We start from the raw sequence: 114,628 nt of genomic DNA, 5'->3' as shown, positions 1-114,628 counted from the left end.
CCTCAGCGAGGACGAGCGCCGCGCGCTCAAGCGCCGCGCCGCCCGCGCCCGCCGCGCCTCCTAGACGCACCGGCCGCACCGCGGCCCGCAGCTCACGACCCCCGCTCGCCTCCCGGCGACGGGGGTCGTCCTGTTCCGGGAGTCAGTCGCGCGGGCGGGCGAGCCAGCGCAGCGGCATCTCGATGGTCACCTCGGTGCCGCGCCCGACGAGCGTGTGCCAGTCGATGGTGCCGCCGAGCTCGCCCTGGATGAGCGTGCGCACGATCTGGGTGCCGAGCCCCGAGCCGACCTTGCCCTCGGGCAGGCCGACGCCGGTGTCGCGCACCTTGACCGTCAGCACGTCCTCGCTGCGCGTGGCGACGATCTCGACATCGCCCTCGCGGCCGGCCAGACCGTGCTCGACCGCGTTCGTGACGAGCTCGGTCAGCGCCAGGGCGAGCGGAGTCGCGTACTCGCTGGGCAGGTTCCCGAAGCTTCCGCTGAGCTTGGGGTGCACCGTGGTGTTGTGCGTCGACGCCACCTCGGCGATCAGCATCAGCACGCGGTCGAAGACGGCGTCGAAGTCGACGTCCTGGTTGAGGCCCTCCGAGAGGGTGTCGTGCACGACCGCGATCGCCGCCACTCGGCGCATCGCCTGGGTGAGCGCCTCGCGGGCGAGATCCGAGTGCGTGCGGCGGGCCTGGATCCGCAGCAGGGACGCGACGGTCTGCAGGTTGTTCTTCACCCGGTGGTGGATCTCGCGGATGGTCGCGTCCTTGGTGATGAGCTCGCGCTCCTGGTGGCGCAGCTCCGTGACGTCGCGGCAGAGGACGACCGCGCCGACCCGCTCGCCCCGATCGCGGATCGGGATCGCGCGCAGCGACACCGTCACTCCGCGCGCCTCGATGTCGGTGCGCCAGGGAGCCCGCCCGGTGACGACGAGCGGCAGGGACTCGTCGATGACGAGCTTGCCCTGGATGAGGCTCGTCGTGACCTCCGCCAGCGACTCCCCCTCGAGCTCGTCGGCGAAGCCGATGCGGTTGAACGCCGAGAGCGCGTTGGGGCTCGCGAAGGTCGTCACGCCGTCGACGTCGAGCCGGATGAGGCCGTCGGAGGCGCGCGGGGCGCCGCGCCTCGGTCCGGTGGGGGCGCCCAGGTCGGGGAAGTCGCCCGACGCGATCATCGAGAACAGGTCGTTCGCGCAGTCGTTGAACGTCAGCTCCTGGCGACTGGGCGTGCGCGTCTCGCTGAGGTTCGTGTGCCGGGTGAGCACCGCGATCGGGCGTTCGGTGGTCTCGGGGTTCGAGGCGCCCAGGCGGCGGATGACCGGCACGGCGCGCACGCGCGTCGGGGTCTCCTCGAACCAGTCCGGGGCGGACGTGTCGACGATGCGGGCGGTCTCGAACGCCTCGACGACCTGAGCCCGCCACTCCGACTTGATGCGCTGACCGACGAAGTCGCGGTAGAAGAGGGTCGCCGCGCTGGAGGGCCGCGCGTGGGCGACCGCGACGAAGCTGTCGTCGGCGGTCGGCACCCACAGGACGATGTCGGCGAACGCCAGATCCGCGAGCAGCTGCAGGTCGCCGACCAGCAGGTGCAGCCATTCGACGTCCGCGTCCGTGGAGCGGCCGTGGGCGAGGACGAGATCACTGAGGGTCGACACGACGACCAGCCTATGCGGTCGTTCGGGGCCACCCCGAACGGGTGAGCAGGGGCCTCGGGATCACCTCACAAGCCGCGTTGCGCGCCTGCTTATCCACAGTGGCGCGACCGGGACGATGGTGAGCATGTCTCGACTGCTTCGATGGGTCGTCCCCCGCGTCTGACCCTGAGCGCGACCCGCACCCGCCCGAGCAGAAAGGTGACCCGACCCATGGATCGCTCGTTCAGCCACTGGAGCACTCCGCATGAGCCGCCCCTCGCACTCCTTCGACTACCGCTCCCTTCCTCTCGAGGCCGGCGCCGCGGGACGGCCGGCTGTCGCGTTCTTCGCCGCTCAGCCCGCGACGCGAGCGGAGCTGCCGGACCCGGAGCCGATCCTCGCGCGGCTCACGCTCCTGGTCGTCGAGATCCTCGCGGGCTCCCGTGAGATCGACCAGATCGCCCGCTGGCTGACCGACGACGTCTACCGGCATCTGCAGAAGCGCGTCGTTCTGGCGTCCCGCGCGAGGAGCCTGCAGAAGCGGCCGGCGCACCGGATCCCGTTCACCGTCGGCCGGGTCGTGATGTCGGAGCCGCGCGACGGAGTCGTCGAAGCGGTCGTCCTCGTGCACAACCGCGTGCGCACCCGTGCTGTGGCGATCCGCCTCGAGGGCATGGACGCACGGTGGCGCGCCACCGCCGTGAACGTGCTGTAGCGGGCGCCTCGGCGCGGGCGGGACACACGCACCGCGGGGTCGCGGCCGAGAACGCCGCAGGCCCCGCCCCCGCCGGAGCGGGAGACGGGGCCTGCGGAACGGGCGTCAGCGGCGCTTGGACTGCGCGCGGCGCTCCTGGCGGTTGGCGGGGGTGTCGTCCTCGCTCGGCGTCTGCCGGCCGAAGGCACCGGTGGTGGAGGCGTCCTCCTCCTCGCCCTCGGGCAGCGCCGCGCGGGCCTCGGCGGCGCGGGCCTTGGCGGTGGCCGCCTGCTGCACCTGGCCGCGCTGGTCCCGGACCTCGACTCCGCCCGAGTCGCTCGGAGCCGAGTAGCTGAGCTTCTCGACCGGGGCGACGGGCTGCGCGAGACCCTTGGCGGCGACTCCGGCGACCTCGCCCTGCTTCTGGGTGACCTCGACCTCGAGGTTGAACAGGAAGCCGACGGTCTCCTCGCGGATCTGCCCCATCATCTGCTGGAACAGGGCGAAGCCCTCGCGCTGGTACTCGACCAGAGGATCGCGCTGCGCCATCGCGCGCAGGCCGATGCCGTCCTTCAGGTAGTCCATCTCGTAGAGGTGGTCGCGCCAGCGGCGGTCGATGACGGACAGCACGACGCGGCGCTCGAGCTCGCGCATCGCAGGCGAGCCCAGCTGGTCCTCGCGGCGCTGGTAGGCGAGCTTCGCGTCCGAGAGGATCTCGCGGCGCATGAACTCCTTGTTGATGCGGCCGCGGCTGCCCGCCTCCTGCACGACCTCGTCGATCGTGAGGCTGATCGGGTAGAGCGTCTTGAGCTCGGTCCAGAGGGCGTCGAAGTCCCAGTCGTCGCCGTTGCCCTGGCCGGTGTGCACGTCGAGGATCTCGTCGATCACGTCGACGAGGAACTTCTGGGTGCGCTCGTGGAGGTCGTCGCCCTCGAGGATGTGGCGGCGGTCGGAGTAGATCGCCTCGCGCTGGCGGTTGAGGACGTCGTCGTACTTGAGGACGTTCTTGCGGATCTCGGCGTTGCGCGCCTCGACCTGCGACTGCGCGCTGCGGATCGCCCGCGAGACCACCTTCGACTCGATCGCGATGTCGTCCGGCACGTTGCCGCGGCCCATGAGGGCCTCAGCGGCGCCCGAGTTGAACAGGCGCATCAGGTCGTCGGTGAGCGACAGGTAGAAGCGGCTCTCGCCGGGGTCGCCCTGACGTCCCGAGCGGCCGCGGAGCTGGTTGTCGATTCGGCGGGACTCGTGGCGCTCGGTGCCGAGCACGTAGAGACCGCCGGCGGCCTGGACCTTCTCGGCCTCCTCGGCGACCTTCGCCTTGACGCCCTTGAAGACGTCGTCCCACGCGGCCTCGTACTCGTCCGGGGTGTCGACGGGGCTGAGGCCCTTGGCGGTCATCTCGGCGACGGCGAGGAACTCGGCGTTGCCGCCGAGCATCACGTCGGTGCCTCGACCGGCCATGTTCGTCGCGACGGTGACGGCGCCGAGGCGGCCGGCCTGGGCGACGATGGCCGCCTCCCGCGCGTGGTTCTTCGCGTTCAGCACCTCGTGCCGCACGCCCTTCTTGGCGAGCAGGCGCGAGAGGTACTCGCTCTTCTCGACGCTCGTCGTGCCGACGAGGACGGGCTGGCCCTTCTCGTGGCGCTCGGCGATGTCCTCGACGACCTGCGCGAACTTCACCTGCTCGTTCTTGTAGACGAGGTCGGGGTTGTCGATGCGCTGCATCTTGCGGTTGGTGGGGATCGGGACGACGCCGAGCTTGTAGGTCGCCATGAACTCCGACGCCTCGGTCTCGGCGGTTCCGGTCATGCCGGAGAGCTTGGAGTAGAGGCGGAAGTAGTTCTGCAGCGTGACGGTCGCGAGGGTCTGGTTCTCGGCCTTGACCTGCACGCCCTCCTTCGCCTCGATCGCCTGGTGGATGCCCTCGTTGTAGCGGCGCCCGGCGAGGATGCGGCCGGTGTGCTCGTCGACGATCATGACCTCGCCGTTCAGCACGACGTAGTCCTTGTCCTTCTTGAAGAGGGCGCGGGCCTTGATCGAGTTGTTCAGGAACGAGATCAGCGGGGTGTTGGCCGACTCGTACAGGTTGTCGATGCCGAGGTAGTCCTCGACCTTCTCGATGCCGGGCTCGAGGACGCCGACGGTGCGCTTCTTCTCGTCGACCTCGTAGTCCTCGCCCTCGATGAGGCGCTTGGCCAGCCCGGCGAACTCCGAGAACCAGCGGTTCGCCTCGCCCGATGCCGGGCCGGAGATGATCAGCGGCGTGCGCGCCTCGTCGATGAGGATCGAGTCGACCTCGTCGACGATCGCGAAGAAGTGGCCGCGCTGCACCATGTCCTGGGCCTGCCACGCCATGTTGTCGCGCAGGTAGTCGAAGCCGAACTCGTTGTTGGTGCCGTAGGTGATGTCGGCCGCGTACTGCTCGCGGCGCTGCTCCGGGGTCTGGCCCGAGAGGATCACGCCGGTCGTCATGCCGAGCGCGCGGAACACGCGGCCCATGAGCTCCGACTGGTAGGACGCGAGGAAGTCGTTGACCGTGACGATGTGGACGCCGCGGCTGGCGATGGCGTTGAGGTAGGCCGGGAGCGTGGCCACGAGGGTCTTGCCCTCACCGGTCTTCATCTCGGCGATGTTGCCGAGGTGCAGGCCCGCCCCGCCCATCAGCTGCACGTCGAAGTGGCGGAGGCCGAGGGTGCGGCGGGACGCCTCGCGGACGGCGGCGAACGCCTCCGGGAGCAGGTCGTCGAGCGATTCGCCGTTCGAGTAGCGCTCGCGCAGCTCGACGGTCTCGTTCTTCAGCTCCTCGTCGCTGAGGTGCGTGAAGTCCTCTTCGAGGGCGTTGACGGCTTTCGCGTAGTTCTCGAGGCGGCGGAGGATCCGCCCCTCCCCGACGCGAAGGACCTTTTCGAGAACTGAGGCCACGGGGTACTCCAAAACGTAGAAGGCAGGCGCCCGGCGCCAGAGCGCGGACCGCGACCAGCCTAGTCGCGGACCGCCGGGCGCGGACCGTCGGACGCGTCCGCCCTCGGCGGACGCACGGGTCCGCGCACGAGGACGGGCCCCGGCGCTGCACGCACCGGGACCCGTCCGAGGACCGCGAGGACCTAGACCGCGGTCTGCTCCGCGAGCTCGTCGGCCTCGTCGCCGAGGGAGATCACTCCGTAGTCCCAGCCCTTCCGGCGGTAGACCACGCTCGGGCGTCCGGAGTCGGCGTCGATGAACAGGTAGAAGTCGTGTCCGACGAGCTCCATGTAGTCGACGGCGTCGTCGACGCTCATCGAGACGGAGGCGAAGACCTTCTTGCGGATGACGACGGGGCAGTACGGCTCCTCCTCGACGTCGTCCACCGCCTCTGCCGGGGCGGTCTGCACCGGGATCACCCCGGTGCTGACGGCCTGGAGGACGGCGGCGTCGGCCGGCTGGATGCCGACTCCGCTGAAGTCCGCGGCCGCCGCGTCGCGCAGCGACGTGGGCCGGTGCTGGCCCCGATGGACCTTCTTGCGATCCTTGGCTCGTCTCACGCGTTCGAGGAGCCGCCCGAGGGCCACGTCGAACGCCGCGTACTTGTCCGCTCCGTCGGCCTCGGCCCGCACTACGGGCCCCTTGCCGATCAAGGTGAGCTCGACGCGGTCGCCACCGCTCGCCCCCTTGGACTCGCTGTGTCGGCTCGCCCTGATCTCGAGCGCGAGCGCCCGGTCGGCGAGGTGGGCCACCTTCTCCGACTTCTCCGTCGCGTACGCGCGGAAGCGGTCGGTGATGCCCAAGTTGCGTCCTGTGATGTCGATGTCCATGACAACCTCCCAGTCGAGTACGGCGTGCCGCCTTTCTCCGGGCGGACCGTTCACGCCGTGGAGCCCACCGTAGTCCCCGGTCACCGAAGTGTCACCGGACGTTCATCGGAAGACGCGTGCGGAGTTCCCGGGAGTCCCCCGACGATCCGGCGACCGACCGCAGACCGGTGGCCGCCAGGGCGACGGCGCCGCGTACTCTTCCGCCCGCCGCCTCGACGGCGCGCCGGAGCTCGAGGAGCGTCGCGCCCGACGTGACCACGTCGTCGACGAGGACCGCCTCGAGCCCGTCGAGGCGGCGGCGGGCCGCGAACGCGCCGTCGAGGTTGCCGCTGCGCTCGCGCCGGTCGAGGCCCACCTGGTCCACGGAGCGACGCGTGCGCGTGATCGGACGCGCGACCCTCCCGCCGCAGCCGCGGACGAGGAGGTCGACGGGATCGTACCCGCGCCTCATCCGGCGGCCGTGCGAGCCCGGAGGGGCGAGGAGCGTCGCGGTGCGGCCGTCGAGCGCGTGCGCGAGGGCCGGGCGCAGCCGGGCGGCGAGCGCTCCGGCGGCGTCGCTCCGGCCCTCCTCCTTCAGGGCGACCACCAGGCGGCGCACGACCCCGGTGTACGGAGCGCCGGAGGTCACGACGAGCGGGCGCCCCGGCGGCCCGAGAAGGCGCACCGGGGGCGTCGGGAGGGCGGCGAGGGCTTCGGCGCAGTCGTCGCACGGCACGCGCACGACCGGGCGGCCGCAGGCGGGGCAGTCGACCGGGAGCAGGACCGCCAGGGCGTCGAGGAGGGAGTCGCGGAGCATGCGCCGAGCTTGGCCGGCAGCGGACCGGCAGGACACGCCGAGTGCCGGAGTCGGTCGCGGATCGTCCTGGGGAGGAGCCTCAGGACCCCATGCCGGTCTGGGTCGCGAGGAGCCGGACGTCCGTCGCGATCGTCTGCCACGCGGAGCCGCGCTGCTGGCGCAGCTCCCCGCCCTCGGCGAGGATCCGGATCTGCGTGGTCGCGTTGCCGGCCGCGATCTGCGTCGCTCCGCTCGTCGTCCCGAGGGGTGTCGCTCCTCCGCCGAGCTGGTGGAGGGTGACGACGTCCTCTCCTGTGGAGCCGCGGACGACCGAGACCACGTCGAGCTCGTCGGTCCAGCCCGCCGTCACCGCGGTGCCGAGGGTCGAGGCGAGGACGACGGGCTCGCCGACGGCCACCGGGTCGCCGCCGCCGGAGCGCGAGATCCCGGCCACGAGGACGGACGCCTGCTCGCCGTCCTGCACCAGGGCGAGCATCCGTGTGCCGTCCCTCGAGACCGAGAGCGAGGCGATCGTCTCGATCTCGGACCACGCCGTCGCGATCTGGAACGACTCCGTGCCGTCGGGCGAGTACGCGACGAGCTGGTTCGGCGCCGCCGACGGCACCGACCACACGTAGCCGAAGGGATCGATGGCCGGCGCGGTCAGCCCGGCGCGGGCGTCCAGGAGGACGTCCGCCTGATCCGGAGCGACGAGCGAGACCCCCGCGGCCGACAGCACCGCAGCGGCGGCCTCGGAGTCGGCGCCCCGCTGCTCGCCGAGGGCGACGGCTCGCGGCGAGAGCGCGCGCACCCGGTCCGACACCGCCGTCTCGGCCAGGCCGGCAGAGCCGAGGAAGCCGAACGCCTCGTCCGTGAGGACCAGCGGGCGGGTGTCGACGCGTGGACTGATCGGCAGTCCGCTCACCTCGACGGGCACCTCGATCGGGTTCTGCTCGACCGACAGGGTCACGCCGGTCACGTTCGAGACCGAGGCGAGGCTGCGGCTGAGCTGGAGGCGCATCAGGCGCCACTGGCGCTCGTCGGCCTCGAGGGCGGCGGAGTTCAGATCGACCACGGCCTGCTGCGACTCGACCGGGACGGTCTCGGCGGCGAGCGCCGTGCCGGTCGGGAACGCCGAGGCGACGGCTCCGGAGTCGCTCAGCCAGGGCGTGGGGCCGCGCAGGAGCTCGGTGACGATGGTGGTGCTCGTCGAGCTGTCGGCGCGCGACGCGAACCAGCGGAGGTCCGGCACGAGGTACGTGTAGGACGGATCGAAGTAGTACAGCGCGTGGGTCGAGAAGACCTGCTCGAAGGTGGTGCGGTCGATGACGACGCCGCTGGGGGGCGCGCTGATGCGCCACTCCCCGTCCTCCTGGACAAAGCCGTAGTCGAGGCTCAGCGCCGTCGTCGACGAGACCTCGGTGTAGACGCCCGTCGCATCGACCTCGGCGACCGGCGTGATCGACAGCGTCAGCGTCGACGCCGACTGCTGCGCGGGCGAGCGCTGGCCCTCGTCCACCGTGACGTGCTCGCTCGGGGTCCAGTCGGCCCCCGAGGAGAGGAACTCCCGGGCGATCTTGTAGTTGCTCTGCGGGCTGGACGCCGCGTCGATGAAGCCGGTGAGGATCTCCCGCTGCGAGGCGCCCGCCGCCGGCCCCGAGGGCAGGAAGTCGTACTGGAGGTCCTGGGGCCCGGCGTCCGGCCGCCCGACGCCCACGTCACCGTCGCGCGGGATTCCCGCGCATCCGACGAGGGCGAGCAGCAGGGCCGCGGCCCCGGCGAGCGCCCGGAGGCTCCGCCGGCTCACGGCACGGCCTCGGGCAGCGGGGGCATCACGATCGGACCGGTGAAGGCCTGCTCCCCCGCGTCCACGGGCGGGAGGGGCAGCGGCGAGGAGTCGATCCGCTCGCCGCGCCGACGCGGGATGGTCAGGCGGAAGCACGCTCCGCGGTCGGGCATCGACCAGACCTGCAGCCAGCCGTGGTGCAGGGCCGTGTCCTCCTGGGCGATGGACATGCCCAGCCCCGTCCCTCCCAGCGTGCGCTTGCGGGAGGGGTCCGCGCGCCAGAACCGGTCGAAGACCCGCACGACCTCCTCCGAGCTCATCCCGTGACCGTAGTCGCGGACGGCCAGGGCGACCGCCGTCGCGTTGCTGTCGACGGTGACGACGATCTCGCGGCCGTCTCCGTGCTCGATCGCGTTGCCGAGGAGGTTGCGGACGATGCGGCGGATGCGGCGCGCGTCCATGTCGGCGTCGAAGTAGCCGCCGGGCGCGGACAGGGTCAGCACGGAGCCGTTCGCCTCGGCGATCCCGCGCATGCCGTCGATCTCCTCGCTCGCCAGGCGCACCAGGTTCACCGGCTCGAGCTCGAGCTCGGCGGATCCGGCGTCGTGCCGCGAGATCTCGAGGAGGTCGGCGAGCAGGCTCTCGAAGCGGGCGATCTGGCCGTGCAGCAGCTCGACCGTGCGCTCGGCGACCGGAGGGAAGCCCTCGCGCTGGTCGTAGAGGACGTCGCCGGCGAGCTTCATCGTCGTGAGCGGCGTGCGCAGCTCGTGGGAGACGTCCGAGACGAACCGCTGCTGGACGCGGCTCAGCGTCGCGAGCTCGCTGATCTGCTCCTGCAGGCTGTCGGCCATGCCGTTGAAGGAGCGGGCGAGCGTCGCGATCACGTCCTCGCCCTTCTCCGGGATGCGCACGTCCCTGTCGCCGGCGGCGAGCCGCTGGCTCGTCAGCGCCGCGACGCGCACGGGAGCGACCACGAGGCGGACGACGACGTAGCTCACGGCCCCGATCAGCAGGATCAGGAGGAGGCCGGCGATGTTCAGCACCTGCTGCACGAACTGCAGGGTGCGCTCGGCGTCGGCGAGCGAGTAGCCGATGTAGAGCTCGTACCGCCCCGCGGAGCTGGGCAGCTCGAGGGTCGAGCCGACCAAGATCCCCGGCTGCTCCCGGCCGTCCGCGTCGAGCGTCACGGACTGCCAGTACTGCCCCTCGGAGCCCGCCTGCACCCGCTCGCGGAGGTCGGAGCTGATGACGCCGTCCTGCAGCTCGCGGTTGTAGATGTCCTGCGGCGCGAGCGAGGACGCGTCCTGGTCCGGTGAGCGCACGATCGCGATGAGCGCGGAGGAGGAGGCGTCCCGGATCGCAGTGCGGACCGAGCTCATCACCTCCTCCATGTCCTGCCGGGTCGAGACCGTGGCGGCGTCGAGGTAGCCCTGCGCGGCGCGGGTGGCGCGGGAGGTGTCCCCCGTGACCTGCGTCAACCGCGACTGGAAGAGGTTGTCGCTGATGCTGTACGACAGGTACGCGCCGGTCGAGCCGATCGCCACTCCACTGAGCAGCACCGTGATCGCGACCGCGCGGAACTGCAGCGAGCGCCTCCAGGCGCGCAGCACGCGGCGGGGCCACCGGCGGACGCCGGCGACCGGGAAGCGGCGCGCGAGGGACACGGTCAGGCCGGCAGGACGGCGCCGGCGCGGTAGCCGACGCCGCGCACGGTCATCACGATCCGGGGGTCGTCCGGATCCTTCTCGACCTTCGCGCGCAGGCGCTGCACGTGCACGTTCACGAGGCGGGTGTCGGCCTTGTAGTGGTAGCCCCACACCTGCTCGAGCAGCATCTCGCGGGTGAAGACCTGCTGGGGCTTGGAGGCCAGCGCGAGCAGGAGGTCGAACTCGAGGGGCGTCAGGCCGATGCGGGTGTCGCCGCGGCGCACCTCGTGACCGGCGACGTCCAGGCTCAGATCCCCGACCTGGAGAACGGCGTTCGCCGCGACCTGCGCGGGCCGCAGGCGGGTCTTGATCCGCGCGACGAGCTCCTTCGGGTCGAAGGGCTTGACCATGTAGTCGTCCGCACCGGACTCGAGGCCCTGCACGACGTCCGAGGTGTCGGACTTCGCGGTGAGCATGATGATCGGCACGCCGGACTCGGCGCGGACCGCCCGGCAGACCTCGATGCCGTCCATGCCCGGGAGCATCAGGTCGAGCAGGAGGAGGTCGGGGCGGGACCGGCGGAACGCCTCCAGGGCGCCGGAGCCGTCGGCGCAGAAGGAGACGTCGTAGTCCTCCGCCCGCAGCACGATGCCGATCATCTCGGCCAGGGCCGCATCGTCGTCGACCACCAGAATGCGCGCGCTCATCAGCCTGTCTTCCTCGTCCTCTTCTCGCGCTCACCCCCCTGGGCACCCGCGGATGTGCTCCAGGCTAACCGAGTCCGCCCGGGCTTCGGCCGGACGCCGGGCGGGAGCCGCCGACGGGCCTGTGACAGCATGGGAGGGATGACCGACGCAGCTCACTGGCCACCGCCCGCGGAGCCCTCCGACCCGGCCTCCGTGCAGGACGCTCCGGGCCCGGCGACGGGCGCGCCGATCCCTCCCGCTCCGGTCGCGCCGGCGGCGTGGACGCCGTCGAGTCCCTGGCAGCCGACGGGTGCTCCGGCGGGCTGGACCCCGCCGCCGCGACCCGGGCTCGTCCCCCTGCGCCCGCTCGGCTTCGGCACCCTCCTCGGCGCCCCCTTCCAGGTGCTGCGCCGAAGCCCGCGCACCACCCTCGGCGTCGCCCTCCTCCTCCAGGGCGTCGGCTCGGTGCTGGCCCTCGTGATCTACGGAGTCGTCGCCCTCCTCGCCATCGGCCGGATCGACCAGGCGGACGTCGCCGATCGGGACGCCGTCGGGGCCGGGGCCGTCGCGATCGTGATCCTGGCCGCGCTCATCCCTCTCGGCGTCTCGCTCGCCACGGGAGCCCTCGTCCAGGGGGTCGTGGTGCTCGAGGTGTCGCGCGCCGTGCTGGGCGAGCGTCCGACCCTGAAGCAGCTGCTGGGCCGCCTCCGAGGCCGCTTCTGGGCGCTGGTCGGCTGGACGGTCCTCGAGGGCGTCGGGCTGATGCTGCTCGTCCTGATCGCGGTCGCCGTGGCGGTGCCCCTGTTCGTCGTCGGCGCCCAGGACGCGGGGGCCGGCGCGATCGTCGGCGGGGTCCTCGTGCTGCTCTTCGCCGGGGCGGCGGCGACCGCGCTCGGCGTCTGGCTCGGCACGAAGCTCGCCCTCGTGCCCAGCCTCATCGTCGTCGAGCGCCTCCCGCTGCGTCGGGCGGTCGCGCGGTCGTGGCGGCTCGTGACGGGCGGATTCTGGCGGACGCTCGGCGCACTGGCGCTGATGCTCCTCATCGTGCAGGTCGCGGGCCAGGTCGTCGCGACTCCGCTCAGCCTGCTGGTGCCGATCGGCGGCGCGCTGATCGCCCCGACCGATCCGAACGCGCAGATCGTCGCGTCCCTGGTCGTCACGCTGCTCTCCCTCGCCGTGGGACTGGTGATCGGAGCGGTCGGCACGGTGTTGCAGGCCGCGGTCACCGGGCTCGCGTACCTCGACCGCCGGATGCGGCGGGAGGGCTTCGATCTCGTGCTGATGCGGCACGTCGAGGACCGCGCCGCCGGGCTCCCCAGCCCGGACCCCTTCCCCGCTCCGGAGCGGGCGCCGCGGTGATCCGCGCCGTCCTGGCCGCGGCTCCGCTCGACCCCGACGCCCGCGAGGCCCGCCGCCTCCTGCTCGAGGAGCTGGCGGATCCGCGCTACCGCGCGGCGGAGCCGAGCTGGTTCGATCGCGCCGTGCAGGCGATCCGCGACTGGTTCACGTCGCTCAGCGTCCCCACCGACGGACCGGCCGTCCCGATCGCCGCCGTGATCGGGGTGCTCGTGGTTCTGGCGCTCGTGGTCACCGCCCTGCTGATCGCCGGGCGACCGAGCCTGCGGCGCCGCAGCTCGGTGCGCGGATCGGTCCTCGCGGAGGACGACGGCCGGTCGGCCGACGAGCTCCGCGCGCTGGCCGACGCGGCGGCCGCTCGCGGCGACTGGGACGAGGCGGTGATCGAGCGCTTCCGGGCCCTCGTCCGCGCTCTCGACGAGCGGACGCTCGTGCGCGCCTCGCCGGGCACGACCGCGCACGGCTTCGCCCGACGCGCGCAGGCCGTGTTCCCCGCGGCCTCGGCGGCCCTCCGACGCGCCGCGGACGACTTCGACGGCGTGCGGTACCTCGACCGTCCGGGCGGCACCGACGACTACGCGCGCATCCGTGCGCTCGACGACTCGCTCGCCCGGGAGGCCGCTCCCCTCGACCCGCTCTCGAGCACGGCGGACCGCCGGTGAGCGCGACCGACACGGTGTCGACGCCCACCCTCGGCGCGCTGCTGCGCCGGGGGCGCCTCTGGGCCGTGCTCCTCGCCCTCGTCGCGGTCGGGACCCTCCTGCTCACCGTCGCGACGGGAGCGCCGTCCCTCGCACCGGACCTCGATCCCGACAGCGCCGCTCCGGATGGTGCGCGCGCGGTGGCGCAGGTCCTCCGCGAGCAGGGCGTCGACGTGGTCCGGGCGGACGTGCTCGAGGACGCGACCGCGGCGGCCGGCCCGGGAACGACCGTTCTCGTCGACGACTCCGACGCCGTGCTCGACACCGACCAGTACGCGGACCTCGAGGACGCCGCCGCCGCGATCGTCCTGGTGCAGCCGACCGGCGACGCCCTCGAGGCGCTCCTGCCCGGCGCCGCCTTCGCCGGGGCGCCCCTCGACGGCGGCGATCTCGACGCGGACTGCAGTCTGCCCGCCGCCGCGCGCGCCGAGAGCATCCCCTCGGGCGGCCAGACCTACCGGCTCCTCGACGGCGGAGCGACAGGCTGCTTCCCCTCCGGCGACGACGCCTACGCCCTGGTCTCGGGCACGAGCCCCGGAGGAGCGGACGTCACGGTCGTCGGCGACGCGGCCCTCCTCCGCAACAGCACCGTCGACGAGGGCGGCCGGGCCGCGCTCGCCCTGAACCTCCTCGGGGCCCGCGACCGGCTCGTCTGGTACCGCGTGAGCCTCGACGACCTCCGCGGAGAAGCGGCCGTCGATCCCGCCGATCTCGCCCCTGGATGGGTCACGCCCGCGATCCTCCTGCTCCTCGGCGTGGGCGTCGCCGCGGCGGTGTGGCGCGGTCGCCGCTTCGGCCCCCTCGCCGTCGAGCCGCTGCCCGTCGTCGTGCACGCCAGCGAGACCGCTCGCGGCCGCGCGCGCCTCTACGCCCGCGGAGGGACGCGGCTGCGCGCCCTCGACGCGCTCCGCATCGGCACGCTCCGGCGGCTCGCCTCGATGCTCGGCCTGTCCGCCTCCGCCGGGGTCGACGAGATCGTGACGGGAGCCGCCGACCTGCTCGGCCGGGACCCGGTCGCCCTGCGCCGCCTGCTCGTCGACGACACGCCCGCGGACGACCGCGCGCTCGTCAGCGCCTCCGACGACCTCCTCCGTCTCGAGAGCGCCGTGCGCGCCGCCCTCGCTCCGACTCCGCACCCCGCCCGACGACAGGAAGGCCCCCTCCGATGACCGACTCCACCCTCCCGCCGATCGCCGACGACGCGCTGCGCGGCGAGCTCGACCGCGTCCGCACCGAGGTCGGCCGCGCCGTCGTCGGTCAGGACGGCGCGGTCTCGGGACTGCTCATCGCCCTGCTCGCGGGCGGTCACGTGCTGCTCGAGGGCGTCCCCGGAGTCGCGAAGACGCTGCTCGTCCGCGCCCTGTCGTTGTCGCTCGGGCTGGACACGCGGCGCGTGCAGTTCACCCCCGATCTGATGCCCGGCGACATCACCGGCTCACTCGTCTACGACGCCTCGACCTCCGGATTCGCGTTCCGCGAGGGCCCGGTCTTCACGAACCTCCTGCTGGCGGACGAGATCAACCGCACCCCTCCCAAGACCCAGGCCGCACTGCTCGAGGCGATGGAGGAGCGCCAGGTCAGCGTCGACGGGCGGACCCTCGCGCTGCCCGATCCGTTCCTCGTCGCCGCCACCCAGAACCCGGTCGAGTACGAGGGCACCTACGCGCTGCCCGAGGCGCAGCTCGACCGCTTCCTGCTCAAGCTCGTCCTCGAGATCCCGCCGCGCGACGTGGAGGTCGAGGTCCTCTCCCGCCACGCCGTGGGCTTCGACCCGCGCGACCTGGCCGCGGCCGGCGTGCACCCGGTGCTCGACGCCTCTCGCCTGCGCGCCGCTCAGGAGTCCGTCCGCCGCGTCGGGGCCGGTCCCGACGTGCTGGGCTACATCGTCGACATCGCCCGCGCCACCCGCGAGAGCCCGAGCGTGAAGCTCGGCGTGAGCCCTCGCGGCTCGACCGCGCTCCTGGCGGCCTCGCGCGCCTGGGCCTGGCTGAACGGCTACGGATCCATCACTCCGGACCACGTGCAGGCGATGGTCCTGCCGGTCCTGCGCCACCGGATCCAGCTGCAGCCGGAGGCCGAGCTCGAGGGCGTGCGCACCGAGGCCGTCCTCGGCGGCATCCTGCAGCAGGTCCGGGTCCCGGTCTGACCCGTGCACCTCACCGGACGCTCCGTCCTCGTCCTCCTCGTCGGCCTCGTGCCTGTCGTCCTGCTCGGTGGGAGCGCGCAGGCCGCCGTCGTCGTGCTCGCGCTCTGGCTGCTCGCCTGGTGCGTCCTGGTCGGCATCGACCTCCTCGTCGCGGGGTCGCCGCGCGCGATCGTCCTGGAGCGGAGCGTCCCCGACCGGGTCCGCCTCGGTGAGCGCGCCGAGGCGGAGCTGCTGATCACGAACACCGGCCGTCGCCGCATCACGGGCGTCGTCCGAGACGCCTGGGAGCCGTCAGCGGGGGCGCTGCGCACCTGCACCGCCCTCCGGCTGCCACCTGGCGAGCGCCGCGCGGTCACGACGGTGCTCGAGCCGCGCAGGCGCGGCGAGCGCCGGGCGCTGCACGTGACCGTCCGCTCGAACGGGGTCCTCGGCCTCGCCGGGCGGCAGGCGACGCGCTCGGCCCCCGCGACAGTGCGGGTGCTCCCGCCGTTCCGGTCGCGCCGGCACCTGCCCTCGCGGCTCGCCCGGCTGCGCGAGCTCGAGGGCCGCACGAGCGTGATGATCCGCGGGCAGGGCACCGAGTTCGACAGCCTCCGCGAGTACGTCCGCGGAGACGACGTCCGCTCCCTCGACTGGAGGGCCACCGCCCGCCGCCGCGAGCCCGTCGTGCGGACCTGGCGCCCGGAGCGGGACCGCCGGGTGGTCGTCGTGCTCGACACCGGTCGTACCTCCGCGGCGCGGATCGCGGACGAGCCGCGGCTGGACACCGCGATCGAGGCGGCACTGCTCCTGTCGGCTCTGGCTGCCGGCGCCGGCGACCGGATCGACGTGCTCGCGTTCGACCGCACCCGTCGGGCACGGGTCCACGGCGCCACCGGCAGCGAGGTGCTCGGCCGCGTCGTCGACGCGCTGGCGCCGGTGCAGCCCCAGCTGATCGAGACCGACTGGTCGGCCGTGCCCGCGCAGGTGCGCGCCCTGGTCTCGCAGCGCTCGCTCGTCGTCCTCCTGACCGCGCTGGACTCGGTCGGGGCGTCCGAGGGCCTGCTCGCGGTGCTCCCCCAGCTCACCCGCACCCACACGGTCGTCGTGGCGTGCGCCGTGGATCCCGAGCTCGTCGAGATGGCGGCCGATCGGAGCGACCGCGCGGCCGTCTACACCGCCGCGGCGGCCGAGCGCTCGCTGAGCGACGCGGACCGCCTCTCCGCCGCCGTCCGCCGGCTCGGCGGCGACGTCGTGCTCGGCACTCCGGAGAAGCTCCCGCCGGCGCTCGCCGACCGCTACCTCGCGCTCAAGGCGGCCGGGCGGCTCTGAGAACGCGTCAGGCGTCGGCGATGCTCCGGGAGCCGCGGGCCGCACGGTCGAGGTCGCCGGTCTCGCCCGCGCGCGCCGCACGGCCGCCGAGCACGATCATGTAGGCGAGGAAGGCGAGCAGCGCCGCCGAGCCGATCCCGATCTTGACGAACCACGGCCACGGGGCCGGCGTCACGAAGCCCTCGATGACCCCGGCGACGAACAGCACGAAGACCAGCCCGATCGCGACGGTGAACAGGCTCCTCGCGTCCTCGGCCAGGGCCTGCCCGCGCGTGCGCGCTCCCGGCGCGATCCAGGCCCAGAAGATGCGCAGTCCCGCCGCCGCGGCGACGAACACCGCGGTCAGCTCGAGCTGACCGTGCGGGGCGATGTAGAGGAAGAAGGTGTCGCCCTCGCCGTAGTGGAACATGACGGCGACGGAGGTGCCCAGGTTCTGCGCGTTCTGCAGGAGGATGTACGGCACGTAGACACCGACGATCCCGAAGGCGACGCACTGCGCCGCGATCCACGCGTTGTTGGTCCAGACCTGGCCGGCGAAGGACGCGGCGGGGTTCTCGGAGTAGTAGTCGACGAAGTCGTCCTCGGCGAAGCGCCGCAGCTGCTCGTCGTCGCCGAGCGAGGCCAGCAGCCGTGCGTCGCCGAGGATCCACACCGCGAACAGGGTCGCGATCAGCGCCGTGGCGAGCGCGACCGCGAGGGTCAGCCAGCGGAGTCGGTGCAGCGCCGCGGGGAGCGTCACGACCGCGAAGCGCGAGACCGCCGCCAGCGGGTCCTCGCCCGTCCCGGTGAGCCGACCGCGCGCCCTCGACAGCGAGACCGCGAGCCTGGCGCCCGCGGCGGTCGAGCCGGCCGTGGAGGCGATCGCGGCGAGATCGGCGGAGGCGGACTGGTACCGCTCCACCAGCTCGTCCGCCTCGTCGCCGGTCAGCCTCCGCTTGCGCGAGAGCTCGTCCAGGCGGCGCCAGTGCTCCGCACGAGCGGTCGAGAGAGCGTCGATGTCCATCTGTTTAGATGATAGCCATGGGCACCGATCGGGCGGACGACGACGACGGCCTGGTCACCGGCGAGGCGATCGCCCTCGAGGTGCCCGTCACCAGCTTCGTCCTGCGCGCGTGCGGGGCGATCATCGATCTGGTCGCCGAGCTCCTGCTCGCGCTCCTGCTCTTCTACCTGGTCTCGGTCCTCGCGGGCGACGGCGGGCTCGACGCGTCGGCCGCCGCGGCGGTCGGCGTCGCCGCCCTCGTGACCTCCCTCGTCCTCGTCCCGGTCGTCGTCGAGACGGCCACGCGCGGACGCTCGCTCGGCAAGCTCGCTGTCGGCGCCCGGGTCGTCCGCGACGACGGTGGTGCGATCTCGTTCCGCCACGCCCTCGTGCGCGGCCTGACCGCCGTGCTCGAGATCGTGATGACGGCGGGCGGTCTCGCCGCGGTCGTCGGGCTGCTCTCGCGCCGCTCCCGCCGCCTCGGCGACGTCCTCGCCGGCACCCACAGCCAGCTCGAGCGCGTCCCCGCGGCGGCTCCGCTGCAGGCCGAGGTCCCGGCTCCGCTCCTCGGCTGGGCGGCGACCGCCGACGTCGCCCGTCTGCCCGACGCCCTCGCGCGCCGCCTCGCCCAGTTCCTCCGGCAGCGCGGCGGCATGACGGAGCCGTCCCGCTCCCGGCTGGCCGCCTCCCTCGCCCACGAGGCGTCGGCCTTCGTGTCGCCGGTGCCCGCGGCGCCGGCCGAGGACTTCCTGCTGGCGGTCGCCGCCCTGCGCCGCGCCCGCGAGGAGCGCGCCCTCCGCCTGTCGGCCGACCGCCTCGAGCGGCTGGCGCCCGTGCTCTCGGCGGGGCCCCGGGGCTTCCCGCCGCGCACGGATCAGCCCTCGATCGACGGCTCGCGGTAGCGGATCACGCTCCAGCCGACCGGCACCGAGAGCCGCCGGTCGTGCTCCTCGCACAGGTCGTAGCCGTGCGGATCGGGTGCGGGGCTGAGCGGGCCGACCGCGACGAGGGAGTCGCCGTAGTCGTAGGTCAGCGTGACGACGGCCGGGGCGCTGCAGCCCGTCCGCGAGCACTGCCGTCCGTTCATCGCGCCCACAGTAGCAATAGGCTGGAGGCATGCCCCGTGCTCGTCGTTCCACCGCCCGTCAGGCGGCTTCGGCCCGGGGCGGATCCCGCGACAGGCACGGGCGCGGCATCCGCGGCCCGGTCACCGGGCCCCACCTGCCCCTCCTGCAGACCCGCACCGACTTCTTCGAGCTGACGGTCGGCTCCGCGATCGACTACCTCCGCGGCGCGTGGCCGGACGAGCTCGCGGGCATCCACGTCGATGTCGCGGCCACCCCCGACGTCGATCCGGCACGCCTGGCGGCCACCGGGATCGCCCGCTGGCGCGTCGATCACGCCGAGCGCCGCATCACGCTCTACCGCGTTCCGATCGAGCGCCTGGCCAAGCTGCACCGGCGCGACGACCAGCACCAGCGGCTGCTCATCGAAAGCTACGTGTTCCGCGCCGTGGCGGAGCTGCTCGGCCGCGATCCGTGGGACATCTCGCCGGACCGCTTCCGCCACCTCTAGGGCCTGTCGAACACGAGATCGCCGTCGCGGTCGACGGAACCCCGGCGGCCCGGACCGCCCTAGTGCGAGTACACCGTGATCGGCGACGAGAGCGGACCGGGCGGCACGATCGGGTAGGCCGCGATCCTCCCGTCGCTCGCGATCGACACCGACGCCTGCACGGGCTGATCGCTCGAGACGACGAGCTGGTCGATGCCCTGATCGACGGTGACGGAGGAGTAGGGCCCGATCTCGACGGTGCGCGAGCCGGACGCCGCGTCCAGCACGACCGAAGCGGTCGTGTCGCTCGCGTTCGCGAGGTGGAGGCGCGCGCCGGGCTCGCCGGTGCTCGCCACTCCGAACGGCGTCGAGACCGAGGTACCGGAGGCGAACCAGGCGTAATCGGTGCCGGCTGTCCCGGTCGAGGTGGTGCGCCCCGCGGCGACGACGGGCTCGTCCGAGTTCAGGGTGATCCGGTAGGAGCCCTCGGCGAGCCCGGACAGCGGCACCTCGCCGACACGGCCCGCCGGCACCACGACCTGCGTCGACGTGCCCGCGCCGCTCGGATCCTCGTTCGCCACTTCGATCGACACGGTGCTGTCCGCCTCGCCGGGCGCGAGGATGCGCAGCACGGGGCTGCCCGCTCCCCCGCTGCCGTCGTCGCTCGACGTCTCGGCGGGAGGCGAGGCGATGCGGTAGCCCGAGATGACGGTCAGCGTCGACGGCGACGCGGAGGGGGCGGTGGTCTCGATGCCGACCGGAGTCAGCCCCGAGATGGCGGTGCTCTGCAGGCTGGCAGCGATCTCCCCGCCGCGCGCGGTCATCCGCACCACCGGCTGCACGACGTCGGGAGCGAGACCGGCCAGGGGCAGGGCGCGGACCGTTCCGGCCGGGACGACGATCCCGGACGCGCCGGTGGCCTCGAGGGGGCCGTTCTCCCCGTAGAGCGCCAGATCGACGGTGGCCGCGACCTCGCTCGCATTCGCGAGGACGAGCACCGAGGTGGAGCCGATGTCGGTCGATCCGCCGACGATCCAGCTGTCGGCCGAGGGCTCTGCGCAGCCGAGCGCGCTCAGGCCCGACACCGTCTCGTTCGCGATCGACTGGGTGGTCGCTCCGCCGGGAACCGGATCGGACTCCGCGGGGACGAGGAGACCCGTGACTCCGCTGCCGGGCGCCGCCAGATCGGGCTCGTCGAGGGCCGTCGAGCTCTGGACGACGTCGTCGGGCCACACCGAGGTGCCGGAGCCCTCGAACGCGCGGAGCTCCTCCGGCTGCGTCGCGTCGAGCAGATCGCCGCCGCAGACGAGGGTGCTGTCGGCGGCCACGGGCGTCACGACGACGCCGTCGGCGGCCCGTGTCGCGGCGGGCAGCGGGAGCAGCTGGGGCAGGACGACCGCGGTCGCGGCGAGGACGACTCCGGCGACGCCGACCGCGGTGCGCAGGGCGCTGCGGCGGCGTCGGGCGGCGGAGGCGCGGCGATCGCGGGGCGGTGTCGGCGCCGTCGTCGCGACGGAGTCGGTGGTCGCGGCTCCGGGCCGGCCGGTCGAGCCGGCGCGGGCGCTCCGGCGGTCGGCGCGGGAGGAGCGGCCCGAGGGCGGGGTGGCGGGCATGCTCGTCTCCTGGTCGCGGGGGTCAGACATCGTCGGTCCCGTCGTCGAACTGGCCGGTGGCCTCGCCCGGTTCGTCGTCGATCCCGGCCACCGGCGCGCCGGAACGGCCGCGCTCGAGCGAGAGCCCGGTGGGGACCGCCAGGAGGAGCGCGACGAGGAGGATCAGCAGGAGTCCGGCGGTGTAGGCGATGCCGAACGGACCGACCACGTCCTGTGGGGCGGCCTCGGCGCGGCCGCCCTCGGGATCGACGGCGCTCCAGAGCAGGCCGTAGCGGGTGTCGCCGACGGCCGAGAACGCGGCGTTGCCGTCGAGCGAGACCGCGGCGCGGGCGCGGACGGCCGAGGCCGCGTCGCCCGAGTCCTCGCTGCTCGCCTCGGTGAGGACCACGAACCGGACGCCGAGCTCGTCGAGCGCCGACGCCACGTCGTAGCCGGTGCGCGACACGAGGTTGCCCGCGAGCTCGTCGATCTCGTCGGTGCTCTCGGCCCCCGTCGCGGCGAGCGTCGACTGCTGGTCGAGCGTCGCTCCGGCGCCGCGCTCGAGGCGGGCGAGGATCCCGCCGTCGGCCTGCGGCACCAGCACGACGGTGCCCACCCGCGGGTCGTTCTGCGCCTCGGCGGCCACGTAGGCCGGCAGCGAGCGGTCGGAGGTGCTCGCGATGGACGAGTGACCCTGCGGGAAGGCGAGGGCGAACGGGCCGACCGCGAGTGCGGCGGCGACCGTGACCACGAGCGCGGGTACCAGGCGGAAGGACGGCAGGGCGCCGAGCGAGAGCGAGAAGCCGATGACCAGACCGAGCCAGTAGAGGCTGAGCGGAGATCCGCTCCACACGGCCACCGGCTCGGAGCCCGCTGTCGCGACCTGGATCCCCTGCGCGAGGGAGGCGGTCAGCAGTCCGGCGGAGGCGACGCCCACGCCGCCGAGGGCGGACAGGTTGTTCGGCAGGAGGAGGGAGGCGAGCGCCGCCACGATCAACGGCAGCACCAGCACGGCCGTCGCCAGCGGCGCGGCGGCCTCGGTGATCCCGATCTGCGACAGCAGGTCGACCCAGCCGGCGGTCAGCGCCGACGGCACGCCCGCGAGCAGGGAGAACAGGTCCGCGCGCGCCGACGGGAGCGGGACTCCGGGGTCGGCGAGGATCGCGAGCCAGTCCCCGCGGGGAGCGTGCGCCACGACGAGCGGGAACAGCAGGGCGGCCGCCGGGATCGGCAGTCCGGCGAAGCGCCCGACGCGCCGGCCGGAGGTCGCGAGGATCACGATCCAGATCGCCAGGAGCGGCAGGGACAGGATCGGCGCGCACGCGACCACGGCCGCGGCCAGGAGCGACGCGGTGGCGGACGCCGACCACGAGCGGTAGGCGCCGAAGCCCGCGAAGAAGAGCCAGGGCAGCAGCACGTGCACGAGGATCGGGCCCGGGCGCCCGTCGGACTGCGCAGCGGCGAACGCGGGTGCGAGGATCCAGACGAGCGCGCCGAAGGCCCGCGCGAGCGGCCGCGGGGTGATCCGGGCGATCATCAGCCAGGCGCCCATCGCGGCCAGCGGGAACGCCGTCAGGTACAGCAGCACCATCGCGTAGCTGGGCGACCAGAAGGTCAGCGAGCCGAGGACGGCGAGGACGCCGGCGAAGGGGTCGGCCGCGCCGATGAAGCCCGAGCCGAGGTCGCGCCAGCCGTACGCCGCGTTCCGCCAGAGCTCGCCGACCGTCGGCGACAGGGTCAGCAGACCACCGCCACTGAGAGCCGGAGCCGCGATCAGCGGGGTGTAGACGATCAGGCCCGCGAGCGCCGCGACGAGGACGACCCACACTCCTCCGCTCTGGAAGAAGTGCAGCGGGTGGCGGTCGCGACCAGCCTGCACCCGCACGGCGTCGTGCCGCACGGAGCGCAGCTGCCGCACGGTGTCGAGCGGGATGCGCAGCGGCGCGATCGACTTCCAGCCGACGTTCTTCGAGGAGCGGAGGATTGTGCGGGCGCGGAGCACCTTGGTGCCGCCGAACGCCACGACGACGGCCGCGAGCAGCTCGCCCCCGACGAGTCCCGGCTGCTTGCGCAGGAGCCGGACGACCGCCCGGCCGACGGCGAGCGGCACGAGGGAGAGCCAGTGGAGGACCAGGAGCGCCACGGGCGCGTAGGCCAGGCGGCGGTGCAGCTGGGCGGTGCGGTGCTGGCGCGCCCGGCGGCGCTCGCCTCCGTCGATCCGGCGGCCGTCGGGGCGCTGCAGGCCGATGCGGGCGGTGGTGACCCGCGCGTCCGGCACCCGGCTGACGCGGTGCCCGGCGAGGCGGGTGCGGATCGAGAAGTCGAGGGCGTCGTCGACGACCGGGAGCCCCGGATCGAAGCCGCCGAGCTCCTCCCAGAGGCTGTGGCGCACGAGCATGCCGCCCGCGGCGACCGAGAGCACGTCGGGGTTGGCGTCGTGCTGGCCCTGGTCGAGCTCGTCCTCGACGAGGTGGACCGTGGTGCCGTAGTTGGTGATCGACTCGCCGTAGCTGCGGATGTAGCCCGATCGCGTCCAGTCCATCACCTTCGGGCCCGCGACGGCCACGGACGGCGCGACCTCGACCGCGCCGAGGAGGGCCGCGAGCGCGCCGGGCTCGGGTGCCGAGTCCTGCGCGAGGAGCCAGAGCCACTCGTCCTCCCCCGCCGGGGGCTGCATCACGCGGACGGCGCGAGCCACGGCCTGGCCGAAGGGGAGGTTCTCGGCGACCTGCACTAGCTGCGAGGGACCCCAGGAGGCGAGCAGCTCACCCGTTGTGTCCTTCGATCCCCCGTCCACGAAGACGGTGGCGTCGGGCTGCCGGGTCTGGGCTCGGAGCGCCGCGAGGGTGCGTTCCAGATACGCGGCGCCGTTGCGCGCGACGAGGACGGCGGTTACTCGGGGATACATCGCGGACCACCCTAGGCGATGGCGGCGGAGCACTCGCCAGCGGCTCGCCGCCCCGCCGCGAGGGCGCGGATCGACCGCGCCCGGGTCGTGGCGGCCCTACGCGCGGCGGCGGAGCTTGCGGCGCTCGCGCTCGGAGAGCCCGCCCCAGATGCCGAAGCGCTCGTCGTTCTCGAGGGCGTACTCGAGGCACTGCGAGCGCACCTCGCACGAGGTGCAGATCTTCTTGGCATCACGCGTCGAGCCGCCCTTCTCGGGGAAGAACGCCTCGGGATCCGTCTGCGCGCAGAGCGAGTCCGCCTGCCAGGAGAGGGCGCCGCCGGGCGCCTCGGTCTCGGGGTCCAGGCCGGGTCGGACACCGGGCACGCCGAGACGCACCGGATCGACGAACCAGTCCTCGGGAACCCCTGCGCGGCCGGCCGCTCCCCGCAGCTCGCTGGAGGCGTACTGACCGCCGCGGTCGGAGAGGGTGCCGCCGGGTTCCGAGACTCCGCGTCCTGAGACGCTGTCGGGAATTGCCATGCCGTCTCCTACCCCGCCGGTTCCGATGATCGGCGACCCGCTCCTCCCGGAGGCGCCGCCCACGTAATTACACCGGTGTCATTCCCGAAGGTCAAGTCGCAGACTGTAAACCCTCAACAACCCGTGGAGGGTTCACGACACTCCGGCGTGTCGCAAGCGTGACGCCGGAGTGCCGTCCTCAGGCGGTGGCGGCGCTCCGGGCTCGCCAGGCGCTGTCGACCATGTCCGAGAGGGAGTGGCGCATCTCCCAGCCGAGGTCGCGGCCCGCGCGCTCGCCCGAGGCGACGATGCGCGGCGGGTCGCCCGGGCGGCGGGGAGCGGTCTCGGGCTCGAAGTCGATGCCGGTCGTCTCGGCGATGGCGCGCATGATCTCGCCGACCGAGGCGCCGTCGCCGCTGCCCAGGTTGTAGACGGGCTCGATCGGCTCGCCGGCGGCCAGACGACGTGCCGCGGCGACGTGGGCGAGCGCGAGATCCGCGACGTGGATGTAGTCGCGCACGCAGGTGCCGTCGGGCGTGGGGTAGTCGGTGCCGTAGATCTTCGGCGTGCGGCCGGCCAGCAGCGCTTCGAAGACCAGGGGGAAGAGGTTGTGCGGACTCGTGTCGTACACGTCCGGGTATCCGGAGCCGACGACGTTGAAGTAGCGCAGCGACGCGTGCCGGACGCCCCAGGCGCGTCCCGCGTCGGCGAGCAGCCACTCGCCGATGAGCTTGGACTCCCCGTAGGGCGACTCCGGGCTCTTGGGGGTCTCCTCGGTGACGAGGTCGACGTCGACCGCGCCGTAGACCGCCGCGCTGGAGGAGAAGACGATCGAGGAGACACCCGCGCGCTCCATCGCCGCGAGCACACGGAGGGTGCCCGTGACGTTCTGCTCGTAGGTGTGCAGCGGCTTCTGCACCGAGACCCCGGCGTACTTGAAGCCGGCGACGTGCACGACGCCCTCGATCGGGTGCTCGGCGAAGACCCGGTCCAGCAGCGCCTCGTCGAGGATCGAGCCGCGGTGGAAGGGGACCCCCTCCGGCACGAACGAGTCGTGGCCCGACGACAGGTCGTCCACGACGACGGGGTCGATGCCCTGCTCGGCGAACGCGCGCACGACGTGCGCCCCGATGTATCCGGCTCCCCCGGTGACCAGCCATGCCATGTGCGACTCCCTCGATCGTCGGCGGCCCTGCTCGGCGCCGTCGCTACTGTAGCGGCGACGTCGGAACACGCTGCTCTGGCGGGATGTGGTCGGCCCGCGATATCCTGCCGCCGTGCTCCGCTCCGTCGCCCTCGTCGCCCTGCCCGGTCTCGCCCCGTTCGAGTTCGGGGTCGTCTGCGAGGTGTTCGGCATCGACCGCACCGCTCAGGGCGGGCCCGCCTTCGACCTGCGCATCGTGACGACGGATCCGGGGCCGGTCACCACGAGCCTCGGCTTCGACATGGTCGTCGAGGGCGACCTCTCCGGGGCGGAGGACGCGGACCTCCTCGCGATCCCGGCCCTCCCCCGCGGCCCGGTGGACGAGCGCGTGCTCGACCTCCTCCGGCGGGCGCACGCCCGGGGCGCGTGGATCCTCAGTGTGTGCAGCGGGGCGTTCGTGCTCGCCCAGGCGGGGATCCTCGACGGTCGACGCGCCACGACGCACTGGATGCACACGGACGAGCTCGCCGAGCGGTTCCCGTCGGTCCGGGTCGACCCCGACGTCCTCTTCGTGCAGGAGGGGCGCATCGTGACCAGCGCCGGCACCGCCGCGGGGATCGACGCCTGCCTGCACATCGTGCGGGAGGAGTGGGGCGCCGCCGCCGCCAACGTGGTCGCGCGGAGGATGGTCGTGCCGCCGCAACGGCACGGAGGCCAGGCGCAGTACATCCGCACGCCGATCCCGGAGGCCCGGGCGGACTCGTTCGCGGAGGTCACCGAGTGGATGCTCGACAATCTCGACCAGGAGCTCGCCGTCGAGACCCTCGCCCGCCGCGCCCTGATGTCGCCTCGCACCTTCGCGCGGCGGTTCCGGGCCGACCTCGGCACCACTCCGCTCGCCTGGCTCAACCGTCAGCGCCTGCTGCGCGCGCAGCAGCTGCTCGAGGAGACCGATCTCACCCTCGAGACGATCGCGGGACGGGTCGGGTTCGGCACGGCGGCCGTGATGCGCCACCACTTCGTGCGCGTGCTGCAGACGACGCCCGCGGCCTACCGCCGCACGTTCGCCTGCGCCGAAGCGTCCTGATCCGGCGGACGGAGGGCTACTGCGTGGCGACGAAGAGCGTCCCGCGGCCGCTCACCGAGAGCGTCCCCTCGGACGGCGTGACGAAGACACTGCCTCCGCGCTCGACGCGCGTCCGGCCCTCCGCGCCCTCGAGGACGAAGGATCCCGCGGTGGCGGTCGCGATCGCCGGACCGTGCAGCTCCAGCTCCACGGCGTCCTCCGACACCGGCTCCACGACCGCGAGCACGAAGTCCGGCACGTCCGGCCGGTAGATGCGGACACCGGGCGCGACCTCGTGGGCCGGAAGGTAGGGCACCGGCAGCGGCGAGAACTCGAGCACGTCGACGAGCTCGGGCACGTCGATGTGCTTGGGCGTCAGCCCGCCGCGCAGCACGTTGTCGGACGCCGCCATCAGCTCGACGCCGGTGCCGTGGAGGTACGCGTGGATGTTGCCCGCGGGCAGGTAGAGCACCTCGCCGCGCGAGAGCCGCACCCGGTTCAGCAGGAGCGACAGCACGATGCCCGGATCGCCCGGGTAGCTCCCGGCGAGGTCGGCGACGGTGCGGGTATCGAGGCGGTCGTCCCCGTCGGCGGCCGCCACGACGGCGTCGACGAGAGCCGACACCTCGCTCCGGTCGCCGTCGGCGAGCAGCCAGGACACGGCGCGGCGGAGCACCTGCTCGGCGTCGCCGTCGAGAGTCGCGGCGAAGGCGCGGATGACGGCGGCCTGCTCATCGGCGGCGCGGTGGGAGAGCTCCTCGAGCAGCGCCTGAGCCTGGGCGGGATCGCGGAAGCCGCACAGCGCGTCGAAGCTCTCGGTGAGCGCGTAGATCAGCTCGGGCTTGTGGAACGGGTCCTTGTAGTTCCGGTCCGCCGCGTCGCGCGGGATCCCGGCCTCGTCCTCCTCGACGAAGCGGCGCTGCGCGGTCTCGGCCGAGGGATGCGCCTGCAGCGAGAGCGGGCCGCCCGCGGCGAGGATCTTGAGCAGGAACGGGAGGCGCGGAGCGCCGGACACCGGGTCGGTCGAGCCGTGCGATCCGGCGAGCGCCGCCTCCGGCTCCCGCGCGATCCAGTCCGCGAGGGTGTCCGCGCCGACCGACGCGGGGTCGAGAATGCGGGAGGGCGATCCGGGGTGCGCCCCGAGCCACAGCTCCGCCTCGGGACCGCCCGACGCCGGGGTGCCGAGTGCGTCCGAGATGCCGGTGAGGGACCCCCAGGCGTAGTCGCGGGGGGTGTTGCCGATCGGGATGAACACGGGCCGGGCCTTTCCGTCCGGGGAGCAGAGGAGGAGCCGCGCGCGTACCGGGGCCTCCCGGGGCCGCTCCGCCCCGACGCTAGCAGGATCCACAACGGCGACCGCCGGTGGCGGGGCTCCCCTTGGCGCTCCCCTCCACCGTTCGTGCCGTCGCGGACCCGCGTTCGTACGCTGGCACCAGCCGCGTCGCCGCCGCTGGATCGGCAGGGCGGTCCGGCTCGAACCAGGGAGCGACGGAGCACATGGACAGCACGATCTTCGAGACGCTGGCGGCCGATTTCTACGGCTTCGCCGGCGGTCTCTCCCCCGCCGAGAAGGACCTCCTGGTGGGCCTCCGCGCCTTCCTCGAGGAGCAGGTGCGCCCGATCGCCGACGACTACTGGGAGCGTGCCGAGTTCCCGCGCCACCTCGTGCCGGGGATCCACGCGACGGGCGCCGTCGGGCTCTCGTGGCCCCGAACGCGCGCGATCGAGAACTCGGCCGTGTTCCGCGGCTGGGTCGCTCTCGAGCTCGGCAGGGTCGATGCGGGCATCGCCACCTACGTGGGCGTGCAGAACGGACTCGTCATGGGCACGGTCGGCGTGACCGGATCGGACGAGCAGCGCGCCGAGTGGCTGCCCAAGCTCGCCTCCGGCGAGGTCATCGGCGCCTTCGGGCTGACCGAGCCCCACTCCGGCTCGGACTCGGCGCAGGGGCTGCGCACGACGGCGCGCCGCGACGGCGACGACTGGATCCTCGACGGGGAGAAGCGCTGGATCGGGAACGCGACCTTCAGCGACGTCACCGTGATCTGGGCCAAGGACGCGGAGGACGGGCAGGTCAAGGGCTTCCTCGTGCCCACCACGACTCCGGGCTACCGCGCCACGGCGATCGCCCGCAAGCAGAGCCTGCGCACGATCCAGAACGCCGACATCGTCCTCGACGGGGTACGCGTGCCGGAGTCGCTCCGGCTGCAGAACGCGAACTCCTTCCGCGACACCGCGAAGGTCCTCCGCCTGACCCGCGCCGAGGTGGCCTGGCAGGCGATCGGAGTCGCCATCGGCGCCTACGACGCGGCCCTGCGGTACGCCCGCGAGCGCGTCCAGTTCGGCAAGCCCCTCGTCGGCCACCAGCTCGTGCAGGACCTCCTCGTCAAGAGCATCGGCAACATCACCGCGAGCATCGCCCTGGCGACCCGGGTGTCCGAGATGCTCGACGCCGGCGAGCAGCGCGACGAGCACTCCGCCCTCGCGAAGGCCTACACGACGGCGCGCATGCGCGAGACGGTGGCGTGGTGCCGGGAGGTGATGGGCGGCAACGGCATCGTGCTCGATTACGGGGTCGCCCGCTTCTTCGCCGATGCGGAGGCCCTGTACTCCTACGAGGGCACGCGCGAGATGAACACCCTGATCGTCGGCCGCGCGATCACCGGCACGGCGGCGTTCGTCTGAGCCGGAGCGCCGCGACCGCTCTCTAGACTGATCGCCATGCCTCGACGCGCCGCGCCCACCGCTCCCCGAGCGCTCGCGGTCGCGATCCTCACGGTGCTGATCTCGGGCCAGGCGCTGCGCAACCTCGCCGGCTGGTGGGGCTGGGGCCTGGTCGTGGGAGCACTCCTGATCGCCGCGGTGGTGCTCGTCGTGCGCGAGCGGCCGCGGCTGCTCTGGAGCCGGACGCCCAAGTCGCTCCTGGCCTTCCTCGCCCTGGTCGTCCTGTCGCTGCTCTGGTCGGCGTACCCCGGCGCGAGCGCGATCGGCGTCACCGCGCAGCTCGCGACGACCTTCGGAGGCGTCGTCCTCGGTCTGACCCTGGGCGCCGGCGCCTTCGTGACGGCCCTCGGACGGGCACTGCGCATCACGGTCGGCCTCTCGCTCCTGTTCGAGCTCGTCGTGGCGGTCGTCGTGCGGCAGAGCGTGCTCCCGCTGGTGATCGATCTGCCCGCATCGGGCCCGATCCCCGACGCCTTCTACTGGTCTCAGGCGGCGCTGTTCACCGGCGAGCCGATCCAGGGCATCGTCGGCAATCGCAATCTGCTCGGCTTCGCCGCACTGCTGGGCCTCGTCGTCGTCCTGATCGAGCTCGCCGCGCGCACGGTCGGCCGCCGCTGGGGCGTGCTCTGGGCGCTCGTCTTCGCCGCGACGCTGCTGCTCACCCGCTCCTCGACCGTCCTGCTCTGCCTCGTCGCCGTCGGGCTCGCCGCCGTCTTCGCGCTCTGGGCGCGCCGCCGCGGCGAGGACGGGCGGCGACCGGTCTACGTGACCGCCGCGGCCGTCGGCGCCGTGCTCGTCGTCGGAGTCGCGTCGGGCTGGGGCGCGCTGCTCTCCCTCCTGGGCAAGAGCGAGGACGCCACCGGGCGCCTCGACATCTGGAGCGCCGTCTGGGACCTCGCCGCCCAGCGCCCCGTGCTCGGGTGGGGCTGGGTCAGCTACTGGGCCCCGTGGGCCGCTCCGTTCGACACGCTCGCCGAGCGCAAGGGCGTCCTCTACCTCCAGGCCCACAACGCCGCGCTCGACGTCTGGTTCCAGCTCGGAGTCGTGGGGCTCGTGCTCTTCTGCGCCCTCACCGTGTCGACGCTCTGGCGCTCCTGGTTCCGCGCCGTGGACCGGCCCCGCCGCAGCGCCACGGCAGCGCTGCCCTACTCCGCGCTCTCGCTGGCGCCGCTGCTCATCGTGGTCGCCCTTCTCGCGCAGTCCCTCGCCGAGAGCCGCCTGCTGATCGAGAGCGGCTGGCTCCTGCTCACGGCCCTCGCCGTCCTGACGAAGCAGCCCGCGAACGAGGCGGAGGAGGCCCTGTCGGCCGAACGCCCCGCCGTCGCGGGCGAGCGTCCGGGGCGATGACGGACCGGCGGCCCTCCGCTCTCCCGCCGTACCTCTCGGACGCGGTGGCGTCCCCCCGGTTCGCCGCCGCCCTCGCGCAGTCGACCCTCGTCGTCGTCCTGTGCGCCCCCGCGGTGCGCGGCATGATCGGCTGGCCCGGGTACATCGCCGGCATCGCGACGCTCACGGTCCTCGCCGCGGCGATGCTCGTGCTGCGCCGGGGCACCCTCGACTGGGAGGGTCTCCTGCCGACGAGCATCCTCGTGTTCCTGGGCTGGATCGCGCTCAGCGTGCTCTGGAGCGGGTACCAGTGGGCGACCGTCTCGAGCGTCGCCTATCAGCTCGCGCTCGCGTTCCTGGCCATCGCGATCGGAGTGACGCGCGACATCATCCAGATCATCCGCTCGGTCGGGGACGTGCTGCGCTTCGTGCTCGCGGCGTCGGTCGCCGTCGAGGTGGTCGCGGGCGTGCTCATCGACCGTCCCCTGCGGTTCCTGGGCGTCGAGGGGCAGCTCGCGGTGGGAGGCCCGATCCAGGGGCTGGTGGGCACGCGCAACCAGCTGGGCCTGGTCTGCCTGCTCGCGATCGTGACCTTCGCGGTCGAGCTGATGACCCGCTCCGTCGCCCGCGGCCCGGCGATCGCGTCGCTCGCTCTGGCCGGCGCCACGCTGCTCTTCACCCGCTCGGCGGTCAGCGCCGGGGTGCTGGTGGTGGCGGCCGTCGTCGCGCTCGCCTTGCGCTGGGTGCGCCGGGGCGACAGCGAGCACCGGCGCACCCGGCAGTACGTCACGGTCGGTGTCGCCGTCGGCGCGGCACTCGCCGCGTGGATCTTCCGCTCGCGGATCATCGAGATGCTCAACGCCGGCAGCGAGTTCGAGTTCCGCCTCACCCTCTGGCAGCAGGTCGGACGCTTCGTCGACCTCGCCCCGCTGATCGGCTGGGGCTGGGTGGGCTACTGGCGCACGGAGCTGTACCCGTTCACCGCGATCGACTTCCTCTCGGGCCGGCCGCACTCCTCCAGCCTGAACGCCCTGTTCGACCTCGCCCTCCAGGTCGGCGTCGTGGGAGCCGTGCTCTTCACGGCGCTCGTCGGCCTCGCGCTCTGGCGCTCCTGGCTGATCGCCTCCGAGCGCAAGGCCGTCGTGCACGTGTGGCCCGTGATGGTCCTGACCGTGCTCGTCGTGACCGCTCTCGCCGAGAGCTCGATCCTGCTGGACGCGGGTTGGCTCCTCGTCGTGGTGTGCGCCATGCGCGCGGCGCAGGGCCTCAGCTGGCGCCGCCTGCTCCGCCCCCGCGACTGACCCGGCGGCGGGCCACGGAGCGGAGCACCTCGAGGTGCTCGGCTCGGCAGCTCTCCCAGTCGAACTCGGCCGCTCGGGCGATGCCGAGCGGCGCGAGCTCCTCCCGACGCGCGATCGCCTCGACGATGCCGTCGGCGATGGAGCGGGCGTCGAGCGGATCGACGTACACCGCGGCGTCACCGCAGATCTCGGGCAGCGACCCGGCGTCGGCGGCCGCCACCGGGCAGCCGGACGCCATGGCCTCGATCGGAGGGAGGCCGAAGCCCTCGTAGAGGCTCGGGAAGGCGAGGACCGCCGCCCGTCGGTACAGCTCCGCGAGCTCCTCCGGAGCGACGTGGCCGCGCCACTCGACGAAGTCGGGCAGCTCGCCGAGCCGGTCCAGGTCGCCTCCGGTCAGCACGAGGCGCAGGTCGTGGCCGTCGGCGCGGAGCAGCCGCATCGCCTCGAAGAGCCGCGCGTGGTTCTTGTGCGGCCAGGCCCGGGCCGGGAAGAAGACGAAGTCGTCCCGCTCGCCCGTGTTCGGACGGAAGCGAGAGGTGTCCACTCCGAGGTGCGAGACGTGGATCCGCTCCGCCGGGATCCCGAGGAGCTCGACGATCCGCCCCTTGGTGAACTCGCTGATCGTGATCACCGCATCCGCACGCCGAGCGGTGGCCTCGTAGGCGACCCGGCGGAACAGCCGCTCCACCCGCGGGAAGAGCTCGGGCAGGTCGCGGTGCTGCAGGTCGAACAGCATCTGCACGTGCCCCTGCCGCCTCGACGGCCACGGCAGCGGGACGGTGAAGGGGAAGTACAGCGTCTCGTCGCGCGCGAGCCTCCGGCGCAGCCGAGCGGTCCGGAGCAGTGCCTGCAGCATGCCGATCGCCCGCCTGCGGTGACCCGCGCCGCTGACGACGCCGCCGGCGACGAGCTCCGCGACGCCCTCGCTGAAACCGCGCGCGTTCTCGGGCACGAGGACCTGCACGCGCAGATCCTCCTCCCCCGCCCGCGGCACGAGGAGGCGCGTCAGAGCACGGGCGTAGGTCTCACCTCCCCCCATCCCGCCGGGGTCGACGGTGAGGACGGCGAGCGTGACGGGGAGCTGGTCGGGCATGGCGTCCAATCGGTGTCTCGACCGGCCAGGATAGCCGCGCTCGGCACCGCCCCGCCGGTGCCGATCCGGACCTCCCCGAGGCCCGTGGGTAGTATGTAGCCCGCTGTCATCGACCCACGACGAAACGGACCACCACGTGCCCCGCGCTTTGATCACCGGAATCACCGGCCAGGACGGCCTCTACCTCGCCGAGCTGCTGCTCTCGAAGGGCTACGAGGTCTTCGGCCTGGTCCGCGGGCAGAACAACCCGAAGTACGAGCTCGTGCGCCGCGTCGTTCCGGAGGTGACGCTCCTCACCGGTGACCTCACCGACGTCTCGAGCCTCGTCCGCGTGCTCGCCGTCGCCCAGCCCGACGAGGTCTACAACCTCGGTGCGATCTCGTTCGTCGCGTACTCGTGGGAGAACGCGTCGCTGACCTCCGACGTCACCGGCAAGGGCGTGCTCAACATCCTCGAGGCGACCCGCCTCTACGCCGGCGACGACATGTCGCGCGTGAAGTTCTACCAGGCCTCCTCCTCCGAGATGTTCGGCAAGGTGCAGCAGGTGCCGCAGCGCGAGGAGACCCTGCTCTGGCCGCGCTCGCCCTACGGCGTCGCGAAGGTCTTCGGTCACTACATGACCATCAACTACCGCGAGTCCTACGGCATGCACGCCTCGTCGGGCATCCTCTTCAACCACGAGTCGCCCCGGCGCGGCCCGGAGTTCGTGACGCGCAAGATCAGCCTCGCCGTCGCCCGCATCAAGCTCGGCCTGCAGGAGACCCTGGAGCTCGGCAACCTCGACGCGAAGCGCGACTGGGGCTTCGCCGGCGACTACGTCGACGCGATGTGGCGCATGCTGCAGCAGCCCGAGGGCGACGACTACGTGGTCGCGACCGGCGAGACCCACGAGATCCGCGAGTACCTCGACATCGCCTTCAACCACGTCGGCATCGAGGACTGGACCCCGTACGTCACGCAGAACCCCGCGTTCATGCGCCCGGCCGAGGTCGATCTGCTGATCGGCGACCCAGCGAAGGCCCGCGACGTCCTCGGCTGGGAGCCCAAGGTGTCCTTCCCCGAGCTCGTCGCGATGATGGTCGAGAACGACCTGGTCGAGCAGACCGCGCTGATCAGGTAGTCGTGCCCTCCGCTCTCGTCACCGGGGCGAGCGGCCAGGACGGGGGCTACCTCGTCGAGCGCCTGCTCGAGGACGGCTGGGACGTCTCCGCGCTGGTGCGCGGCGACGATTCCGCCTTCCCCTCGGCCGTCCGGCCCTTCGAGGGGGACCTCCGCGACGCCGCGGGCCTCGGCCGCATCGTCGCGGAGGCGGCGCCGGACACGGTCTTCCACCTCGCCGGGCTCTCCTCCGTCGCGCTGTCCTGGCAGGAGCCCGTGCTCACCGCCGAGGTCACCGGCACCGCCGTCGCCGCGCTGCTCGAGGCGTCCCTGTCGCTCCAGGAGTCGAGCGGGCGCCCCGTGCGCTTCGTGCAGGCGTCGTCGTCCGAGATCTTCGGAGCCGCGACCGAGAACCCGCAGACGGAGTCGACCCCGATCCGCCCGGTGTCACCGTACGGCGCCGCGAAGGCGTTCGCCCACCTCCTGGTCGGCGTGTACCGCGGACGCGGACTGCACGCCTCCTCCGGGATCCTCTACAACCACGAGTCGCCCCGCCGCCCCGACGCCTTCGTGACGCGGAAGATCACCGCCGGTGTCGCAGCGATCGCCGTCGGGGCCGCGAGCGAGCTGTCGCTCGGCAACCTCGACGTCCGTCGTGACTGGGGCTGGGCCCCGGACTACGTCGACGCACTCGTGCGCGCGTCCCGCGCCGACGAGGCGGGCGACTACGTCATCGCGACCGGAGTCTCGCACTCCGTCCGCGAGTTCGTCGCCGCCGCGTTCGCCGCGGCCGGCATCGACGACTGGGAGCACCTCGTCGTCCTCGATCCGCGCTTCGCCCGGCCCGTCGACGCCCCGGAGATGCGCGGCGACGCCTCGCGCGCCCGCTCCGTCCTCGGCTGGCAGCCGACGGTGGCCTTCGAGGAGATCGTCGCGCGGATGGTCGAGCACGATCTCGACCTCGCCCGACGCGCCAGCTGAGCCGCCGGCCCGCCGTCTCCCGGGTCGTGGAGCGGACGGAACGTACAATGATCCAGCTGCCGTGACGGCAGTGCTATGGCTGGGAGACCGATGAGCAGCAAGAAGTCGACGATCACGCGAGCGGCGGACCGCGTCGACGCGATCGCCCAGGAGCCCTTCCACCGCAGCGGCACGCAGCCCGGCGGCGGGAAGGCCGGCGGCTTCGTCTCGGCGTTGATCGACATCCTCCGCCACCGCGAGCTCCTCCGGCTGCTCGTCAATCGCGAGCTCAAGCAGCGGTACAAGGACTCGAGTCTCGGCTTCCTCTGGACGCTGATCCGCCCGCTCGTCATGCTGGCGATCTACTACATCGCGATCGGCCAGTTCCTCTCGGCGGCGCGCAACGTGCCGGAGTTCGCCATCTTCGTGTTCTCCGGACTCACGATCTGGGGTCTCTTCGCCGAGATCGTCAGCAGCGGCACGGTCTCTATCCTGAGCAACGGCGGGCTGATCAAGAAGGTCTACCTGCCGCGCGAGATCTTCCCGGTCGCCACAATCGGCTCCGCCCTGTTCAACTTCGCCGTCCAGTTCCTCGTGCTCATCGTCGGGGCGATCCTCCTCGGCGGGATCGACGTCAACTGGAACCTCCTCTACATCCCGGCGGCGATCGCGGTCGTGCTGGTCTACGGACTCGCGCTGGCCCTCGCGCTGTCGGCGCTGAACGTCTACCTCCGCGACGTGCAGTTCCTCGTCGAGGTCGGCATCCAGATCTTCTTCTGGCTCTCGCCGATCGTCTACGCCTGGGCCTTCGTGGTCGAGTCCGTGCCCGGCTGGGTCGCCCAGCTCTACCTGCTCAACCCGATGACCAACGCCGTGCTGGCGTTCCAGCGCGCCATCTGGTCGGCCGGATCGCAGACGGTGAACCTCGGCACGGAGGACGCGCCGATCCTCGTCGGGCCGCAGCCGTGGCCCGGTCACATGGAGCTCCGCCTCCTGCTCATCTTCCTCGTCGGGGTCGTGCTGGTGTGGATCGCCCACCGCATCTTCCGCCGCCTCGAGGGCAACTTCGCTCAGGAGATCTGATCCCATGACGCTCGAATCAGAGGTGTCCGTCCCCGACTCCGCGACGATGCCCACCATCATCCGCGTGCAGAACGCGTCCAAGCGCTTCGTCATCCGCAAGGACAAGAGCATCAAGGAGCGGATCGTCAACTTCGGCCGCGGGCGCCAGCACCGCGACGACTTCTGGGCGCTGAAGGACATCGACCTCGAGATCCCGCTGGGTTCGACGGTCGGCCTCATCGGCGCCAACGGCTCCGGCAAGAGCACGCTGCTGAAGCTCATCGGCGGCATCATCCAGCCGACCACCGGCACCGTCGAGCGCCGCGGCCGCCTCGCCGCCCTGCTCGAGCTCGGAGCGGGCTTCCACCCCGATCTCACGGGTCGCGAGAACGTGTTCCTCAACGGAGCGATCCTGGGACTGTCGCGCAAGGAGCTCGAGGACAAGTTCGACTCCATCGTCGACTTCTCCGAGATCGCCGACTTCATCGACACCCAGGTGAAGTTCTACTCGTCGGGCATGTACGTGCGGCTCGCCTTCGCGATCGCGATCCACACCGATCCCGATCTCCTCCTGGTCGACGAGGTCCTGGCCGTCGGCGACGAGCCGTTCCAGCGCAAGTGCATGGACCGCATCCGCGCCTTCCAGCGCGCCGGCAAGACCATCGTCCTCGTCACGCACTCCCTCGAGCAGGTCGGCGAGCTGTGCGACCGGACCGTCGTCCTCGAGCACGGGAACGTGATCTACGACGGCGAGACCGCCCGCGGTCTCGAGGTGCTGCGCAACGGCTTCGAGTCCTCGCGCCAGGAGCGCGTGGAGCGCGAGACCGCCGAGGCCATCGTCGAGGCGGAGGAGACGGGCGAGGAGCCCGAGCAGATCCAGCCGGCCGAGATCGTGAGCATCGAGCTCGACGGCGGCACGCTCGAGGAGGGCAACCGCACCCTGCGCCCCGGCGACCACCTCCGCGTCTCGGTGACGCTGCGCCCCCTGAGCAGCACCCCCCTCGAGAACTGGTTCGTCGGGATGGGCGTGGACACCCCCATGGGGCAGATCGTCTTCGGCACGAACACGATGCGCCTGGGCTTCGAGCACCCTCCGCTGACCGAGCAGACCACGATCGTCTTCGATCTGCCCGACATCCGCTTCGGCGGCGGCACCTACGCCGTGCACGCCTCCGCCTCCACCCTCGGCAACGGCGAGTTCACCCGCGTGCCGGTCGGCGCGCGGTTCACGGTCGAGCGCAGCGACAAGCGGGTCGGCCTCGTGAGCGTCGCCGCCACCGCGACGGTCGGCGGAGTCACGCGGGCGTGAACCGTCCCGTCCGCCTCCGCGTCGATGCCACTCCGCTCGCCGCGACGGCGATGACGGGCGTCGGGCACGTCCTCCTCGAGACGGTCCGCGCTCTCACCGACGAGCGCTTCGCGGACCGGATCGAGCTGACTCTGTTCGCTCCGCTGTCCGAGCGGGCGGCGGTGCGACGCGCGGCCCCCGCCGGCGTCCGCGTCGTCGGAGTCCCGCTCCCCCGCCGCCTGGTCGGGCTGCTGACCCGGACGCCCGTCCCGATCGACCTCCTGATCGGACGCGGGGTGTACTTCTTCCCCAACTTCCGCAACTGGCGGACGCTGAGCCCCTCGATCACGTTCCTCCACGACGTCTGCTTCGCCGCGGAGCCGGCACTGGTGCCCGTGGAGCGGAGGCGGTTCCTCACCGCCCACGTCGCCGGCTGGCTCCGTCGCACGAGCCTCGTGGCGACCGGGACCCCCTCGGCCGCCCGCGAGATCGAACAGCTCCTCGGGGTCGGCGCCGAGCGCATCCGGGTCCTCCCCACGACCGTCGACTCCGCCGTCTTCCGGCCGCGCTCGCGGGAGGAGTCGGCTGCGGTCGCAGGAGCGCTCGGCGTCGAGCGCTACGTGCTCTTCGTCGGCGCCCGCGAACCGCGCAAGAACCTGCCGCACCTGATCCGCTCCTACGCCACGGCGGAGCGTCCCGAGGGCCACTCGCTGCTGCTCGTCGGTGCGACCGGATGGGACGACGACGAGATCGTCGAGGCGGTCGAGAGCGCGACCAGGGCCGGTGCCGACGTCCGCATCGTCGCGCAGCCGGTCTCGGACGAGATGCTCCCCGCACTGATCTCCGGGGCGGACGCCCTGGCGCTCGTCTCGCACCACGAGGGCTTCGGACTGCCCGCGCTGGAGGCCGTCGCGTCGGGCACTCCGGTGATCGCGTCGGACATCCCCGGCATCCGCGACGCGCTCGCGGGCCACGAGGACGCCGCCGTGTTCGTCCGCCCCGGAGACCGGGACGCACTGGTCCGCGCTCTGCAGGACGCGATGCGTCTCCCGCGGCGGGTGGATCCCGGCGCGATCCGTCCATGGACCGATGCCGCGGAGGCCCTGGTGTCGGCCGCGGAGCAGCTCGACCGATCGCGCTAGCGGGCGGTCGGTCGACCGCCCGCCGGCGCGCTCAGCGGGCGTCCGTGGCGACGAAGTCCCAGAGCTCGGCGGCGTACTCCGCCCACGAGGAGTTGTCGCGACGCGACGCCTCCCCGCGCAGGCGTTCGAGCAGCGCATCGTCGGTCAGGAGCTCGCGCATGCCCCGTGCGATGTCGTGATCGTCTCGCGAGTCGACCGTGACCGCGCCGCCCTGCGAGGCGATCTCGGCCATGCTGCCGTACCGCGCGGTGAGCACCGGGGTGCCGACCGCCAGCGACTCGGCGACGGGCAGGCCGAAGCCCTCGTTGAGCGACGGGAAGACCGTGAAGCGGGCGAGCCGGTAAGCGCTCCACAGGAGCTCGTCGGTGATCGCCGAGAACGACGCGACCTCGCGCCCCTCGATCCGGAGCCGCTCCAGCTGGGCGTCGAAGCCCTCGCTGTTCCACGCGTTGCCGCCGATGAAGACCAGGCTGAACTCGTGGCCCTCCCGCCACAGCAGCTCGGCCGCGTGCAGCACCGCGAGGTGGTTCTTCCGCGGCTCGTGGCTGCCGACGCAGACCACCAGCGGGAGGTCCCCGGTGACCAGCTCCGCCGAGGCCCGGGCGAGGGAGGCGTCGTCGACGCTTCCCGCTTCGGACGGCAGGAGGATCCGCTGGATGTCGGGGCCCTTCCGACCGACTCCGGCCAGCATCTCGCGCCAGCCGCGGTACTCGACCGCGGCCGCCTCCGAGATCGTCGCGACGCGGTCCATGTGGCTCACCGCGACGAGCGTCCGCGAGAACGCGGCGCTCATGCCGATGTGCGCCGTCTCGGCGGTCGTCAGCGGGACGCAGTCGAAGCCGATCGTCGACGTGCGGTTGCCGCTGAACTCGGCGAGTGCTGCGATGCGGGACGTGCGCTCGTCCTCGGTCGCCAACTCCGGCAGCACGTAGCGCGAGCGCCAGGGCACCAGGATGTCGCTGGAGGGATCGGCCTTCGCGTCGGGCACGGTGCCGTAGAGGGCGTTGCGCCGCAGCGGCGGGTCGAGCTCGCGGAGGGTGCGGTCGGCGCCGTCCCAGCCGACGAGCACCATCTGGTGCTCCTTCGACCACTCGGCGATCGACTTGCGGACCACGCGCTGGATGCCGGTCGCGAGACCGGTCCGGGCGGTGTGGTGGACGTCGACGACGACCGCCGCGGTCACGACGCGCACGCGCGGCATCTGCAGTCGGTTGAGGATGAAGCCGTTGGCCCGCTCGCGCAGCACCGAGCGCAGCAGAGCCCGCGCACCGTCGAGCCGCACCAGCCGCACGGCGTCGATGACCTCGTCCCGGACCGGCAGGGCGCCGGTGACGACGGCGAGGGTCAGCCAGATCTCCTCGGTGGACGGCGCCTCGAGGACGCCGGCGAGCTGACGGATCAGGCCGTCCAGCTCGGCCTCGGGAGCCAGCTCGGGCGCGAGGGTCTCGAGGAGCACGCTCAGGCGGTCGACCGCCACGGACTTACGCACGGTCGACCGCCTTCTCCTCGTCGGCGCCCACCAGGACGCCCCACAGCTCCTCGGCGTAGTCGTCCCAGGTGCGCCGCGGCCGCGCGAGGGCCTCCGCACGCAGCTGCGCGATCTTCTCGTCCGACTGCAGCAGCTCGCGCATGGCCGCGTGGATCGCGTCGTCGTCACCGGGGTCGACCGTCACGCAGCCTCCGTCGGCGGCGATCTCGGCCAGCGAGCCGATGCTCGAGGTGAGGGCGGGGACGCCGAGCGCCAGCGCCTCCGCGACCGGGAGGCCGTACCCCTCGTGGGTCGACGGGAAGACGAGGAACCGGGCGTTCTCGTAGGAGGACACGAGCTTCTCGTCGCTGGCACCGCGCCAGAGCTCGACGCTGCGGCCGGCCTGCTGGGCCTCGCGGATCCGCACGTCGAAGACCCGGGTCGACCAGTCGTTCCCGTTGCCGATGAAGCGGAGCGTGAACACCAGGCCCTCCCGCCAGAGGCGCTCGGCCGCGTGCAGGACGGCGAGGTGGTTCTTGCGCGGCTCCGTGCTGCCGACGGCGAGCACGAGCGGGCCGACGGTCGAGGGCGCCAGCGACGCGTCGACCAGGTTGGGACGATCGACGGGCAGGGCGACGGTGTCGACCTGCGGTCCGGTGAGCCCCTGCGCCGGGAGGGCGTCGACGAAGCCGCGGAACTCGTCCGAGGCGGACTCGCTGATGCCGGCGACGCTGCTCGCGTGCTTCACCACCGACAGGTAGTTGACGAAGCGCGCCGTCTCGATGCCGGGCACCGTGTCGGCGCTGACCACCGGGATCGCGTCGTAGCCGATGAGCCCCACCCGGTTGCCCGAGTAGGCGGCGAGCGAGGCGTACGGCGCGCACAGGTTCAGACCGGGGACCTCGGGGATCAGGACAGTCGACCGGAACGGCACGACGAAGCGGACGACCTCGGGGTCGCCGTCGCGCCACGGCTCGGAGCGGATGTTCTCGTAGTCGATGACCCGCGAGAGCTCGATGTCGCTGAGTCGTCGCATGGCCATGGAGCCGTTGACCCAGGCGATCGGGGTGACGTCGTGGTGGCCGTGCCACCGGCGCATCGTGTTGCGCACGACCCGCTGGATCCCGGTCTGGTGAGCGTGACGGGCGCAGAAGTCGACGTCGGCGATCACCGCGTCGGTGACGATCTCGAGGCGCGAGCCGAGGTCGGCGTAGCCGGTGGAGGCCCGGGCGCCGGCCGACAGGAAGACCCGGAGGGCCTCGTGCGGCTCGCAGAGCTCGAGCGAACGGCGGAACCAGAGGAAGAAGTGCTCGACCGGGAAGACCGCGAGGAAGGAGGTGAGCGCCAGCCAGGTCAGGTCGTCGGAGGCTCGCTCCTTGGTGCGGCGGGCGATCGCGTCCAGCAGCGGACCGGGACCCCGGCCCGCGAATGCCTCGATCTCGACGGTCTCCAGGAGGAAGGGCGCGAGCTGCTCGAGGCGCTCGAGGAGGAGTGCGCGGCGCAGAGGCGCGTCGAGGTCCTCGGCGCTCATCCGCGACGCCCGAAGCGGCGCTGCGCGTACCGGACCGAGTGGCCGACCGCACCGCGGAGTCCGAGCTGCGACGCGCGGATCTGGAAGAGGCGCGCGGCGCGCAGAGGCTTGGTGACTCGCCACGAGAGCGTCTGCTCGAACGGCGCCGACGCCACGACGCCGCCGACGTGCATGTGCTTCAGCCACGCGTCGAGGGGGTCGTTGAGGAGGGCGTCCCGCTCGGCGCGAAGCTCCTCGAGGGTCTCGACCCGGGGGCTGCGCGGCGCCGCAGCCGTCTCGGCGACGTCCCCCGCAGATCCTGCTTCTGGCTTCTCGTCGCCCGCTCGAAGGCGCGGGTCACCGCTCACGTCTGTCACCCCGACAGTGTACTCGGAGCCGAGCACGGGCTCGGGGAGCGCGCCGACGGGCTCAGGTCGGTCGGCGGATCGGAGCCGTGTCGTTCACGGCCGACGCGTCGTCCTCGAAGAGCGCGGCCGCCGCGACCTCGGCTTCGCGCGACTCGACGACTTCGCCGGAGCGGTGGTGGCCGAAGACCCAGTACCGGTAGAGGACGAAGCGGAATCCGGTCGCGAGCGCGAGGCCGATCACGTTCGCCGAGATGTTGTCCGCGACGAGGTTGTCGAACCCGAGAACGTAGTGGGACACGTACAACGGCAGGAGGTTGACCGCCATCCCCGCCACGGCGACGGTGCTGAACTCCGCGAGTTCGCGGACGTAGTTCGCCCGCCGCTGCTCCCGGAAGGTCCAGTACCGGTTCCCGATCCAGGTGACGACGGTCGCCGCCGCCACCGCGACGACCTTCGCTCCGAGCGGACCCGAGAGCAGGTGGTCGCCGCTGAGGCGCAGCAGGTTGAAGACCGCCACATCGACGATCAACCCGAGGAATCCCACCACGCCGAACTTCAGCGCGTAGGCGATCAGGCTCCGGTAGGCCGCCCGCAGGCGCCCCGGGCGCGCAGCGCCGCGTTCCTCGGCTCCGCCCACGTCAGGCGGCGGAGCTCTGGGGCGGGCGGGTCCGCGAGCCCTCACGCAGGCGGATCCGGGCGAGGATCCAGAGCGCCTCGAAGCCGTCCTTCACGGTGATCTTCTTGCCCTCCTCGCGCGTCCGCGCCCTGTAGCTGATCGGCACCTCGTAGGGGCGGTGTCCCCGGGCCAGCAGCTTCGCGGTCACCTCCGCCTCCATGCCGAAGCCCTTCTCCTTGATGCCGAGCGAGCGGTAAAGCTCCAGCGGCATGAGCTTGAAGCAGGTCTCGACGTCCGAGACGTAAGCGTTGAAGAGGATGTTCGTGACGAGGTTCACGCCCTTGTTCCCGATCACGTACCAGTACGAGAACGACGTGTGCGAGCCGAAGGTGCGGCTGCCGTAGACCAGCTGCGCCTCGCCGTCGAGCACCGGCTGCAGCAGCGTGGGGATCTCGCTCGGGCGGTACTCCTCGTCGGCGTCGCAGATGATGACGTAGTCGCCGGTCGCCTCCTGGACCGCTCGGCTGATCGCCGCGCCCTTGCCCTGGTTCACGCGCTGGTGGAACACGCGGATCCGCGGGTCCTCGAGCGCGTCGAGGATGTCCTTCGTGCGATCGACGCTGCCGTCGTTCACGATCACGAACTCGATCTCGACCCCCTCCTGGAACCGGATCGCGAGGACGCGGTCGACTGCCTTCTGGAGGGTCGCCTGCTCGTTGTAGACGGGCATCAGGATGGACAGCTTCACGGTTCGGTGCTCTCTCTACTTCGCGGCGAGGACGTCGGTCGACGCGAACCACTCGATGGTCCGCGCGAGTCCGTCCTCGACCGGGATGCTCGGCTGCCAGCCGAGGATCTCGCGGGCCTTGCTGATGTCGGGCTTGCGTCGCTCGGGGTCGTCGATCGGACGGGGTCCGTAGGAGATGCGGGAGTCGCTGCCGACGAGGGCGACGATGCGCAGGGCGATCTCGCCCAGTTCGAGCTCGTCGACCGATCCGATGTTGATCGGCCCGGGGTCGGTCGAGTCGGCCATCAGCAGGACGCCGGCGACGAGGTCGTCGACGTAGAGGAGGGAGCGGGTCTGCGTGCCGTCGCCGTGCATCGGGATCGAGGACCCGGCCAGCGCGGCCTTCACGAACGCCGGCACCGCGCGACCGTCGTCGATGTCCATGTGCGGCCCGTAGGTGTTGAAGATCCGGACCACGCCGGTGTCGACGCCGAAGTGGCGACGGTAGGCGAAGGTGATCGCCTCCGCGTACCGCTTCGCCTCGTCGTAGACGCTGCGCGGGCCGTGCGGATTGACGTTGCCCCAGTACTCCTCGTGCTGCGGGTGCACGTGCGGATCGCCGTAGACCTCGGAGGTGGAGGAGAGGACGAAGCGCGCGCCGTCGCGCTTGGCCACCTCGAGCAGCGCCTCCGTCACCGAGGAGCCCGCGTGCAGCGTCTCGATCGGGTGCGCGAGGTAGCGCGGAGGCGACGCCGGCGACGCGAAGTGCAGCACCGCGTCGAAGGACCCGGGGATCGCCGTCGCGTTCACCGCGTCGTCCTCGACGAAGGTGAAGCACGGTTCGCCTCGGAGCGTCGCGATGTTCCGGATCGTCCCGGTGATCAGGTTGTCGAGGACGACCACCTCATGACCCCGGCGCAGGATCTCGGCTGCGAGATGGGATCCGAGGAAGCCCGCCCCGCCCGCGAGGAGGAACCGTCGTCTCTGCTCGACCACTGCGGGCTCCATCATCGCTCGTCGTCCGTTCCGCGGGCTCGGAAGGACAGCCCGAAATGCTAGCACGCGGCATCCGAGCGGGACTCGAGCGGCTGGGCTATCGTCGTCCCGGCCGCGCGACCAGGAGCGTCGGCCACGACGGAGGACTGTGACCACGCGCGAGCTCAGCTCATCCACCGCCACCGGCCGTCGTCGTCCCCGAGCGGACACCCTCGTGTTCTGGACGCTCGCGGTGGCCGGCCTGGTCCTGCGCATCCTCTTCCTGCTCAGTCCCGGGCACGTCTTCGACACCGACCACGCCACGGTGTTCCTGATGGCGAGGCACGTCGCCGAGGGCGAGATCCCCGCCTTCTTCTGGGGCCAGTCCTACGGAGGCACGCTCCTCCCGATCACGGCCGGAGCAGCGATGGTGGTACTCGGATCCCATGTCGAGGTGCTCGCGGTGGTCTCGGTCCTGTGGTTCCTCGGCGCCGCGATCCTGCTGAGGCACATCGTCGCCCGCGCAGGTGGAGCACTGGCCGGGACGACCGCCGGACTGCTGTTCTGGTTCCCCGGGGTGGTCATCCTGACGGTCAGCACGAGGGATCCGGGCTTCTACGGTCCGAGCCTGGTGACGGCGCTGGGCCTCATCGCGATCGCCACGGCTCCGCTGACCCGGCCGTACCTGTCCTGGATCGGAGCGGGCCTGCTCGGCGGACTCGCGCTCTGGTCCTCTCCGATGAGCCTGGCACTCGCCGCACCGGCCGCGCTCTGGTTGGTGCTGCGCGACATCCGGCACCCGCTCCGTCCGGTGATCGGCGTGTGCGCCGCGCTCGTGGCGGGCGCGCCCTGGATCGTGGAGGCGCTCCGCTCCGAGGGGGCGACGGAATCCCTCGGAGGAGGCACCTGGAAGCCCACCTTCCAGAGCGTCGTCTCCCTCTTCGACTCCATGCTCCCGGCCGCGTTCGGCGACGCCGCCGATCGCACCTTCAGCGCGGGCGTGGGCTGGGCGGCGGCAGTCCTGCTGGTCGTTCCGCTGATCGCCGGCCTCATCGTCCGCAAGGCGGGCTTGGTGCTCGTCTCGGTCGGTTCCGTCCTCGTCGTGACGGTGCTCGTGTACGGCGCGGGTCTTGACCTGGCTCCGGACTCCGTGCGCTACTCCGCCTTCCTCGCTCCGGGCCTCGCCGCCTCACTCGGCTGGCTCGTCTCGCGATGGCGACCACTCGCCGTCGCGGCGGTGATCGGCGCCGTCGCGTTCACGTCGATCGGGGTCTGGGATCGCTCCGATCGGTTCACGATCGACACCTCAGCGCGCTTCGACCCCGCTCTGCGACCGGTCGCGGAGCTGCTCGGAGCGCGCGGTGAGGACCACGTCTACGGCAACTACTGGTTGAGCGCGACGTTGACGGCTTCCACGGACGAGGAGATCACCGTCGCTCCTCTCGTCAACCGGCGCTATCCGCCCTACGAGGATCTCGCCGCCTCCGAGGACGCACCCGTGATCGTCGTCGACACCGGCCGGTTCAACGACGTCGAGCTCGACACATCGACCGTGCTCCCTCCCCGGGAGCGGGTCGAACTCGGGAGGTACACCGTCTACTTCTTCTCGGACGGGTTCGACGTGTTCGACCAGCCCTGGGGACTGTTCTGACCCGACAGGACTGGTCCGGGCTCAGCCCGGGAAGCCGTGCAGCTCGAGCGTCTTCTCGGCGCTGCGGTCGATCGCGTCCGTGAGGATCCGCTCTCCCGGAGTCCCCTCGTAGTCGTAGATCTCGAAGTCGCCGCACGTCGTGACCTCGGCGGGCGTGCCGAGGACCTGGACCGACTGCTCCGTCACATGGCCCCACGGATCGACGATGACGAACGAGTAGTCCTTGTCGACGTAGGTCGCGACGTTGATCATCCAGTCGTCGACCGAGAGGTCACCCCGCACCTGGAGCACGTCGCCGCGCTCGTCCGCGTAGACCTCCCACTGCCTGGTGATCCAGAAGGATCCGACACCGGACTCCTCACGATCACCGATGGTGTCCTCGAAGCACGTCGCTCCCGAGTACGTCGCTCCCGTCACCATGCGGATCACCGGCGGGAGGGAGACGGCCCCGGCCACGACGACGAGGACGGCCACCGCCGAGGACGCGCCGACCATGAATCGCGCGAGGCTCCGCCGGTACTCGGCGTAGGGCACGACCAGCATCGAGAGGCGGAGCACGTGGATCACCACCGGGATCATCCCGAGCAGGGGGAACACGAAGATCGGCAGCAGGTAGCGCGTCGTCTGCGAGCCGGTGACGAAGAAGCCGAGCACCATCGTGACGAGCGAGAGCGTCGAGAACGCAGTGAGGAACAGCTCGGCTCCCGAGACGGTGCGGCGCAGGGACGGCCTCGTCTGCGCGAACAGCGCGTAGAGGAAGAAGCCGACCGTGACGACGACGACGGCTCCCCACAGCAGGAGCTTGAACATGCCGACCGAGGTCGAGGCCAGTTCGGCGATCGTGTTCCCGACCAGCGTGATGCTCGACGGGATCTTCTCGATGTCCATGTACTTGTCGAGGGCGATGGCGAGGTACTGCTCGACGAAGCGGCGCCCCCAGAGGCCGAGGAGCGCGGAACCGCCGTTGACCGCCGCGAGGAGCACGAAACCGCGGGTGGTCAGATGCCGGGCGAACCACATCACGACGAGCGCGAGCCCCAGCGGTGCCGTGACCTGGAGGAGGTAGAGCGGGTCGCAGAGGGTGACCGCGGCCGTGACGGCCCCCGTGACCACTGCTGCCGTCACCGTCCGGGCGCTCCCCCAGCGCGCGCGCCGGAAGGAGCGGGTCAGCCAGAGCGTCAGCGCGAGCACGGCCAGGCCGATGATGATGACGCCCTGGTAATACGTGTTGAAGAGGTAGAGCGTCGCGATCGAGGAGCCGTTGATGTTGGGCTGCGGCTCGAGCAGGCAGATCACCGCGTAGAGGCCGATCGCGCCGAGGGCGACGGAGATCTCGATGAACCGATGACGGCTCCGCTGCAGCGCGAGGCGCGCGATGATCCGCGCGAAGGCGTAGAAGAGGAGCAGGTTCACGATGCCGTTGACCACGATCGCGGCGCGCGGATCGTTCACCACCAGAGCGATCGCCGAGTAGATGACCAGCTCCGGGAAGAAGAAGAGCTGCGACGAGAACACCCAGTCGAAGGGCTCTCCCGCGACGATCGACGAGTGCAGCAGCGGAAGGACGAGGGAGTCGCCGCTGTACAGCAGGACGGCGCTCCACTCCGACGCCGCCATGCGTGCCAGCACGACCAGCGCGGCCGAGACGACGACGACGACCGGCGCGAGTTCGATCAGGAGGCGCTGCCACAGCGGCGCACGGAGCGCGGGGGGCGACGCGCGGGGCGCAGTTCGAGTCATCGGACGCAATCGTGGCACACTGGCCGGACGGTTCCGCTCCCTCGGCATCGCGAGTCGCCTTTCGACCGCTTCCTCACGCCGGTCACGGCGGCACCGCACAGGCCCCTCCTCGAGGAGGAACAGACCCCCGGAGGACCGGACGACGGTCGCGGCCGCCTCCCGCACCCCGACCGAGAGATCCCCACCGCGTGACGAGACTGTTCGAGAAGCAGCAGGTGCGCTTCCTCGCCGCCGGATCGGTGAACACGGCGATCGACTTCGTCCTCCTCAACATCATGACCCTGGCGCTCGGCGCCCCTGTCCTGATCGCGAACTCCGTCTCGGTCGTCTTCGGCATCTGCCTGTCGTACGTGATGAACCACTTCTTCGTCTTCCGCTACCCCGACCGGGTGACCGTGAAGCGCTTCCTGCAGTTCTTCGCCGTCACGGGCTTCTCGTCGCTGGTCATCCAGAACGTCATCATCTGGCTCTTCGAGATGCTGTTCGGCACGAGCTTCGGGCGCTCGCTCCTCTTCCTCGGCTCGGACGCCGACAACAACGTGCTCGCCATCAACTTCGCGAAGGCTGTCGCGGTGCTCGCCGGGCTCGTCTGGAACTTCGCCTTCTACCGGCTCGTCGTCTTCCGATCCCATCGGGGCGCGCCGTCGGCCTCCGCCGACGACATCGGCGACCAGGATCTCGGCGCCGCCGACTCCGACGCCGGTCGTCCGCTCCCGCGGGAGGGTCGTCCGACGCCCGTCGATTCGACGGACGCCCGTCCCGACCCGAGCCACTAGGCTGTTCGCCGCACCGCGGGCAGACGCCCCGCCCCGGACGAGAGAAGCGATGAGCCAGACCCTCCGACACACGACCGAGTCCGAGCACCGGCCGGGTCCGGCCCGGAGGCACCGCGGCGCACTCCTCGATCTGGGATGCGCCCTGGGGGTCGGTCTGGTCGCCCTCGTCGCCGCGATCATCGCCCTGCGCCTGTCGCCCGCGGATCTCGGGCGGCGCTGGACCTCGGGGAACACCGGCGACATGGTCGCGCACTACCTCGTCGCCGCGGGGGCGAAGGACTGGACGCTGTTCCTGCCGAACCCCTCGATGGGATTCCCCGGGACGCAGAACCAGTGGTTCACCCCGATCTTCGACTTCGAGTCGATCGGCGTGCTCTCCGCGCTGGCTCTCGTGCTGCGGGATCCGATCGTGATCCTGAACGTGTTCCAGCTGTCGGGGTTCGCCCTGGCCGGCATCGCCGGCTACTACCTCTTCCGCGCGCTCCGCGTCCGCCGCTCCGTGGCCGTGCTCTTCGCCCTGATCTTCGCCCTAATGCCCTACCACTTCGAACGGGTCGCACTCGGGCACGCGTTCGTCGGGATGTACTGGGGGGTCGCCCTGCTCGGCATCCTGATCCTGGTCGTCGCGTCTCCGACGCTCGATCCCTTCGCGCGCTGGGTCGACCGCGCGCCGAGCCGAAGCCGATGCGTCCTGCGCCGGGCTCTCCCGGTGCTCGGCCTCACGTTCGGCCTGTCCGTCTCGAGCTCGTACTACTTCGTCTTCGGCTGCATCCTCCTCGGCGGCATAGTCCTCTTCCGGGCGATCGCGATCCTGATCGCAGGATCGGGATGGCGCGAGCTGGTCTGGCCCGCGCTGACCGTCGTCTCGCTCGTCGCCTTCATCGGCGCGCAGCTCGCGCTGCTCTCCCTCGACTTCGGCGAGCGGTACGCCTCCTACTTCGCGGAGCGTCTGCCGTTCCAGTCCGAGCAGCACAGCGGCAAGATCACGAGCCTCCTGCTGCCGTGGGACGGATCGGGATTCGGCCCCCTGGCCGAGCTCTCGCGCGGGTACCAGCAGAGCACCACGGTCTCGCCGACCGCCGAGCCCACGGGAACGCCGCTGATCGCCGCCGTGGCGATGATCCTCCTCGTCCTCTTCCTCCTCGTCAGGGCGGTTGCCCCCGTCCGCACCGGGTCCACCGGTCCGACCGCGCGATTCCTCGGCGACGAGCGCGCGCGCGTCCTCGCCGGCGTGTATCTGTGGGGACTCCTCTTCTTCGTCGTCGGCGGTCTCGGCTACGTCTTCGCCGCCGTGGTCACCGGCGAGATCCGCGCCTGGGTGCGCCTGTCGGTCGTGCTGTCGACCGTCGCCCTGATGTTCGCCGCTGTCCTGCTCGACACGCTGCTCCGGCGTCGGCTCCCCCTGGTGATCGCGATCGTGGGCATCGGACTCGTCGCGGGCGTCGATCAGCTGGGAGGAGCGAGTGTCGGTGCAGACCTCTCCCCCGTCGACGACACGGCACTGCGCGCGGCCGTCTCCGCAGCCGAATCGGAGTTCGCCCCGGGGTGCGGCATCGTGCAGCTCCCGCTCCACGGCTACCCGGAAGCCGGCGCCGTGGGCGGGATGGGCGATTACGACGAGGCCCTCCCCTACCTCTTCAGCTCCGACGACTCCGCGCTGCGCTGGTCGTACGGGGCGGTCACCGGCACCCGCTCGGCCGACTTCTGGGCGGACGTGACGACCCCGGAGCAGTTCGGAGCGGCCGTCGCCGAGAGCGGAGCGTGCGGCCTCCTGGTCGATCAGGCGGCCTACGGTGACGACGCGGCCGCCTGGGCGCCCTTCGTCGACGCCGCGACCTCCGCGACTCAGCCGGTGATCGAGTCCGAGGACGACTCCCGTCGCTACCTCTTCTTCCGGGTGAGCTGACTCCGCCCCGAGGAGGGCCCCGGCTCCGGATCAGTCGACCCTGAACACCAGCCATCGGCCGGACGACGACTGCGCCATCGGGTCGAGACCGCCGGTGGCGGCGACGACCTCGTCGAACCACGCGCCCTCACTGTCCGAGTAGGCCGCAGTGTCGACGAGGAGGGCGCAGGCTCCGCTCTCCCGGACGGCGGCGGCGAAGGTCTCGGCATCGGCCGCGTCGTCGAAGACGTCGAAGCCGGGGGTCCCCTCGACCGCTCCGTAGCTCCAGCGCAAGTCCTCACCCGCAGTGAAGAGGTACGGGAGCGCCTCGTCGTAGTCCCGCATCGAGCCGATCGCACCGCTGTCGGGGAAGCTCTTGACGGGGAGCTGCACGACTCCGCAGCCGTCGGCCAGGTCGGCGTCGACCGCCGCGACGAAGGACGAGATCTCCGCGTCGTCGGCGGGAGCGAGCGGGACCATCCGCCTCACGCCCACTCCCTGATCGAGGACGACGAGGACGCAGACGAGGACGACCGCGAGCATGCGAGCACTGCGGTGGCGCAGGCGCTGCAGCACGAGGGCGACGGCTCCGAGTGCGAGCACGATGAGCACGATCGAGAGCCGCGACCAGGCGCGGACGGTCGTGCCGGCGAGGAGGGCGACCGCCATGCCGAAACCGGTCACGACGTAGAAGAGCAGCGTCCAGAGAGCGGCGACCGCGAGCACGCGGACACGGTCGTCCGAGACGAGACGGCCGATCGCGGTCACTCGCAGAGCACGTCCTCCCACGATCGCGATCATGGGCAGTGCCGCGAGGAGCAGGACGAGCCCCGCGATCCCGAGTACCGGCATCCCCGGCGGCTCGGTGGTCTTCGCTACTGCGGTCGCGTTCGCGTAGATCAGGGGCAGCGCTCCGAGCTTCGGCACACGAGTCCCCTCCCACGGCAGGAACAGCGGGAGGATCTTGCCTGCGAAGTTCTCCGACTCGCCGAGTCCTCGATCCTCGAAGTACGGGGCGTAGCGACCGCCCCAGTCCGCCGAGAGGGCGATCAGCTCGAGGCCCACCGCGACGACGAGCACTCCGAGAGGCGCCGCACGGGCGAGCACGGCCCGCCGACGCTCTCCCGAGGCGAGCGAGGCGGCGGCGCCGAGGAGCCAGACTCCGCCGAGCACGATGATGCTGAAGACGTAGTAGTAGCCGCCCGATGTGGCGATGAGGACGGGAAGGAGAACTGTCGGGACTGCCGCGCGCGCGACCCGCGACGCGCCGGTGCTCCGCCGGATCCAGCTGCGGAACGGGTCGGTGCGCTCGCCGGCCGCGCAGAGCAGGAGGATGCCCAGCAGCGGGACGGCCCAGTAGTTGGCGAGGAAGGCGTGGCCGGCGCCGATCCGCAGGAAGTGGTACGGAGCGAGTGCCAGCACGACGGCGACGAGTGCCGAGACCCAGGGCGAGGTCCTCAGGCAGCGGAAGAACGCGTACCCCGTCAGTGCGACAGCGAAGAAGCCGAGCAGGTAGTAGATGTTGAGGAGCGCGAAGCCGTCCTCGACGACGAGACCGAGCAGTGCGACGAGCACGGCGGAGGCGAGATCGAACTGCGCGGTGAAGAAGGCGTTGAGCCCCTCGGGGAAGCCGAGGGCGCCGTTGACCGAGAACGGGAACGACTGCGTGGCGCTGCGGAAAAGGGTGTAGTGCAGGATCTGGTCGTCACCCCCGACGGTCCACCGCTGACCCAGGGAGGTCGGCGTGACACCGAGGGCGAGGACACCGCCGAGGAGGCTGATCGCGCCGGCGCCCGTCGCCCACGCCGCCTCCCTCACTGCACGGGCGAGCGTCCCGGTCCTAGCCGCGCCGGTCCGTGTCGCGATGCGCGTGTCAGAGCCCATGATCCCCGTCCGCTCTCTCGATGCTGTCGGAGACGATCCTGTTCAGGATCGTCTCGCCGTCCGTCCCCGCGTAGTCGTAGATGTCGAAGGTGGGGCAGGCGACCACCGCGCTCGGCTCTCCGAGGTGGGCGAGCGCGAGGGCCGACCAGTCAGGATCGCGGTCGGCCAGGACGAAGGAGAAGGTCGTGTCGCGATACGCGGCGGTGTTGTTCATCCAGAGCTGAGCGGTGAAGTCGAAGTTCACCTGCTGCACGTCGAGCGACGCCGGCCCGTACAGCTCGAGTGGGCGCGCCGTCCAGAACGACGCGACACCGGACCGCGTCCGGTCACCCAGCCAGTCCTCGAGGCACTGCCGCTCCGGGGTCGAGCCCGCCCGTTCGGCGGCCACGGCGAGCGGAGGCACGGAGACGGCGATCCCCGCCGCGAGCGCCGCGACGGACAGCCCCGCGCAGACGAGGGCTCCGTGGCGTGAGGCGTCGCCGGAGTTCCGCCGCAGCACCCGCGCGCGGCGGAGAAGCCGTCGGGCGATCTCGCCGCAGACGGGCACGACCAGCAGCACCGGGAAGGCGGCGAGAGGGAGGAGGTACCGGCTGACGAGGCTGCCCGTGACGACGACTCCCAGCAGGAGGGACAGGCAGGACACGACCACGAACAGCGCCACAGCGGTGCTCGACGTCGAGACGCGTCCACGGCGCGGCTCCCTCGACTGCGTGGCCAGCGCCGCGACGACCGTCAGTGCGGCGAGCACGAGCAGGAGGCCGACCACGAGGAGCTCGATCTTCCCGCTGGTCGCCGACCCGACGACGCGCATCTGCAGGATGAAGGCGTCGACCGCTTGACCGGCGCGCTCCAGGTGCAGGTAGGTCGAAGCGTCGACGGCGATCAGGGTCCGGACGAGCCCGCGCGACGCGTAACCGAGGACCGCTCCGACGAGAAGGACTCCGCCGAGGAACGCGGCGGTGTTCCGGGAGATCCGCGCGAGCACGAGCAGGAGCAGGAGCGTCACGACCGCGGGTGCGGTGAACTGGAGGGCGAACAGCGGATTGGAGAAGGTCGTCGCGGCCGAGACGACGACCACCGCCCCGAGACAGGTCCACCGTCTCCGCCGATCGTCGACCAGTCCGGAGGCGAAGCCGCGCGTGACCCCGCTCATCAGCGCGAGGATCCAGACCCCCGCGATCGCGACACCCGAGTAGTAGGTCGTCAGGAGGATCCCGCCGGAGAACGCACCGACGTTGATCAGCCCGCGCCCCTCGGTCGCCGCGAGGAGCAGGAGCGTCGCGGTGGCTGCGACGGACGATCCGACGCGCAGCCCTCTCGAGCGATCGGCGAGCACTCCCGAGGCGAGCAGCCGGGCACCGCCGTAGAACACGGTCACGTTCACGACTGCGTTCACGACGAGCGACGTCTGGATCGCGCCACCCGCCAGCGCGACGCTGAGGAGGTAGAGCGGCAGCTCGGGGAACACGAGCAGCTGGCTCGTCATGACCCATTCGAAGGGCTCGCCGCGCTGCACCGACTGGAGGAGGAGAGGCAGGGCGAGTGAGTCGCCGTCGGAGAGGAGGTGGTCGGCCCACGGCGTCGGGGCCAGACGACCGAGCACGGCCAACGCGCCGGCGACGACGAGGAGGAGCCCGGACGCCTCGACGAGGAGAGGCCGCGATCGACCCCGTTCCTCCGCCCTCATCGCTTCCCGTCGCGCCCGAACCGGATGCGCAGGACGAGCAGGAGACTCTGCACCAGAGTGTTGCCGGGGATCTTCGAGGTGCCCTCGGTGCGGTCGAGGAAGACGATCGGGATCTCCCGCGTCCTCCTCGCAGCCGTCACCGCGCGGTGCTTGAGCGCGATCTGGAAGCCGTAACCCGTCGCGTCGACCGTCTGGAACGCGATCCTGCGCAGCAGTTCGGCGCTGAAAAGGTTGTAGCCGCCGGTCCAGTCCGTGAGCGTGGACCCGAGGAACAGGCGCGTGTAGATGTTCCCGCCGCGGCTGAGGATCTTGCGGTCGAGTGTCCAGTCGGGAGTGCCCCCGCCGGGGATGTACCGGGACGCCACGACGAGATCCGCGCCCTCACGCACCTCGCGGAGGAAGTCGGAGACGTATCGCGGATCGTGCGAGAGGTCCGCGTCCATCTGCAGGATGTAGTCGGGCGCGTCCTCCGCTTCGAGCACCTGGGCGAACGACCAGATGTACGCCGCTCCCAGGCCCTCCTTCTTCGCCCTCTCGAGGACGGACACCGAGAAGTTCCCGGTCACGAGCTCCTCGCCGATCGTCCTGGCCCTCTCGGCGGTCCCGTCGGGCGACGAGTCGTCGACGATCACCGACCGGATCAGGGCGTCGGGGTTGTCGGCGGCGACGGCGGCGATCCGGCGGAGCAGTTCGCCGATGTTGTCCGCTTCGTTGTAGGTGGGAGTGACGATCGTCAGGGTGAGCATGGAGAGCCAATTCGACTGCAGAGGACGGAACGCTGGACGCGCGACGGGCGGTCGCAGAGTATCAGCGTCCGTCGGAGCCTCGCGGTTGATCGCGGGCTGGTCGCCGTTCGAGCGGTTCTCAGATTCGGAGCGCTTCGTGCACCTCCGCGTTCAGACACGACGGATACCGTCGGGCCGTCGCGCTCGCACATCAGGGCGCCGGAGGAGGACACGTGGCGAGTCGAGCGGGATCGAGCGGGTGGCGGGACTCTCAGACGGTGCGATTCCTCGCAGCGGGCTCGCTGAACACCGTCCTCGACTTCGCGATCCTGAATGCGCTGACGCTGCTCGTCGGTCTGCCGGCCCTGGCGGCGAACGTCGCCTCGGTGACGGTGGGCATCTCGATCTCCTACGTGCTCAACCACTTCTTCGTCTTCCGCCAGCGCGGCCGACCCTCGGCCGCCGCGTTCGGCGTGTTCTTCCTCGTGACAGGCGTCAGCTCGCTCCTGCTGCAATCGCTCGTCATCTACGGCTTCGAGGTCTTCTTCGGCACGACGTTCGGACACTCTCTCCTCTTCCTGCCCAGCTCGGGACAGAACGCGGTCCTGGCGATCAACGCGGCCAAGGCCGCCGCCGTCCTCGTCGGCCTGATCTGGAACTTCTGCATGTACAAGTTCGTCGTCTTCCGCCGGCCCGGCGAGCCGGAGCTCCCGCTGATCGACACGGCGTCCGGCGCGGCCGTCGCTGCCGGAACAGCCCCTCTCGACGTCGTCCGCTGAGAGGAACGGGCCTCCCGGGAGGCTCCGAGGCTGCGTGCTAGCCTCGATGAGTTCTTCCGACGGAGCCTTCGCCCGTCGACACCGCACCCCCGGAGGCTCCCATCTCTCGCTCGACGTTGCCCATCGCGGTCGTCGTCGTCACCTACTTCTCGGGTGAGGTCCTCCGCGCCTGCCTCGAGTCGATCCCGGAGGCCACGGAGCACGACGTCCACGTCGTGGTCGTCGACAACGCGACGACGGACGACTCCGTGCGCCGCGTCGTCGAGATGCGCCCGGAGGTCGTCTTCCACGAGACGGGCGAGAACCTCGGCTACGGCAAGGCCGTCAACTACGCCGTGGACCGGCTGGGCCCGGAGTACGAGTGGATCCTGGTGACCAACCCGGACACGGTGTTCCTGCCCGGATCCATCGACGCCCTGTACGCCGCCGCCTCCGCCGACTCCCGGATCGGATCGATCGGCCCGCGCATCCTCGACTCGGACGGCACCGTCTACCCGTCGGCGCGGGCGCTGCCCTCCCTCGGGACCGGAGTGGGCCACGCCCTCTTCGCGCACCTCTGGCCGGGCAACCCGTGGTCGGCCCGCTACCGCCGCTCGCGCGCCGTCGGCACGCTCGAGCACGGCAGCATGACGGCCGGATGGCTCTCGGGCGCCTGCGTGATGGTCCGGCGCACCGCCTTCGAACAGATCGGCGGCTTCGACGAGCGGTACTTCATGTACTTCGAGGACGTGCAGCTGGGCGACTCGCTCGGTCGACGCGGCTGGACGAACGTGTACCTGGCCGACGCCCTGGTCTCGCACCTGGGCGGGCACTCGACCCGGCTCGCATCGGCGCGGATGCTCGCCGTGCACCACCGGAGCGCCTACCTGTACCTCGCGCAGAGGTACGGCGCCTGGTACCAGGCGCCGATCCGGCTGGCCGTCCGGCTCGGGCTCGGCGCGCGCGTCGGACTGATGCGCCTCCGGCTGGGCCGCTGAGCCGGGCGGTCCCAGCCGCTACTCGTCGAGTCCGGCGTAGTACGCGCGCGCCTCGTCCCAGGTCGGGAGGAGCCCCAGCGCCTCGGCTTCGGCCAGCGTCGGCGCATCGGTGTCCTTGGGCGACAGCAGCAGCTCGCCCGCCTCCTCCGGGAACCGCAGGCCGATCTGCTCGTCGAGCGGGTCGATGCCCTTCTCGCGCTCGGGATCGAAGGTCGCGTTCACCAGGTACGACACCACGGCGCCCTCGGTCAGCGCGACGAAGGCGTGCCCGATGCCCTCGGAGATGTAGACGGAGCGGCGGTCGACGTCGTCGAGCAGGATCGTCTCCCACTGCCCGAAGGTGGGCGATCCGACTCGGATGTCGACGACGTAGTCGAGCACGGCGCCGGAGAAGCACGACACGTACTTCGCCTGCGACGGCGGGATCTGCGCGAAGTGGATCCCGCGCACGGTGCCGCGGCGTGAGACCGAGGTGTTGCCCTGCCGGAGCGCCAGCGGATGTCCCACCTTCTCGGCGAGCCGATCGAAGCGGTAGAACTCGAAGAACACCCCCCGATCGTCGGGGAACTGCCGCGGGGTGACCTCGTAGACGTCGGGGATGTCGAGTTCTCGGATCTGCACGGGACGAGTGTAACGAGCGCGTGGGCGGCCCTGACGCCGTGTGCCGGGTGGTGCGTCCCGTGCCTGCGGAGCGCGCCCCTCCGGCATGATGAGGGGGTGACCTTCCTCCTCACGGGCGCCGCAGGAATGCTCGGCACCGACCTCCGCACCGCCCTCGGCGACCGTCCGCTCACGGCCCTCGGCCGACGCGATCTGGACGTCACCGACCTCGACGCCGTCCGCGCTGCGGTGGCCGGGCACGACGCGGTGCTCAACTGCGCCGCCTACACGCGCGTCGACGACGCGGAGAGCGATGAGGACGAGGCGCGACGAGTCAACGCGCTCGGCGCGCAGAACCTCGCGCGAGCGGCGGCCGAGATCGGCGCGGCGATCGTGCAGGTCTCGACCGACTACGTGTTCGACGGCTCCGCGACCTCCCCCTACGGCGAGGACCACCCGCGCCGGCCGATCTCCGCGTACGGGCGCACCAAGGCCGAGGGCGAGGAGCTCGTCCTGGCCGCGAATCCGGAGCGGGGCTACGTCGTCCGCACCGCGTGGCTCTACGGCGAGCACGGCGGCAACTTCGCGAAGACGATGGTCCGCCTCGCGGGCACTCACGAGACCCTGAGCGTCGTCGACGACCAGCGCGGGCAGCCGACCTGGACGGGCGACCTCGCCGCCCGCCTGGTCGAGCTCGTCGACTCGGGAGCGCCGGCGGGCGTCTACCACGGCACCAACGCCGGAGAGACGACCTGGTACGGCTTCGCCCGCGCGGTCTTCGAGAAGGCGGGGCTCGATCCCGAGCGGATCCGCCCGACCGACAGCGGCTCGTTCGTCCGCCCCGCGCCGCGCCCCGCCTACTCCGTCCTCGGCCACGACGGCTGGGGCCGGGCGGGCCTGCCTCCGCTGCGCTCCTGGGACGAGGCACTCGCGGCCGCACCGATCGAGACGGTCCGACCGTGAGCACCGTGCTGCGCGTCGTCGTCGACCAGATGCTCGCCCGCGTGCCGGGCGGCATCGGCCGCTACACGGAGGAGCTGACGCGCGAGCTCATCGCGACCGCGCCCCGCGACTGCGAGGTCGAGGCCGTCGTCTCCGCCTACCCGCCCGAGAAGGAGGAGGAGCTGCGGCAGCGGCTGCCCGGGCTCGCGCGGATCCACCGGCTCCACCTGGGCCGCCGCGAGCTGTCGCGCGCCTGGCAGTACGGCATCGGCATCCCCGCCGGCGGAGGCATGATCCACGCTCCGAGCCTCTTCGCGCCGCTGCGCAGCCACGAGGGCCGGGACGGCGAGCAGATCGCCGTGACCATCCACGACACCGTCCCGTGGACTCATCCCGAGACCCTCACCCCGCACGGGGCGAAGTGGCACCGCGCCATGGCGAAGCGGGCGCGCAAGCACGCCGATGCCGTCGTCGTCCCCACCCACGCGGTCGCCCAGCAGCTCTCCGAGGTCCTCGACTTCGGCGACAGGCTGCGGGTGATCGGCGGAGCGGTGGGCTCGGGTCTCGTGCTCCCGGACGACGCCGAGGCGCGCGCCGTCGCGCTCGGGCTGCCGGCCGAGTACGTGCTGAGCGTCGGGACCCTCGAGCCGCGCAAGGGGCTCGTCTCGCTGATCGCCGCGTTCGGAGGCGCCTCCGCCCCCGCGATCCCGCTGCTGATCGTCGGACCGACCGGCTGGGGCGAGCTCGACATCGCCGCCGTCGCCGACGAGCAGGGACTGGACGAGCACCGCGTGCGCGCCCTCGGCGTGCTGAGCGACGCCGACCTCGCCGTGGTCCTGGACCGCGCCACCCTCTTCGTGTACCCCAGCATCGCGGAGGGCTTCGGCCTGCCGGTGCTCGAGGCGATGCACTTCGGTGTGCCGGTCGTCCACTCGGACGACGCGGCCCTGCTCGAGGTCGCGGCCGACGCCGGAGTGGCCGTCGAGCGCGGCGACGCGGAGGACTACCCGGAACGGCTGGCTCTGGCAATGAGCAGCGTACTCTCGGATCCTGCGCTCCGCGAGCGGCTGTCGGTGGCCGGGCGCGACCGCGCCCGGGCGTTCAGCTGGCGGGACTCGGCCGAGCGGGTCTGGGCGCTGCACGCCGAGATCTGAGCGGCGGCCGCGAGGCCCCGTCGAGATCGTGCTCGACCGGCTCTAGTTCCCGGAGTCGTCCGGGAACAGCGCCTCGTGCACCATCGACCGGACGACGTCGTAGTCCGGGTCCTCGGGGTCGACGGTCGGCGGAGTGAGTTCGACGCTCTCGATCGGCTGCGACCTCGTCTTCAGGCCGAGCTGCACGAAGTAGCCGAGCATCCCCTGGGGCACGTCCGTCTTGATCACCTGCGAGCCCGCCTCGGCCACGTCCTGGAACTTCGAGAGCACGTTCGCCGGCTCGAACTGGCGCACCAGCGCCTCCTGCACCTGGCGCTGCCGCTCCATCCGGGCGTAGTCGTCCGAGGTGATGCGGGAGCGCGCGTAGGCGAGGGCCTGCTCGCCGTTGAAGTGCCAGTCGCCCGGCTCGATCCACTGGTTCACGCCGTAGGGCACGCCGTCCGAGTCGAGGAGCCCGCCCAGGGGCAGCGGTTCGTCACCGTCGTAGGTGATGTCGACTCCTCCGAGCGCGTCGATCAGCTGGGCGAAGCCCTCCATGTCGATCAGCGCGTAGTACTGGATCGGCAGGTCCAGGATCGACTCGACGGCGTCCCGCATCGCCTCGATGCCCGGCTCGCTGCCCTCGGCGACCGCGTCGGGGTAGAGCTCCGGGTTCTTCAGCTCCACCTCGGTGTAGATCGAGTTCAGCTTGCACACGCTGACGTTGCAGTCGCCCCAGTTGTAGCCGTCCGGGTAGAGCTCGTGCATCGGACTGTCCTCGGCGAAGGGGACGTCGCGGAACTCGCGCGTCACACCGATGATGGTCGCCGCACCGCTGGACGCGTCGATGCTGACGACCGAGATGCTGTCGGGACGCAGCCCCTCGCGGTCCTCGCCCGCGTCGCCGCCCAGCAGCATGATGTTGTACCGGCCGTCGACCGGAGCCTCCATCGCTCCGCCACCGAAGATCGAGGAGAGCGTGCCGCGGGTGACGCCCAGGAGGTAGGTGCCCGCTCCCGCCGTGCCGACGGACACCGCCATCAGTGCGATCGTCGCGAACGCCAGCACTCCGCGCATCCTCGGCCGCACCCGCACGACCCGGATGAGCCGCAGGGTGTCGAGGGTGAGCACGAGCCAGACCACCGCGTAGATCACGAGTGCGGCCTGGAGGGCCAGCATCGACAGGTCGAAGGTCGCGAGCGTGTAGAGACCGGTCGGGAAGACGAAGTAGAGCACGACCGCGAGCAGCAGCGCTGTCCAGAGCGCGAGGGTGAACGCCAGGCCGAGGCGGCCCAGCCGGCGGTTGCCCGCCAGGACCTGGGCCGATCCGGGGACCAGGAAGTTGCCGACGAGCAGCCACCAGGCGCGCCGCGTCATGAAGGTGCTGGAGCGGACGTCGGGATGCCGCAGCGGCAGGGACACCGCCGTCACAGGCTCGCCACCAGGGCGTCGTTCTTCGCGGCGACCTGGGTCTCGAGGTCGGCGGCGAACGCGACGAGGCGCTCCGAGAGCGCGTCGTCGGCCGTGGCGAGGATCTTGACGGCGAGAAGGCCGGCGTTCCGGGCTCCGCCGATGGACACGGTCGCGACGGGCACGCCCGCGGGCATCTGCACGATCGAGAGGAGGGAGTCGAGGCCGTCCAGGCGCGCGAGCGGCACGGGCACGCCGATGACGGGCAGCGGAGTCACGGCCGCGAGCATGCCGGGGAGGTGGGCGGCGCCGCCCGCGCCGGCGATGATCGCCTTGAGGCCTCGGGAGCGGGCGTCGCGGCCGTACGCGATCATCGCCTCCGGGGTCCGGTGGGCCGAGACGACTCGGACCTCGTGGGCCACGCCGAACTCCGTCAGCGTCGTCGACGCGGCCTGCATGACCGACCAGTCCGAGTCGGAGCCCATGACGACGCCGACGACGGGCGCGGATCCGTTCACGAGCGCATCCGCGCTCACGTGGGGTCTCCGGCGGGGGCGGGGGTCGTCGATCGGCTCGTCACGGCCACCATGGTACGTGTCAGTCGGTGAGAAGCGCCGCCGCGGCTCGCGCCTCGTAGACGACGCTCTCGAGCTCGTCGCCGGTCGCGTTCACGTGGCCGACCTTGCGGCCGGGTCGCGGCTGCTTGGAGTAGTTGTGCACCTTGACGCCCGGGTGCTCCGCCAGCACGCGGGGGTAGCGATCGGTCAGCGACTCGCCCTGCGGTCCGCCGAGCACGTTCACCATGACGGTCCACGGGTCGCGGCAGCCGGTCGCTCCGAGCGGCAGGTCGAGGACCGCGCGCAGGTGCTGCTCGAACTGCGAGGTGGTGGAGCCGTCCATGGTCCAGTGACCGCTGTTGTGCGGCCGCATGGCCAGCTCGTTGACCAGGATGCGGTCGTCGGTCGTCTCGAAGAGCTCGACGGCGAGGACGCCGGTGACGCCCAGGCGCTCGGCGATCGACTCGGCGATCTCCGCCGCCATCGCGGCGACGCGTCCGGCGGAGGCGGGAGCAGGGGCGAAGACCTCCGCGCAGACGCCGTCGCGCTGCACGGACTCGACGACCGGCCAGAGCACCGTCTCGCCGGAGGGGCGGCGGGCGACGAGCTGCGCGAGCTCGCGCCGGAAGTCGACGAGCTCCTCGACGAGCAGGGAGCCGCCGCGACCGTCCTCGGCGAGCGCCTCGAACCAGTCGTCGGCCTCCGCGGCGCCGCGGACGACCCGCACGCCCTTGCCGTCGTAGCCGCCGCGGGCCGTCTTGACGACGGCACGGCCGCCGTGGTCGTCGAGGAACGCGGCGAGCTCGTCGGCCGAGGACACCTCCGCCCAGTCCGGGACCGGCAGGCCGAGATCGGAGAGCCTGCGCCGCATGAGCAGCTTGTCCTGCGCGTAGAGGAGGGCGTCCGGGCCCGGATGCACGGGGATCCCGCGGGCGACGAGCTCGCGCAGGATCGGCTGCGGGACGTGCTCGTGGTCGAAGGTCACGACGTCGACGGTCTCGGCGAACGCGAGCACCACCGCCTCGTCGCGGTAGTCGCCGACCTGCGTCGCCGCGAGCGCCGCGGGAGCGCCCTCGGTCTCGGCGAGGACGGCGATGTCGATCCCCAGCTCGACGGCCGCGGGGATCATCATCCTGGCGAGCTGGCCGCCACCGATCACGCCGACGCGCATGGCGCTCCTCCGTCTCCGCCCGCTGGCGCGGGGCGGCTCCATGGTACCGACGCCCTCACTCGGGCCGCACCGGGTCCTCCCACGCCGGCAGCGGCCGGGGCGACGCGGCGATGGCGTCCCGGAGCACGATCGCGGCGAGCCCGGGATCGGGCAGGTCGCGCAGCACGAACACCTCCGCGCCGTCCTGCTCGATCACGACGTCGGCGCACCGGGCGAACCGCTGGGTCACCGACCGCGCGACCCGGACGCTCATCCGCGGATCGAACACGACCTCGGCGCGCCGGACGCCCACGAGACCGCGCCGCGCGTGCAGGGCGCGCGTGGTGATCCGGTAGCGGATCCCCGCCGAGCGCAGCGCCGAGGGGGCGCAGAGCAGGAGCACCAGGACGGCCGTGCCGAGCGCGATGATCCACCGCTGGAGCCCCAGGTCGAACTGAGCGGCGAAGTAGAAGCCCGACCAGGTGAGGAGGAGGAAGCCGATGACCGGGGCCACCGCCTTCCTCGCCCGAGGGGTCAGCCGCGCGAGCTCGAGCTCGGGGGCGTCCGTCGTCATCGCCCCCTCCTCACTGCCGCAGGTGGGTGACGTCGCCCGCCGAGAACGCGCGCGGTCCGTCCGCGAGCTGAACGACGAGCCGACCGTCGGCGTCCAGCGCGAGGGCGGTCCCCTCGTGCACCGAGCCGTCGGGGAGCTCCACGCGCACGCGGAGGCCGAGGGTGCCGCAGCGCTCGCGCACGGCGGCGGCGGTGCCGGCCGCCTCGGCGTCGCGCAGCGAGAGCAGGGGTGCGAGCAGGGCCGAGAGCTCGGTGAGGTACGCCGCGAGGACGGCGTCGGCGTCGGCGGTCCGGGCGCCGGCGAGAGCGAGCGAGGTCGCGGTCGGCACGGGGAGCTCGTCCTCCGTGAGGAGCAGGTTCACGCCCGTTCCCAGGATCACGCGGCCGTCGGGGAGCCGCTCGGCGAGGATGCCGGCGGTCTTGCGGCCGTCGAGGAGCACGTCGTTGGGCCACTTCACGGCGACCGGGACTGCGACCAGCGGGGCGAGCGCCCGGGCGAGCGCCGCACCCGCGACCAGCGGCAGCCATCCGGAGGCGCCTGCCTGAAGTCCGGAGGCGTCGACCAGGACCGAGACGGCGAGGGTCCGACCAGCCGGCGCCTGCCAGACCCGGCCCAGGCGGCCGCGGCCGGCCCGCTGGTCGTCGGTCGCCACCACCGCGAGGTGCGGCCACTGGTCCGGCGCGCGGGTGGCGTGCTCGCGGAGCACGTCGTTCGTCGAGCCGGCGTGCTCCTCCCACAGCACCTTCGGGGACACGGAGCGGGAGAGCGGGAGCTGCATGCCGCCACGGTACTCGCGCCCTCTCCGAGGAGCCCGGAGGCGGGAGTCGTTGTGCGGATCCTCCCGCGCGGCAGCCCGCTCCCTGTGCCCTCACGACAAGGGGGGCGCCCCTACCCCCGCCGGTAAGGTGAGCGGGTGACCGCGAACATCGAACGTCCTGCGCCCGACATGTACACGACCGCGGGGAAGATCGCCGACCTCAAGGCCCGGTACCACGAGGCGGTCACCGCGAGCGGTGAGGCCGCGATCGAGAAGCAGCACGCCAAGGGCAAGATGACCGCCCGCGAGCGCATCGACACCCTCCTGGACCCGGGCTCCTTCGTGGAGCTGGACGAGTTCGTGCGCCACCGCACCCACGCGTTCGGCATGGAGAAGAAGCGCCCCTACGGCGACGCGGTCGTCACCGGCACCGGCACCATCCACGGTCGCCAGGTGGCCGTCTACTCGCAGGACTTCACGATCTTCGGCGGCTCGCTCGGCGAGGTCGCGGGCGAGAAGATCATCAAGGTCATGGACCTCGCGCTGAAGACCGGCGTCCCGATCATCGGCATCCTCGACTCCGGCGGAGCCCGCATCCAGGAGGGCGTGGTGGCCCTGGGCAAGTACGGCGAGATCTTCCGCCGGAACACCGCGTCCAGCGGTGTCATCCCGCAGATCTCGATCATCTGCGGGCCCGCGGCCGGAGGAGCGGTGTACTCCCCCGCTCTGACCGACTTCGTGATCATGGTCGACAAGACCAGCCAGATGTTCGTGACCGGCCCCGACGTGATCAAGACCGTCACCGGCGAGGACGTCGGCATGGAGGAGCTGGGCGGCGCGCTCACCCACAACAAGATCTCGGGCGTCTCGCACTACCTCGCGAGCGACGAGAACGACGCCCTCGACTACGCGCGGACGCTCCTCTCCTTCCTCCCCGACAACAACCTCTCGCAGGCCCCCGTCTTCGACACCGAGGTCGACCTCGAGACCACCGACTCCGACCGCTTCCTCGACACGGTCATCCCGGACAGCCCGAACCAGCCGTACGACATGCGCGTCGTGATCGAGCACATCGTCGACGAGGGCGACTTCCTCGAGGTGCAGCCGCTGTTCGCCCCCAACATCGTGATCGGCTTCGGCCGCGTCGAGGGCCGCTCGGTCGGCATCATCGCCAACCAGCCGAGCGCCATGGCCGGCACGCTCAACATCGAGGCGGGCGAGAAGGCCTCGCGGTTCGTGCGCTTCTGCGACGCGTTCTCGCTCCCGATCCTCACGCTCGTCGACGTGCCCGGCTACCTCCCCGGCACCGACCAGGAGTGGACCGGCGTGATCCGCCGCGGCGCCAAGCTGCTCTACGCCTACGCCGAGGCCACCGTGCCCCTGGTCACCGTGATCCTCCGCAAGGCCTACGGCGGCGCGTACATCGTCATGGGCTCCAAGCAGCTCGGCGCCGACATCAACCTGGCCTGGCCGACCGCCGAGATCGCGGTCATGGGCGGCCAGGGCGCGGTCAACATCCTCTACCGCAACGAGATCAGGAGGGCGGAGGAGGCGGGCGAGGACGTCGCCGCCGTCCGCACCCGTCTCGCGAACGAGTACACCTACAACGTGGCGAGCCCGTTCCTGGCCGCCGAGCGCGGCGAGCTGGACGGCGTCATCGAGCCGTCGGCCACCCGCGTCTCCGTGATCAAGGCGCTGCGGGCGCTGCGCACCAAGCGCGCGAACCTGCCCGCCAAGAAGCACGGCAACATCCCGCTCTGATCCGGCGGCCGCCCCTCCTGTTAGCGTGGGCGGCGACGACGGCATCCGCTGCGGAATGACGGAGGGAGCGGGCATGGCGACCGACTCCCTCTCGACCCTGTCCTCGTCGTACGCCGACGAGTTCCCCGTGCGCGGCGCGGCCATCTCGACGATCGGCTCGTCGTTCGGCGGCGAGACCGTCTCGGCGAGCGACGACGTCGCTGCGCGCCTCGACGAGATCCAGCTCGACCTCGGCGAGGGGCCCTGCTGGGACGCCGCGCGGCGCCGCACTCCGGTGCTCGTCGACGACGTGCGCGACGCGGCCGAGCGCTGGCCCCTGTTCGCGGCCGAGGTCGGCCGGCTGCCCCTGGACGCGGTCTACGCGTTCCCTCTGCGCATCGCGGGGCTCGACGTGGGCGTGGTCGACCTCTACAGCACCGCCTCGGGTCCGCTGCCCGCCGCGGTGATCGAGCGGATCCGCGCGCGCACGCCCGGCACGGCACTGCGCGTCGTCGCCCATGTCCTCTCGGACAGCGGGACCGCCGCGAGCAGCAACGTGCACTCGCGCCGCATCATCCACCAGGCGACGGGGATGATCCTCGCTCGGCACGGCATCTCGGCGGAGGAGTCCCTCCTGCTGCTCAGGGCCCATGCGTTCGCGCAGGGCCGCCCGGTCGCGGAGGTCGCCGAGGAGATCGTCGACCGCCGCACCGGGTTCCCCCCTCCTCCCCTCGAAATCTAGGATCGACTGCATGGCGGCCCGCTCACGGGAGCACGACCTCATCGAGACGTTCGTGACCCTCTCCGACACCCTCGTCGACGACTACGACACGGTGGAACTCCTCCAGACCCTCGTGGACCGCAGCGCCGCGCTCTTCGAGGCCGCCTCGGCGGGCATCGTGCTGCGCGACGCCGGGGGCGTCGCCGAGGTGCTCGCGTCGACCGACGAGGACTCCCGCCTGATCGGGCTGCTGCAGCTCCGGGAGGAGTCCGGGCCCTGCATGGAGTGCCTCACGACCGGCGAGGCCGTGGTGGTGCCCGACATCCGCGACGTGCGCGCGGGCTGGGAGCCCTTCCGGGACCGCGCTCTCGAACTCGGACTCCGCTCGGTGCACTGCGTCCCGATGCGCCTGCGCAGCGAGTGCATCGGATCGCTCAACCTCTTCCGCTCCGAGCCGGGCACGCTGCCGGCCGACGACGTCGCCGTCGCGCAGGCGTTCGCCGATGTCGCGACCATCGGGATCCTGCACCAGCGGGCCCTGCTCGAGAGCGACACCGTGCGCGATCAGCTGCAGCACGCTCTGAACAGCCGCGTGCTCATCGAGCAGGCCAAGGGCGCGGTCGCCTACGCCCGCGAGATCTCGACCGACGAGGCGTTCCAGATCCTGCGCCGGCACGCCCGCTCGAACTCGACGGCGCTCACCCTCGTGGCGAGCCGGGTCGTCGCGGGCGAGCTGCGGCTCTAGGCGGTCCGCGCGGGCCCCTCCCGCGCATCGGCCTGCGCGCCCGCTCGCGCCCGCCGTACAGTGGGGAGGGCGCACCCCGGCCCCCGGTGCCGAGCCCATCGCACACGGGGAGAGGTCACGACCATGAAGGTTCTGCGCTACGCCGGAGGCTCGCTCGTCGTCGGGGACGCCGTCGCTCACGCCGTGCTCGACTACGCCCGTCGGCTCGCGGTCGCCCGGACGGCCGACACGGGGTCGTCGTGCCCGGTCTGACCGAGAGCGGAGGACCGGACGAGGCGGAGCTGCTTCTCGGGCCGACCAGCCAGCTCGCCTCGAACGCGGCGGGAGGCCCCGAATCGCTGCCCGGCGACGCCGCGACTCTCGCCGACCTGGCCGCCCGACGCGTGCCGGTCGGCTCGCTCGTGCAGCCCGTCGTCGGTGAGCAGGACGCCGACGACTTCCCCGACCTCGACTTCGAGATCTGGTCGGCGGCCGACGGCGCCTGACGACTCAGCCGGCGTTGCGGACGGGCGTCTCGTGCTCCTCGGGCCGCGCACCCAGCGTCCGGGCGAACGCCAGTGCGTCGCGGGCCGAGAGGTCCGGGAGGTAGGCGCGCGCCAGGGCCGTGCCGATCTGCGGCAGGCGCATCGCGTCGGGGTAGGCCAGCCAGAGCCCCTCGTAGCGCGGATGGAACTTCGCCTTGAACCGGAAGAGCGACGTGAATCCGTAGGCGGGCTCGAGCGTCCGCGCGAGGAAGTCGAGCAGGCGCGAGAGCACGGTCGGCTCGGGCGGCGCCTCCCCCTCGGCGACGGGCGCGGTGGCGAGCGGAGCACCCGACAGCGAGACGTACTCGGCACCGTCCTCCTTCGCGCGCAGGGCCGCGGAGGCGATCAGGAACTCCATGATCCCGGGCATGGCGTCGTCGGAGCGGCGCATGAAGTCGAGCGTCCATCCCACGATGCGGCCGTCGCGGCGCACCGGCAGCCAGCTGGTCACGCCCTGCAGCACGCCGTCCGGTCCCACGGCCAGCAGGAGGGACACCTCCGGGTCGCGGGCCTCGTCGAGACCGCCCAGGGTGAAGCCCATCTCGGGGAGGGCCTTCTCGGCGACCCAGCGCTCCGAGAGGTCGACGATGCTGTTCGCGGTCGCGAGCGACAGCTCCGGCCAGGTGGTCCACACCGCCTCGATGCCGAGCTTCAGCCCCCGGTTCAGCGGGTAGCGCACCTTCTGCCACTGCTTGCCGGTCAGCTCGAAGCCGGCGAGGTCGATGACCGTCTCCTCGCCGACCGAGACCCGTGACCAGCCGAGGCGGTCGAACACGGGCAGGAGCTCGTCGTGGACGCTGTAGAACACGGGCGACCAGCCGCGCTCGTCGCAGTGCCGGAGGAAGCCCGCGACGACCTCGTCGCGACGCTCGGGGGCGCACGCCGGATCCGAGAGCGCGATCGCGATCCCCCCGACGACCCGGTAGGCCACTCCCCCCTCGCCGTCCGGAGCGATCCAGTGGTCGTTCCCCTGCCAGGTGCCCTGGTGGCCGAGACTGCCGGCGCCGTGGCGCGCGAGGATCCCGCGGTACACCGCTCCGTCGCCGCGGGACCGTTGCGCGTCGGTGGCGCGCAACAGGGCCACCACGGCGATCACCACGAGCAGCCAGAACGCCGGCCCCACCCAGTCGGACACGACCCGGGCGAGCGGATCGCGCGGCATCGGGAGCCGACCGGCGCCCCCGAGGAAGCCGACGGGCACGAACCGCAGGAGTCCTCCGACGAGGAGCCCTCCCCCGTCGACGGCGGGCTCGAAGCTCGTCCGCGCCGCGAAGGCGACGGCCAGGTAGCCGCCCAGACCGGCCGCGAAGGCGGCACCGATCGCGCGCCGCCAGCGGCGGGCCGCGGCACGCGGCGCGAGTACGCGGAAGTGCCGGCGTCCGGCGAGCAGGAGCGCGACGACGGCCAGCGGGACGAGGACCGTCGTCGCGACCCAGAGCAGGTACTCGGCGTGGTGCTCGAACTCCGGATGCCGCGCCGCGTGCTGGAGCGACAGCACGTCGAGGACGACGATCGCCCCGTTGACGCCGACGGCGAGGACGAGTCCGAGACGCCGGCCGGACCGCAGACCCCGCGCGGCGACCAGGAGCAGGATCAGGGGCACGAACGTGAGCAGGATGGCTCCCGGCTGCACGAGGCTCAACTGCACGTGGTGGGTGCAGTGGCGGGTCAGCCGCGCGCAGGGGTCCTCGAGATCGCCCGTACCGGTGAACGCGCTCTGCAGGAGTCGACCGAGGAACGAGAAGGGGCCGTAGCCCGAGTCGGACAGGACGGCGACGAGCGGGCCGAGGGCGGTGACGGCCACGACGGCTGCGAGCAGGCCGCGCGACTCCCGGTGAGAGCTGGGTGCGTGCCGGTGCGGGCGGACGCCGGCGACCGGGCCCGCGAGGACGGCGCCGAGTCCCAGTCCCGCGACTCCGGCGAGGAGGCGGTGGACGTCGGCGGGGTCGCCGGCGTAGAGCACGAACATGAGCACGAGGGCGAACACGGTGACGCGCAGGCGCCGACGCCACAGAGCGCCCATGAACGCGGTGGACGTGAGCAGCGCGCCCACCGCTCCGGTCAGCGGATCGAACGCGGTGTCGCCGATCGTGTCGCTCGCCCACCACTCCCCCGCGGCCGCGCCGACGACCTGGAGGAGCACGCCGAGGACGATCCCGGTCGTTCCCGTGATCACGAAGGCGAGCACCGTCCGCCACGACCCGAGGCGGCGCTCGGCGATCACCAGGAGCAGCAGGGCGAGCACCGCTTCGAGCACGAGCTGCAGAGGATCGGCGGCGATCACGAGCGCGGTGACCGCGGTCCACGGGCGGCCACCCAGCAGGGAGCCGGATCCGGCGGCCCACCACGCGGCTGTCGTGGCTGAAGCGGGCCCCGCGAGGGTTCCCGCAGCGGCGCTCGCGCCGATCACGAGGAGCACCAGCCCGACCGCGGCCGGCGACCGGCGGGCGCCGGCGAGCAGACCGCGGACGGCGGACACGGCGTGCGGGGGGATCCACGACGGCATCGGGAGGTGCTCCTGGTTCGACGACGGTCGGTCGTCGCTCCGGCGGCGTCCGGCGTCAGCATAATCACCTCGCGCCGAACGCCGCCGCAGAGCATGCGGTACCGTCGCGGGATGAGCGAACAGGACTCCGCCCCCTCCGTCGTCATCTCGACCCCCGGGCTCGACGCCCGGCAGATCGCCGCGGTGACCGCCGTCGTCACCGCCCTCGCGGCTCAGGGCGCGGACGAGGTCGAGGAGTCGCAGGAGCTGATGAGCGGCTGGAACGACCGCTCCCACGCCGTCCGGGCGCCCCTGCACGCGGCACCGGGCGCGTGGCGCTCCTTCGCCGGCTGACGGCCCTCTGCGCTCCAGGGGCCCGCAGCGGCGGAGAAGATGAATTTTGTACCCCGATTAGTCCCCTAAAGTGACGACTATCAGGCCCCTTCCGATCTGAGCATGATTATCCGTGTTAGGTGTTCACTCCTCGGAGAGGGCATCGCCAATCACTCGCCGACCAGGGTAATGAGGCGGGTGTTTTGGGGGCGAGTGAGGGTAATATTCGGGTTGTTACCCTCACTCGGGGTTTGACGGCGGGCTGGGCCCCCTCTTCGGAGGAGCGGACAGCCCGCCGCACTCTTTTAACCCGTTGTGTTCGTCCGACCCGCTGTACTCGTTCGACCCGCTGTCCTTCTGCGATGCGCGCAACTCGTCCGTTGGGCGCTCCTCGACTCCGCAGAGCGGGCTCCTGAACGCGAGGAACTCCTCCGCGGAGGGATGGCCGCCGTCGCCCCGGTCAGACCCGCTGGTCGTCGCGGCGGATCTCGACCCAGGCGTCGACCTCGTCGGCCGAGTCGTCGGAGCCGAGCGCGACCGCGCTGCCGTCGCCGGCCGTCCGCAGCCCGACGATCGTCACGGCGGAGGGCGAGTCAGCCGACGCCGTCCGGACGACGATGCGGTCGACTCCGTGGCGGATCCCCGCGAGCGCCTGGGCGAGTTCGTGCAGCACGCGCCTGCTCTCCCGTTCGGACGAGTGATCGAGCCCGCCGTCGTCGAGGACCGACACGGTCACTCCTCGCCTCCGCGCGTCGAGGACGAGCCGCCTGACGTCGTCGTCGAGAAGCCGTCGCCCGCGGATCTCGTCGCGCACCGAGGCCTCGAGGAGGCGGCACTCCATGCGCTCCTCGTCGCTCAGCCCCTGCTCGCTCGCGATGCGACGGAGCATGTCGGAGGCGATCGCTCGGGTCTGCTCGAGGCGGATCTCGCGCTCCGTCAGGTGCGCTTCCTCCGCCGCCCGCCACGACGTCGCGGCGCGCTCCGCCGCCTCGAGCACCCGCGCCTCGGATCCTGCTCGGCCGAGCTCGATGATGAGCGCCTGCGCTGAGCCGACCCAGGCCAGGTTGCCGATGACGCCGAGCGTGAAGAGCGAGAGCGGTCCCGCCCAGATCATCGTGTGCACGATGAGGACGAGCATGCCGGTCCAGGCGAACACCGGACGGCTGCGGGAGCACACGATGGTCATCAGGGTGCCCACGGCGGCGATGTACCAGGTCGAGTAGCCGTTCGGCGCCGCGGGATCCAGCGCCGGTGCCACGAGGAGGGGCAGGGCGACGGCCACCACCGTCATCGACGCGGCCACGGGAGTCGACAGGCGCGTCGTGGCGGACGGCCAGAGCGCCACCACCGTCGCCGCCACGTACAGGGCGACCGCGAGCAGATCGAAGGTGCTGGGCGGGGAGTTGCGGTACGAGAAGAACGCGAGGACCACGTGGTACAGCGAGAAGCCCGCGCCGAGCGCGTAGAGCAGCGGGCGCGGATACGCGATCACGAGCCGGTCCCCGACCGCGCGGCGGCTGTCCGGGCACTCCAGCCGATCACGACGCGAGTGCCCTCCCCGGGGCGGGACTCCACCCGCGCGTCTCCGCTCACGTTGTGCACCCGCTCGAGGATCGAGAGCCGGATGCCCAGTCGCTCGCGCGGCACCTCGGCGACGCTGAAGCCGCGCCCGTCGTCCTCGACCACCACCTCGACGGAGTCCACGTCGAGCAGCCCTCGCACCGTGCGGCGCACCTGATCGCCGGGTCCCGCGTGCTGGACGCTGTTCGACAGCGCCTGCCAGACGGCTCCGAGGACCGCCTCCGCCACGGCGCGCGGAACGGACGCCGTCCGGGGATCGGCCGCCGGAGCGGTCCCCACGTCGAGATCGGCGGCGAAGGTCGACGCGGCGTGCGCGAGCTGCCGCTCGACGACCTCGAGCGGCACCGACCCTTCCGCGACGTCCGACTCCTTCTCGGGCAGCAGCACGGCGAGGGTCCGGCGGGCCATGGACGACGCGAGCGCGCGCTGGGAGGGCGACTCCGCTGTGGCGGCCGCGAGGAGCGTCGCGAGCACGTTGTCGTGCACGAGGGCGTCGACCTCGATCCGCTCGACCTCCCCCGCGTGCTGGCGCATGGCCGCCTCGTACTGCTCCATCGCCGTGGTCTGGGCGCGGTCGACCTCCTCGGCCGACTGCCGGAGCACCGAGATCAGCACGAGCATGACGAAGCCGACGATGCCCACGTAGAAGGCGTCCAGCACCGCTCGGGTCGGCTCGACGGCTCCGCCTGACGGCAGCACCCGCAGCACGCAGAAGAGCACCGGGGTGACGACGGCGTAGACGACCGCCACCCGCAGCGGAGCGACGAGGGTGCAGAAGGCCGTGCCCAGCGTCAGCAGGTAGAAGACGTAGGGCATCGCGGGCAGGACCTCGCCCGGGACGACGCTCAGCGGCCACGTCAGCAGCGCGAGGAGGAGGGCGCCCGCCACGAGGACACCGGTGATGCGCGTGCCGCGGTGGACGACCGCGGTGCCGACGGCCGCGGCCAGCGCGCCGAAGACCAGGGCCAGCACCGGCCAGGCCACCGCCGGCTGGAGGAACCGCAGCTGGTCGAGGATCGGCGGGACCGTCTGCAGGGCGAAGCCGAAGCCGAAGAGCGAGAGGACCGTGGTGACGATCCGGTCGATCCGCAGCCGGTTCGCCGGCGCACCCGTCGGCGGAGCGTCAGCGACCGGCATCGCCGTCGTCCGGGTCGATGCCGGGCAGGATCCCGTCCTCCACGGCGCGGCGGAGCAGGTCGACCTTCGTCGGCGCGGGTCGGCCGATCTCGACGTACTTGTCGCGGATCCGGTCGAGGTACTCCTTCGCCGTCGACACCGAGATCTGCAGCCGGTCGGCGACGAGCTTCAACGGGAGACCGGAGGCGTAGAGGTGCAGCACGTCGCGCTCGCGACGGCCGAGGACCGCTCGCGCGAAGTCGTCGTCCGCGTCGATCGCCGACGCCCACTCGAGGTTGTTCAGCACTTCGCCGCGGGCGACGGTGCGGATGGCCGCGATCACGGTGGACATCGGCGACGACTTCGGGATCACCCCGGCCGCGCCGGCCGCCAGGGCCTCCCGCACGGCCACCACGCGGTCGGCGATGCTGTGCACGAGGACCGCGGATCCGCGGACCTGGCCCCACTTCACGTTCGCGGTGATGCTCGAGCCGTCGTTCAGGGAGAGATCCAGCACCAGGACCTCGATCTCGGATCCGTCGAGGACCTGCTCGAGGACGCGCACGGTCTCGGCGGCGGCGACCACGTGCATCCCGGCGTTCTCGATCGCTGCGGCGACGCCCAGGCGCACCGACTCGTGGTCGTCGACGATGGCGACCCGCACGCGCGGCTCCCCGACAGGCTCAGCGTTCACAGGTCCACTCCCTCGGGTCCGTCGGGGTCATCGTAGCGACGCCGGGGTCAGGCGGAGCGGCGCACCAGCCGCGCGACGGCCTCGACGTGCGAGGTGTTCGGGAAGAGGTCGAAGCCGTCGAGGCGCTCGAGCTCGTAGCCGCCGGCCGCCAGAGCTCCCACGTCGCGCGCGAGGGCGACCGGATCGCACGCCACGTAGACGAGCTGAGCGGGAGCGAGCTCGACGAGGGCGTCGGTGACCGCGCGGCCCGCACCCGAGCGGGGCGGGTCCAGCACGACTGTCGCCGAGCGCCAGCGCTCGCGCTCGCGCGCGTCGGCCTGGGCGAGGGCGTCCCGGAGGTAGCGGTCGACCCGGGCGGTCACCGCGCGGGCGCCGACCTGGTCCGACAGGTTCTCCAGCGCGTGCTCGGTGGCGCGGGCGTCGCTCTCGACGCTGGTCACGCGGAGGCCGGCTCCGAGACGGTCGGCGAGCGCCGCCGCGAGCAGGCCGACTCCGCCGTAGAGGTCGTGGTTGGCCGCGCGGGGGTCGCTCCGCTCGGGGTCGACCGCCGTCTGCACGGCGTCGAAGAGGGTGGCTGCGGCTCCCCGGTGCACCTGCCAGAAGCCGGAGCGGTCGACGCGGAAGGTCCGGTCGGCGACGAACTCGGTCACGACGGTGCGGTCGCGTCGGGCCTTCTTGTCGGACGGGTCGTGCACGAGGACCGCGGCGCCCTCGGATCCGGCCGCGTCGACCAGGTCGACCACCGAGCCGGGAGCGAGCCGGCCGTCGAGCGGGGCCGCGGCGGAGGAGGCGGCGGTCGCGAGCGGGAGCGTGTCGACGGTGACGACGTGATGGCTCCGCGACGCGTACGGACCGACGCGGCCGTCGTCGTCCACGTGCAGGCGGTTGCGCGTGCGCCAGCCGAGGCCGCGGGTCTCGTCGTCGCCCTCGATGGGCGACACCTCGACGCTGACCTCCCGCCGCGCGAAGCGGGCGAACGCGTCCTCGAGGACCGTGCGCTTGAGCTCGCGCTGGTGCGCGAGCGCGGCGTGGCCGAACTCGGCACCGCCGACACGGTCCTCCGGGCGGCGGTCGATCGATGCCTCGGCCCAGACGTGCGCGACGCGGTGGGGGGACGACTCGAAGATTTCGAGGGCATCGGCCCGCCAGAAGCTGTCGTGGCGGACCTCGCTGATGCGCGCCCGGACGCGCTCGCCCGGGAGCACGTCGGGAACGAAGACCACGCGGCCCTCGTGGCGGGCGACGAACACGCCTCCGTGGGCCACGTTGCTAATCTCGAGCTCGACCTGCGTCCCGAGCACGCCGTCGTCCTCGGAGGGACGGGAGGGTGTGCGGGACGCGGACTTCGACATCCATCGAGCATCCCACAGCGGGGGCCCGGCCGCAGGGAGCACGCATGCGCCTCTACCTCGCCTCCACCTCCCCCGCGCGCCTGGCGCTGCTGCGGTCCTCGGGCATCGAGCCCGTCGTCGTGCCCTCGCAGGTCGACGAGCCGGCGGCGGTCACCCTGGCCGAGCAGGAGTCGGGCGCTCCGCTCGACGCCGACGCCGTGGTGGCGCTGCTCGCCCGCGCGAAGGCGCGCGCGGTCCTGGGCCCCGACGTCGACGGCCTCGTCCTCGGCGGCGACTCCGCGTTCGTGCTCGACGGCGTGGTCCACGGCAAGCCGCACGAGCCCGAGCGGGCTCGCGAGCGCTGGCGGGCCCAGCGCGGCCGCGAGGGCCGCCTGCACTCCGGGCACTGGCTGATCGACCACCGGGGCGGGGAGGTGCGCGCGGAGGTCGGCACGGTCACCTCCGCGGCCGTGCACTTCGCCTCCGACATCGAGGACGACGAGATCGACGCCTACGTCGCGACGGGCGAGCCCCTCGAGGTGGCCGGAGCGTTCACCATCGACGGCCTCGCCGCCGGCTTCATCACGCGGATCGAGGGGGACCCCTCCACGGTGATCGGGATGTCGGTGCCCGCTCTGCGCTCGCTGGTCCGCGAGCTCGGCGTGCCGTGGACCTCGCTCTGGAACCGCTGACTCCGCACCGGGTTGTGCGGAACCGACGAAGCCCCCGCGCTTCTTTGTGGTGAGCCGCCACGGGCATCCTCTGAGGGCCCCCTAGGGTGGGGAACCATGTCGCGTATTACGAAGGTGCTCATCGCCAACCGAGGCGAGATCGCCGTCCGAGTCGTCCGAGCCGCCCGCGACAGCGGGATCGCCTCCGTCGCCGTCTACGCCGACCAGGACCGCGACGCCCTGCACAGCCGCCTCGCCGACGAGGCCTACGCGCTCGGCGGCACCACCAGCGCCGAGACCTACCTCGTCATCGAGAAGCTCCTCTCGGTCGCCCGCCGCTCGGGCGCCGACGCCGTGCACCCCGGCTACGGCTTCCTCGCCGAGAACGCCGGCTTCGCCCGTGCGGTCATCGACGCCGGCCTGATCTGGATCGGCCCGAGCCCCGACGCCATCGAGCGCCTCGGCGACAAGGTGTCGGCCCGCCACGTGGCCGAGAAGGTCGGGGCGCCGCTGGCCCCCGGCACCCTGAACCCCGTCTCGGGTGCCGCCGAGGTGCTCGAGTTCGTCGACCAGCACGGCCTGCCCGTCGCCATCAAGGCGGCGTTCGGAGGCGGCGGTCGCGGCCTCAAGGTCGCCCGCGAGCGCGACGAGGTCGAGGAGATGTTCGCCTCCGCCACCCGCGAGGCGGTCGCCGCCTTCGGGCGCGGCGAGTGCTTCGTCGAGAAGTACCTCGACCAGCCGCGCCACGTCGAGACCCAGTGCCTCGCCGACGCCCACGGCAACGTCGTCGTCGTCTCGACCCGCGACTGCTCGCTGCAGCGACGGCACCAGAAGCTGGTCGAGGAGGCGCCCGCGCCGTTCCTCACCGACGAGCAGAACGCCGAGCTCTACCGGGCGTCGAAGGCGATCCTCCGCGAGGTCGGGTACCTGGGCGCCGGAACGTGCGAGTTCCTCGTCGGCAAGGACGGCACCGTCTCGTTCCTCGAGGTGAACACGCGACTGCAGGTCGAGCACCCCGTCTCGGAGGAGATCACCGGCATCGACCTCGTGCGCGAGCAGTTCCGCCTCGCCGAGGGCGGTGTGCTCGACTACGACGACCCCACCCCGCGCGGCCACTCGTTCGAGTTCCGCATCAACGGCGAGGACGCCGGACGCGGCTTCCTGCCGGCTCCCGGACCCGTCCACGTGTTCAAGGCGCCGGGTGGACCCGGCGTCCGCGTCGACTCCGGCGTGGTCGCGGGCGACGTGATCTCGGGGTCCTTCGACTCCCTGCTCGCGAAGCTCGTCGTCACCGGCAGCACCCGCGCCGAGGCGCTCGAGCGGTCGCGCCGCGCCCTGGAGGAGTTCGAGGTGACCGGCCTGCCGACCGTCCTCCCCTTCCACCGCGCGATCGTGCGCGATCCCGCCTTCGCCCCCGAGGGCGATGCGCCCTTCACGATCTACACGCGCTGGATCGAGACGGAGTTCGACAACACGATCGAGGCGTGGAGCGGGGAGCCGGGCGCGATCCCCGAACCCGCCGCCCGCCAGAACGTGGTCGTCGAGGTCGACGGGCGTCGTGTCGAGGTCACGCTGCCGAGCGAGTTCGCCCGCTCCGGACCGTCGCGCGCCGCGACGGCGTCGGTGCCCAAGCGCCGCGGGTCGGGCTCGGTCAGCACCGTCACCGGCGACTCCGTCACCTCCCCGATGCAGGCGACCATCGTCAAGGTCGCGGTCGCCGAGGGCGACTCGGTCGTGACGGGCGACCTCGTCGTGGTCCTCGAGGCCATGAAGATGGAGCAGCCGCTCACCGCCCACAAGGACGGCGTCGTCACCGGCCTGTCCGCCGAGGCCAGCACCACGGTCTCCGCGGGCCACGTGCTCCTGCAGATCGTCTGACGCGCGTCCGCTGCGGCGGGCGGTCGCTCCCGCGCGTCCATCGCGTGGACGGTGATCGCTCCCGCGCGTCCGTCGCGTGGACGGTGATCGCTCCCGCGCGTCCGTCGCGTGGACGGTGATCGCTCCCGCGCGTCCGTCGCGTGGACGGTGATCGCTCCCGCGCGTCCGTCGCGTGGGCGGTGATCGCTCGCGCGCGTCCGTCGTCGGTGGGTCTCGATACGCCCGCTCCGCGGGCTACTCGATCAGCAAGGTGGGGGCGAGCGCCCTCAGCCGAGAGCGGTGGCGTCAGCCCCGATCCGCGCTCTCGACCTTCGTTTCGGGATCAGCAGAAGCGCGCCACCGGATCGCAGACACGGCACGAGCGCGCGAGTGAGAATCGCGTGCGAGCGATTCGAAGCAGCGCGACGCGACCCGCTCCACAGAACGCACCCACCCACCCGGCCGACCGCGCCGAGCCGCGCAGGGAGCGGCTCGGAGAAAAGGCTGCACATCGTGAGCTAGCGCTCATCGTGAGCGAGCTCACGATGAGCGCTAGCTCACGATGTGCATGGCACGCGCCGCGTCCGAGATCGAGCCGGTGAGGCTCGGGTAGACGGTGAAGGCCCGGGCGACCTGATCGACGGTCAAGCGGTGCTCTACGGCGAGAGCGAGGGGGAAGATCAGCTCGCTCGCCTTCGGGGCGACGATGACTCCGCCGATGACGGTGCCGGAGCCGGTGCGGGCGAAGAGCTTCACGAAGCCGTCTCGGATGCCCATCATCTTCGCGCGCGGGTTGGCAGCGAGGGGCAGCTTGTAGATCTCCCCCTGGGCGATTCCCTCCTCGATCTCGCGCTGGCTCCAGCCGACGGTCGCGATCTCGGGCTGGGTGAAGATGTTCGCCGCGACGTTGCGCACCTCGGTGGGGTTCACGGCGTCGCCCATGGCGTGGAACACTCCGGTGCGGCCCTGCATCGCGGCCACGGAGGCGAGCGGGAGGAACGTCGTGCAGTCTCCGGCGGCGTAGATGGACGGGACGCTGGTGCGCGCGACGCGGTTCACCCGGATGTGGCCCGACTCCGTCAGCTGCACGCCCGCCTCCTCGAGGCCGATGCCCGCCGTGTTCGGCACGGAGCCGACGGCCATCAGGCAGTGCGAGCCCTCGACGACGCGCCCGTCGGACAGGACGGCGCGGACGCCCTTCTCGGTCCGCTCGACGCGATCGGCGCGGGACTTCGAGAGGACGGTCATGCCGTTGCGCTTGAAGACGTTCTCGATCACGGCAGCGGCGTCGGCGTCCTCGCCGGGCAGGACCTGGTCGCGGGAGGAGATGAGCGTCACCTTCGCGCCCAGCGCCCGGTAAGCGGAGGCGAACTCGGCGCCGGTGACGCCGGAGCCGACGACGATGAGGTGCTCGGGCACGGTCTTGAGGTTGTAGAGCTGGGTCCAGCTCATGATCCGCTCGCCGTCGGGAGCGGCGGACGGGAGCACGCGCGGGCTCGCTCCGACCGAGACGACGATGGTGTCGGCCTCGATGCGGTCGAAGTCCATGCCCTCCTCGCCGGGAGCGGTCGAGACGATCAGCGCGTTCGACCCGTCGAGGCGACCGTCGCCCGAGACGATGCGGACGCCGTGGTGCACGAGGTTCGCGCGCATGTCCTCGGACTGCTGACGCGCGAGACCGAGCAGGCGCTTGTTGACGGTGGCCAGGTTGACGGCCACCTCGGGCCGGACGGGCTTGTTCGTCTGCTCGGAGCGGGTGAAGAACTGGACGCCGAGATCAGCGGCCTCCCCGATCGCATTGGTCGCCTCCGCGGTCGCGATCAGCGACTTCGACGGCACGACATCGGTGATGACGGCCGAGCCGCCCACTCCGACCCGCTCGACGAGCGTGACCTCGGCGCCCAGCTGCGCACCGGCGATGGCGGCTTCGTAGCCGCCGGGTCCCCCTCCGAGTACGGCGATCCTCTGCGTGCGCTCGAACTCGTAAGCCATGACTCCCATTGTCCTCCGTCTCTGGGAGTTCGCCCAATCGGTGCGGCGCCCTGCCGCGCCGCTGCGTGCCCGCTGCTCCCCGTGAGCCGTGGATAGGGTGGGGGAATGGCCGACCAGACCCCGAATCCGCTCGATCCCGCCGACGCCGATCCCTTCGCGATCGCCCGTGAGGCCGCCGCTCAGATCGCCGAGGAGACGGGCGTCGAGAGACACGACATCGCCCTCACGCTCGGCAGCGGGTGGGGCAAGGCCGCCGACCTGATCGGCGAGACGACCGCGACGGTCGACGCGACCCGCATCGTCGGCTTCTCGCGACCGGCCGTGCACGGCCACGGCGGCACCCTCCGCTCGGTCCTGCTGCCGACCGGGAAGCGGGCGCTGATCATCGGGGCGCGGACCCACTACTACGAGGGCTACGGCGTGCGCCGCGTCGCACACAGCGTGCGGACCGCCGCCGCCACGGGCGCGACCGTGATGATCCTCACGAACGGCGCCGGAGGCATCAAGGAGCACTGGACGCCCGGCACGCCGGTGCTGATCAGCGACCACATCAACCTGACCGCCGACTCGCCGCTCGAGGGGGCGACGTTCGTCGACCTCACCGACCTCTACTCCTCGCGTCTGCGCGCGCTCGCCCGCGAGACCCGCGCCGAGCTCGACGAGGGCGTCTACGTCCAGTTCCGCGGTCCGCACTACGAGACCCCGGCCGAGGTGCAGATGGCCCGCATCATCGGCGGGCACATCGTCGGCATGTCGACGGCGCTCGAGGCGATCGCCGCGCGCGAGGCGGGAATGGAGGTGCTCGGCATGTCGCTGATCACGAACCTCGCCGCCGGGATCCAGAAGACCGCCCTCAGCCACGAGGAGGTGCTGGAGGCCGGCCGGAACGCCGAGGACGACCTCGCCCGCCTCCTGGCCGGCATCACGGGGACCCTGTGACCGCCGAGGTCCGCGCCCTCGCCGAGGACTGGCTGGCGCAGGACCCCGATCCCGAGACGCGCGAGGAGCTCGTGCGGCTGCTCGTCGCCGACGAGGCGGGCGACACCGGCGCGACGGCCGAGCTCGCGGACCGCTTCGGCTCCCGGCTCGCTTTCGGCACCGCGGGTCTGCGCGGGGCGATCGCCGCCGGGTCGAACCGGATGAACCGAGTGCTGGTCTCGCAGGCCGCCGTCGGCCTCGCCGAGCACCTCCTCGCGCAGGGGATCGAGCGCCCCGTCGTCGTCATCGGCTACGACGGCCGGAAGAACTCGCGCGTCTTCGCCGAGGACTCCGCCGCCCTGATGGCCGGAGCGGGCGTTGACGCCGTCCTGCTGCCGCGCCTGCTCCCCACTCCCGTGCTGGCCTTCGCGGTGCGCCACCTCGACGCCGATGCGGGCGTCATGGTGACGGCGAGCCACAATCCTCCGCAGGACAACGGCTACAAGGTGTACCTCGGCGGCGACGACCAGGGCTCGCAGATCGTCCCTCCGGCCGACGCCCGGATCGCCGAGCGGATCCTCGACGTCGCGCGGACGCGTCGGGTCACCGAGCTCCCGCGCGGGGAGTACCGCACGGCGGACGAGTCAGTGGTGACCGCCTACATCGACGCGACGGGCGCGGTCGGCCGGCAGACCGCTCCGCTGCGCGTCGTCTACACGGCGATGCACGGGGTGGGCTGGGAGACCGCGCACCGCGTGCTCTCGGCCGCCGACTTCGATGAACCGCTCGTCGTGGTCGAGCAGATCGACCCGGATCCCGCGTTCCCCACGGTCGCGTTCCCCAATCCGGAGGAGGAGGGCGCGCTGGACCTCGCCTTCGCGACCGCCCGGACGGGTCGTGCCGACCTGATCGTGGCCAACGACCCCGACGCCGACCGGTTCGCCGCGGCGATCCCGGACGACAGCACCGCGGACGGCTTCCGCCGGCTCACCGGCAACGAGGTCGGTGCGCTGCTCGGCTGGCGCGCTGCGGAGCGCGCTCGCGCCGAAGGACGCGTGGGCGGAGCGCTCGCGTGCTCGATCGTCTCCTCCCCCGCGCTCGGAGCGGTCGCAGCCGACTACGGGCTGACGTTCGTCGAGACGCTCACGGGCTTCAAGTGGATCTCGCGGGTGCCCGATCTCGTCTTCGGGTACGAGGAGGCGCTCGGCTATCTCGTGAATCCCCGGACGGTGCGCGACAAGGACGGGATCTCGGCGGCTCTGGCGTTCCTCGACCTGGCGAGCGCTCTGGCGTCGGAGGGGAGGACCCTCGCCGACCAGCTCGACGCCTTCGCCGACCGCTTCGGCCTCTTCGGCTCCGAGCAGATCTCGCTCCGGGTGACCGATCTGTCCGAGATCGGCAGGATCATGGCGGCGGTGCGCAGCGCCCCTCCGAGGTCGATCGGTGGACTGCCGGTGCAGCGGGTCGAGGACCTGCTCGAGGTCGAGGGCGATGTGCCGCCGACGGATGCACTGCGTTTCACCCTCGACGGAGCGCGCCTGATCGTGCGCCCCAGCGGCACCGAGCCCAAGGTCAAGCTCTACCTCGACGCCTGGTCCTCGGACGCCGACCCCTCGTCCCGCCGCTCCACCGTCTCCGCCCGCCTCTCCGCCCTCCGCACCGGCGCCGAGTCCCTCCTCCGCTGACCCCCGCCGCGAGACGCCACTCGCGCACCCCTCCCCCGGGTGCGTGCCGGCCCGATGCAGCATCTCGCGGCACCCGTCCCGGCTCTCCCGCGACACCTCGAAAGCGGCGACCACCGGTCGCAGACGATCGACCCTGGTCACGATCTCCGGATCGCCGCCCCGCAGGGAGCGCGCGATCCGGAATCGCGTGCCAGCGATTCAGGACAGCGCGACGCCACCCGCTCCACGGGACGCACCATCTCCGAGAGCCGGCTGCGCTGAGCCGCACGAGGGGCGGCTCAGAAATCGGCACAGCCCGACTGCGCTGAGCCGCACGGGGGGCGGCTCAGGAATCGGCACAGCGGATCAACCCAGGGCGCGCTCGATCTTCGCCGTGATCTCGGCCTGGTCGAGGTAGTTGTCGATGATGACGACCTCGGCGAAGGTCCGGCCGATCCGGTCGACGAGTTCGCCGGAGGTGAGGATGACCTGCGCATCGGCGGCGAGGGCGTCGACCGAGGCGATGTCGGAGGCGACGACCTCGGCCTCGAGGTCGAGGGCCTCGAGCGCGCGCTCGGCGCCGAGCTTGAGGATGGCGGAGGTGCCGATTCCGGCGCCGCAGAGGGTGACGATCTTCATGAGCTTCTTCCGTGGTGCGGGGTGGCGCCCGTGAGGACGGCGTTGACGCCGCCGACCGTCCGCGCTGCGGCGAGGGCACCGATCGCGTCGGGGCGGCTGAGGACGTCGGCGAGACCGGCGACGAAGCCGACGTGGCCGTGCGCCTGCGTGGCGGCGATGCCGATGACGACCGAGACCGGGTCGTTGGTGCCGTGTCCGAAGGCGACGGGCTCGGCGAGCGTGACGACGGACAGACCGTCGCTGTGGACGTCGTTGCCCGGGCGGGCGTGCGCCAGGGCGAGCCCCGGCGCGATGACGATGTAGGGGCCGAGCACATCGATCTGCTCGACCATGCGTCGCGAGTAGGCCGGGTCGACCGCTCCGCTGCGCTCGAGGGCGCGGCCGGCCTCGAGGACGGCCTCCCGCCAGGTCGCGGCGGGGTGGCGGAGCGCGATCGCGGCGTCGCCGAGGGCGTCGAGCGGCACGGTCAGGCCGCTTCGAAGCCGGCGCTGATCGTCTCGACGAGCTCTCGGCGCTCGTCGAGCGGGAGGAAGCTGGCCTCCGCGGCGGTGATCTGGAACGCCTCGAAGTCGTCGAGGTCGTACCCGAAGGCGTCCGAGAGCAGCGCGAGCTCGCGGCTGAGGGTCGTACCGCTCATCAGGCGGTTGTCGGTGTTGACCGTGACCCCGAAGCCGAGCTGGTACAGCAGGTCGAAGGGGTGGTCGAGGAGCTCGGTGCCCCAGGCGGCGATCGCGCCCGTCTGGAGGTTCGAGGAAGGGCTGAGCTCGAGGGCGATGCGCCTGTCCTTCACCCACTCGGCCAGCTCGCCGAGCGTGACGTAGCTGGCGTCGTCGTCCTGCCGCTCGACGGCGATGTCCTCGGCGAGCCGCACTCCGTGGCCCAACCGCAGCGCGCGACCGTCGAGGAGGGCGGAGCGGATGCTGTCGAGACCGTCGGCCTCGCCGGCGTGGACCGTGGTCGGGAAGTGCGCCGCAGCGAGGAGCTCGAACGCGGGGCGGTGCAGCGAGGCGGGGAAGCCCGCCTCGGCGCCGGCGATGTCGAACCCGATCGCTCCGCGCTCGCGGTGGCGCAGGGCGAGCTCGGCGATCTCGAGGGAGCGGTCGGTGTGCCGCATCGCGGTGATCAGCTGCCCGACGCTCAGGCGGGAGCCGTGCGCGGCCGCCTCCTGGACCCCCTGCTGGAGCCCCTCCTGCACGGCCTCGACCGCGGCGTCGAGCGAGAGGCCGGAGCGCAGGTGCTGCTCGGGCGCCCAGCGCACCTCGCCGTGCACCACTCCGTCGGCGGCGAGGTCGAGGACGAACTCGCGCGCCACCCGCTCGAGCTGGGGGGCGGTCTGCATGACGGCCACGGTCGTCTCGAAGGTGGCCAGATAGTCGGTCAGCGAGCCGGAGTCGGCGGTCGTGCGGAACCAGCGGCCCAGTGCCTCGGGCTCGTCCGCCGGCACCGGGACTCCGGCCTCGGCCGCGAGCTCGAGGATCGTCGCGGGACGCAGACCCCCGTCGAGGTGGTCGTGCAGCGAGACCTTCGGCAGGTCGTCGATGAGGATCCCCTCACCCGGGAGGAGGTACTCGTCGGTGGTGTCGGTCACGGTGCTCCTCGGGGTCGGGCGACGGTTCGCGGACCACCCTACTGCCGGGGGCCGACGCGGTGACGGGACCGGTCCGCCGCCTCCGGGAACGGGCGCGGCATGCGCCTGTGGAGGAGCGGCGTAGGGTGCGGGGATGAGCGGACGACGGATCATCCTGGACTGCGACCCCGGCCACGACGACGCCCTCGCGATCCTCCTGGCGCACGGCAGCCCTGCGATCGAGCTGGTCGCGATCACGACCGTCGCCGGCAACCAGTCACTGGAGAAGGTGACCGGGAACGCCCGCGCGGTGGCCGCCGTCGCCGGTCTCGTCGGAGTACCGATCGCGGCGGGGATGCACCGGCCGCTCGTCCGCGACACGGAGCCCGCGCCGAGCATCCACGGCGAGAGCGGGATGGACGGGCCGTCCCTCCCTGAGGACCGCCCGGCGCTGGATCCGCGCCACGCGGTCGAGCTGATCATCGAGGAGGTCATGGGCTCCCCCGCGGGCTCGATCACCCTCGTGCCGACCGGTCCGCTGACGAACATCGCGATGGCGGTGCGCCGCGAACCGCGCCTCGCGGAGCGCGTGCGCGAGGTGGTCCTGATGGGCGGCGGCGTGCAGGGCGGCAACTGGACGGCGACCGCGGAGTTCAACATCCTCGCCGACCCCGAGGCGGCCCACATCGTCGTCGGCGCGGGATGGGACGTGACCATGGTCGGTCTCGACGTCACGCACCGCGCGCTCGCGACCGAGGAGGTCGTCGCGCGGTTCCGCGCCCTCGACTCCGATGTCGGCCGCTTCTGCGTCGGACTCCTCGACTTCTTCGCCGAGAGCTACCGGGACGCGCAGGGCTTCGACGCTCCCCCGGTGCACGATGCGGTCGCCGTCGCGCACGTCATCGATGCGTCGATCCTCGAGGTGCGGCGGGCTCCGCTCACTGTCGAGCTGCGGGGCGAGCACACCGTGGGGATGACGGTCGCGGATCTGCGCTCGGCGGCGCCCGCCGACTGCCGGACGAGCATCGCGACCGGGATCGACTCCGATCGCTTCTGGGACCTCGTCCTCGACACCGTCGGTCGCCTCTGACGAGCGGACGCGACGCTCCGCTCAGGCGATGCGCTCGGCCACGAGCGGCCCGCCGTCGAGGACGGCCTCGCCCGCGTCGCCGAGGCGGTAGGCGCCCTCGAGCGCCGCGAGCGCGCGCTCGAAGCGGGCCGGCTCGTCGGCCGAGAGGGTGAAGAGGGGCTCGCCCGCTCGGACGCGGTCGCCCGGCTTCGCGTGCAGGTCGATGCCCGCCGCGTGCTGAACGGCGTCCTGCTGCCGCGCCCGCCCCGCCCCGAGACGCCAAGCGGCGATCCCGAACGGCAGGGCGCGCTGCTCGACGAGGACCCCGTCGCGGTCGGCGCGGACCACGTGCGTCTCGCGGGCGACGGGCAGCGCCGCGGTCGGGTCGCCGCCCTGGGCGCGGATCACCGCGTTCCACGTGTCCATGGCCGCTCCTCCGTCCAGCGCCCCCTCGACATCGGCGTCGGGCAGACCCGCCAGCGCGAGCATCTCGCGGGCGAGCGCGAGGGTCAGCTCGCGCACGTCGGCCGGACCGCCGCCGGCGAGGACCTCGACCGACTCCCGCACCTCGTTGGCGTTGCCGATGGCGAGACCGAGCGGGACGTTCATGTTCGTGAGCAGCGCCGTCGTTCGGACGCCCGCGTCGTTGCCGAGGTCGACCATCGCGCGGGCCAGCTCGCGCGAGCGCTCGATGTCGACCATGAAGGCGCCCGAGCCGAACTTGACGTCCAGGACCAGCGCGTCGGTCCCCTCCGCGATCTTCTTCGACATGATCGAGGACGCGATCAGCGGGATCGCCTCGACGGTGCCGGTGATGTCGCGCAGGGCGTAGAGCTTCTTGTCGGCGGGGGCGAGGCCGGAGCCGGCCGCGCAGATCACTCCGCCGACCGTGCGCAGCTGCTCGAACATCTCGTCGTTGCCGAGCTCGGCGCGCCATCCGGGGATCGCCTCGAGCTTGTCGAGCGTGCCGCCGGTGTGGCCGAGGCCCCGCCCCGAGAGCTGGGGCACGGCGACGCCGAACGAGGCCACGAGCGGCATCAGCGGCAGCGTGATCTTGTCGCCCACGCCTCCCGTCGAGTGCTTGTCGACGGTCCGCTTGCCGAGCCCGTCGAAGCTCATCCGCTCGCCGCTCGCGATCATGGCCAGCGTCAGATCGCGGATCTCGTCGCGCTCCATGCCGTTCAGGAGCACGGCCATGGCGAACGCCGCCATCTGCTCGTCGGCGACGTAGCCGCGGGTGTACGCGTCGATCAGCCAATCGATCTGCGCGGTCGACAGGGTGCCCCTGTCGCGCTTGGTGCGGATGATGTCGACGGCGTCGAAGGCCTCGACGGGAGTGGAGCCGGTCATTGCTGTCCTCGGATCGTGTGCGGAGCGGGCGGGGAGGCGGCGGGCCGCTACTCCCCCGCGTACGCCTGGAGGGTGCGGGGGCCGAACGCGTCAGGGATGACCTCGTCGATCGTGCGCAGCCCCGAGACCGTCTCGAGGACCATCCCGTCGGCCGAGTGCTCGAAGAGGAGCTGACGGCAGCGTCCGCAGGGCATCAGGGTCGCCCCGTTTCCGTCCACGCAGGTGAAGGCGACGAGCTTTCCGCCGCCGGTCATGTGCAGGGAGGAGACGAGCGCGCACTCGGCGCAGAGCCCGATGCCGTAGGAGGCGTTCTCGACGTTGCAGCCCGCGATGATGCGGCCGTCGTCCACGAGCGCGGCCGCTCCCACCGGGAACTGCGAATAGGGGGCGTAGGCGCGGCGCATGGCGTCGTTGGCGGCGGCGCGCAGCGCCTCCCAGTCGATGTCGGTCACGGGACCCCTCTCAGGACTTCAGGTACGGCTTGCCGGCGGCCGCCGGTCCGCGGGACTGCCCGACCAGGCCGGCGACCGCGAAGATCGTCACCAGGTAGGGCAGCATCAGCATGAACTCGCTCGGCACCGGCGAGCCGATGACGCCGAGGACGTTCTGCAGGTTGGTCGCGAACCCGAACAGCAGCGACGCGAGGGTCGCCTTGATCGGGTCCCAGCGGCCGAAGATGACCGCGGCGAGGGCGATGAAGCCGGCTCCGGCGGTCATCTCCTTGCCGAACGAGCCGACGGCGTCGAGCGTGTAGTACGCGCCGCCGATGCCGGCGATGGCGCCCGCGAGCGACACGTTCCAGAAGCGGGTGCGCGCCACGTCGATGCCGACGGTGTCCGCGGCCTGCGGGTGCTCGCCCACGGCGCGGAGCCGCAGGCCCCACTTCGTCTTGAAGAGCCCACACCACACGGCGAAGATCGCGAGGTACATGAGGTAGACGATGATCGACTGCTTGAACAGCACGGCGCCGATCACCGGGATCTGGCTGAGCACCGGGATCGGCAGCGTCTCGAACTGCACGGGCGAGTTGAAGGTGGGCGAGTCCGACGTGAGCACCTGAGAGTAGAGGAAGCTCGTCAATCCGGTCACGAGGACGTTCAGGACGACGCCGACGATCACCTGATCGACCACGTACTTGATCGCGAACGCGGCCAGAACGAACGACACGAGCACGCTCGCCAGCATCGCCGCGACGAGGCCCAGGACCGGCTGGCGGGTGATCGAGGCGACGACCGCCGCGGTGAAGGCGCCCGCGAGCAGCTGCCCCTCGATCGCGACGTTGACGACTCCGACCCGCTCCGAGATCACCCCGCCCAGCGAGCCGAAGATGAGCGGAGTGGCGAGGCCGACGGTACCGAGCAGCAGTCCCGAGACGGGCAGCGTCGCGCCCGCGGACGCCCAGACGAGGAACCCGATCAGGAACACGAGGGCGAACACCGTCGAGAACCAGAGCGGGATGCGCCGCGCCGCCCGCGTCATCAGGGCGGCGAGCACGGTCAGCACGACGGTGACCACGGCGACGACCACTCCGGTCGCCCGGGTGGGGAAGGGCAGGTCCGGCAGGGCGAAGAAGTCCCCGCCGGCAGCGAGACGGAACGAACTGGTGCCGTCGCGGCCCAGCGCGACGAACAGCACGATCGAGAGCAGCGCGAACACGCCGAACGCGATCGGCGCCTTCCAGCTGCGGACCGCGACCCGAGAGCCTCCGACGGGCGCAGCGGTGGCGAGGGCGCTCATGCGGAGACCTCCGAGGCTCGGCGCGTGCGGCGTCTCGGCGCGGCGCCGGGAGCGGGCAGGCGGAAGATCGCGCGCACCAGGGGCGGAGCGGCGATGAAGAGGACGATCAGCGACTGCACGACGAGGACGACGTCGATCGGCACGCCCTGGGCGGCCTGCATGGAGTAGCCGCCCGCCTTGAACGCGCCGAAGAGGATGCCTGCGAAGAACACGCCCCACGGCCGCGACCGCCCGAGCAGGGCGACGGTGATCGCGTCGAAGCCGATGCCGGCGTCGATCCCGGACGTGAAGCCCGTCGTGACGGTGCCCATCACCTGCGCGCTGCCCGCGAGGCCGAGGAGACCGCCGGAGAGGAGCATGGCGTACACGTAGCTGTTCTTGACGTCGATGCCGGCGACCCGTGCCGCGTGCGGGTTCTCGCCCACCGCGCGGAACTTGAAGCCGATGCTCGATCGGTTCAGGAGCCACCAGACGAAGACGGTCGCGAGGATCGCGAAGACGAAGCCGAGGGTGAGCGAGTAGCTCGGGCCGAGGAGCGAGGGGAAGACCGCCGTCTCCTTCATCGCCGGGGTCTTCGGGTTGTTCGAGCCCGGCGCCTGCAGAGCGCCGGGAGTGCGGAGCAGGTACGAGATCAGGTAGAAGGCGACGTAGTTGAGCATGATCGTGAGGATCACCTCGTGCGCCCCGGTGCGCGCCTTGAGCACGCCGACGAGCCCTCCCCACAGCGCGCCGCCCAGGATGCCGGCGGCGAGCGCGACGATCAGGTGGACGCCCCACGGGAGGTCGAAGGAGAAGCCGACCCAGCCGGCGCAGGCTGCCGCGATCAGCATCTGCCCGCGGCCGCCGATGTTGAACAGGCCGACGCGGAACGCGAGCGCGACGCCCAGACCGCCCGCGATCAGCGGAGTGGCGAAGGCGAGCGTGTCGGTGAGCGGCTTGATGCCGTTCGCGAAGCCCTCGCGGCGGAAGTTGTAGACGGATCCCTGGAAGAGGGAGGAGTAGGCGCCGGCGACCGACTGCCAGATCGCCTGCAGGGTGTCGACCGGGCGCGCGAAGAAGTAGCCGGACGCCTCCTGGACATCGGGGTCCGTCGCCGCGATCAGCACGCCGCCCGCGATCAGCGAGAGCAGCACGGCGAGCACCGACATCAGAGCGGTGCCCGAGAGGATCTCGCGCAGCACGCGGGACGCGCCGCTCTCGACCGCGCCGGGGCGCGCCTCCTGACCCGGCTTCTGGCCGGGCTCGAGGCCGGTGGACTTCTCGGTCTCCGCGTCGGGATCGACCGCGGGCAGTTGCGCGTCGCTCACGCCGCCGCTCCCTTCTCGGCGGGCGACTGCCCGGCCATCATGAGCCCCAGCACGTCGCGGGGGGTGTCGGCGGGCACGATGCCGATGATGCCGCCCTTGTACATGACCGCGATGCGGTCGGCCAGGGCGGCCACCTCGTCGAGCTCGGTCGAGACGACGATCACGGGCACGCCGGTGTCGCGGGTCTCGACGATCCGCTTGTGGACGAACTCGATCGAGCCGACGTCGATGCCGCGGGTGGGCTGAGCGGCGATGAAGAGCCTCAGCTCCCGGCTCAGCTCGCGCGCCAGGACGACCTTCTGCTGGTTGCCGCCGGAGAGGCGGCCCACGTGGGTGCCGATGCCCTGCGCCCGGACGTCGAACTCGCGCACGCGCTCCTCGGCGAAGCGGTCGAGCTCCTTCAACTGCAGGTTGAGGCCCTTCACGAACGGGCCCCCGTCGCTGCGGTCGAGCATGAGGTTCTCGGCGATCGTGAACTCGGCGACCAGGCCGTCCTCGGTGCGGTCCTCGGGCACGAAGCCGACCCCGGAGTCGAGGACGCGGCGCACCGAGAGGCCGTCGAGCCGCTTGCCGTCGAGGGTCACGGTGCCCTCGACCCGCTCCTGCAGCCCCATGATCGCCTCGGTCAGCTCGGTCTGCCCGTTGCCCTGCACGCCGGCGATGGCGAGGATCTCGCCGCGGCGGACCTCGAACGAGACGTCGTCGACGACGGCCTGCCCGTTCGCGTCGCGGACCGTGAGTCCGCTGACGACCAGGGCCTCGTCGCCCGCGCGCGCCTGCTCCTTCCGCACGGTCAGCTCGACGGCACGACCCACCATCAGCGACGCCAGTTCGGCGTTGCTCGCCGTCGGCGACGCCTCTCCGACGACCTTGCCGAGGCGGATGACCGTGATGCGGTCGCCGACCTCGCGCACCTCGCGCAGCTTGTGCGTGATGAAGACGATGGCGGTGCCTGCCGCGCGCAGCTGGCGCATGATCGCGATGAGCTCGTCCGTCTCCTGCGGGGTGAGCACCGCCGTGGGCTCGTCGAAGACGAGGACGCGGGCGTCGCGCGAGAGCGCCTTGATGATCTCGACCCTCTGCTGCACGCCGACGGGCAGATCCTCCACGATCGCGTCGGGATCGACGTCGAAGCCGAAGCGGTCCGAGATCTCCCGCACCCGGGCGCGCGCCGCGGCGAGGTCGAGTCGACCGCCGGACTTCGTCTGCTCGTGACCGAGCATCACGTTCTCGGCGACCGAGAAGACCGGCACGAGCATGAAGTGCTGGTGCACCATGCCGATGCCCGCCTTCATGGCGTCACCGGGCCCCGAGAAGTGCTGGACGGCGTCGTCGAGCAGGATCTCGCCCTCCTCGGCCTGGTAGAGGCCGTAGAGCACGTTCATCAGAGTCGACTTGCCCGCGCCGTTCTCGCCCAGGAGGCAGTGGATCTCGCCGGGTTCGACCGTGAGATCGATGTGGTCGTTGGCCACGAGGGCGCCGAAGCGCTTCGTGATGCCCCGCAGTTCGAGCTTCATGGAACCAATCTAACTTTCGGTCGGGCTCCCGGCGTCGACGGGGCACGAGGACGTCCGGCGACAGAGAGGGGACGTACCGCGCCACCGCTGCGCCCTTTCGCAGAGGGAACCCTGCGGCGGCAGAGAAAAGAGGCCGGCCGGCTCCGGGATCCCCCGGGGCCGGCCGGCCTCTTCGCGTCGACTAGGACGCGGCGGGAGCCGACGGCGACTCGACGGTGATCGACCCGTCGATGATGCCCTCGGTGATCGCGTCCAGCTCGCCCTGCAGGTCCGGCGAGACCTTCGACTCGAAGTCGTGGAACGGGGCGATGCCCACTCCGTCGTTCTCGAGCGTGCCCACGTACGGCGTGGCGTCGAACTCGCCGGCACCGGCGGAGGCGGTCACGTCGGACGTGCCCTCCTTGATGCCCTTGAGGATCGAGGTCAGGTACAGGTCCGACCCGTCCGGGTAGGTCTCGTACAGGTCGGCGTCGACACCGACCATGGCGATCTCCTTGCCGGAGTCGCGGATCGCCTCGATCGCCGACTGGAAGATCGGGCCGCCCACGGGGAGGATGACGTCGGCGTTCTGGTCGATCAGCGACTGCGCCGCCGACTTCGCCTCGACGCCCGCCGCGAATCCGCCGGTGAAGGAGCCGTTCTGCGACGCGACGTCCCAGCCGACGACCTTCACGTCGGTGCCCTTCTGCTCGTTGTAGTAGGCGACACCGTCCGCGTAGCCGTCCATGAAGATGGTGACGGTCGGGTAGGGCTGGCCGCCGAAGGTGCCGACGACGCCGGTCTTCGAGTACGACGCCGCCGCGTAGCCCGCGAGGAACGCGGACTGCGAGGTGTCGAACGTGATCGGCTTGACGTTCTCGAGGTCGATCGAGGCGTCGTCGATGATCGCGAAGTCGATGTCGGTGTTCGCCTCGGCCGCGGCCTTGGTCGCATCGGCGAGCGCGAAGCCGACCGTGATGATCAGGTTGCAGCCCTGATCGACGAGGCTCGTGAGGTTCGGGGCGTAGTCGGTCTCGGACTCGGAGGTCACGTCGACCGGCTCGACACCGAGCTCCTCCGACGCCTCGACGAGACCGGTGTAGCCCAGCTCGTTGAAGGACTTGTCGTCGAAGCCGCCGGCGTCCGAGACCATGCAGGGCAGGAAGTCGCTCGTCGCGGCGGCGCCCGAGTCGCCCTCCTCGGGAGCGGAGGCGCAACCGGCGAGAAGCGCGGTGACGCCCAGAGCGGCGAGACCGCCGAACGCGGCCTTACGCGTGGTGATAGTCAAGAGATTCGTCCTCCAGGATTCGGCCCGAGCGTCGTGCGCAGCAGGGCGTCGATCCGCTCACGTTACCCAATGTGACGATTCACTCAGGGCTTCCGGGGGATGCGTTCGGAAGTCGTTACACGGTGTTTATTTTGTGGAGGAGGCGCGGGCGCCTCCTCCACCGCGGTCGGCTCGCAGAGGCGGGGCGTTTCCGAGAGCGGGGTGCGTCGGGCTGGCGGACATCGCTGGCACGCGATCTCCGCTCGCGGCCCTCCACCATGCGCTCGAGGTTCCGAGCTGTTCGGAGTGACTGCGCGCTGCGCGCGGACGGGCACGGACAGCAGGAGGGCTGCGCGCTGCGCGCGGACGGGCACGGACAGCAGGAGGGCTGCGCGCTGCGCGCGGACGAGTACGGACAGCAGGAGGGACGAGTACGGGCAGCAGGAGGGTCGCGCTGCCGAGGACGGGGGTGTGCGACGCGGGAACGGCGAAGCGCGGCGCTCCCGGGGGGAGGCCGCGCTTCGAGGAGGGTGGGGCTAGAGGACGTCGGTGCGGCCCGAGAGGCGGAGGGCGTCGACGACGCCCTTGACCTTCTGCGCGTTCTCGGTGGTGGTGACGAGGAGGGCGTCGGGGGTGTCGACGACGACGATGTCCTTCACTCCGATGAGGGCGATGGTGCGGTTGCCGCCGCTGACGACGATTCCGGTGGCGGAGTCGGCCAGGACGCGGGCGTCCTCGCCCAGGATCGCGAGGTCGGAGCGGAGACCGCTCGCGTGCAGCTTCGCGATGGAAGCGAAGTCCCCGACGTCGTCCCAGGAGAAGTGACCGGGGATGACCGCGAGCTTGCCCTCCGCGGCGGCCGGCTCGGCCACGGAGTAGTCGATCGCGATCTTCTCCAGCCCCGGCCAGATGCGGTCGACGACCGCGCCGCGCTCGGGGGTGTCCCACGCCTCGGCGAGCTCGAGGAGCCCGGCGAGCAGCTTCGGCTTGGAGCGTCCGAGCTCCTCGAGGAGCCGGTCGGCGCGGGCGATGAACATGCCGGCGTTCCAGAGGTACTGACCGCTGCTGACGTACTCGCGGGCGGTGTCCGCATCGGGCTTCTCGACGAAGGAGTCGACGGCGAGGGTGTGCGGGGCGCCGTCGATGCCGAGGTGGTCGCCGGTCCTGATGTAGCCGAACCCGACCGCCGGCTCCGTCGGCGTGATGCCGATGGTCGCGATGTAGCCCGCGTCGGCGGCGATGACCGCCTCCGCGACGGCGTCGTGGAAGAGGTGCTGACCGCTGATGACGTGGTCGGCCGCGAACGAGCCGATGATCACTCCGGGCTCGCGGCGCTCGAGGATCGCGGCGGCCAGGCCGATCGCGGCGGAGGAGTCGCGCGGCTCGCTCTCGAGCACGACGTTGACGTCCTCGAGCTTCTCGAGCTGGCGCTCGACGGCGGCGCGGTGCGCCCGGCCGGTGACGACCATGATCCGGTCGGCGCCCGAGATCGGAGCGAGACGCTCCCACGTGTCGCGCAGGAGGGTCTGGCCCGAGCCGGTGAGGTCGTGCAGGAACTTCGGGGCGTCGGCCCGGGAGAGCGGCCACAGCCTCGAGCCGATCCCACCTGCGGGGATCACGCTGTAGAAGCGGTCGAGCGGGGCGCGGCCATCGGTCTCAGGTGATGTCATGTCCGCAGGATACAAGGGCGTCCGGACGCGACCGTCCGTTCACCGGGCGGCGCTGCGCCGTTCACGCGGGCGCCGTAGCGTCCGGGGCGTGAGAGTCGCGGTCGTCACCGAGAGCTTCCTGCCGTCGTTGAACGGCGTGACCACGAGCGTCCTGCGGGTCCTCGACGAGTTCGCCGCCCGCGGCATCGAGGCCCTGGTGGTCTGCCCCGCCGCGGGAGCACCGGCCCGCTACGCCGGGCACCGCGTGGTCGAGCACCCCGCGATCGCCTACCGCGACTTCCCGGTCGGCATCCCGACACTCGCCCTCACGCGCGAGCTCGCGGACTTCGCGCCCGACGTCGTGCACGTCGCCTCGCCCTTCCTACTGGGGGCCCGCGCCATCGCCTCGGCGAACCGCCTGGGCGTGCCGAGCGTGGCCGTCTACCAGACGGACGTCGCCCGCTTCGCCGCGCGGTACGGCATCCGGGGAGCGCGCGCGCTCGCCTGGAAGGTCATCCGGCAGATCCACGCGGGTGCCGACCTGACTCTCGCCCCCTCCAGCAGCGCGCTCGACGATCTCTCCGCCGCGGGGATCGAGCGCACCGCGCTCTGGGGACGCGGCGTGCAGAGCGACCGCTTCCACCCCCGGATGCGCTCCTCCCCCTACGCCCACGAGGTGCGCGCGCCGCTCGCTCCGGACGAGGCGCTCGTCGGCTACATCGGCCGGCTCTCGCCCGAGAAGAGAGTGGAGCGCCTCGCCGCGCTCGCCTCACTCCCCGACGCGGCGCTCGTGGTCGGCGGCTACGGCCCCTCCTCCGCCCGGGTCGCCGCGGCGGTCGGGTCTCGCGCCCGCATGCTCGGCCGGCTCGACGGCGAGCGGCTGCCCGCCGTCTACGCCGCACTCGACGTCTTCGTGCACACGGGCACGGAGGAGACGTTCGGCCAGACGGTCCAGGAGGCGCAGGCGTCCGGGACCGCGGTCGTCGCCCCGCACGCGGGCGGACCGACCGACCTGATCGAGCACGGCGTCGACGGCCTCCTCTACGCGCCCGAGAGCGACTCCGATCTGCGCCGTCAGGTCGAGCGCCTCGTCCGCGACCCCGCCCTGCGCGCCCGCCTCGGCGAGGCGGGGCGGCGGCGCGTGCTGCACCGCACCTGGAGCGCGCTCACGGACGAGCTGCTGGGCCACTACGCGGCCGTCGGGGTGCCCGCCGTGGTGGAGCACCGCAGCTAAGGCTCGCCTTAGCCGCGCTCTCCTCGAACGCCGTTTAGAATCGAAGGGCGAGAATCTCGTCGCTCCCCCGCCCCGTCCGCGTCCACGAGACGCGGAGCAGGTCAGGCCGTCGGAGTGCACAACCAGGGAGGGTTGTCCGTGTCAGTTCAAGCTGCTCAGACCCTCGCACCCCGGAAGCAGGGGAAGATCCGCCGTCCGGCCGGAACCCTCTACCGCGGTCGCGAAGGCATGTGGTCGTGGGTGCTCCACCGGATCACCGGTGTCGCCATCTTCTTCTTCCTCCTCGTCCACGTCCTGGACTCGGCCCTCATCGCCGTGAGCCCGGAGGCGTACGACGCGGTGATCGGAACCTACAAGAACCCGATCATGGGCCTGGGCGAGACGGGGCTCGTGGGCGCCATCGCGTTCCACGCCCTGAACGGCCTGCGCATCATCCTGGTCGACTTCTGGAGCTGGGCGACGCGCAACCAGCGCCTGCTCTTCTGGGTGGTCATGGGCCTCTGGGTCGTGCTGATGCTCGGCTTCGCGCCGCGCCACCTCATGTTCGTCTTCGGAGAGGGAGGAGGGGAATGAGCACCGTCGCCGCCCCCCGCACGCCGCACACCCCGACCCGTTCCTCCGGGACGAACTGGGAGAAGTGGGGTTGGATCTACATGCGCGCCTCCGGCGTCGTGCTGATCGTCCTGATCTTCGGGCACCTGATCTACAACCTCCTGCTCGGCGACGGCATCAAGGCCATCGACTTCGGCTTCGTCGGCGGCAAGCTCGCGAACCCGTTCTGGCAGTGGTGGGACGTCCTCATGCTGTGGCTCGCCCTGATCCACGGCGGCAACGGCATGCGCACGCTGGTCAACGACTACGCGACCTCGCCGCTCCTGGCCCGCGCCTTCAAGGGCGGGATCCTCGTGGCCGTCGTCTCCCTGATCGTCCTCGGAACCTGGGTCGTCTTCGCGTTCGACCCGTGCCCGCCGAACACGGCGGCCGAGTTCCTGCCGTCGTTCTGCGGCGCCTGACGCACCGCCGCTGATGCGGGAGGAGGCGCTGCGGTCGACCGCGGCGCCTCCTCCCGGGTCCGGCACCTCTCCCCGTCCTCCTCACCCGCACAACGGAGCACCCACCCAGTGAGCACAGCAGGCCACGTACACCCCGGCGGCGACCAGAGCGCCTTCACGCAGACCGTCGGACCCGACGGCGTCCACTACCACCAGTTCGACGTGGTGATCGTCGGCGCCGGCGGCGCCGGCATGCGGGCGGCCATCGAGGCCGGCCCCAAGGCGAAGACCGCCGTGATCTCGAAGCTCTACCCGACGCGCTCGCACACCGGAGCGGCGCAGGGCGGCATGGCCGCCGCGCTCGCGAACGTCGAGGAGGACAGCTGGGAGTGGCACACCTTCGACACCGTCAAGGGCGGCGACTACCTCGTCGACCAGGACGCGGCCGAGATCCTCGCAAAGGAGGCCATCGACGCGGTCATCGACCTCGAGAACATGGGCCTTCCCTTCAACCGCACCGAGGACGGCAAGATCGACCAGCGCCGCTTCGGCGGTCACACCCGCGACCACGGCAAGGCGCCCGTGCGCCGCGCCTGCTACGCGGCCGACCGCACCGGCCACATGATCCTGCAGACGCTGTTCCAGAACTGCGTCCGCCTCGGCATCAACTTCTACAACGAGTTCTACGTGCTCGACCTCGTGATGACGAAGGTCGACGGCGTCGACAAGCCGTCCGGAGTCGTGGCGTACGAACTCGCGACCGGCGAGCTGCACGTGTTCCAGGCGAAGGCGATCATCTTCGCGACCGGCGGCTTCGGCAAGATCTACAAGACCACTTCGAACGCGCACACGCTGACCGGCGACGGAGTCGGCATCATCTGGCGCAAGGGCCTGCCGCTCGAGGACATGGAGTTCTTCCAGTTCCACCCGACCGGCCTCGCGGGCCTCGGCATCCTCCTCACCGAGGGAGCGCGAGGAGAGGGTGCGATCCTTCGCAACGCCTCGGGCGAGCGCTTCATGGAGCGCTACGCCCCGACCATCAAGGACCTCGCGCCCCGCGACATCGTCGCCCGCTGCATGGTCCAGGAGGTCGCGGAGGGCCGCGGCGCCGGTCCGCACAAGGACTACGTGCTGCTGGACTGCACGCATCTGGGCGCCGAGGTCCTCGAGACGAAGCTCCCGGACATCACCGAGTTCGCGCGCACCTACCTCGGTGTCGACCCGGTCGTCGAGCCGGTGCCGGTCATGCCGACCGCGCACTACGCGATGGGCGGCATCCCGACGAACGTGAAGGCCGAGGTCCTCTCGGACAACACCACCGTCGTGCCGGGCCTGTACGCGGCCGGCGAGTGCGCCTGCGTGTCGGTGCACGGCTCCAACCGCCTCGGCACCAACTCGCTCCTCGACATCAACGTCTTCGGCAAGCGCAGCGGCAACAACGCGGCCGACTACGCCAAGACCGTCGAGTTCACTCCCCTGCCCGCCGACCCGGCCGGAGCGATCCGCGACATGCTCGCCTCGCTCCGCGACGCGACCGGCACCGAGCGGATCGCCTCGATCCGCAAGGAGCTGCAGGACGAGATGGACAAGAACGCCCAGGTGTTCCGCACCGACGAGTCGCTCGAGCAGGTCACCGGCACGATCCAGCGCCTGCGCGACCGGTTCCGCAACATCTCGGTGCAGGACAAGGGCAAGCGCTTCAACACCGATCTCCTGGAGGCCGTCGAGCTCGGCTTCCTCCTCGACCTCGCCGAGGTCGTCGTGTTCTCGGCGCGCAACCGCAAGGAGAGCCGTGGCGGTCACATGCGCGACGACTTCCCCAAGCGCGACGACGACAACTACATGCAGCACACGATGGCGTACCTCTCCGGTGACGCCCACTCCTCCGATGCCGGTGACCACATCCGGCTCGACTGGAAGCCCGTCGTGATCACCCGGTACCAGCCGATGGAGAGGAAGTACTAGCCATGTCGACCGCTACCCTCGAGCAGCCCCCCGCGGCCCCCGCCGCCCCGGAGGCGTTCACCGTCACGTTCATCATCCGCCGCTTCGACCCCGAGGTGGACGCCGAGCCGCGCTGGCAGGACTTCGACGTCGAGATGTACTCGACCGACCGTGTCCTCGACGCCCTGCACCGCATCAAGTGGGACCAGGACGGGTCGCTGACCTTCCGCCGTTCCTGCGCGCACGGCATCTGCGGCTCGGACGCGATGCGCATCAACGGGCGCAACCGCCTGGCCTGCAAGACGCTGATCAAGGATCTCGACATCTCGCAGCCGATCTACATCGAGGCGATCAAGGGCCTGCCCCTCGAGAAGGACCTCGTCGTCGACATGGAGCCGTTCTTCGCCTCGTTCCGCGAGGTGCAGCCGTTCCTGATCGCCAACACCCCGGCGCCCAAGGGCAAGGAGCGCGTGCAGTCGGTCGCCGACCGCGCCCGCTTCGACGACACCACGAAGTGCATCCTCTGCGCCGCGTGCACCTCGTCGTGCCCCGTGTTCTGGACCGACGGGCAGTACTTCGGCCCGGCCGCGATCGTGAACGCGCACCGCTTCATCTTCGACTCGCGCGACGACGCGGGCGGAGCCCGTCTCGACATCCTCAACGACAAGGAGGGCGTGTGGCGCTGCCGCACGACCTTCAACTGCACCGAGGCGTGCCCCCGCGGCATCCAGATCACGCAGGCGATCGCAGAGGTCAAGCAGGCTGTCATCCGCGGCCGCGCCTGATCGCAGCCCTTGAACGGCCCGTCGGATCCCTGATCCGGCGGGCCGTTCGTCGTTCCCCGGCCCCCTCCCCGCTCGGGTGACAGCCGACTCGGGCGGCGGCCCTACCCTTGGAGTCATGACGGAGGCGGCGACAGACACTCCGCGCGGCATCCCGGCGCTGATCGAGCGGGTGCTGCGCACGCGACCGCTCCGCGTCTTCCTGCACTACTCCGAGACCGGCGGCCCGCTCTTCGCCTCGGGACTGGCGTTCCAGGCGCTGTTCGCCGTCTTCGGGGCGCTGTTCGTGTTCTTCGCGGTGTTCGGCTTCTGGGTCCGCGGGGACACCGTGCTGCGCGATTCGCTGATCGAGCTCGTGCAGCGCTCGATCCCCGGACTGATCGGCGGCAAGGGCTCCCTGGTCTCCGTCGACACGCTGCTGGACCAGTCGATCCTGGGCTGGACCGGAGTCATCGCCGCCGCGGTCCTGCTCTGGACGGCCCTGAACTTCCTCGGGAGCCTCCGGCAGGCCGTCCGGATCCTCTTCACGCTGCCCGGTCCGACGACGCTGTTCGTCCTGCTCAAGCTCAAGGACGCCGGACTCGCGCTCGTCTTCGGAGTCGTGCTGCTCGTCTCCGCGGGCCTGTCGGTGTTCTCGACCACGTTCGTCGACGTCGCCTTCGACTTCCTCGGGATCGGCAGCGACTCGGAGCTCGGACGCATCACCGGTGGTGCGGTCGGCCTCCTGATCATGCTCGCGCTCGACACCGCGACCCTCGCCGGATCGTTCCGGATCCTGTCGGGCATCCCGATCCCGTGGAAGAACCTGTGGGTCGGAGCGCTGATGGGCGGCGTCGCCCTCGGCGCTCTGAAGATCCTCGGGACCCAGCTGCTCGGCGGCGCGTCGCGGAACCCGCTGCTCGCGTCCTTCGCGGTCCTCATCGGTCTGCTGATCTGGTTCAACCTCGTCTGCCAGGTCATCCTGATCGTCGCCTCGTGGATCTCGGTCGGGATGAGCGACGCCGGCATCTCGGCTCGCAAGCTCACCCCGGAGGAGCGCGAGAAGGAGCAGGAGGAGCAGCTGCGGGCCGCACGCCGCACGCTCGCAGAGGTGGAGCGGCAGCGTCTCACGACCGCCCTCGCCGACGCCTCCCTGCTCAAGCGGCGGCGGATCGAGAAGAGCCTGGAGCGCCTCGACGAGGAGCTCGCCGAGCTCTCGGCCTGACCCGCGCATCCGAGGACCGCTCCACTCCGCGGGCGCGCTGCTCCACGCTTGTCGGACATGTTTGTTTCTGTTGACTTCATGGGCAAACGGGTCTAAAAAGATGTAAACGCAGATCCGCCCCGCGGAGCGCGAGCACCACTGGATCGAGACGACGGAGTCGACATGTACGCACCGGAGCGCCACCAGGCGATCCTGGACCGTGCCCGCACCGACGGGCGGGTCGAGGTCCGCGATCTCGCGCTCTCGCTCGCGGTCACGCCCGAGACGATCCGCCGCGACCTCACGAGCCTCGAGCGCCGCGGCCTGCTGCGCCGGGCGCACGGCGGCGCGATCCCGGTCGAGCGACTGGGCATCGAGCCCGAGGTCGCCGCCCGCGAGGGACACCTCGCCGCCGAGAAGGACCGCATCGCCACCGCAGCCCTCGCCGAAGTGCCCGACGGCGGGTCGCTCGCCATCGACGCGGGCACCACCACCGTCCGCCTCGCGGAGCTGCTCCCCCTGGACCGCCGGCTGACGGTCGTCACCCACTCCCTCCCCGTCGCGATGGCGCTCGTCGGCCGGCCCAACATCGATCTGCACCTGCTCGGCGGTCACCTCCGCGGAGTGACGCAGGCCGCCGTCGGCCCGTGGGCCGCCCAGGCGATCGCCTCCGTCTCGGTGGACGTCGCCTTCATCGGCACCAACGGCATCAGCCGCGAGCGGGGCCTGACCACCCCCGATCTCGACGAGGCCGTGGTCAAGTCGGCGCTCATCGCCTCGGCGCGCCGGGTCGTCGTCCTCGCCGACCACTCCAAGTTCGGCCGGCAGGACTTCGGGCACGTCGCTCCGCTGTCCGCGATCGACACCGTCATCACGGACAGCGGCCTCGACGACGAGACCGTCGACGACGTCGAGTCCGCCGGCCCCGAGGTGGTCCGCGCATGATCGTCACCGTCACCGCCAACCCGAGCATCGACGTCACCCTCTCGACCAGCGGCTTCGCGATCGGCGAGGTCAACCGGGCGCACGGCGTGCGCCGCGACCCGGCGGGGAAGGGCGTCAACGTCGCCCGCGCCCTCGCCCGCAACGGAATCGAGGCCACGGCTGTCTACCCCGCCGACGCCTCGACCGGGCTCGACCTCTCGTCGATGCTCGAGGCGGCGGGCGTCCGGTCCGCGAGCGTCGCGATCGCGCAGCCGATCCGCACCAACATCACCGTCGTCGACGACGCCTCGGGGCGCACCACCAAGATCAACGAGCCCGGCCCGGCGATCAGCCCCGAAGAGGCGAAGGCGCTCTCGGAGCTCATCTGCGACCACGTCGTCGCCGCACCGCGCTGGCTCGTCGCGTGCGGCAGCGTCCCTCCGGGACTCGGCGACGACTTCTACGCGTCGCTCGGCCGACTCGCCCTGCACTTCGGCGTCCCGCTCGCCGTCGACACCTCCGGAGCCCCGCTCACCGCGATCATCGCGGCCGGCACGGCGACCCTGGTGAAGCCCAACCTCGAGGAGCTCGAGGAGCTCCTCGGCCGCTCGCTCCCGACGGTCGGAGACGTCGTCGCCGGAGCACGCGAACTCCTCCGCCTCCCGGACGCGCGAGCGCTCGTGAGCCTCGGAGAGCACGGCGCCCTCCTCGTCACGGCCGACGCGTCGTGGTGGGCGGGCGCCCCCGCCGTCGTGCCCCTCAGCACCGTCGGCGCCGGGGACAGCACCCTCGCGGGCTACCTCTCGGCCACCGACGCCACGGAGGCGGAGCGCCTCGCGACAGCAGTCGCGTGGGGCACCGCCGCCGTCCGGCTCCCGGGCAGCGAAGCCCCGGGGCCCGACTCCCTCCGACTCGACGACGTCACCGTCGTCGCGTCCCCCGACCCCCACCTCCCGATTGGAGAACTGAGCGCATGACTGCACTCACCGAGGCCTCGACCGTCATCGTCGACCTGACCGCCGCCACCAAGGACGAGGCCACCGCGCAGCTGGCGAAGACGCTGGCCGACGCGGGCCGCGTCACCGACCTCGACGGGTTCCTCGCCGACGTCCGCGACCGCGAGGCGCAGATGGCCACCGGCATGCCCGGCGGCATCGGGATCCCCCACGCCCGCTCCTCCCACGTCGTCGCCCCCAGCGTCGCCGTCGGCATCGCGAAGCAGGGCGTCGACTTCGGCGCTCCCGACGGACCGGCCGACCTGATCTTCCTGATCGCCGCCCCCGACGGAGCCGACCAGGCGCACCTCAAGATCCTCGCCCAGCTCGCCCGCAAGCTGATCCACGAGTCCTTCACCGGGTCCCTCCGCGCCGCGTCCAGCGGCCAGGAGGTCGCCGACATCATCGCCCGAGAGGTCGTCGTCTCATGAGGATCGTCGCCGTCACCAGCTGCATCGCCGGTATCGCGCACACCTACATGGCCGCCGAAGCCCTGGAGCAGGCCGCGAAGAAGAAGGGGTACGAGATCCAGGTCGAGACCCAGGGCGCTGCCGGCTCCGACCCGATGTCGGACCAGACCATCGCCGACGCCGACGTCGTCATCCTCGCCGCCGACCTCGAGGTCCGCGGCAAGGAGCGCTTCGCCGGGAAGCCGACCCTCGAGGTCGGCACCTCGGAGGCGCTCGCGAAGGCCTCGGAGGTCATCGACCGCGCCGTCGCCACCGCCCAGGCCGCACCGCCCGCCGTTGATTCGACCTCCTCCGACGCCCCCCGTTTCGTGGCCGTCACGAGCTGCATCGCGGGCATCGCGCACACCTACATGGCCGCCGAGGCGCTCGAGCAGGCCGCGAAGAAGCGCGGCTACCCGATCCACGTCGAGACCCAGGGCGCCGCCGGCTCCGAGGAGATGACCGCGGGCGACATCGCCGCCGCGGACGTCGTCATCCTCGCCGCCGACCTCGAGGTCCGCGGCAAGGACCGCTTCGCCGGCAAGCCGATCCTCCAGGTCGGAGTCGCCGAGGCGCTCGCCAAGCCGGACGAGGTGCTCGACCGCGCACTCGCCCTGCGCAGCGCGAAGCCCGCCGACGCCCCTGCCCGCGCGCAGGCCTCCGCCGCTCCCGCCGCCGCCCCCAAGAAGGTCGGCGTCGGCACGCGCATCCGCCAGAACCTGATGACCGGCGTGTCGTACATGATCCCGTTCGTCGCGGCCGGCGGTCTGCTGATCGCCCTGTCGTTCCTGTTCGGCGGGTACCAGATCGTCAGCTTCACTCCGCAGCAGATCATCGACAACGGCTTCAACCCGGTGAACATCACCGACTGGGCCGGAGTCATGTTCCTGATCGGAGGAGCGACCTTCGCGTTCCTCGTGCCCGTGCTGTCCGGCTTCATCGCCTTCGGCATCGCCGACCGCCCCGGCATCGCCCCCGGCTTCCTCGGCGGCGCGGTCGCCGTGACCGTCGGAGCCGGCTTCCTCGGCGGACTCGCCTCGGGCTTCATCGCCGGATACGCGGCGCTGTACATCTCGCGGATCAAGCTGCCCGCGGCCTTCAAGTCGCTGATGCCCGTCGTGATCATCCCCCTGATCGCGACGTTCATCACCGGCTTCCTGATGTTCGTCGTCCTCGGAGCGCCGCTGCGCGCGCTGAGCGAGGGACTCTCGTCCTGGCTCTCCGGACTCACCGGCGGCAACCTGATCGTGCTGGGCATCATCCTCGGCCTGATGATGGCGTTCGACATGGGCGGCCCGGTCAACAAGGTGGCCTACGCCTTCGCGACCACAGGTCTCGCCTCCGTCCCCGCCGACGGCGACCCGAACTCGGTGCAGTTCAAGGTGATGGCGATCGTCATGGCTGCCGGCATGACGCCGCCGCTGGGTCTCGCCCTGGCGACGACGCTGCGCAAGCGCCTCTTCACCGACGCCGAGCGCCAGAACGGCAAGGCCGCCTACCTGCTCGGCGCGTCCTTCATCTCGGAGGGGGCCATCCCGTTCGCCGCGGTCGACCCGCTGCGCGTGATCCCCTCCGCGATGATCGGCTCGGCCGTCACCGGCGCGCTCGTCGCCCTGTTCGGCTCGACGCTGCGCGCCCCGCACGGCGGCGTCTGGGTCACCGGACTGGTCGGGCAGCCGCTGCTCTACCTGGTGGCGATCCTCGTCGGCATGGTCGTGACCGCGATCGCCGTGATCATCGCCAAGAGCATCAAGCGCACCCCCGTGGTCGCCGAGGTGCCCGAGCCCGTGACGGCCCGCCCCGTCGCCGCGGTCTGAACTGCGCCGACCCCCGAACGACCGTCCTGAGCGGTCCCACCGACGGCCCCCGCCTGCGCCGCCTTCTTCTTCTCCGAGGGAAGGTGGTGCAGGACGGGGGTCGTTCTCATTTCCGCGGCGGTCCCCGCCCGCCGCGGAACGGGTGGCTTCCCGACGGGGATGCGTTAGCGAGAGCGGGTGGCGGACGGCTAAGGCGAATCGGCCGCACGCTGTTCGCCGGGGGCCTCCTCGACGGACGGCGGCGGTTGCGCCACGCGCAACGTCAGCTCTGAAAGGGGTGTCTCGGCTGTCAGCGGTTTCACCCCTGTCACAGCTGAGGTTGTGCTGCCGAGCCCCGCGCGGAGGTGAGGACACCGCGTGCGCCGAGGACGGCCCCGCCAGCAGGGGTCGGGGGCAGAACCTGAGCGGAGAGGCGTGCTCAGCCGCCGTCGTGGCTGAGCAGCCCTCCTGGCTGACGGTCTGCGCAGCGTGAAGAGACGCGTGCCCGGGAAGGCCGTGTCGGCGGCCGAGAATAGACTGCTCCGGTGACCAAGAAGCTCCTCCGCATCGCCTCCGTCAACGTCAACGGGGTGCGCGCCGCCTTCCGCAAGGGCATGGGCGAGTGGCTCGCCGCGCGCGACGTCGACATCCTCGCCCTGCAGGAGGTCCGCGCCTCCACCGACGATCTCACCGGGCTGCTCGGCGACGAGTGGGATGTTCTGCACGACGAGGCGACCGCGAAGGGCCGCGCCGGAGTGGCGCTCGCCTCCCGCAACCGGGCCACGATCCACCGGGTCGCGCTCGGAGCGGACGACTTCGACTCCGCCGGGCGCTGGCTCGAGGCCGACTACGAGGTCGGCGACCGCACGATCACCGTCGTCTCGACCTACGTGCACTCGGGCGGCGTCGGCACTCCCAAGCAGGACGAGAAGGTGAAGTTCCTCGATGCGATGACCGAGCGACTCCCCCAGCTGCAGGCCCATAGCCCGCTCGCCGTCGTGATGGGCGACCTCAACGTCGGCCACCGCACCCTCGACATCAAGAACTGGAAGGGCAACGTCAAGAAGGCCGGCTTCCTCCCCGAGGAGCGCGCCTACTTCGACCGCTTCCTCGGCGCCGAGGGCGAGGACGGCTACAACGCCGGAGCCGGCCTGGGCTGGATCGACCTCGGCCGCCGCTTCGCGGGCGAGGTCCCCGGGCCCTACACCTGGTGGTCGCAGCGCGGCCAGGCCTTCGACACCGACACCGGCTGGCGCATCGACTACCAGCTCGCGACCCCTGAGCTCGCCGCGCTCGCGCGCAGCTACGAGATCGACCGCGCCGACAGCTGGGACACCCGCTGGTCCGACCACGCCCCGGTCGTCGTCGACTACGAGCTCTGACCCTCCATCACTCCCCCGCGCGATCACCGCGCCACCGCACCGCAACTGAGGCCTCACCATGACCCCCACCGCTCCGGGCGCGAAGCCCGTCATCTTCTCGGGCATGCAGCCCTCCTCGGGCTCGCTGCACCTCGGCAACTACATCGGCGCGCTCACGCAGTGGGTCGCCATGCAGGAGGACTTCGACGCCTACTTCTGCGTCGTCGACCTCCACGCGATCACCGTCCCGCAGGATCCGGCCGAGCTGCGCGAGCGCACGCGCGCGACCGCTGCGCAGTACATCGCGGCCGGCATCGACCCCGAGCGCTCGACCCTGTTCATCCAGTCGCACGTGCCCGCGCACGCCGAGCTGGCATGGATCTTGAACACGGTGACCGGCTTCGGCGAGGCGAGCCGCATGACGCAGTTCAAGGACAAGTCGGCGAAGCAGGGCACCGAGGCCGCCTCGGTCGGCCTCTTCACCTACCCGATCCTCATGGCGGCCGACATCCTGCTCTACCAGACCGACGCCGTGCCCGTCGGCGAGGACCAGCGCCAGCACCTCGAGCTCACCCGCGACCTCGCGGGGCGCTTCAACACGCGCTTCGGCGAGACCTTCGCGATCCCGGAGCCGCACATCGCCCGCGAGACGGCGAAGATCTACGACCTGCAGAACCCCGGCGCCAAGATGTCGAAGTCGGCGGAGTCGGACGCGGGCCTGTTGAGCGTGCTCGACGAACCGAAGGCGACCGCGAAGAAGATCATGCGCGCCGTCACCGACACGGAGTCGGAGGTGCGGTTCGACCGCGCCGCCAAGCCCGGCGTCTCGAACCTGCTCACGATCTACTCCGTTCTGGCCGACCGCACGGTCGAGTCGCTGGAGCAGGAGTACGCGGGCCGCGGCTACGGCGACCTGAAGAAGGGTCTCGTCGAGGTCGTCGCCGCGACGTTCGACCCGATCCGCGCCCGGACGGCCGAGCTGCTGGCCGACCCGGCCGAGCTCGACCGCGTGCTGTCCCGTGCGGCCGACCGCGCCTCCGAGACCGCGGAGAAGACGCTCGCGACCGTCTACGACCGCATCGGCTTCCTCCGCCGCACCCGCTGAGCCGTGCTGCGGCTCGCGCTCTTCGACCTCGACGACACCCTCTTCCAGCACGCCCGGGCGGTCCGCGAGGGGATCGTCGCGCACGCGGCGGCGCTCGGCGACGTGTACTCCGGCGAGGCGGTCGAGATCCAGCGCCGCTGGTACGAACTCGAGGAGGAGCACTACCACCGCTACCTGGCGGGCGAGCTCGACTACGAGGGGCAGCGGCGCGCCCGTGCGACGGCCTTCGCAGCCGACGCGGGCGTCGAGCTGTCGCCGGAGGAGGCGAGCGAGTGGTTCGCCGCCTACCTCGAGCGGTACGTGGCCGCGTGGACGCTGCACGACGACGCTCTGCCCGCCCTCGACCGGCTCGACGCGGCGGGCGTCCGGATCGGAGTGATCACGAACGGCGACCTCGAGTTCCAGACGCGCAAGATGGACGCGATCGCGCTGTCGGAGCGCGTCGAGCACCTGATCGCGTCCGGCGAGGTCGGCGTGACGAAGCCGGATGCGCGGATCTTCCAGGTCGCCTGCGAGCGGTTCGGAGTGGCTCCGTCCGATGCGCTCTACGTCGGCGACCGCCTCGGCACCGACGCGATCGGCGCAGCGCGAGCGGGACTCCGCGGCGTCTGGCTCGACCGGGTGGGCGGTCCGGAGCACGGCCGCGGGCTGCCCGCCGACGCCGTCGACCTGGGCGTGCGGCGGATCGGATCCCTCGACGAGCTGCCGACGCTGCTCGGGATCTGAGCCGGGGCAGCCTCGGCGAGGCGGGGTGTCGATACGCCGCTGCGCGGCTACTCGACCAGCAGAGGCGGCGGCGCTGGCGGGCGGGTCTCGATACGCCGCTGCGCGGCTACTCGACCAGCAGATTGCGGCTGAGCCATCGGGGAACGAGGAAGCGCCCCGGCGCGACCCGAAGGCCGCGCCGAGGCGCTTCGCCGATCCTGAGGCCGGCGTTCTCGATCGCCGCGCTACACGAGGCGAACCGGCGGAACGCGTGCGAGCGTTCCGACGTAGCCGGACGCAAGACGCTCTTCACATCGCGACCGCGCGCGAGAGCCGACTGCGCCACGGCGGGCGGGGACCACCGTGGAATCGATTACGACACGTCCTCGTCGACCCAGTCGAAGGTCTTGGTGACGGCCTTCTTCCAGAGGCGGTACTGGCGGGCGGCCTCGTCCTGGTCCATGGAGGGGGTCCAGCGAGAGTCCTCCTGCCAGTTCTGGCGCAGGTCGTCGAGGTTCTCCCAGAAGCCGACGGCGAGGCCCGCGGCGTACGCGGCTCCGAGCGCGGTGGTCTCGGCGACGACCGGGCGGACGACCGGGACGCCGAGGATGTCGGCCTGGAACTGCATGAGCAGGTTGTTGGCGATCATGCCGCCGTCGACCTTGAGCTCCTGCAGGGGCACACCGGAGTCGGCGTTGACGGCGTCCAGCACCTCGCGGGTCTGGAACGCGGTCGCCTCGAGCGCGGCGCGGGCGATGTGGCCCTTGTTCACGTAACGGGTCAGGCCGACGAGCGCACCGCGCGCATCCGACCGCCAGTACGGAGCGAAGAGTCCCGAGAACGCCGGCACGAAGTAGGCGCCGCCGTTGTCCTCGACGGTCGCGGCGAGTGCCTCGACCTCCGGCGCCGAGCCGATGAGGCCCAGGTTGTCGCGCAGCCACTGGATGAGAGAGCCGGAGACCGCGATCGAGCCCTCGAGTGCGTAGTGCACCTCACCGTCGCCGAGCTTGTAGCCGATGGTGGTGAGGAGGCCGTTCTTGGAGTGGACGATCTCGGTGCCGGTGTTGAAGATGAGGAAGTTGCCGGTGCCGTAGGTGTTCTTCGCCTCGCCCGGATCGAACGCCGCCTGGCCGAAGGTCGCGGCCTGCTGGTCGCCCAGGATGCCCGCGATGGGCACCTCGCGCAGCAGCGACGAGGACTCGACGTGGCCGTACACCTCGGAGGAGGAGCAGACCTCGGGGAGCATCGACTTCGGGACGCCGAACGCCTCGAGGATGTCGTCGCGCCACTCGAGGGTCTCGAGGTCGAGGAACAGCGTGCGCGACGCGTTGGTCACGTCGGTCTTGTGCACGCCGCCGTCGATGCCGCCGGTCAGGTTCCAGAGGACCCAGGTGTCGGTCGTGCCGAAGATCAGGTCGCCGGCCTCGGCCTTCTCGCGCGCACCCTCGACGTTCTCGAGGATCCAGACGATCTTGGTGCCCGAGAAGTAGGTCGCGAGCGGGAGGCCGACGATCGACTTGAAGCGGTCCGCTCCCTCGTCGCCCGCGAGGCGGTCGACGATCGACTGCGTGCGGGTGTCCTGCCACACGATCGCGTTGTAGACGGGCTTGCCGGTGGTCTTGTCCCAGACGACCGCGGTCTCGCGCTGGTTGGTGATGCCGACCGAGGCGATGTCGTGGCGGGTCAGGTCGGCGCGGGAGAGCGCCTGGCCGATGACCTCGCGGACGTTGTTCCAGATCTCGATCGGGTCGTGCTCGACCCAGCCCGCGCGGGGGAAGATCTGCTCGTGCTCCTTCTGACCGGTGGAGACGATCGAGCCCTTCTTGTCGAAGATGATCGCGCGGGACGACGTCGTCCCCTGGTCGATCGCGATGACGTAGTCAGCCATGTGCAAGTACTCCTTCGTAACGAGTGTGGGAGGAAGCGGCGCGGAGCGCGTCAGAGGATGGGGAGCAGGACCAGCGAGGACCAGCCGGCGAGCAGTCCACCGACGATCGGGCCGGCGATCGGCACCCACGAGTAGGACCAGTCGCTCGAGCCCTTGCCCTTGATCGGGAGCAGCGCGTGGGCGATGCGGGGGCCGAGGTCACGGGCCGGGTTGATGGCGTAGCCGGTCGGGCCGCCGAGCGAGGCGCCGATCGCGATCACCAGGATCGCGACGGGCAGCGCGCCGAGCGCGGCGAGTCCGCCGTCGCCCTGACGACCGCCGCCGAATCCGATGACGACGAAGACGAGCACGAAGGTGCCGATGACCTCGGTGACGAAGTTCCAGCCGTAGGAGCGGATCGCCGGGCCGGTCGAGAAGACGCCGAGCTTGTTGGCGGGGTCGGGCTCCTCGTCGAAGTGCTGCTTGTACGCGAGCCAGCAGAAGACGGCACCGAGGATCGCACCGAGCAGCTGCGCGGCGATGTACGACAGGATCGACACGATGTTGACCGGGACGCCGGAGCCGAACTCCTCAGCGCCGCTCGCGACGAGGCCGAGCGTGACCGCGGGGTTGAGGTGCGCGCCCGAGTTGTACGAGACGATCACACCGGAGAAGACCGCGAAGCCCCATCCGATGTTCACCATCAGGAACCCGCCGTTGAAACCCTTGTTCTTCACCAGCGCGACGTTGGCGACGACGCCGCAGCCCAGGAGGACGAGCAACGCCGTCCCCACCAGCTCCGCTAGGAACACCACTCCGAGATTGTCCACGATGACCTTTTCCTCCGATTCGAGCGGACGCGCGCACGCATCCGAGTCGAGCACCGATGCCCGACGTGTGTGAAGTTATCCGCGCCCCGGCACTCCGACAAGGAGCGACGCGTGCACGTTCGTGCGTAAAACCAAGGAAGTCCCGGCGCGATCGTGCTCGTGCCGGGACTTCCGCTTCGCTCCGCCTGTCTCCGCTTACGACGCGGGGACGGCCGTCGGCGCCTGCACCGAGGTGCCTCCGACATCGACGCCGTTGTACTTCTTCAGGTGCGAGATGGTCGCGTCGACCTCCTCGGCGCGCCTCGCGTCGTCCCAGCCCAGGACGGCTCCGGTGTGCTCGGCCAGCTCCTCGAGGAGCTCGCGGCTGAGTCCGCCGGTGAAGGCGTGGTTGGTGCGGCGCATGACCAGGTCGATGAGGTGCACGACGCTCTCGCGCTGTGCCAGGTAGCGGATCTCACCGGTGGTGAAGTCCTTGTCGAAGTCGAGCGCCTCGTCGTGGCCGTCGGCCAGGGCCTCGATGACCTCCTTCGCCCGGGTGCCGTAGCGCTCGAGCAGCTGGCCGGTGCGGGCCGAGGACAGGCCGGAGCGGTGCTGGCTGATCCACTGCGCGCGGGACGCGTCGGTTCGGGGGAAGCCCTTGCCGCCTCCGATGGCCGTCTTCACGGTCGAGACGCGGCGCGTCACTCCGATCTTGGTGAAGACCTCGTTGGCGAGGTGCTCGGAGAGGGCGCGGAACGTCGTCCACTTGCCGCCGACGAGGCTGAGGACCGGGGTCTTCCCGCCGGGCAGCGTCGAGGGCTCGATGCGGTAGTCGCGGGAGACGAAGCCGGGAGCCTCGTCGTCGTGACGCGGCAGCGGGCGGATGCCGGAGAACTTGAAGACAATCTGCTCGCGGGTCACCGGGATGGAGGGGAACACGTGGTTCACGAGGTCGAAGAAGTAGTCGATCTCCTCCTCCGTGCACACCGACGGCTCGTTCGGGTCGGCCTCGATATCGGTGGTGCCGACCATCACGCGGCCCTTGAGCGGGTAGATGAGGACGATGCGGCCGTCGCTGTGCTCGAAGAACATCTCGCGGCCCTCGCAGGCCTCGACCAGCTCGGGGTTGTCGAGCACGATGTGCGAGCCCTTGGTGCCGCCCATGAACTTCGTCGTGGTGCCCAGCGCGGTGTTGGTGAAGTCGGTCCAGGGGCCGGAGACGTTGACGACGACGTCGGCCTGGAAGGCGAACTCCTCGCCGGTCTCGCGGTCGCGCAGCAGGACGCCGCCCTCGGAGGTGCCGACGGCCTCGACGTAGTTCGCCGCACGGGCCTTCGCTCCGCCGACGAGCCCGTCGCGGAGGACGTCCAGCGCGAGGCGCTCCGGCTCGTGCACGGAGGCGTCGAAGTAGGTGGCGGTGTACTTGATCTTCGGATCGAGCTTCGGCAGCTCGTTCAGCGAGCGCTTGCGCCCGTGGAACTGGTGGCGCGGGACGACGCCTCCGTCGCGCGAGAAGAAGTCGTACAGCGTGAGGCCAACCTTGATCAGCAGCGCGCCGCGCTCCTGCGGCTTGCCCGACTTGTGCGTCAGGAACCGCAGCGGGGCCGCGAGGATGCCCGAGAAGGTGGAGTAGATGGGGATGGTGGTCTGCAGCGGCTTCACATAATGAGGCGCGATCTTCAGCAGGCCGTTGCGCTCGTGCACGCCCTCGTTGACGAGGCGGAACTCGCCGTTCTCGAGGTAGCGGATGCCACCGTGGATCATGTGGCTCGAGGCGCTGGAGGCGCCCGAGACATAGTCGCCGCGCTCGACGAGCGCGACATCGACCCCGTTGAGCGCGAGCTCACGGAAGGTTCCGATGCCGTTGATGCCACCGCCGATCACGAGGACGGTCGCTCGGGGGGTGTCCCGCAGGGCGGCGACGCTCTCGCGGATCGCGGGGGTTCCGGGAGTTCCGACAGACTGTGCCACTTCGTACTCGCCTTCGTGTCGTGTGTGATTCGTCCAGTGGTTCTTCGACCAGCCTCCGCATCAGTCTCGGCACCCGAGGTGGACGATTGATTTCGCGAAGGAATACAGCCATCCTTGACCCGGGAACACATCCGGTCAAGACGGGTGGAAATACGTGCAAGGAGCATCAGTGACCCCTGTCCGACCGGTCGTCGAACTCGACGAGACGACGCACGCGACCCACCCCGACAAGACGCGGGACGCGCTCCGCGCCGCCCAGCTCTACTACATGCAGGACCTGACGATGGACGCCATCGCGCACGAGCTGCACACGTCGCGCTCGTCCGTCTCGCGGCTGCTCTCGCACGCCCGCGCGACCGGGCTGGTCGACATCCAGATCCGCTCCCCGCTCGATCGCGCGAGCGCTCTCTCGGCGGAGGTGCGCGCGCACTTCGACATCACCGCGCACATCGTGCCGGTGCCGGACCACACCAGCGAGATCGACCGACTCGAACGGGTGGCGCTGTCCGCGGCGCGGATCCTCGGCCAGTTCATCGACTCCAACATGATCGTCGGCATCGCGTGGGGCTCGACGATGAGTGCGATCAGCCGCCACCTCATCGCCAAGGAGACCCACAACACCCAGATCGTGCAGCTGAACGGCGCGGGCAACACCGAGACGACCGGCATCAACTACTCCAGCGAGATCCTCCGCCGCTTCGGGGACGCGTACGCCGCGAAGGTGCAGCAGTTCCCGGTGCAGGCGTTCTTCGACGATCCGCTGACCAAGCAGGCGGTCTGGCGCGAGCGGTCGACCAAGCGGGTGCTCGAGCTGCAGCAGCGGATGGACGTGGCGCTCTTCGGCCTCGGCTCGCCGTTCGCGGCGGTGCCGTCGAAGGTCTACATCGGCGGCTACCTCGAGCCGGACGACTTCACTTCGCTGAGCGCGTCGGGCGTCGTGGGAGACGTGGCGACGGTGTTCTACCGCGCCGACGGGACGTGGGACGACATCCCCATGAACGAACGTGCAAGCGGCCCGGACCTCTCCACGGTGCGCCGCGCGGCGCGCCGGATCTGCGTGGTGTCGGGGGCGTCGAAGCTCCCGGGTCTGCGCGGGGCGCTGGCGGCCGGGCTGATCACCGATCTGATCCTCGACGAGGGCACGGCGCGCGCGCTGATCGCGGACTGACGCCCGGCGGCGCCCGCGAGAGACCACTCCGGTCAGTCCGCCGCGGCTTCTCGCGGCGCGCGACGGCGGAGGGGTCAGGACTCGCGGGCGTGGGAGTCGAGGAACTCGTAGACCTCGGCGTCGTCGATGCCGGGGAACGTGCCGGAGGGCAGCGGGGCGAGCACGTGGGCGTGCAGGCGTGCGCTCGGCCAGGCGTTGCCGTCCCAGCGGGCGGCGAGATCCGCCGGTGCGCGGCGGCAGCACGACTCGTCGGGGCATCGGGACTGCTCGCGGCGGTCGGTGTCGCGACCGCGGAAGAAGCGCGCCTCGGCGAACGGGACTCCGACCGTGATCGAGAACTCCTCCGTCGCCGTCGTGCCCGTCTGCGACGCCGACCAGAACGTGCCGGCCGGGGTGTCGACGTACTGGTAGTACTCCGTCGTGCGGTTGGTGCGGCTGAACGCGGAGCGGGCGGACCAGTAGCGGCAGACCACCTGCCCCTCGACCGCGCCGGTCACATCCGTCGGCAGGGGCAGATCGTCGTTCTCGTACGCCTTCTGGATCGACCCGTCGCCGAGGACGCGGAGGAAGTGCATCCGGATGTCGAGGTGCGAGGTCAGGAGGTTCGTGAAGCGCAGGGCGGCCGCCTCGTGGGTGACGCCGAAGCCGTCGCGGAAGTCCTCGACGGAGATGTCGCGGCCGCGCTTCGCCTCCTGCAGGAACGCGACCGCCGGCTCGAGCGGCATGAGGCAGGCGGCGGCGAAGTAGTTGATCTCGAGGCGCTGGCGGAGGAAGTCGGCGTAGGTCACCGGGCGCTCGTGCCCGAGCAGCCGGTGCGCCATGGCCTGGAGGGCCAGCGCGCGCAGCCCGTGGCCGCCCGGGATCGAGGCGGGAGGGAGGTAGATCCGGCCGTTGGCCAGATCGATGACCGACCGGGCGGAGTGCGGCAGATCGCCGACGTGGATGATCTCGAAGCCGAGGTGCCGCGCCATGCGCGAGACCGAGCTGTGCGTCAGCGCTCCCCCGCGGTGCCCGACGGTCCGCAGCATCTCGCCGGCGACCGTCTCGATCTCGGGCAGGTAGGCGTTGCTGTCGCGCAGCTGCAGCCGCTGCGCCGTGTTGGCGCGCCGCGCCTCCTCCGGCGTGGCACTCGCCTCGTTCCTGCGGCGCGCCAGCTCGCGGTAGACGCCGAGGAACGCCTGGAGGAAGGGCGTCGTGAGCCCCTTGTTGACCTTGAACTCCGGCAGCCCCAGTGAGCGGTAGAGCGAGCCCTTCTGCACGCGGGCGAGCTCGATCTCGAGCGCGGCGCGCTCGCTCGGCGGCTCGTCCGAGAGCAGAGCGGCCAGCTCGACTCCGAGCGCGGTGGCCAGGCCCTGCATCAAGGAGAGCCTCGGCTCCCGGCGACCGGTCTCGATGAGCGACAGCTGACTCCCCGAGACGCCCACGTGCTCCGCGAGCTGGCCGAGGGTGAGGCCCCGGCGGGTGCGGAAGTGGCGGACGCGCTGCCCGAGCAGCACGGCGTCGGTCCCGGTGGGGGCGGTGGCGGGGTCGGTCACGTCGAGCTCCTGCGATTGGTTGTGACGTACGAAGAAAAAGAGGCGTTCTTGACGGGTCGGACCCCGTCAAGACACCCCGATCCTCCTCCATTCTGGCTCCAGGCGCTACACGACGCCCCTCGACGCAGACGACTGATCGAGGCCGACTCCCCACCCGTCGACGACGACACACGAGAAAGCGGAGCGACCATGACCATCTTCACCAACACC

General features: G+C 71.7%; 102 protein-coding genes (2 of these 102 only partly in view). 51 read left to right on the top strand and 51 right to left on the bottom strand.

The genetic code is table 11. From position 1 onward, the window contains the following. On the top strand, nt 1-64 hold the final stretch of the coding sequence (locus C1I63_RS11290; RefSeq protein ID WP_055788231.1) for a WhiB family transcriptional regulator. It extends 185 nt beyond the left edge of the window; the window shows 64 of its 249 coding nt (coding positions 186-249); its start codon lies off the left edge, out of view; it ends in the stop codon at nt 62-64. A 78-nt stretch (nt 65-142) separates the two neighbouring features. On the opposite strand, the gene C1I63_RS11285 is transcribed toward C1I63_RS11290, so the two are convergent. Then, nucleotides 143-1,642, bottom strand: a complete 1,500-nt coding sequence (locus C1I63_RS11285) for a sensor histidine kinase (protein ID WP_055788228.1) — start codon at nt 1,640-1,642, stop codon at nt 143-145. 244 nt (nt 1,643-1,886) lie between these two features. On the opposite strand from C1I63_RS11285, the gene C1I63_RS11280 reads away from it, so the two are divergent. Beyond that, nucleotides 1,887-2,336 carry an Rv3235 family protein gene (locus C1I63_RS11280; protein WP_244907040.1) on the top strand — a complete coding sequence of 150 codons (450 nt, stop codon included), beginning with the start codon at nt 1,887-1,889 and terminating at the stop codon, nt 2,334-2,336. Between the two features lie 105 nt (nt 2,337-2,441). On the opposite strand, the gene secA is transcribed toward C1I63_RS11280, so the two are convergent. From secA to mtrA, 6 genes are all read right to left on the bottom strand, one after another. Further along, a complete protein-coding gene (secA, locus tag C1I63_RS11275) occupies nt 2,442-5,240 on the bottom strand; it encodes a preprotein translocase subunit SecA (protein WP_107574843.1) in 2,799 nt (932 codons plus the stop codon). A gap of 182 nt (nt 5,241-5,422) precedes the next feature. Beyond that, nucleotides 5,423-6,109, bottom strand: a complete 687-nt coding sequence (gene hpf / locus C1I63_RS11270; RefSeq protein WP_055788221.1) for a ribosome hibernation-promoting factor, HPF/YfiA family — start codon at nt 6,107-6,109, stop codon at nt 5,423-5,425. Between the two features lie 91 nt (nt 6,110-6,200). After that, a complete protein-coding gene (locus C1I63_RS11265) occupies nt 6,201-6,905 on the bottom strand; it encodes a ComF family protein (protein WP_211315613.1) in 705 nt (234 codons plus the stop codon). Nucleotides 6,906-6,984: 79 nt separating this feature from the next. Next, nucleotides 6,985-8,691, bottom strand: a complete 1,707-nt coding sequence (locus tag C1I63_RS19780) for an LpqB family beta-propeller domain-containing protein (RefSeq protein WP_170116372.1) — start codon at nt 8,689-8,691, stop codon at nt 6,985-6,987. Further along, nucleotides 8,688-10,334, bottom strand: a complete 1,647-nt coding sequence (gene mtrB, locus C1I63_RS11250) for an MtrAB system histidine kinase MtrB (RefSeq protein WP_107574841.1) — start codon at nt 10,332-10,334, stop codon at nt 8,688-8,690. The genes C1I63_RS19780 and mtrB overlap by 4 nt, the downstream gene beginning before the upstream one ends. A 2-nt stretch (nt 10,335-10,336) precedes the next feature. After that, nucleotides 10,337-11,023: an MtrAB system response regulator MtrA gene (gene mtrA, locus C1I63_RS11245; protein ID WP_055788207.1), complete on the bottom strand. Its 687-nt coding sequence runs from the start codon at nt 11,021-11,023 to the stop codon at nt 10,337-10,339. Between the two features lie 138 nt (nt 11,024-11,161). Here mtrA and C1I63_RS19505 point away from each other — a divergent pair, with 138 nt between their 5' ends. Genes C1I63_RS19505 through C1I63_RS11225 form a run of 5 tightly spaced genes read left to right on the top strand, consistent with a single transcriptional unit; the run spans nt 11,162 to nt 16,516 of the window. Beyond that, nucleotides 11,162-12,361 (top strand): hypothetical protein, encoded by a 1,200-nt coding sequence (locus C1I63_RS19505; protein ID WP_146168451.1) that lies wholly within the window; start codon nt 11,162-11,164, stop codon nt 12,359-12,361. Further along, on the top strand, nt 12,358-13,020 hold the full coding sequence (locus tag C1I63_RS19500) for a DUF4129 domain-containing protein (protein WP_146168450.1): 663 nt from the start codon (nt 12,358-12,360) through the stop codon (nt 13,018-13,020). The genes C1I63_RS19505 and C1I63_RS19500 overlap by 4 nt, the downstream gene beginning before the upstream one ends. Then, nucleotides 13,017-14,228 carry a DUF4350 domain-containing protein gene (locus tag C1I63_RS20295; protein WP_107574840.1) on the top strand — a complete coding sequence of 404 codons (1,212 nt, stop codon included), beginning with the start codon at nt 13,017-13,019 and terminating at the stop codon, nt 14,226-14,228. The genes C1I63_RS19500 and C1I63_RS20295 overlap by 4 nt, the downstream gene beginning before the upstream one ends. Further along, a complete protein-coding gene (locus C1I63_RS11230; protein WP_107574839.1) occupies nt 14,225-15,205 on the top strand; it encodes an AAA family ATPase in 981 nt (326 codons plus the stop codon). The genes C1I63_RS20295 and C1I63_RS11230 overlap by 4 nt, the downstream gene beginning before the upstream one ends. Nucleotides 15,206-15,208: 3 nt before the next feature. Further along, nucleotides 15,209-16,516 (top strand): DUF58 domain-containing protein, encoded by a 1,308-nt coding sequence (locus C1I63_RS11225; protein ID WP_107574838.1) that lies wholly within the window; start codon nt 15,209-15,211, stop codon nt 16,514-16,516. 7 nt (nt 16,517-16,523) lie between these two features. Here the strand turns inward: C1I63_RS11225 and C1I63_RS11220 are convergent, their stop codons facing one another. Then, the gene (locus C1I63_RS11220; protein ID WP_107574837.1) at nt 16,524-17,519 is read right to left on the bottom strand and encodes a stage II sporulation protein M; all 996 of its coding nucleotides are present in this window, start codon (nt 17,517-17,519) and stop codon (nt 16,524-16,526) included. A gap of 17 nt (nt 17,520-17,536) precedes the next feature. Between C1I63_RS11220 and C1I63_RS11215 the strand changes: the two genes are divergently transcribed. Continuing rightward, on the top strand, nt 17,537-18,400 hold the full coding sequence (locus tag C1I63_RS11215; RefSeq protein ID WP_244907039.1) for an RDD family protein: 864 nt from the start codon (nt 17,537-17,539) through the stop codon (nt 18,398-18,400). Here the strand turns inward: C1I63_RS11215 and C1I63_RS11210 are convergent. Further along, entirely contained in the window at nt 18,373-18,585 is a 213-nt protein-coding gene (locus C1I63_RS11210) for a DUF3499 family protein (protein WP_055789065.1), read from the bottom strand. The genes C1I63_RS11215 and C1I63_RS11210 overlap by 28 nt on opposite strands. A gap of 29 nt (nt 18,586-18,614) precedes the next feature. On the opposite strand from C1I63_RS11210, the gene C1I63_RS11205 reads away from it, so the two are divergent. After that, a complete protein-coding gene (locus C1I63_RS11205; protein ID WP_055788187.1) occupies nt 18,615-19,073 on the top strand; it encodes a metallopeptidase family protein in 459 nt (152 codons plus the stop codon). Between the two features lie 59 nt (nt 19,074-19,132). Here the strand turns inward: C1I63_RS11205 and C1I63_RS11200 are convergent, their stop codons facing one another. The 4 genes from C1I63_RS11200 to galE all read right to left on the bottom strand — a co-directional run bounded on the left by C1I63_RS11200 (nt 19,133) and on the right by galE (nt 25,215). Beyond that, nucleotides 19,133-20,665 (bottom strand): DUF5719 family protein, encoded by a 1,533-nt coding sequence (locus C1I63_RS11200; RefSeq protein ID WP_107574835.1) that lies wholly within the window; start codon nt 20,663-20,665, stop codon nt 19,133-19,135. Nucleotides 20,666-20,687: 22 nt separating this feature from the next. Continuing rightward, nucleotides 20,688-23,552 (bottom strand): glycosyltransferase family 2 protein, encoded by a 2,865-nt coding sequence (locus tag C1I63_RS11195; RefSeq protein WP_107574834.1) that lies wholly within the window; start codon nt 23,550-23,552, stop codon nt 20,688-20,690. A 96-nt stretch (nt 23,553-23,648) separates the two neighbouring features. Then, nucleotides 23,649-23,981 carry a WhiB family transcriptional regulator gene (locus tag C1I63_RS19775; protein ID WP_280523133.1) on the bottom strand — a complete coding sequence of 111 codons (333 nt, stop codon included), beginning with the start codon at nt 23,979-23,981 and terminating at the stop codon, nt 23,649-23,651. A gap of 268 nt (nt 23,982-24,249) precedes the next feature. Then, a complete protein-coding gene (gene galE, locus C1I63_RS11185) occupies nt 24,250-25,215 on the bottom strand; it encodes a UDP-glucose 4-epimerase GalE (protein WP_055788177.1) in 966 nt (321 codons plus the stop codon). A gap of 112 nt (nt 25,216-25,327) precedes the next feature. On the opposite strand from galE, the gene C1I63_RS11180 reads away from it, so the two are divergent. Beyond that, nucleotides 25,328-26,281 (top strand): GlxA family transcriptional regulator, encoded by a 954-nt coding sequence (locus tag C1I63_RS11180; protein ID WP_055788173.1) that lies wholly within the window; start codon nt 25,328-25,330, stop codon nt 26,279-26,281. Nucleotides 26,282-26,297: 16 nt separating this feature from the next. On the opposite strand, the gene manA is transcribed toward C1I63_RS11180, so the two are convergent. After that, nucleotides 26,298-27,515, bottom strand: a complete 1,218-nt coding sequence (gene manA, locus C1I63_RS11175; RefSeq protein ID WP_107574832.1) for a mannose-6-phosphate isomerase, class I — start codon at nt 27,513-27,515, stop codon at nt 26,298-26,300. 242 nt (nt 27,516-27,757) lie between these two features. On the opposite strand from manA, the gene C1I63_RS11170 reads away from it, so the two are divergent. The 3 genes from C1I63_RS11170 to C1I63_RS11160 are packed head-to-tail and all read left to right on the top strand — an operon-like array spanning nt 27,758 to nt 31,611. Further along, complete coding sequence (locus tag C1I63_RS11170; protein WP_107574831.1) at nt 27,758-28,945, top strand: acyl-CoA dehydrogenase family protein; 1,188 nt, start codon at nt 27,758-27,760, stop codon at nt 28,943-28,945. Between the two features lie 36 nt (nt 28,946-28,981). Next, entirely contained in the window at nt 28,982-30,331 is a 1,350-nt protein-coding gene (locus C1I63_RS11165) for an O-antigen ligase family protein (protein WP_107574830.1), read from the top strand. After that, complete coding sequence (locus tag C1I63_RS11160; RefSeq protein ID WP_055788162.1) at nt 30,328-31,611, top strand: hypothetical protein; 1,284 nt, start codon at nt 30,328-30,330, stop codon at nt 31,609-31,611. The genes C1I63_RS11165 and C1I63_RS11160 overlap by 4 nt, the downstream gene beginning before the upstream one ends. Here the strand turns inward: C1I63_RS11160 and C1I63_RS11155 are convergent. After that, the gene (locus C1I63_RS11155; RefSeq protein ID WP_107574829.1) at nt 31,577-32,704 is read right to left on the bottom strand and encodes a glycosyltransferase family 4 protein; all 1,128 of its coding nucleotides are present in this window, start codon (nt 32,702-32,704) and stop codon (nt 31,577-31,579) included. The two genes, C1I63_RS11160 and C1I63_RS11155, sit on opposite strands and share 35 nt — an antisense overlap. A 136-nt stretch (nt 32,705-32,840) precedes the next feature. Here C1I63_RS11155 and C1I63_RS11150 point away from each other — a divergent pair, with 136 nt between their 5' ends. The 5 genes from C1I63_RS11150 to C1I63_RS11130 all read left to right on the top strand — a co-directional run bounded on the left by C1I63_RS11150 (nt 32,841) and on the right by C1I63_RS11130 (nt 38,254). Continuing rightward, complete coding sequence (locus tag C1I63_RS11150; RefSeq protein ID WP_055788154.1) at nt 32,841-33,824, top strand: GDP-mannose 4,6-dehydratase; 984 nt, start codon at nt 32,841-32,843, stop codon at nt 33,822-33,824. A gap of 2 nt (nt 33,825-33,826) precedes the next feature. Next, nucleotides 33,827-34,783: a GDP-mannose 4,6-dehydratase gene (locus tag C1I63_RS11145; protein WP_107574828.1), complete on the top strand. Its 957-nt coding sequence runs from the start codon at nt 33,827-33,829 to the stop codon at nt 34,781-34,783. Nucleotides 34,784-34,873: 90 nt separating this feature from the next. Further along, the gene (locus C1I63_RS11140; RefSeq protein WP_107574827.1) at nt 34,874-35,845 is read left to right on the top strand and encodes an ABC transporter permease; all 972 of its coding nucleotides are present in this window, start codon (nt 34,874-34,876) and stop codon (nt 35,843-35,845) included. A 4-nt stretch (nt 35,846-35,849) separates the two neighbouring features. Further along, entirely contained in the window at nt 35,850-37,133 is a 1,284-nt protein-coding gene (locus C1I63_RS11135; RefSeq protein WP_244907038.1) for an ABC transporter ATP-binding protein, read from the top strand. After that, complete coding sequence (locus tag C1I63_RS11130; RefSeq protein ID WP_107574826.1) at nt 37,130-38,254, top strand: glycosyltransferase family 4 protein; 1,125 nt, start codon at nt 37,130-37,132, stop codon at nt 38,252-38,254. Before C1I63_RS11135 ends, C1I63_RS11130 begins: the two co-directional genes overlap by 4 nt. Before the next feature lie 31 nt (nt 38,255-38,285). On the opposite strand, the gene C1I63_RS11125 is transcribed toward C1I63_RS11130, so the two are convergent. The 6 genes from C1I63_RS11125 to C1I63_RS11100 are packed head-to-tail and all read right to left on the bottom strand — an operon-like array spanning nt 38,286 to nt 43,954. Further along, complete coding sequence (locus C1I63_RS11125; protein ID WP_146168449.1) at nt 38,286-39,743, bottom strand: glycosyltransferase; 1,458 nt, start codon at nt 39,741-39,743, stop codon at nt 38,286-38,288. Beyond that, nucleotides 39,736-41,253, bottom strand: a complete 1,518-nt coding sequence (locus C1I63_RS11120; RefSeq protein WP_107574824.1) for a glycosyltransferase family 4 protein — start codon at nt 41,251-41,253, stop codon at nt 39,736-39,738. The genes C1I63_RS11125 and C1I63_RS11120 overlap by 8 nt, the downstream gene beginning before the upstream one ends. After that, a complete protein-coding gene (locus tag C1I63_RS11115) occupies nt 41,250-41,609 on the bottom strand; it encodes a hypothetical protein (protein WP_139344413.1) in 360 nt (119 codons plus the stop codon). Before C1I63_RS11115 ends, C1I63_RS11120 begins: the two co-directional genes overlap by 4 nt. A 52-nt stretch (nt 41,610-41,661) precedes the next feature. Then, the gene (locus C1I63_RS11110) at nt 41,662-42,237 is read right to left on the bottom strand and encodes a GtrA family protein (protein ID WP_107574823.1); all 576 of its coding nucleotides are present in this window, start codon (nt 42,235-42,237) and stop codon (nt 41,662-41,664) included. Between the two features lies 1 nt (nt 42,238). Then, nucleotides 42,239-42,964, bottom strand: coding sequence for a glycosyltransferase family 2 protein (locus C1I63_RS11105; RefSeq protein WP_107574822.1), 726 nt, complete (start codon nt 42,962-42,964; stop codon nt 42,239-42,241). Between the two features lie 15 nt (nt 42,965-42,979). Beyond that, nucleotides 42,980-43,954, bottom strand: a complete 975-nt coding sequence (locus C1I63_RS11100) for an NAD-dependent epimerase/dehydratase family protein (RefSeq protein WP_244907037.1) — start codon at nt 43,952-43,954, stop codon at nt 42,980-42,982. Between the two features lie 133 nt (nt 43,955-44,087). On the opposite strand from C1I63_RS11100, the gene C1I63_RS11095 reads away from it, so the two are divergent. Next, nucleotides 44,088-45,569: a hypothetical protein gene (locus C1I63_RS11095; RefSeq protein WP_107574820.1), complete on the top strand. Its 1,482-nt coding sequence runs from the start codon at nt 44,088-44,090 to the stop codon at nt 45,567-45,569. Nucleotides 45,570-45,590: 21 nt separating this feature from the next. Here C1I63_RS11095 and C1I63_RS11090 read toward each other — a convergent pair whose 3' ends face one another. Further along, the gene (locus C1I63_RS11090) at nt 45,591-47,309 is read right to left on the bottom strand and encodes a hypothetical protein (RefSeq protein ID WP_107574819.1); all 1,719 of its coding nucleotides are present in this window, start codon (nt 47,307-47,309) and stop codon (nt 45,591-45,593) included. A 188-nt stretch (nt 47,310-47,497) separates the two neighbouring features. Here C1I63_RS11090 and C1I63_RS11085 point away from each other — a divergent pair, with 188 nt between their 5' ends. Together C1I63_RS11085 and C1I63_RS11080 are read left to right on the top strand one after the other, a co-directional pair. Next, nucleotides 47,498-48,085, top strand: a complete 588-nt coding sequence (locus tag C1I63_RS11085) for a GtrA family protein (RefSeq protein ID WP_107574818.1) — start codon at nt 47,498-47,500, stop codon at nt 48,083-48,085. Between the two features lie 49 nt (nt 48,086-48,134). Then, a complete protein-coding gene (locus C1I63_RS11080; protein ID WP_107574817.1) occupies nt 48,135-49,991 on the top strand; it encodes a hypothetical protein in 1,857 nt (618 codons plus the stop codon). A gap of 30 nt (nt 49,992-50,021) precedes the next feature. Here C1I63_RS11080 and C1I63_RS11075 read toward each other — a convergent pair whose 3' ends face one another. From C1I63_RS11075 to C1I63_RS11065, 3 genes are read right to left on the bottom strand one after another with little or no spacing between them, the layout of a single operon-like run. Continuing rightward, the gene (locus C1I63_RS11075; RefSeq protein ID WP_146168448.1) at nt 50,022-51,854 is read right to left on the bottom strand and encodes a hypothetical protein; all 1,833 of its coding nucleotides are present in this window, start codon (nt 51,852-51,854) and stop codon (nt 50,022-50,024) included. Beyond that, nucleotides 51,844-53,541 carry a hypothetical protein gene (locus tag C1I63_RS11070; RefSeq protein WP_107574815.1) on the bottom strand — a complete coding sequence of 566 codons (1,698 nt, stop codon included), beginning with the start codon at nt 53,539-53,541 and terminating at the stop codon, nt 51,844-51,846. The genes C1I63_RS11075 and C1I63_RS11070 overlap by 11 nt, the downstream gene beginning before the upstream one ends. Then, entirely contained in the window at nt 53,538-54,287 is a 750-nt protein-coding gene (locus C1I63_RS11065; protein WP_107574814.1) for a polyprenol monophosphomannose synthase, read from the bottom strand. The genes C1I63_RS11070 and C1I63_RS11065 overlap by 4 nt, the downstream gene beginning before the upstream one ends. A 257-nt stretch (nt 54,288-54,544) precedes the next feature. Between C1I63_RS11065 and C1I63_RS11060 the strand changes: the two genes are divergently transcribed. After that, on the top strand, nt 54,545-55,045 hold the full coding sequence (locus C1I63_RS11060) for a GtrA family protein (RefSeq protein ID WP_244907036.1): 501 nt from the start codon (nt 54,545-54,547) through the stop codon (nt 55,043-55,045). 116 nt (nt 55,046-55,161) lie between these two features. Further along, complete coding sequence (locus tag C1I63_RS11055; RefSeq protein ID WP_243590966.1) at nt 55,162-56,022, top strand: glycosyltransferase family 2 protein; 861 nt, start codon at nt 55,162-55,164, stop codon at nt 56,020-56,022. 18 nt (nt 56,023-56,040) lie between these two features. Here C1I63_RS11055 and C1I63_RS11050 read toward each other — a convergent pair whose 3' ends face one another. Beyond that, nucleotides 56,041-56,643 (bottom strand): dTDP-4-dehydrorhamnose 3,5-epimerase family protein, encoded by a 603-nt coding sequence (locus C1I63_RS11050; RefSeq protein ID WP_107574811.1) that lies wholly within the window; start codon nt 56,641-56,643, stop codon nt 56,041-56,043. A gap of 96 nt (nt 56,644-56,739) precedes the next feature. Between C1I63_RS11050 and rfbD the strand changes: the two genes are divergently transcribed. Together rfbD and C1I63_RS11040 are read left to right on the top strand one after the other, a co-directional pair. After that, nucleotides 56,740-57,585, top strand: a complete 846-nt coding sequence (rfbD, locus tag C1I63_RS11045; RefSeq protein WP_107574810.1) for a dTDP-4-dehydrorhamnose reductase — start codon at nt 56,740-56,742, stop codon at nt 57,583-57,585. Continuing rightward, the gene (locus tag C1I63_RS11040) at nt 57,582-58,718 is read left to right on the top strand and encodes a glycosyltransferase family 4 protein (RefSeq protein ID WP_230671546.1); all 1,137 of its coding nucleotides are present in this window, start codon (nt 57,582-57,584) and stop codon (nt 58,716-58,718) included. The genes rfbD and C1I63_RS11040 overlap by 4 nt, the downstream gene beginning before the upstream one ends. A gap of 42 nt (nt 58,719-58,760) precedes the next feature. On the opposite strand, the gene C1I63_RS11035 is transcribed toward C1I63_RS11040, so the two are convergent. The 5 genes from C1I63_RS11035 to C1I63_RS11015 form a co-directional block, all read right to left on the bottom strand. Further along, nucleotides 58,761-60,119 carry an LCP family protein gene (locus C1I63_RS11035; RefSeq protein ID WP_244907034.1) on the bottom strand — a complete coding sequence of 453 codons (1,359 nt, stop codon included), beginning with the start codon at nt 60,117-60,119 and terminating at the stop codon, nt 58,761-58,763. Between the two features lie 5 nt (nt 60,120-60,124). Then, on the bottom strand, nt 60,125-60,592 hold the full coding sequence (gene purE, locus C1I63_RS11030; RefSeq protein WP_055789047.1) for a 5-(carboxyamino)imidazole ribonucleotide mutase: 468 nt from the start codon (nt 60,590-60,592) through the stop codon (nt 60,125-60,127). 112 nt (nt 60,593-60,704) lie between these two features. Further along, a complete protein-coding gene (locus C1I63_RS11025) occupies nt 60,705-61,835 on the bottom strand; it encodes a 5-(carboxyamino)imidazole ribonucleotide synthase (RefSeq protein WP_107574809.1) in 1,131 nt (376 codons plus the stop codon). A 55-nt stretch (nt 61,836-61,890) separates the two neighbouring features. Further along, on the bottom strand, nt 61,891-62,388 hold the full coding sequence (locus tag C1I63_RS11020; protein WP_055788099.1) for a PH domain-containing protein: 498 nt from the start codon (nt 62,386-62,388) through the stop codon (nt 61,891-61,893). A 10-nt stretch (nt 62,389-62,398) separates the two neighbouring features. Continuing rightward, on the bottom strand, nt 62,399-63,166 hold the full coding sequence (locus C1I63_RS11015) for a biotin--[acetyl-CoA-carboxylase] ligase (RefSeq protein WP_107574808.1): 768 nt from the start codon (nt 63,164-63,166) through the stop codon (nt 62,399-62,401). Nucleotides 63,167-63,334: 168 nt separating this feature from the next. Here C1I63_RS11015 and C1I63_RS11010 point away from each other — a divergent pair, with 168 nt between their 5' ends. The 5 genes from C1I63_RS11010 (at nt 63,335) to C1I63_RS10995 (ending at nt 66,836) form a co-directional block, all read left to right on the top strand. Then, complete coding sequence (locus tag C1I63_RS11010; RefSeq protein ID WP_107574807.1) at nt 63,335-64,906, top strand: acyl-CoA carboxylase subunit beta; 1,572 nt, start codon at nt 63,335-63,337, stop codon at nt 64,904-64,906. A 73-nt stretch (nt 64,907-64,979) separates the two neighbouring features. After that, a complete protein-coding gene (locus C1I63_RS11005) occupies nt 64,980-65,627 on the top strand; it encodes a GAF and ANTAR domain-containing protein (RefSeq protein WP_170116371.1) in 648 nt (215 codons plus the stop codon). A gap of 10 nt (nt 65,628-65,637) precedes the next feature. Then, a complete protein-coding gene (locus C1I63_RS11000) occupies nt 65,638-66,351 on the top strand; it encodes a GAF and ANTAR domain-containing protein (RefSeq protein WP_107574805.1) in 714 nt (237 codons plus the stop codon). Nucleotides 66,352-66,474: 123 nt separating this feature from the next. Continuing rightward, on the top strand, nt 66,475-66,603 hold the full coding sequence (locus C1I63_RS20290) for a hypothetical protein (RefSeq protein WP_280523119.1): 129 nt from the start codon (nt 66,475-66,477) through the stop codon (nt 66,601-66,603). After that, entirely contained in the window at nt 66,591-66,836 is a 246-nt protein-coding gene (locus C1I63_RS10995) for a hypothetical protein (RefSeq protein WP_107574804.1), read from the top strand. Before C1I63_RS20290 ends, C1I63_RS10995 begins: the two co-directional genes overlap by 13 nt. 4 nt (nt 66,837-66,840) lie before the next feature. Here the strand turns inward: C1I63_RS10995 and C1I63_RS10990 are convergent, their stop codons facing one another. Next, complete coding sequence (locus C1I63_RS10990) at nt 66,841-69,381, bottom strand: bifunctional lysylphosphatidylglycerol flippase/synthetase MprF (protein ID WP_107574803.1); 2,541 nt, start codon at nt 69,379-69,381, stop codon at nt 66,841-66,843. A gap of 111 nt (nt 69,382-69,492) precedes the next feature. Here C1I63_RS10990 and C1I63_RS10985 point away from each other — a divergent pair, with 111 nt between their 5' ends. Then, nucleotides 69,493-69,714: an acyl-CoA carboxylase subunit epsilon gene (locus C1I63_RS10985; protein ID WP_170116370.1), complete on the top strand. Its 222-nt coding sequence runs from the start codon at nt 69,493-69,495 to the stop codon at nt 69,712-69,714. A gap of 439 nt (nt 69,715-70,153) precedes the next feature. Here C1I63_RS10985 and C1I63_RS10980 read toward each other — a convergent pair whose 3' ends face one another. The 4 genes from C1I63_RS10980 to C1I63_RS10965 are packed head-to-tail and all read right to left on the bottom strand — an operon-like array spanning nt 70,154 to nt 74,436. Next, nucleotides 70,154-71,185, bottom strand: a complete 1,032-nt coding sequence (locus tag C1I63_RS10980) for a hypothetical protein (protein WP_107574801.1) — start codon at nt 71,183-71,185, stop codon at nt 70,154-70,156. Next, nucleotides 71,182-72,411, bottom strand: a complete 1,230-nt coding sequence (locus C1I63_RS10975; protein ID WP_107574800.1) for an ATP-binding protein — start codon at nt 72,409-72,411, stop codon at nt 71,182-71,184. Before C1I63_RS10975 ends, C1I63_RS10980 begins: the two co-directional genes overlap by 4 nt. Continuing rightward, on the bottom strand, nt 72,398-73,084 hold the full coding sequence (locus C1I63_RS10970) for a response regulator transcription factor (RefSeq protein ID WP_055788068.1): 687 nt from the start codon (nt 73,082-73,084) through the stop codon (nt 72,398-72,400). Before C1I63_RS10970 ends, C1I63_RS10975 begins: the two co-directional genes overlap by 14 nt. Before the next feature lie 47 nt (nt 73,085-73,131). Further along, nucleotides 73,132-74,436, bottom strand: a complete 1,305-nt coding sequence (locus tag C1I63_RS10965; RefSeq protein ID WP_107574799.1) for a class I SAM-dependent RNA methyltransferase — start codon at nt 74,434-74,436, stop codon at nt 73,132-73,134. 44 nt (nt 74,437-74,480) lie between these two features. Between C1I63_RS10965 and C1I63_RS10960 the strand changes: the two genes are divergently transcribed. Both C1I63_RS10960 and C1I63_RS10955 read left to right on the top strand, forming a co-directional pair. Beyond that, nucleotides 74,481-75,107: a Maf family protein gene (locus C1I63_RS10960; RefSeq protein ID WP_107574798.1), complete on the top strand. Its 627-nt coding sequence runs from the start codon at nt 74,481-74,483 to the stop codon at nt 75,105-75,107. 96 nt (nt 75,108-75,203) lie between these two features. Continuing rightward, a complete protein-coding gene (locus C1I63_RS10955) occupies nt 75,204-76,964 on the top strand; it encodes an acetyl/propionyl/methylcrotonyl-CoA carboxylase subunit alpha (RefSeq protein ID WP_107574797.1) in 1,761 nt (586 codons plus the stop codon). Nucleotides 76,965-77,495: 531 nt separating this feature from the next. On the opposite strand, the gene C1I63_RS10950 is transcribed toward C1I63_RS10955, so the two are convergent. Continuing rightward, on the bottom strand, nt 77,496-78,935 hold the full coding sequence (locus C1I63_RS10950; RefSeq protein WP_055788056.1) for an NAD(P)H-quinone dehydrogenase: 1,440 nt from the start codon (nt 78,933-78,935) through the stop codon (nt 77,496-77,498). A 105-nt stretch (nt 78,936-79,040) separates the two neighbouring features. On the opposite strand from C1I63_RS10950, the gene C1I63_RS10945 reads away from it, so the two are divergent. Together C1I63_RS10945 and C1I63_RS10940 are read left to right on the top strand one after the other, a co-directional pair. Next, nucleotides 79,041-79,874: a purine-nucleoside phosphorylase gene (locus C1I63_RS10945; protein WP_107574796.1), complete on the top strand. Its 834-nt coding sequence runs from the start codon at nt 79,041-79,043 to the stop codon at nt 79,872-79,874. Beyond that, nucleotides 79,871-81,538 carry a phospho-sugar mutase gene (locus C1I63_RS10940; protein ID WP_107574795.1) on the top strand — a complete coding sequence of 556 codons (1,668 nt, stop codon included), beginning with the start codon at nt 79,871-79,873 and terminating at the stop codon, nt 81,536-81,538. Before C1I63_RS10945 ends, C1I63_RS10940 begins: the two co-directional genes overlap by 4 nt. Before the next feature lie 345 nt (nt 81,539-81,883). On the opposite strand, the gene C1I63_RS10935 is transcribed toward C1I63_RS10940, so the two are convergent. The 3 genes from C1I63_RS10935 to C1I63_RS10925 are packed head-to-tail and all read right to left on the bottom strand — an operon-like array spanning nt 81,884 to nt 83,744. Continuing rightward, nucleotides 81,884-82,156 carry a PTS sugar transporter subunit IIB gene (locus C1I63_RS10935; RefSeq protein ID WP_055788046.1) on the bottom strand — a complete coding sequence of 91 codons (273 nt, stop codon included), beginning with the start codon at nt 82,154-82,156 and terminating at the stop codon, nt 81,884-81,886. Then, complete coding sequence (locus C1I63_RS10930; protein WP_107574794.1) at nt 82,153-82,620, bottom strand: PTS sugar transporter subunit IIA; 468 nt, start codon at nt 82,618-82,620, stop codon at nt 82,153-82,155. The genes C1I63_RS10935 and C1I63_RS10930 overlap by 4 nt, the downstream gene beginning before the upstream one ends. 2 nt (nt 82,621-82,622) lie before the next feature. Further along, nucleotides 82,623-83,744, bottom strand: a complete 1,122-nt coding sequence (locus tag C1I63_RS10925; protein ID WP_244907032.1) for an adenosine deaminase — start codon at nt 83,742-83,744, stop codon at nt 82,623-82,625. 133 nt (nt 83,745-83,877) lie between these two features. Between C1I63_RS10925 and uriH the strand changes: the two genes are divergently transcribed. Then, complete coding sequence (gene uriH / locus C1I63_RS10920; RefSeq protein WP_107574793.1) at nt 83,878-84,813, top strand: uridine-preferring nucleoside hydrolase UriH; 936 nt, start codon at nt 83,878-83,880, stop codon at nt 84,811-84,813. Between the two features lie 21 nt (nt 84,814-84,834). Here the strand turns inward: uriH and C1I63_RS10915 are convergent, their stop codons facing one another. From C1I63_RS10915 to C1I63_RS10885, 7 genes are all read right to left on the bottom strand, one after another. Continuing rightward, the gene (locus tag C1I63_RS10915; RefSeq protein ID WP_107574792.1) at nt 84,835-86,142 is read right to left on the bottom strand and encodes a thymidine phosphorylase; all 1,308 of its coding nucleotides are present in this window, start codon (nt 86,140-86,142) and stop codon (nt 84,835-84,837) included. Between the two features lie 47 nt (nt 86,143-86,189). Then, nucleotides 86,190-86,594 (bottom strand): cytidine deaminase, encoded by a 405-nt coding sequence (locus C1I63_RS10910; RefSeq protein WP_107574791.1) that lies wholly within the window; start codon nt 86,592-86,594, stop codon nt 86,190-86,192. Between the two features lie 10 nt (nt 86,595-86,604). Next, entirely contained in the window at nt 86,605-87,879 is a 1,275-nt protein-coding gene (locus C1I63_RS10905; RefSeq protein ID WP_107574790.1) for an ABC transporter permease, read from the bottom strand. Beyond that, nucleotides 87,876-89,186, bottom strand: coding sequence for an ABC transporter permease (locus tag C1I63_RS10900; RefSeq protein ID WP_244907030.1), 1,311 nt, complete (start codon nt 89,184-89,186; stop codon nt 87,876-87,878). The genes C1I63_RS10905 and C1I63_RS10900 overlap by 4 nt, the downstream gene beginning before the upstream one ends. Next, nucleotides 89,183-90,703 carry an ABC transporter ATP-binding protein gene (locus C1I63_RS10895; RefSeq protein WP_107574789.1) on the bottom strand — a complete coding sequence of 507 codons (1,521 nt, stop codon included), beginning with the start codon at nt 90,701-90,703 and terminating at the stop codon, nt 89,183-89,185. Before C1I63_RS10895 ends, C1I63_RS10900 begins: the two co-directional genes overlap by 4 nt. Before the next feature lie 181 nt (nt 90,704-90,884). Beyond that, on the bottom strand, nt 90,885-91,970 hold the full coding sequence (locus C1I63_RS10890; protein ID WP_055788016.1) for a BMP family lipoprotein: 1,086 nt from the start codon (nt 91,968-91,970) through the stop codon (nt 90,885-90,887). Nucleotides 91,971-92,485: 515 nt separating this feature from the next. Further along, entirely contained in the window at nt 92,486-93,619 is a 1,134-nt protein-coding gene (locus C1I63_RS10885) for a mannose-1-phosphate guanylyltransferase (protein WP_107574788.1), read from the bottom strand. Nucleotides 93,620-93,707: 88 nt separating this feature from the next. Here C1I63_RS10885 and C1I63_RS10880 point away from each other — a divergent pair, with 88 nt between their 5' ends. From C1I63_RS10880 to C1I63_RS10820, 13 genes are all read left to right on the top strand, one after another. Further along, entirely contained in the window at nt 93,708-94,832 is a 1,125-nt protein-coding gene (locus C1I63_RS10880) for a glycosyltransferase family 4 protein (protein ID WP_055788007.1), read from the top strand. Nucleotides 94,833-94,970: 138 nt separating this feature from the next. Continuing rightward, nucleotides 94,971-95,405 (top strand): succinate dehydrogenase, cytochrome b556 subunit, encoded by a 435-nt coding sequence (gene sdhC / locus C1I63_RS10875; RefSeq protein WP_372488113.1) that lies wholly within the window; start codon nt 94,971-94,973, stop codon nt 95,403-95,405. Continuing rightward, a complete protein-coding gene (locus C1I63_RS10870) occupies nt 95,402-95,845 on the top strand; it encodes a succinate dehydrogenase hydrophobic membrane anchor subunit (protein ID WP_055787999.1) in 444 nt (147 codons plus the stop codon). The genes sdhC and C1I63_RS10870 overlap by 4 nt, the downstream gene beginning before the upstream one ends. 201 nt (nt 95,846-96,046) lie before the next feature. After that, complete coding sequence (sdhA, locus tag C1I63_RS10865; protein ID WP_244907195.1) at nt 96,047-97,789, top strand: succinate dehydrogenase flavoprotein subunit; 1,743 nt, start codon at nt 96,047-96,049, stop codon at nt 97,787-97,789. A 2-nt stretch (nt 97,790-97,791) separates the two neighbouring features. After that, nucleotides 97,792-98,553 carry a succinate dehydrogenase iron-sulfur subunit gene (locus C1I63_RS10860; RefSeq protein ID WP_055787993.1) on the top strand — a complete coding sequence of 254 codons (762 nt, stop codon included), beginning with the start codon at nt 97,792-97,794 and terminating at the stop codon, nt 98,551-98,553. 115 nt (nt 98,554-98,668) lie between these two features. Continuing rightward, complete coding sequence (locus C1I63_RS10855) at nt 98,669-99,754, top strand: YihY/virulence factor BrkB family protein (protein WP_107574786.1); 1,086 nt, start codon at nt 98,669-98,671, stop codon at nt 99,752-99,754. Nucleotides 99,755-99,916: 162 nt separating this feature from the next. Then, nucleotides 99,917-100,678 (top strand): DeoR/GlpR family DNA-binding transcription regulator, encoded by a 762-nt coding sequence (locus tag C1I63_RS10850; protein ID WP_107574785.1) that lies wholly within the window; start codon nt 99,917-99,919, stop codon nt 100,676-100,678. Next, nucleotides 100,675-101,634 carry a 1-phosphofructokinase family hexose kinase gene (locus C1I63_RS10845; RefSeq protein ID WP_107574784.1) on the top strand — a complete coding sequence of 320 codons (960 nt, stop codon included), beginning with the start codon at nt 100,675-100,677 and terminating at the stop codon, nt 101,632-101,634. Before C1I63_RS10850 ends, C1I63_RS10845 begins: the two co-directional genes overlap by 4 nt. After that, complete coding sequence (locus C1I63_RS10840) at nt 101,631-102,083, top strand: PTS sugar transporter subunit IIA (RefSeq protein WP_055787979.1); 453 nt, start codon at nt 101,631-101,633, stop codon at nt 102,081-102,083. Before C1I63_RS10845 ends, C1I63_RS10840 begins: the two co-directional genes overlap by 4 nt. Continuing rightward, entirely contained in the window at nt 102,080-103,918 is a 1,839-nt protein-coding gene (locus C1I63_RS10835; protein ID WP_107574783.1) for a PTS fructose-like transporter subunit IIB, read from the top strand. Before C1I63_RS10840 ends, C1I63_RS10835 begins: the two co-directional genes overlap by 4 nt. A gap of 524 nt (nt 103,919-104,442) precedes the next feature. Beyond that, entirely contained in the window at nt 104,443-105,279 is an 837-nt protein-coding gene (locus C1I63_RS10830; protein WP_107574782.1) for an exodeoxyribonuclease III, read from the top strand. Nucleotides 105,280-105,337: 58 nt separating this feature from the next. Then, a complete protein-coding gene (gene trpS, locus C1I63_RS10825; RefSeq protein ID WP_082481016.1) occupies nt 105,338-106,363 on the top strand; it encodes a tryptophan--tRNA ligase in 1,026 nt (341 codons plus the stop codon). Nucleotides 106,364-106,366: 3 nt separating this feature from the next. Beyond that, nucleotides 106,367-107,089 (top strand): HAD family hydrolase, encoded by a 723-nt coding sequence (locus C1I63_RS10820; RefSeq protein WP_107574781.1) that lies wholly within the window; start codon nt 106,367-106,369, stop codon nt 107,087-107,089. 352 nt (nt 107,090-107,441) lie between these two features. Here C1I63_RS10820 and glpK read toward each other — a convergent pair whose 3' ends face one another. From glpK to C1I63_RS10805, 3 genes are all read right to left on the bottom strand, one after another. Next, nucleotides 107,442-108,956: a glycerol kinase GlpK gene (glpK, locus tag C1I63_RS10815; RefSeq protein WP_055787968.1), complete on the bottom strand. Its 1,515-nt coding sequence runs from the start codon at nt 108,954-108,956 to the stop codon at nt 107,442-107,444. A 50-nt stretch (nt 108,957-109,006) separates the two neighbouring features. Continuing rightward, on the bottom strand, nt 109,007-109,765 hold the full coding sequence (locus tag C1I63_RS10810; RefSeq protein ID WP_082481105.1) for an MIP/aquaporin family protein: 759 nt from the start codon (nt 109,763-109,765) through the stop codon (nt 109,007-109,009). Between the two features lie 195 nt (nt 109,766-109,960). Further along, entirely contained in the window at nt 109,961-111,715 is a 1,755-nt protein-coding gene (locus C1I63_RS10805; RefSeq protein ID WP_211315612.1) for a glycerol-3-phosphate dehydrogenase/oxidase, read from the bottom strand. 268 nt (nt 111,716-111,983) lie between these two features. Between C1I63_RS10805 and C1I63_RS10800 the strand changes: the two genes are divergently transcribed. Next, complete coding sequence (locus C1I63_RS10800; protein ID WP_077223710.1) at nt 111,984-112,883, top strand: sugar-binding transcriptional regulator; 900 nt, start codon at nt 111,984-111,986, stop codon at nt 112,881-112,883. A 74-nt stretch (nt 112,884-112,957) separates the two neighbouring features. On the opposite strand, the gene C1I63_RS10795 is transcribed toward C1I63_RS10800, so the two are convergent. After that, entirely contained in the window at nt 112,958-114,418 is a 1,461-nt protein-coding gene (locus C1I63_RS10795; protein WP_107574780.1) for a helix-turn-helix domain-containing protein, read from the bottom strand. Between the two features lie 189 nt (nt 114,419-114,607). On the opposite strand from C1I63_RS10795, the gene C1I63_RS10790 reads away from it, so the two are divergent. Continuing rightward, a protein-coding gene (locus C1I63_RS10790; RefSeq protein WP_107574779.1) for a phosphoenolpyruvate carboxykinase (GTP) crosses the window boundary here: on the top strand, nt 114,608-114,628 show its 5' end (the start). It continues 1,872 nt past the right edge of the window; the window shows 21 of its 1,893 coding nt (coding positions 1-21); its start codon is at nt 114,608-114,610; the stop codon falls past the right edge of the window.

Origin of the sequence: Rathayibacter caricis DSM 15933 (genome assembly GCF_003044275.1) — a bacterium.
Lineage (GTDB): Bacteria > Actinomycetota > Actinomycetes > Actinomycetales > Microbacteriaceae > Rathayibacter > Rathayibacter caricis.
This window is presented reverse-complemented; position numbering and strand designations above follow the sequence as displayed.

What these genes read in the sequence shown, in the direction of transcription:
- C1I63_RS11005 (WP_170116371.1), top strand. Translation starts at nt 64,980, where the DNA reads ATGGCGACCGACTCCCTCTCGACCCTGTCCTCGTCGTACGCCGACGAG.
- C1I63_RS10895 (WP_107574789.1), bottom strand. Translation starts at nt 90,703, where the DNA reads ATGAAGCTCGAACTGCGGGGCATCACGAAGCGCTTCGGCGCCCTCGTG.
- C1I63_RS11265 (WP_211315613.1), bottom strand. Translation starts at nt 6,905, where the DNA reads ATGCTCCGCGACTCCCTCCTCGACGCCCTGGCGGTCCTGCTCCCGGTC.
- C1I63_RS10955 (WP_107574797.1), top strand. Translation starts at nt 75,204, where the DNA reads ATGTCGCGTATTACGAAGGTGCTCATCGCCAACCGAGGCGAGATCGCC.
- C1I63_RS10800 (WP_077223710.1), top strand. Translation starts at nt 111,984, where the DNA reads ATGCAGGACCTGACGATGGACGCCATCGCGCACGAGCTGCACACGTCG.
- C1I63_RS11075 (WP_146168448.1), bottom strand. Translation starts at nt 51,854, where the DNA reads ATGGGCTCTGACACGCGCATCGCGACACGGACCGGCGCGGCTAGGACC.
- C1I63_RS10870 (WP_055787999.1), top strand. Translation starts at nt 95,402, where the DNA reads ATGAGCACCGTCGCCGCCCCCCGCACGCCGCACACCCCGACCCGTTCC.
- C1I63_RS10840 (WP_055787979.1), top strand. Translation starts at nt 101,631, where the DNA reads ATGACTGCACTCACCGAGGCCTCGACCGTCATCGTCGACCTGACCGCC.
- C1I63_RS11135 (WP_244907038.1), top strand. Translation starts at nt 35,850, where the DNA reads ATGACGCTCGAATCAGAGGTGTCCGTCCCCGACTCCGCGACGATGCCC.
- C1I63_RS10975 (WP_107574800.1), bottom strand. Translation starts at nt 72,411, where the DNA reads ATGCCGGTCGCTGACGCTCCGCCGACGGGTGCGCCGGCGAACCGGCTG.
- purE (WP_055789047.1), bottom strand. Translation starts at nt 60,592, where the DNA reads ATGGGCTCCGACTCGGACTGGTCGGTCATGCAGGCCGCGTCGACGACG.
- mtrA (WP_055788207.1), bottom strand. Translation starts at nt 11,023, where the DNA reads ATGAGCGCGCGCATTCTGGTGGTCGACGACGATGCGGCCCTGGCCGAG.
- C1I63_RS11120 (WP_107574824.1), bottom strand. Translation starts at nt 41,253, where the DNA reads ATGAGCGCCGAGGACCTCGACGCGCCTCTGCGCCGCGCACTCCTCCTC.
- C1I63_RS11025 (WP_107574809.1), bottom strand. Translation starts at nt 61,835, where the DNA reads ATGCGCGTCGGCGTGATCGGTGGCGGCCAGCTCGCCAGGATGATGATC.
- C1I63_RS11080 (WP_107574817.1), top strand. Translation starts at nt 48,135, where the DNA reads ATGAGCCAGACCCTCCGACACACGACCGAGTCCGAGCACCGGCCGGGT.
- galE (WP_055788177.1), bottom strand. Translation starts at nt 25,215, where the DNA reads ATGGCATGGCTGGTCACCGGGGGAGCCGGATACATCGGGGCGCACGTC.
- C1I63_RS10850 (WP_107574785.1), top strand. Translation starts at nt 99,917, where the DNA reads ATGTACGCACCGGAGCGCCACCAGGCGATCCTGGACCGTGCCCGCACC.
- C1I63_RS11160 (WP_055788162.1), top strand. Translation starts at nt 30,328, where the DNA reads ATGACGGACCGGCGGCCCTCCGCTCTCCCGCCGTACCTCTCGGACGCG.
- C1I63_RS11195 (WP_107574834.1), bottom strand. Translation starts at nt 23,552, where the DNA reads ATGTATCCCCGAGTAACCGCCGTCCTCGTCGCGCGCAACGGCGCCGCG.
- C1I63_RS11170 (WP_107574831.1), top strand. Translation starts at nt 27,758, where the DNA reads ATGGACAGCACGATCTTCGAGACGCTGGCGGCCGATTTCTACGGCTTC.
- C1I63_RS10990 (WP_107574803.1), bottom strand. Translation starts at nt 69,381, where the DNA reads ATGCCGTCGTGGATCCCCCCGCACGCCGTGTCCGCCGTCCGCGGTCTG.
- C1I63_RS11000 (WP_107574805.1), top strand. Translation starts at nt 65,638, where the DNA reads ATGGCGGCCCGCTCACGGGAGCACGACCTCATCGAGACGTTCGTGACC.
- C1I63_RS10945 (WP_107574796.1), top strand. Translation starts at nt 79,041, where the DNA reads ATGGCCGACCAGACCCCGAATCCGCTCGATCCCGCCGACGCCGATCCC.
- C1I63_RS11215 (WP_244907039.1), top strand. Translation starts at nt 17,537, where the DNA reads ATGGGCACCGATCGGGCGGACGACGACGACGGCCTGGTCACCGGCGAG.
- C1I63_RS10855 (WP_107574786.1), top strand. Translation starts at nt 98,669, where the DNA reads ATGACGGAGGCGGCGACAGACACTCCGCGCGGCATCCCGGCGCTGATC.
- C1I63_RS20290 (WP_280523119.1), top strand. Translation starts at nt 66,475, where the DNA reads ATGAAGGTTCTGCGCTACGCCGGAGGCTCGCTCGTCGTCGGGGACGCC.
- C1I63_RS11020 (WP_055788099.1), bottom strand. Translation starts at nt 62,388, where the DNA reads ATGACGACGGACGCCCCCGAGCTCGAGCTCGCGCGGCTGACCCCTCGG.
- C1I63_RS10905 (WP_107574790.1), bottom strand. Translation starts at nt 87,879, where the DNA reads ATGAGCGCCCTCGCCACCGCTGCGCCCGTCGGAGGCTCTCGGGTCGCG.
- C1I63_RS10950 (WP_055788056.1), bottom strand. Translation starts at nt 78,935, where the DNA reads ATGGCTTACGAGTTCGAGCGCACGCAGAGGATCGCCGTACTCGGAGGG.
- C1I63_RS11200 (WP_107574835.1), bottom strand. Translation starts at nt 20,665, where the DNA reads ATGCCCGCCACCCCGCCCTCGGGCCGCTCCTCCCGCGCCGACCGCCGG.
- C1I63_RS10860 (WP_055787993.1), top strand. Translation starts at nt 97,792, where the DNA reads ATGTCGACCGCTACCCTCGAGCAGCCCCCCGCGGCCCCCGCCGCCCCG.
- C1I63_RS11230 (WP_107574839.1), top strand. Translation starts at nt 14,225, where the DNA reads ATGACCGACTCCACCCTCCCGCCGATCGCCGACGACGCGCTGCGCGGC.
- C1I63_RS10885 (WP_107574788.1), bottom strand. Translation starts at nt 93,619, where the DNA reads ATGACATCACCTGAGACCGATGGCCGCGCCCCGCTCGACCGCTTCTAC.
- uriH (WP_107574793.1), top strand. Translation starts at nt 83,878, where the DNA reads ATGAGCGGACGACGGATCATCCTGGACTGCGACCCCGGCCACGACGAC.
- C1I63_RS11220 (WP_107574837.1), bottom strand. Translation starts at nt 17,519, where the DNA reads ATGGACATCGACGCTCTCTCGACCGCTCGTGCGGAGCACTGGCGCCGC.
- C1I63_RS19505 (WP_146168451.1), top strand. Translation starts at nt 11,162, where the DNA reads ATGACCGACGCAGCTCACTGGCCACCGCCCGCGGAGCCCTCCGACCCG.
- C1I63_RS10915 (WP_107574792.1), bottom strand. Translation starts at nt 86,142, where the DNA reads ATGACCGGCTCCACTCCCGTCGAGGCCTTCGACGCCGTCGACATCATC.
- C1I63_RS11090 (WP_107574819.1), bottom strand. Translation starts at nt 47,309, where the DNA reads ATGACTCGAACTGCGCCCCGCGCGTCGCCCCCCGCGCTCCGTGCGCCG.
- C1I63_RS11140 (WP_107574827.1), top strand. Translation starts at nt 34,874, where the DNA reads ATGAGCAGCAAGAAGTCGACGATCACGCGAGCGGCGGACCGCGTCGAC.
- C1I63_RS10935 (WP_055788046.1), bottom strand. Translation starts at nt 82,156, where the DNA reads ATGAAGATCGTCACCCTCTGCGGCGCCGGAATCGGCACCTCCGCCATC.
- C1I63_RS11070 (WP_107574815.1), bottom strand. Translation starts at nt 53,541, where the DNA reads ATGAGGGCGGAGGAACGGGGTCGATCGCGGCCTCTCCTCGTCGAGGCG.
- C1I63_RS11210 (WP_055789065.1), bottom strand. Translation starts at nt 18,585, where the DNA reads ATGAACGGACGGCAGTGCTCGCGGACGGGCTGCAGCGCCCCGGCCGTC.
- glpK (WP_055787968.1), bottom strand. Translation starts at nt 108,956, where the DNA reads ATGGCTGACTACGTCATCGCGATCGACCAGGGGACGACGTCGTCCCGC.
- C1I63_RS10835 (WP_107574783.1), top strand. Translation starts at nt 102,080, where the DNA reads ATGAGGATCGTCGCCGTCACCAGCTGCATCGCCGGTATCGCGCACACC.
- C1I63_RS11205 (WP_055788187.1), top strand. Translation starts at nt 18,615, where the DNA reads ATGCCCCGTGCTCGTCGTTCCACCGCCCGTCAGGCGGCTTCGGCCCGG.
- C1I63_RS11280 (WP_244907040.1), top strand. Translation starts at nt 1,887, where the DNA reads ATGAGCCGCCCCTCGCACTCCTTCGACTACCGCTCCCTTCCTCTCGAG.
- C1I63_RS11100 (WP_244907037.1), bottom strand. Translation starts at nt 43,954, where the DNA reads ATGATGGAGCCCGCAGTGGTCGAGCAGAGACGACGGTTCCTCCTCGCG.
- C1I63_RS11165 (WP_107574830.1), top strand. Translation starts at nt 28,982, where the DNA reads ATGCCTCGACGCGCCGCGCCCACCGCTCCCCGAGCGCTCGCGGTCGCG.
- hpf (WP_055788221.1), bottom strand. Translation starts at nt 6,109, where the DNA reads ATGGACATCGACATCACAGGACGCAACTTGGGCATCACCGACCGCTTC.
- C1I63_RS10960 (WP_107574798.1), top strand. Translation starts at nt 74,481, where the DNA reads ATGCGCCTCTACCTCGCCTCCACCTCCCCCGCGCGCCTGGCGCTGCTG.
- C1I63_RS11015 (WP_107574808.1), bottom strand. Translation starts at nt 63,166, where the DNA reads ATGCAGCTCCCGCTCTCCCGCTCCGTGTCCCCGAAGGTGCTGTGGGAG.
- trpS (WP_082481016.1), top strand. Translation starts at nt 105,338, where the DNA reads ATGACCCCCACCGCTCCGGGCGCGAAGCCCGTCATCTTCTCGGGCATG.
- C1I63_RS11010 (WP_107574807.1), top strand. Translation starts at nt 63,335, where the DNA reads ATGTACACGACCGCGGGGAAGATCGCCGACCTCAAGGCCCGGTACCAC.
- C1I63_RS10985 (WP_170116370.1), top strand. Translation starts at nt 69,493, where the DNA reads ATGAGCGAACAGGACTCCGCCCCCTCCGTCGTCATCTCGACCCCCGGG.
- C1I63_RS11065 (WP_107574814.1), bottom strand. Translation starts at nt 54,287, where the DNA reads ATGCTCACCCTGACGATCGTCACTCCCACCTACAACGAAGCGGACAAC.
- C1I63_RS10845 (WP_107574784.1), top strand. Translation starts at nt 100,675, where the DNA reads ATGATCGTCACCGTCACCGCCAACCCGAGCATCGACGTCACCCTCTCG.
- C1I63_RS10965 (WP_107574799.1), bottom strand. Translation starts at nt 74,436, where the DNA reads ATGTCGAAGTCCGCGTCCCGCACACCCTCCCGTCCCTCCGAGGACGAC.
- C1I63_RS11155 (WP_107574829.1), bottom strand. Translation starts at nt 32,704, where the DNA reads ATGCCCGACCAGCTCCCCGTCACGCTCGCCGTCCTCACCGTCGACCCC.